At 45.5% G+C, this 115,343-nt stretch carries 101 protein-coding genes, 1 tRNA gene, 2 rRNA genes and 2 pseudogenes (1 of these 106 running past the window's edge); 54 read left to right on the forward strand and 52 right to left on the reverse strand.

The genetic code is table 11. The features are described from left to right. The 7 genes from FCL48_RS10895 to FCL48_RS10925 all read left to right on the forward strand — a co-directional run. Positions 1–139 (forward strand): 23S ribosomal RNA (locus FCL48_RS10895); the annotation flags it as partial. A 178-nt stretch (positions 140–317) separates the two neighbouring features. Further along, positions 318–434: ribosomal RNA gene (gene rrf, locus FCL48_RS10900) — 5S ribosomal RNA — on the forward strand. Between the two features lie 611 nt (positions 435–1,045). Continuing rightward, positions 1,046–2,905 carry a fructose-bisphosphatase class III gene (locus FCL48_RS10905; protein WP_136872317.1) on the forward strand — a complete coding sequence of 620 codons (1,860 nt, stop codon included), beginning with the start codon at positions 1,046–1,048 and terminating at the stop codon, positions 2,903–2,905. A gap of 17 nt (positions 2,906–2,922) precedes the next feature. Beyond that, positions 2,923–3,870: a fructose-bisphosphatase class II family protein gene (locus tag FCL48_RS10910; protein WP_136872318.1), complete on the forward strand. Its 948-nt coding sequence runs from the start codon at positions 2,923–2,925 to the stop codon at positions 3,868–3,870. A gap of 36 nt (positions 3,871–3,906) precedes the next feature. Then, positions 3,907–4,563, forward strand: coding sequence for an NAD(P)/FAD-dependent oxidoreductase (locus tag FCL48_RS10915; RefSeq protein WP_136872319.1), 657 nt, complete (start codon positions 3,907–3,909; stop codon positions 4,561–4,563). A gap of 108 nt (positions 4,564–4,671) precedes the next feature. Beyond that, a complete protein-coding gene (locus FCL48_RS10920) occupies positions 4,672–5,868 on the forward strand; it encodes an OmpA family protein (protein WP_136872320.1) in 1,197 nt (398 codons plus the stop codon). Positions 5,869–5,873: 5 nt separating this feature from the next. Further along, complete coding sequence (locus FCL48_RS10925; protein ID WP_136872321.1) at positions 5,874–6,710, forward strand: motility protein A; 837 nt, start codon at positions 5,874–5,876, stop codon at positions 6,708–6,710. Positions 6,711–6,724: 14 nt separating this feature from the next. Here the strand turns inward: FCL48_RS10925 and FCL48_RS10930 are convergent, their stop codons facing one another. After that, a complete protein-coding gene (locus tag FCL48_RS10930; RefSeq protein WP_136872322.1) occupies positions 6,725–7,255 on the reverse strand; it encodes a DUF4388 domain-containing protein in 531 nt (176 codons plus the stop codon). 484 nt (positions 7,256–7,739) lie between these two features. Here FCL48_RS10930 and FCL48_RS10935 point away from each other — a divergent pair, with 484 nt between their 5' ends. Continuing rightward, positions 7,740–8,612: a pentapeptide repeat-containing protein gene (locus FCL48_RS10935; protein WP_205747699.1), complete on the forward strand. Its 873-nt coding sequence runs from the start codon at positions 7,740–7,742 to the stop codon at positions 8,610–8,612. Position 8,613: 1 nt separating this feature from the next. Next, positions 8,614–12,138, forward strand: a complete 3,525-nt coding sequence (gene dnaE, locus FCL48_RS10940; protein ID WP_136872324.1) for a DNA polymerase III subunit alpha — start codon at positions 8,614–8,616, stop codon at positions 12,136–12,138. A gap of 79 nt (positions 12,139–12,217) precedes the next feature. Here dnaE and FCL48_RS10945 read toward each other — a convergent pair whose 3' ends face one another. Genes FCL48_RS10945 through xerA form a run of 4 tightly spaced genes read right to left on the reverse strand, consistent with a single transcriptional unit; the run spans position 12,218 to position 15,723 of the window. Next, positions 12,218–12,805 (reverse strand): hypothetical protein, encoded by a 588-nt coding sequence (locus FCL48_RS10945; RefSeq protein WP_136872325.1) that lies wholly within the window; start codon positions 12,803–12,805, stop codon positions 12,218–12,220. A 22-nt stretch (positions 12,806–12,827) separates the two neighbouring features. After that, a complete protein-coding gene (gene hslU, locus FCL48_RS10950; protein WP_136872326.1) occupies positions 12,828–14,228 on the reverse strand; it encodes an ATP-dependent protease ATPase subunit HslU in 1,401 nt (466 codons plus the stop codon). Beyond that, the gene (hslV, locus tag FCL48_RS10955) at positions 14,228–14,758 is read right to left on the reverse strand and encodes an ATP-dependent protease subunit HslV (RefSeq protein WP_169309185.1); all 531 of its coding nucleotides are present in this window, start codon (positions 14,756–14,758) and stop codon (positions 14,228–14,230) included. The genes hslU and hslV overlap by 1 nt, the downstream gene beginning before the upstream one ends. A gap of 56 nt (positions 14,759–14,814) precedes the next feature. Further along, complete coding sequence (gene xerA / locus FCL48_RS10960; protein ID WP_136872327.1) at positions 14,815–15,723, reverse strand: site-specific tyrosine recombinase/integron integrase; 909 nt, start codon at positions 15,721–15,723, stop codon at positions 14,815–14,817. Positions 15,724–15,945: 222 nt separating this feature from the next. Here xerA and FCL48_RS10965 point away from each other — a divergent pair, with 222 nt between their 5' ends. The 3 genes from FCL48_RS10965 (at position 15,946) to dxs (ending at position 19,050) form a co-directional block, all read left to right on the forward strand. After that, entirely contained in the window at positions 15,946–16,194 is a 249-nt protein-coding gene (locus FCL48_RS10965; RefSeq protein ID WP_136872328.1) for an exodeoxyribonuclease VII small subunit, read from the forward strand. Further along, positions 16,169–17,065: a polyprenyl synthetase family protein gene (locus tag FCL48_RS10970; RefSeq protein WP_136872329.1), complete on the forward strand. Its 897-nt coding sequence runs from the start codon at positions 16,169–16,171 to the stop codon at positions 17,063–17,065. Before FCL48_RS10965 ends, FCL48_RS10970 begins: the two co-directional genes overlap by 26 nt. 77 nt (positions 17,066–17,142) lie before the next feature. Next, entirely contained in the window at positions 17,143–19,050 is a 1,908-nt protein-coding gene (dxs, locus tag FCL48_RS10975) for a 1-deoxy-D-xylulose-5-phosphate synthase (RefSeq protein ID WP_305791017.1), read from the forward strand. Positions 19,051–19,144: 94 nt separating this feature from the next. On the opposite strand, the gene FCL48_RS10980 is transcribed toward dxs, so the two are convergent. From FCL48_RS10980 to tatC, 3 genes and pseudogenes are all read right to left on the reverse strand, one after another. After that, positions 19,145–20,164, reverse strand: coding sequence for an NAD-dependent epimerase (locus FCL48_RS10980; protein WP_169309186.1), 1,020 nt, complete (start codon positions 20,162–20,164; stop codon positions 19,145–19,147). Positions 20,165–20,214: 50 nt separating this feature from the next. Next, complete coding sequence (locus FCL48_RS10985) at positions 20,215–21,483, reverse strand: class II fructose-bisphosphate aldolase (protein WP_136872331.1); 1,269 nt, start codon at positions 21,481–21,483, stop codon at positions 20,215–20,217. A 144-nt stretch (positions 21,484–21,627) separates the two neighbouring features. Beyond that, positions 21,628–22,403 (reverse strand): annotated as a pseudogene (tatC, locus tag FCL48_RS10990) (twin-arginine translocase subunit TatC). A 202-nt stretch (positions 22,404–22,605) separates the two neighbouring features. On the opposite strand from tatC, the gene FCL48_RS11000 reads away from it, so the two are divergent. Beyond that, positions 22,606–22,935, forward strand: coding sequence for a GIY-YIG nuclease family protein (locus FCL48_RS11000; RefSeq protein ID WP_136872333.1), 330 nt, complete (start codon positions 22,606–22,608; stop codon positions 22,933–22,935). Here the strand turns inward: FCL48_RS11000 and FCL48_RS11005 are convergent. From FCL48_RS11005 to FCL48_RS24995, 4 genes are all read right to left on the reverse strand, one after another. Further along, positions 22,906–23,973 (reverse strand): hypothetical protein, encoded by a 1,068-nt coding sequence (locus FCL48_RS11005; RefSeq protein WP_136872334.1) that lies wholly within the window; start codon positions 23,971–23,973, stop codon positions 22,906–22,908. The genes FCL48_RS11000 and FCL48_RS11005 overlap by 30 nt on opposite strands. Positions 23,974–24,086: 113 nt before the next feature. Continuing rightward, positions 24,087–25,274 (reverse strand): VWA domain-containing protein, encoded by a 1,188-nt coding sequence (locus tag FCL48_RS11010; RefSeq protein WP_136872335.1) that lies wholly within the window; start codon positions 25,272–25,274, stop codon positions 24,087–24,089. A gap of 14 nt (positions 25,275–25,288) precedes the next feature. Continuing rightward, complete coding sequence (locus FCL48_RS11015) at positions 25,289–26,131, reverse strand: MoxR family ATPase (protein ID WP_305791018.1); 843 nt, start codon at positions 26,129–26,131, stop codon at positions 25,289–25,291. A 558-nt stretch (positions 26,132–26,689) separates the two neighbouring features. Continuing rightward, positions 26,690–26,851: a hypothetical protein gene (locus tag FCL48_RS24995; protein ID WP_169309187.1), complete on the reverse strand. Its 162-nt coding sequence runs from the start codon at positions 26,849–26,851 to the stop codon at positions 26,690–26,692. A gap of 245 nt (positions 26,852–27,096) precedes the next feature. On the opposite strand from FCL48_RS24995, the gene FCL48_RS11020 reads away from it, so the two are divergent. The 16 genes from FCL48_RS11020 (at position 27,097) to FCL48_RS11095 (ending at position 45,898) form a co-directional block, all read left to right on the forward strand. After that, positions 27,097–28,419 carry a (Fe-S)-binding protein gene (locus FCL48_RS11020; protein WP_136872336.1) on the forward strand — a complete coding sequence of 441 codons (1,323 nt, stop codon included), beginning with the start codon at positions 27,097–27,099 and terminating at the stop codon, positions 28,417–28,419. 70 nt (positions 28,420–28,489) lie between these two features. Beyond that, the gene (locus tag FCL48_RS11025; RefSeq protein WP_136872337.1) at positions 28,490–29,362 is read left to right on the forward strand and encodes a methylenetetrahydrofolate reductase; all 873 of its coding nucleotides are present in this window, start codon (positions 28,490–28,492) and stop codon (positions 29,360–29,362) included. Between the two features lie 84 nt (positions 29,363–29,446). Beyond that, the gene (locus tag FCL48_RS11030) at positions 29,447–32,491 is read left to right on the forward strand and encodes an FAD-dependent oxidoreductase (protein WP_136872338.1); all 3,045 of its coding nucleotides are present in this window, start codon (positions 29,447–29,449) and stop codon (positions 32,489–32,491) included. Next, entirely contained in the window at positions 32,491–32,913 is a 423-nt protein-coding gene (locus tag FCL48_RS11035) for a hydrogenase iron-sulfur subunit (RefSeq protein ID WP_136872339.1), read from the forward strand. Before FCL48_RS11030 ends, FCL48_RS11035 begins: the two co-directional genes overlap by 1 nt. A gap of 50 nt (positions 32,914–32,963) precedes the next feature. Then, a complete protein-coding gene (locus FCL48_RS11040) occupies positions 32,964–33,632 on the forward strand; it encodes a methylenetetrahydrofolate reductase C-terminal domain-containing protein (RefSeq protein WP_136872340.1) in 669 nt (222 codons plus the stop codon). Continuing rightward, positions 33,629–34,552, forward strand: a complete 924-nt coding sequence (locus tag FCL48_RS11045) for a methylenetetrahydrofolate reductase (RefSeq protein ID WP_136872341.1) — start codon at positions 33,629–33,631, stop codon at positions 34,550–34,552. The genes FCL48_RS11040 and FCL48_RS11045 overlap by 4 nt, the downstream gene beginning before the upstream one ends. A gap of 26 nt (positions 34,553–34,578) precedes the next feature. Further along, positions 34,579–34,962 carry a PleD family two-component system response regulator gene (locus FCL48_RS11050; protein ID WP_136872342.1) on the forward strand — a complete coding sequence of 128 codons (384 nt, stop codon included), beginning with the start codon at positions 34,579–34,581 and terminating at the stop codon, positions 34,960–34,962. Between the two features lie 63 nt (positions 34,963–35,025). After that, complete coding sequence (locus FCL48_RS11055; RefSeq protein ID WP_136872343.1) at positions 35,026–35,577, forward strand: hypothetical protein; 552 nt, start codon at positions 35,026–35,028, stop codon at positions 35,575–35,577. Next, positions 35,565–36,071 (forward strand): hypothetical protein, encoded by a 507-nt coding sequence (locus FCL48_RS11060; protein ID WP_136872344.1) that lies wholly within the window; start codon positions 35,565–35,567, stop codon positions 36,069–36,071. Before FCL48_RS11055 ends, FCL48_RS11060 begins: the two co-directional genes overlap by 13 nt. A gap of 75 nt (positions 36,072–36,146) precedes the next feature. Next, positions 36,147–37,682, forward strand: a complete 1,536-nt coding sequence (locus FCL48_RS11065; protein ID WP_136872345.1) for a PAS domain S-box protein — start codon at positions 36,147–36,149, stop codon at positions 37,680–37,682. Between the two features lie 263 nt (positions 37,683–37,945). After that, positions 37,946–39,667, forward strand: a complete 1,722-nt coding sequence (locus FCL48_RS11070) for a 4Fe-4S dicluster domain-containing protein (protein WP_136872346.1) — start codon at positions 37,946–37,948, stop codon at positions 39,665–39,667. Further along, entirely contained in the window at positions 39,664–40,593 is a 930-nt protein-coding gene (locus FCL48_RS11075; protein ID WP_136872347.1) for a CoB--CoM heterodisulfide reductase iron-sulfur subunit B family protein, read from the forward strand. Before FCL48_RS11070 ends, FCL48_RS11075 begins: the two co-directional genes overlap by 4 nt. A gap of 187 nt (positions 40,594–40,780) precedes the next feature. Further along, entirely contained in the window at positions 40,781–41,539 is a 759-nt protein-coding gene (locus FCL48_RS11080; protein ID WP_136872348.1) for an AAA family ATPase, read from the forward strand. A 226-nt stretch (positions 41,540–41,765) separates the two neighbouring features. Continuing rightward, positions 41,766–42,431, forward strand: a complete 666-nt coding sequence (locus FCL48_RS11085) for a phosphohydrolase (protein ID WP_136872349.1) — start codon at positions 41,766–41,768, stop codon at positions 42,429–42,431. A gap of 374 nt (positions 42,432–42,805) precedes the next feature. Beyond that, positions 42,806–44,188 carry a sigma-54 dependent transcriptional regulator gene (locus FCL48_RS11090; RefSeq protein ID WP_136872350.1) on the forward strand — a complete coding sequence of 461 codons (1,383 nt, stop codon included), beginning with the start codon at positions 42,806–42,808 and terminating at the stop codon, positions 44,186–44,188. Between the two features lie 3 nt (positions 44,189–44,191). Continuing rightward, the gene (locus FCL48_RS11095; RefSeq protein ID WP_136872351.1) at positions 44,192–45,898 is read left to right on the forward strand and encodes a nitrogen regulation protein NR(II); all 1,707 of its coding nucleotides are present in this window, start codon (positions 44,192–44,194) and stop codon (positions 45,896–45,898) included. Between the two features lie 14 nt (positions 45,899–45,912). On the opposite strand, the gene FCL48_RS11100 is transcribed toward FCL48_RS11095, so the two are convergent. From FCL48_RS11100 to FCL48_RS11170, 15 genes and pseudogenes are all read right to left on the reverse strand, one after another. After that, positions 45,913–46,530, reverse strand: coding sequence for a hypothetical protein (locus FCL48_RS11100; protein ID WP_136872352.1), 618 nt, complete (start codon positions 46,528–46,530; stop codon positions 45,913–45,915). Between the two features lie 119 nt (positions 46,531–46,649). Further along, complete coding sequence (gene murA / locus FCL48_RS11105; protein WP_136872353.1) at positions 46,650–47,933, reverse strand: UDP-N-acetylglucosamine 1-carboxyvinyltransferase; 1,284 nt, start codon at positions 47,931–47,933, stop codon at positions 46,650–46,652. A gap of 13 nt (positions 47,934–47,946) precedes the next feature. Then, positions 47,947–48,822: a peptide chain release factor N(5)-glutamine methyltransferase gene (gene prmC, locus FCL48_RS11110; protein WP_136872354.1), complete on the reverse strand. Its 876-nt coding sequence runs from the start codon at positions 48,820–48,822 to the stop codon at positions 47,947–47,949. A gap of 42 nt (positions 48,823–48,864) precedes the next feature. Next, positions 48,865–49,935 carry a peptide chain release factor 1 gene (gene prfA / locus FCL48_RS11115; protein ID WP_136872355.1) on the reverse strand — a complete coding sequence of 357 codons (1,071 nt, stop codon included), beginning with the start codon at positions 49,933–49,935 and terminating at the stop codon, positions 48,865–48,867. 110 nt (positions 49,936–50,045) lie between these two features. Continuing rightward, positions 50,046–50,273, reverse strand: coding sequence for a 50S ribosomal protein L31 (gene rpmE / locus FCL48_RS11120; protein ID WP_136872356.1), 228 nt, complete (start codon positions 50,271–50,273; stop codon positions 50,046–50,048). A gap of 146 nt (positions 50,274–50,419) precedes the next feature. Next, positions 50,420–51,670, reverse strand: coding sequence for a transcription termination factor Rho (gene rho, locus FCL48_RS11125; protein ID WP_136872357.1), 1,251 nt, complete (start codon positions 51,668–51,670; stop codon positions 50,420–50,422). Between the two features lie 419 nt (positions 51,671–52,089). Further along, entirely contained in the window at positions 52,090–52,698 is a 609-nt protein-coding gene (gene coaE, locus FCL48_RS11130; protein WP_136872358.1) for a dephospho-CoA kinase, read from the reverse strand. Next, positions 52,695–53,669, reverse strand: a complete 975-nt coding sequence (locus FCL48_RS11135) for an RluA family pseudouridine synthase (RefSeq protein ID WP_136872359.1) — start codon at positions 53,667–53,669, stop codon at positions 52,695–52,697. The genes coaE and FCL48_RS11135 overlap by 4 nt, the downstream gene beginning before the upstream one ends. A 73-nt stretch (positions 53,670–53,742) precedes the next feature. Continuing rightward, a complete protein-coding gene (locus FCL48_RS11140) occupies positions 53,743–54,222 on the reverse strand; it encodes a CarD family transcriptional regulator (RefSeq protein WP_136872360.1) in 480 nt (159 codons plus the stop codon). Between the two features lie 288 nt (positions 54,223–54,510). Next, on the reverse strand, positions 54,511–55,110 hold the full coding sequence (gene pth, locus FCL48_RS11145; protein WP_136872361.1) for an aminoacyl-tRNA hydrolase: 600 nt from the start codon (positions 55,108–55,110) through the stop codon (positions 54,511–54,513). 99 nt (positions 55,111–55,209) lie between these two features. Beyond that, positions 55,210–55,815 (reverse strand): 50S ribosomal protein L25, encoded by a 606-nt coding sequence (locus FCL48_RS11150; protein ID WP_136872362.1) that lies wholly within the window; start codon positions 55,813–55,815, stop codon positions 55,210–55,212. A 98-nt stretch (positions 55,816–55,913) separates the two neighbouring features. Beyond that, positions 55,914–56,852, reverse strand: a complete 939-nt coding sequence (locus FCL48_RS11155; RefSeq protein ID WP_136872363.1) for a ribose-phosphate pyrophosphokinase — start codon at positions 56,850–56,852, stop codon at positions 55,914–55,916. Between the two features lie 43 nt (positions 56,853–56,895). Then, positions 56,896–56,970: transfer RNA gene (locus tag FCL48_RS11160), tRNA-Gln, on the reverse strand. Between the two features lie 86 nt (positions 56,971–57,056). Beyond that, positions 57,057–57,854: pseudogene (ispE, locus tag FCL48_RS25880) on the reverse strand (4-(cytidine 5'-diphospho)-2-C-methyl-D-erythritol kinase); the annotation flags it as partial. 13 nt (positions 57,855–57,867) lie between these two features. Further along, positions 57,868–58,194, reverse strand: coding sequence for a DUF1844 domain-containing protein (locus FCL48_RS11170; RefSeq protein WP_240744817.1), 327 nt, complete (start codon positions 58,192–58,194; stop codon positions 57,868–57,870). A gap of 543 nt (positions 58,195–58,737) precedes the next feature. Between FCL48_RS11170 and gltX the strand changes: the two genes are divergently transcribed. The 6 genes from gltX to feoB all read left to right on the forward strand — a co-directional run bounded on the left by gltX (position 58,738) and on the right by feoB (position 65,644). Beyond that, positions 58,738–60,216, forward strand: coding sequence for a glutamate--tRNA ligase (gene gltX, locus FCL48_RS11175; RefSeq protein ID WP_136872364.1), 1,479 nt, complete (start codon positions 58,738–58,740; stop codon positions 60,214–60,216). Between the two features lie 33 nt (positions 60,217–60,249). Next, entirely contained in the window at positions 60,250–61,935 is a 1,686-nt protein-coding gene (locus FCL48_RS11180; RefSeq protein ID WP_136872365.1) for a glutamine--tRNA ligase/YqeY domain fusion protein, read from the forward strand. A gap of 125 nt (positions 61,936–62,060) precedes the next feature. Then, positions 62,061–62,294, forward strand: a complete 234-nt coding sequence (locus FCL48_RS11185; RefSeq protein ID WP_136872366.1) for a FeoA family protein — start codon at positions 62,061–62,063, stop codon at positions 62,292–62,294. Positions 62,295–62,592: 298 nt separating this feature from the next. Further along, positions 62,593–62,904: a FeoA family protein gene (locus FCL48_RS11190; RefSeq protein WP_136872367.1), complete on the forward strand. Its 312-nt coding sequence runs from the start codon at positions 62,593–62,595 to the stop codon at positions 62,902–62,904. Between the two features lie 79 nt (positions 62,905–62,983). Next, positions 62,984–63,184: a FeoB-associated Cys-rich membrane protein gene (locus tag FCL48_RS25885; RefSeq protein WP_169309188.1), complete on the forward strand. Its 201-nt coding sequence runs from the start codon at positions 62,984–62,986 to the stop codon at positions 63,182–63,184. Between the two features lie 261 nt (positions 63,185–63,445). Continuing rightward, positions 63,446–65,644 (forward strand): ferrous iron transport protein B, encoded by a 2,199-nt coding sequence (feoB, locus tag FCL48_RS11200; protein WP_136872369.1) that lies wholly within the window; start codon positions 63,446–63,448, stop codon positions 65,642–65,644. 108 nt (positions 65,645–65,752) lie between these two features. On the opposite strand, the gene FCL48_RS11205 is transcribed toward feoB, so the two are convergent. The 10 genes from FCL48_RS11205 to argJ all read right to left on the reverse strand — a co-directional run bounded on the left by FCL48_RS11205 (position 65,753) and on the right by argJ (position 76,450). Then, positions 65,753–67,306, reverse strand: a complete 1,554-nt coding sequence (locus FCL48_RS11205; RefSeq protein WP_169309189.1) for a gamma-glutamyltransferase family protein — start codon at positions 67,304–67,306, stop codon at positions 65,753–65,755. An 86-nt stretch (positions 67,307–67,392) separates the two neighbouring features. Beyond that, positions 67,393–68,586: a M20 family metallopeptidase gene (locus FCL48_RS11210; RefSeq protein ID WP_136872371.1), complete on the reverse strand. Its 1,194-nt coding sequence runs from the start codon at positions 68,584–68,586 to the stop codon at positions 67,393–67,395. 74 nt (positions 68,587–68,660) lie between these two features. Further along, a complete protein-coding gene (locus tag FCL48_RS11215) occupies positions 68,661–69,083 on the reverse strand; it encodes a DUF4177 domain-containing protein (RefSeq protein ID WP_136872372.1) in 423 nt (140 codons plus the stop codon). A gap of 45 nt (positions 69,084–69,128) precedes the next feature. Continuing rightward, a complete protein-coding gene (locus FCL48_RS11220; protein WP_136872373.1) occupies positions 69,129–70,934 on the reverse strand; it encodes an MORN repeat-containing protein in 1,806 nt (601 codons plus the stop codon). A gap of 12 nt (positions 70,935–70,946) precedes the next feature. Further along, entirely contained in the window at positions 70,947–72,224 is a 1,278-nt protein-coding gene (locus FCL48_RS11225) for a valine--pyruvate transaminase (RefSeq protein ID WP_136872374.1), read from the reverse strand. A gap of 37 nt (positions 72,225–72,261) precedes the next feature. Next, positions 72,262–73,221, reverse strand: a complete 960-nt coding sequence (locus FCL48_RS11230; RefSeq protein WP_136872375.1) for a hypothetical protein — start codon at positions 73,219–73,221, stop codon at positions 72,262–72,264. 32 nt (positions 73,222–73,253) lie between these two features. Beyond that, positions 73,254–73,424, reverse strand: coding sequence for a uracil-DNA glycosylase (locus tag FCL48_RS11235; RefSeq protein WP_240744818.1), 171 nt, complete (start codon positions 73,422–73,424; stop codon positions 73,254–73,256). 51 nt (positions 73,425–73,475) lie between these two features. Then, the gene (locus tag FCL48_RS11240; protein ID WP_136872377.1) at positions 73,476–74,672 is read right to left on the reverse strand and encodes a sugar MFS transporter; all 1,197 of its coding nucleotides are present in this window, start codon (positions 74,670–74,672) and stop codon (positions 73,476–73,478) included. A gap of 3 nt (positions 74,673–74,675) precedes the next feature. Next, positions 74,676–75,227: a histidine phosphatase family protein gene (locus tag FCL48_RS11245; RefSeq protein ID WP_136872378.1), complete on the reverse strand. Its 552-nt coding sequence runs from the start codon at positions 75,225–75,227 to the stop codon at positions 74,676–74,678. A gap of 35 nt (positions 75,228–75,262) precedes the next feature. Next, on the reverse strand, positions 75,263–76,450 hold the full coding sequence (gene argJ / locus FCL48_RS11250) for a bifunctional glutamate N-acetyltransferase/amino-acid acetyltransferase ArgJ (protein ID WP_136872379.1): 1,188 nt from the start codon (positions 76,448–76,450) through the stop codon (positions 75,263–75,265). 282 nt (positions 76,451–76,732) lie between these two features. On the opposite strand from argJ, the gene cls reads away from it, so the two are divergent. The 3 genes from cls (at position 76,733) to ppk2 (ending at position 80,032) form a co-directional block, all read left to right on the forward strand. Continuing rightward, positions 76,733–78,238 (forward strand): cardiolipin synthase, encoded by a 1,506-nt coding sequence (gene cls, locus FCL48_RS11255; RefSeq protein WP_136872380.1) that lies wholly within the window; start codon positions 76,733–76,735, stop codon positions 78,236–78,238. Then, entirely contained in the window at positions 78,238–78,975 is a 738-nt protein-coding gene (locus FCL48_RS11260) for a metallophosphoesterase (RefSeq protein ID WP_136872381.1), read from the forward strand. Before cls ends, FCL48_RS11260 begins: the two co-directional genes overlap by 1 nt. Before the next feature lie 148 nt (positions 78,976–79,123). After that, on the forward strand, positions 79,124–80,032 hold the full coding sequence (ppk2, locus tag FCL48_RS11265) for a polyphosphate kinase 2 (RefSeq protein WP_136872382.1): 909 nt from the start codon (positions 79,124–79,126) through the stop codon (positions 80,030–80,032). 112 nt (positions 80,033–80,144) lie between these two features. Here ppk2 and secA read toward each other — a convergent pair whose 3' ends face one another. From secA to FCL48_RS11295, 6 genes are all read right to left on the reverse strand, one after another. After that, positions 80,145–82,697 carry a preprotein translocase subunit SecA gene (gene secA / locus FCL48_RS11270; RefSeq protein WP_136872383.1) on the reverse strand — a complete coding sequence of 851 codons (2,553 nt, stop codon included), beginning with the start codon at positions 82,695–82,697 and terminating at the stop codon, positions 80,145–80,147. A 132-nt stretch (positions 82,698–82,829) separates the two neighbouring features. Then, the gene (locus FCL48_RS11275; protein WP_136872384.1) at positions 82,830–83,093 is read right to left on the reverse strand and encodes a hypothetical protein; all 264 of its coding nucleotides are present in this window, start codon (positions 83,091–83,093) and stop codon (positions 82,830–82,832) included. A 14-nt stretch (positions 83,094–83,107) separates the two neighbouring features. Further along, positions 83,108–84,766 (reverse strand): arginine--tRNA ligase, encoded by a 1,659-nt coding sequence (gene argS / locus FCL48_RS11280; protein WP_136872385.1) that lies wholly within the window; start codon positions 84,764–84,766, stop codon positions 83,108–83,110. Between the two features lies 1 nt (position 84,767). Continuing rightward, positions 84,768–85,898, reverse strand: a complete 1,131-nt coding sequence (alr, locus tag FCL48_RS11285) for an alanine racemase (RefSeq protein ID WP_136872386.1) — start codon at positions 85,896–85,898, stop codon at positions 84,768–84,770. Between the two features lie 23 nt (positions 85,899–85,921). Next, the gene (locus FCL48_RS11290) at positions 85,922–86,266 is read right to left on the reverse strand and encodes a hypothetical protein (RefSeq protein ID WP_136872387.1); all 345 of its coding nucleotides are present in this window, start codon (positions 86,264–86,266) and stop codon (positions 85,922–85,924) included. Positions 86,267–86,437: 171 nt separating this feature from the next. Beyond that, on the reverse strand, positions 86,438–86,623 hold the full coding sequence (locus FCL48_RS11295; RefSeq protein ID WP_136872388.1) for a 4Fe-4S binding protein: 186 nt from the start codon (positions 86,621–86,623) through the stop codon (positions 86,438–86,440). A 344-nt stretch (positions 86,624–86,967) separates the two neighbouring features. On the opposite strand from FCL48_RS11295, the gene FCL48_RS11300 reads away from it, so the two are divergent. Then, positions 86,968–87,309, forward strand: a complete 342-nt coding sequence (locus tag FCL48_RS11300; protein ID WP_136872389.1) for a hypothetical protein — start codon at positions 86,968–86,970, stop codon at positions 87,307–87,309. A 60-nt stretch (positions 87,310–87,369) separates the two neighbouring features. On the opposite strand, the gene FCL48_RS11305 is transcribed toward FCL48_RS11300, so the two are convergent. From FCL48_RS11305 to FCL48_RS11325, 5 genes are all read right to left on the reverse strand, one after another. Beyond that, positions 87,370–88,749 carry a cobyrinate a,c-diamide synthase gene (locus FCL48_RS11305; protein WP_136872390.1) on the reverse strand — a complete coding sequence of 460 codons (1,380 nt, stop codon included), beginning with the start codon at positions 88,747–88,749 and terminating at the stop codon, positions 87,370–87,372. 99 nt (positions 88,750–88,848) lie between these two features. Continuing rightward, positions 88,849–89,535, reverse strand: coding sequence for a lysophospholipid acyltransferase family protein (locus tag FCL48_RS11310; protein WP_136872391.1), 687 nt, complete (start codon positions 89,533–89,535; stop codon positions 88,849–88,851). After that, positions 89,532–91,550, reverse strand: a complete 2,019-nt coding sequence (gene uvrB / locus FCL48_RS11315; RefSeq protein WP_136872392.1) for an excinuclease ABC subunit UvrB — start codon at positions 91,548–91,550, stop codon at positions 89,532–89,534. The genes FCL48_RS11310 and uvrB overlap by 4 nt, the downstream gene beginning before the upstream one ends. Before the next feature lie 140 nt (positions 91,551–91,690). After that, on the reverse strand, positions 91,691–93,805 hold the full coding sequence (locus FCL48_RS11320; protein WP_136872393.1) for an ATP-binding protein: 2,115 nt from the start codon (positions 93,803–93,805) through the stop codon (positions 91,691–91,693). A 207-nt stretch (positions 93,806–94,012) separates the two neighbouring features. After that, positions 94,013–94,231: a ferredoxin gene (locus FCL48_RS11325; protein WP_136872394.1), complete on the reverse strand. Its 219-nt coding sequence runs from the start codon at positions 94,229–94,231 to the stop codon at positions 94,013–94,015. A 281-nt stretch (positions 94,232–94,512) separates the two neighbouring features. On the opposite strand from FCL48_RS11325, the gene FCL48_RS11330 reads away from it, so the two are divergent. From FCL48_RS11330 to FCL48_RS11360, 7 genes are all read left to right on the forward strand, one after another. Continuing rightward, a complete protein-coding gene (locus tag FCL48_RS11330; protein WP_136872395.1) occupies positions 94,513–95,712 on the forward strand; it encodes an FprA family A-type flavoprotein in 1,200 nt (399 codons plus the stop codon). A 12-nt stretch (positions 95,713–95,724) separates the two neighbouring features. After that, on the forward strand, positions 95,725–96,207 hold the full coding sequence (locus tag FCL48_RS11335; RefSeq protein ID WP_136872396.1) for a hypothetical protein: 483 nt from the start codon (positions 95,725–95,727) through the stop codon (positions 96,205–96,207). Between the two features lie 77 nt (positions 96,208–96,284). Beyond that, a complete protein-coding gene (locus tag FCL48_RS11340) occupies positions 96,285–97,100 on the forward strand; it encodes a rhodanese-like domain-containing protein (protein WP_136872397.1) in 816 nt (271 codons plus the stop codon). 72 nt (positions 97,101–97,172) lie between these two features. After that, on the forward strand, positions 97,173–98,336 hold the full coding sequence (locus FCL48_RS11345; protein ID WP_136872398.1) for an MBL fold metallo-hydrolase: 1,164 nt from the start codon (positions 97,173–97,175) through the stop codon (positions 98,334–98,336). Between the two features lie 11 nt (positions 98,337–98,347). Then, positions 98,348–99,151: a trans-aconitate 2-methyltransferase gene (locus tag FCL48_RS11350; RefSeq protein WP_169309190.1), complete on the forward strand. Its 804-nt coding sequence runs from the start codon at positions 98,348–98,350 to the stop codon at positions 99,149–99,151. A 174-nt stretch (positions 99,152–99,325) separates the two neighbouring features. Further along, the gene (gene hcp, locus FCL48_RS11355) at positions 99,326–100,960 is read left to right on the forward strand and encodes a hydroxylamine reductase (RefSeq protein WP_136872400.1); all 1,635 of its coding nucleotides are present in this window, start codon (positions 99,326–99,328) and stop codon (positions 100,958–100,960) included. Positions 100,961–101,304: 344 nt separating this feature from the next. Further along, entirely contained in the window at positions 101,305–102,084 is a 780-nt protein-coding gene (locus FCL48_RS11360; RefSeq protein ID WP_136872401.1) for an ATP-binding protein, read from the forward strand. Between the two features lie 48 nt (positions 102,085–102,132). Here FCL48_RS11360 and FCL48_RS11365 read toward each other — a convergent pair whose 3' ends face one another. Both FCL48_RS11365 and FCL48_RS11370 read right to left on the reverse strand, forming a co-directional pair. After that, a complete protein-coding gene (locus FCL48_RS11365) occupies positions 102,133–102,789 on the reverse strand; it encodes a YkgJ family cysteine cluster protein (RefSeq protein ID WP_136872402.1) in 657 nt (218 codons plus the stop codon). Positions 102,790–102,843: 54 nt separating this feature from the next. Continuing rightward, positions 102,844–103,494, reverse strand: a complete 651-nt coding sequence (locus FCL48_RS11370; protein WP_136872403.1) for a CBS domain-containing protein — start codon at positions 103,492–103,494, stop codon at positions 102,844–102,846. 517 nt (positions 103,495–104,011) lie between these two features. Here FCL48_RS11370 and FCL48_RS11375 point away from each other — a divergent pair. Beyond that, positions 104,012–104,851, forward strand: a complete 840-nt coding sequence (locus FCL48_RS11375) for a sodium:proton exchanger (protein WP_136872404.1) — start codon at positions 104,012–104,014, stop codon at positions 104,849–104,851. A 140-nt stretch (positions 104,852–104,991) separates the two neighbouring features. Here FCL48_RS11375 and leuA read toward each other — a convergent pair whose 3' ends face one another. Continuing rightward, on the reverse strand, positions 104,992–106,686 hold the full coding sequence (gene leuA / locus FCL48_RS11380; RefSeq protein WP_240744819.1) for a 2-isopropylmalate synthase: 1,695 nt from the start codon (positions 106,684–106,686) through the stop codon (positions 104,992–104,994). Positions 106,687–107,154: 468 nt separating this feature from the next. Between leuA and ilvB the strand changes: the two genes are divergently transcribed. The 7 genes from ilvB (at position 107,155) to FCL48_RS11415 (ending at position 112,649) form a co-directional block, all read left to right on the forward strand. Next, positions 107,155–108,855 carry a biosynthetic-type acetolactate synthase large subunit gene (gene ilvB, locus FCL48_RS11385; protein ID WP_136872406.1) on the forward strand — a complete coding sequence of 567 codons (1,701 nt, stop codon included), beginning with the start codon at positions 107,155–107,157 and terminating at the stop codon, positions 108,853–108,855. A 44-nt stretch (positions 108,856–108,899) separates the two neighbouring features. Continuing rightward, positions 108,900–109,385, forward strand: coding sequence for an acetolactate synthase small subunit (gene ilvN / locus FCL48_RS11390; RefSeq protein WP_136872407.1), 486 nt, complete (start codon positions 108,900–108,902; stop codon positions 109,383–109,385). A gap of 21 nt (positions 109,386–109,406) precedes the next feature. Further along, positions 109,407–110,051 carry a phosphatidylserine decarboxylase family protein gene (locus tag FCL48_RS11395; RefSeq protein WP_136872408.1) on the forward strand — a complete coding sequence of 215 codons (645 nt, stop codon included), beginning with the start codon at positions 109,407–109,409 and terminating at the stop codon, positions 110,049–110,051. A 176-nt stretch (positions 110,052–110,227) separates the two neighbouring features. Then, positions 110,228–110,815: a 16S rRNA (guanine(966)-N(2))-methyltransferase RsmD gene (gene rsmD, locus FCL48_RS11400; RefSeq protein ID WP_169309191.1), complete on the forward strand. Its 588-nt coding sequence runs from the start codon at positions 110,228–110,230 to the stop codon at positions 110,813–110,815. A gap of 56 nt (positions 110,816–110,871) precedes the next feature. Then, entirely contained in the window at positions 110,872–111,396 is a 525-nt protein-coding gene (coaD, locus tag FCL48_RS11405) for a pantetheine-phosphate adenylyltransferase (protein ID WP_240744820.1), read from the forward strand. 4 nt (positions 111,397–111,400) lie between these two features. Beyond that, complete coding sequence (locus tag FCL48_RS11410; protein ID WP_136872410.1) at positions 111,401–111,793, forward strand: ubiquinol-cytochrome c reductase iron-sulfur subunit; 393 nt, start codon at positions 111,401–111,403, stop codon at positions 111,791–111,793. Beyond that, positions 111,777–112,649 carry a cytochrome b N-terminal domain-containing protein gene (locus tag FCL48_RS11415; RefSeq protein ID WP_169309192.1) on the forward strand — a complete coding sequence of 291 codons (873 nt, stop codon included), beginning with the start codon at positions 111,777–111,779 and terminating at the stop codon, positions 112,647–112,649. Before FCL48_RS11410 ends, FCL48_RS11415 begins: the two co-directional genes overlap by 17 nt. Positions 112,650–112,736: 87 nt before the next feature. Here FCL48_RS11415 and FCL48_RS11420 read toward each other — a convergent pair whose 3' ends face one another. After that, on the reverse strand, positions 112,737–115,343 hold the 3' portion of the coding sequence (locus tag FCL48_RS11420; RefSeq protein ID WP_136872412.1) for a hypothetical protein. The gene runs 219 nt beyond the window's last position; only the last 2,607 of its 2,826 coding nucleotides appear in the window; its start codon lies beyond the right edge, outside the window; its stop codon occupies positions 112,737–112,739.

Consider the following 115,343-nt stretch of genomic DNA (forward strand, 5'->3'; position numbering starts at 1 on the left):
AAGCCCACTTCAAGATGAGATATCCCATGGCATTAGCCATCTGAAGGGTCGTGGTAGACCACCACGTTGATAGGTCGGGTGTGGAAGTGTAGTAATACATGGAGCTTACCGATACTAATAACCCGTGTGGCTTATCCATATTTTTTGATTAATGAACTACTGATTATTCTACTATTCAATTGTCGAGCTTTTGAGGTAATGGCCTGGGACTCTCTCCCCTGCCCTTACTGGTAAATCGTTATGGCGACAGCAAGATGATATAACTCCTTGCTGATACCTTCATCTAATAAGATGGGGTTGAGTCATACAACAAGTTTTACGGCGGTCATAGCAAAGAGGATCCACCCGTTCCCATTCCGAACACGGAAGTTAAGCTCTTTAGCGCCGATGGTACTGCACGGGCGACTGTGTGGGAGAGTAGGTCATCGCCGTATCTTTACACCAATCCCCAATCAACTACATTGTTGATTGGGGATTTTTTTTATTCTATTATCGACTGGGATTACACGTAAAACAGTGCAAGGCAGGATGGGTACATATCCCCTTCTCCACCTCAGGCACAACAAGTTTTACGGCGGTCACAGCAAAGAGGATCCAGCCGTTCCCATTCCAAGCACGGCAATTAACTCTCTCGGAGTCTCACTTCGCTTACTTACCTGGCGCCGATGGTACTGCACGGGCGCTGCGCTCAAGAGTAGGTCATCGCCTTATCTTTACACCATCCCCAATCAACTATAAGGTTGATTGGGGATTTTTTGTTTGTATATGCCGACCTTCATTGCATACCTTTTTTTCAGGTGGCATCTAAATGCCAGCCCCGAACCCTATTCGCCGTCAAACTCCATCATGACAAACATCTATAACATCCCACCTCGAAGCAGTACACTTCCAGCTCTTTTCTTTCTTGAAGGTTACAAAATTCAACAATAATGAGGAATTGCACTACTATTTTTTGTATATCTGATATATTTATATTATATATAGGCTAAATTAATAGACTTATGGTCCCTCTTTTCTTCTTCATTATGATCATAATGGTGTACTCATGTCACTTCACAGTAAACAGGACAATACCAAATCCGCTTCAAAAATCCTCTCTGTATCAGAGATAGATAAACTCTCAAGCCAACTCCTTGAACTGGACTTAGAGCTCAATTCAAATATACCAACGACCCTGTGGATTAGTGATCTCCATGGCGAAGGTGATCGGTTTAAATCCATCCTTCGTGGACGATTCGGTATGCTCTACCAGACATGCAAGGAGGCCTTACCAAATACCTTCAGCGAGGAAAAACTACAATATCTCTCAAAAATTATCAGGAAAAAATCATATTTCCCTGACGCTGCTATGAAAATGGACATGCAGGATGTAATCCTCTGTCTCGTTGATATATTAAAATATAAGTTGGCCAACATTCGATTGCACAGTAGTAAAATCTTTCGGCCAGAATTTCGCGATGTGATTAATAGGCTCATGTCAGGACTGCCTGTTCCGGATCCAATTTTCGAAGAAAAAATCATTGCTGATCGCCTCATAGCTCATTTATCTCACACTATTCGTCAGATTCTTCTGGACCGAATACAAGTTCTTGGAGACGTTTTTGACCGTGGAGATCAGCCAGACAAAATATTGCGCATCCTTTCGTCCCATTATTACCGGGACGGTGTTGATTATGTGTTTGGGAACCATGATATCCTCTGGATGGGAGCTGCAGCTGGCTGTAGCTCACTCGTGGCTGAAGCTCTTCGCATTACCTGCCGTTACGATCATTTTATTTTTTTGGAGCGACTGGGGTTTGACACCTCACAACTCGCGAGTTTTGCCGAAAAGACATATCCGGTCGATTTAGTTACCGGAAATTTCAAGGCGAAAACTGACAAGGGACGCTCGATGGAAAAAGCCCTTGCGATTATCCAATTCAAACTTGAAGAACAAACCATCCGCGATTTCCCTCAATATGAGATGTCCAGCAGACTTTGGCTTGACAAGCTGGCGGAAATTTTACGAAGTAAAGATGTTTCTTCTCTAAACGACGCCCATTTCCCAACTCTTGATCTTGATAATCCTGGTAAACTAGCCGATGAGGAGGCGGAGATAATAGCCGACCTCACCGTCCAATTCACCACGAATAGAAAGCTGATGCGGTTACTGCAATTTCTTTTCAGCCGCGGTAAAACCTATCATATTCAAAACAACTTTCTTAATATTCACGCCTTGGTTCCTTCCACTGCTGAAGGTGAATTTGAAGAATTTCTTGGCCGCAAAGGTAAACACCTCCTGGAATATATTCAAGAGACCATTCAACGGGTTGGCCTCAATTACATCGAGGGCAAGCCCCAGAATATCGACGATCAATCTCTATTTTTCTATCTATGGTGTGGTCCCAAATCTCCGTTTTTCGGCAAACATGCAATGAAAACCTTCGAGAGGTATTTTTTAATCGATAAAAAGAGCCACGAAGAGAGAAGTCTGTTCTGGAAAGACAACATGCAGACCGATAAATTTAAAAGAAAAATGCAACAGGAATTCGGTGTGCAACGCGTCATTTTTGGCCATACCCCTGTGGATTATAAAAAAGGTATACAGATGGCAAGTGAAGACGGTGTGGCCATTAACGTTGATGGCGGGTTTGCCGCTGCTTATTATAACAGGGGCCATTCTCTGGTACACACTCCACACCAGCTCTATGGTATCATTTTGCCAACCCCTGAAGAGATCAAAGTAGCCGAAAAAAAACTGGAGTCCGCCCCTCTTGATATCGAGCTGATAGATGAGTTCAGGGAACCGATGAAAATCAAAGATACTATCGCTGGCAAAAAACTCCTTGAAACGCGTAACGAGATCATGTCCAAACTGCGTGAATGCAGTGGTGATCAAAATAGTTTCAATATTTCACACCTTTAAATCTGCAGGTCTCATTTATGAATACTAATTATGGAATGGAAATTGTTAGAGCAACGGAAATTGCCGCTCTTACCGCTGCACGCATCCAGGGACTTGGTAATCATCTTGATATTCTCAACCAAACGCGTAAAGCAATAACCAAAACCCTCAATCGCCTGGAAGTTGAGGGAACAGTTATAAATGACAGATTTCTCAACAGACCTGAGACATTCCAGCTGCCCCCAATTTTGGGCAAAGGAGGTCAAAAAACTGACTTAATGGCTATTGCACTCGAAGCATATAGATCAGCGGCCGATGGCAAAAATAACTCAACCTCTTTTGCGGTTATAGGAAAATCAGGTTGTATACAGTCTGTTCCAAATCTGAATATGTATAAAATAGTGGTCGGTCCTAATGTCGGCCAGGTCATTGATATTAACCAACCACCTATCATCAATGTAAAACGCGTTGCCAGAGCTCTTAAAAAATACACCGAAAATGTTACCGTTTGTATTTTAAATCAAACCCGGCATAAACAGCTCATTCACGAAATCAGAAGCTGTGGCGCAAGGATCAAGCTAATCGATGAAGGAGAGGTTTCCGGCTGCCTATCCGCTATTACTGGGGCGAAAGCTGATATTTATATCGGTTACGGTTATGCTCCGGAAGCAGTTCTCGTTGCCGCAGCAATCAGCTGTCTTGGTGGTTATTTCGAAGGAAAAATCTTCTATGAAAATGATCGAGATAAACAGGCTGCGACAAAACATAACATCACTGATTTCGACAAGATCTTTCGTGTGCAGGATCTCATCAAGAGTAAACAAGTCGCCATCGCCGCAACAGGGATCACCGATGGAGAGTTTCTAGAGGGTGTCAGATTTACTCCAAACGGTGCTATCACCCGCTCGTTTGTCGCCCGTGGCGAAACACACACCTACAGAACCCTGGAGACGCGTCATTTTTTTGACTATAAACCCGTTTTTTAATCTTTCTTTTCTAACAGATACCTACTTTTTATTATTATGCCGATTATTCCACCGAAAAATGCCATCCTTCAAAGAGATAAACAGACCTATGCCATAGTCCCCAGAATTCCTGGAGGATTATTACTTCGCGATCATTTACAATCAATTTCCCGGGTTGTTGATAAATACGACATCCCTATTGTCAAAATAACCTCAGGTCAACGTATAGCCCTCGTTGGCATAGAGGAAAAAGATCTTGATGCTATCTATCGGGATCTTGATATGGACCCGGGTCGTGCAAGTGAACTCTGCCTTCATTATGTGCAATCGTGTCCGGGTACGGAAGTATGTAAATTTGGCATCCAGGATTCTCTGGGATTTGGGATTTTGATAGAAACAACCCTTGCAAATATTGAGCTTCCCGCAAAACTGAAAATAGGTGTATCCGGTTGCCAGTTTTGTTGTGCCGAATCTTTTGTACGAGATATAGGCCTTGTAGGTAAAAAAAATGGCTGGACAGTTATTTTTGGCGGCCACTCTGGAAATCGCCCGAGAATTGGTGACATTATTGGTACTGATCTTGCAAAAGAGGATGCATTAGAGCTTCTTAGAAGATGCATTGATTACTATTGCACCAATGGAAGGAAAAAAGAGAGAGCATCACGTTTTATTGAACGTATTGGTGTTGAGTTGTTTAAACAGGCCGTTATCTGATCGCTCCCTTTCCCGTCTTCGAGCAGCTCTTTATATTCTTGGTACTTGATAGGCCTTCAGTTCCTTCAAGTGCTGAACAAAGGAAACCTTAAAGAGCGGCTCTGTCATTTGGACACATCAACTCCCCACAAAGAAGCGGATCTACAAAAAATACCCAAAAAGGATACGGAACCGGTCTATTCTTTTTTGAACAAAGAACGCTTTACTCCCACAGCCGTTTCAATTGAAAGAAGAAGTGCGAGTAATACGGTCTTTCACGTTGACGACACGCCATTTAGGTCAACTACTCCTGCTGCAACACACTGGTCGGTTGCCTGGTCTGATCTTATGATGACAATGTTCATCCTGTTTCTATCCATGTTCGTCTACCAGATGGCCCATGATGATTTTCTTGGACCTATGAGACAGGAAGTCATTGGAGGCGACACGACAGAAGCACTGCAAAGCTCTGATTCCAGTGGTGCCTCTTTTCCTTTTGCGCCTATCAGCCCCAGCCTGCCACTCATGACCGCAGGAACGATTAAAAAGGTTGAACGTATTCCCGTGGAAGAACTCAAAGAAGATGAATTCCCAGCCTCGTCGGCTTTTCAAAGTCCTGCTGAAACTCAAGAGGATCTGACAGTAAAAGACATACAACTCAACCCAGACATCCCGACCACTATAACAAACAGCATTGCCATTATAGTAGAAAACGGACAGCGAATCCGCCCACCACTAACTCAACAGCCCCTCCCCATTCCATCAGACACAGTTCTGCAACCTCGCCCACTTGTCCCAGAAGAACCAGGCCCTACAGCTGTACAGCCAGCAACTGATCCCATGGGGAATATGTATACCCTGAGCAAGGATGCGCTTACTAAAAATGACCTCAGTAAATTCGCCACCGTCGACCTTATCCCAGACAACACCATGCGCATTATTCTAACAGGAGATCTGCTCTTTTCTCTTGGTAACAGCGAGTTGTCCACGTCCGCTAAGAATTCACTCTATACCCTCGCAACTGTTCTCAAGGATACCCCATATATGATTAATGTCGTTGGACACACAGATAACATACCCATGGCCTCGGGCAGATATCGTAGCAACTGGGAGCTGTCTGTCGCACGTGCGAGTACCGTTGCAAGGTTTCTCATGGATGAAATAAAAATGAATCCAGCTCAGTTTGTCGTAAGCGGTTACGCCTCATACCGACCGGTAGCACCAAACAATTCAGCAGAAAATCGTGCCAGAAACCGACGTGTGGAAATAATCATTTCTAAACGGTTGCCCAAACCTCAACCAGCAACTCCTGAAACCTTAAATTAATCGTTATGAAAAATAAAAATTTCATCGGCTTTATACTCTGCGCGGCCCTCTTTCTGGCCGGCTTCATGCTCCATGGCAATCTCAGTCTTTATTTTAATGTCTCGGGCCTTTTCATTGTGTGCGGAGGTACCGTCTGTGCCTCTCTTATCAGTTTCAGGTTTGAACAGATACAGATTGTCACCAAGGTTCTGCTGGCGGCCTATAAAAAGCCTATAAAAAAAGAAACCGAAATAATAAACATCCTGATTGATCTCTCGATCCGTTCCCGAATAGAGGGAATCCTGTCACTGCAGAATGAGGAAAATGAGACAACAATACTCTTTCTTCGCAGAGCTCTCGGTTGTCTGGTGGATGGCTACTCGATTGATCAGATACGGGATATTCTCAATACAGAAATGTATTTTTTTAAATTACGCAGAGAGGATTCAGAAAGGGTTGTTCGATCTATAGCCGATTATTTTCCAGCATTTGGTATCATGGGGTCGGTGGTAGGACTCATCACAATGTTAGGCGGCATCGGTGATACCTCTGTGATTTTAAAAGCCATCCCCATTGCGCTAACTTCGACTTTGTATGGTCTGCTTTTTGCGAACTTCTTTTTCCTTCCCTTCGCGGCCACCATAAAAGAAAGAACAAATCAAGAGTTATTACTGCAAAAAATAATTCTGGAAGGCGTTATAGCTATAAACTCGGAAATGAACCCGGTTATCCTGAAAACAAAGCTTGAATCTTTTCTCACCCCATCAGAAAGAGCGTCAGAGTTCGTATCCTATACAAAGCTCAAAGATCGCTTTAATATCGCCAAACAAAAAGCAGAGCAACAAACCCTCAAAGATATATAAAAGCGGAAAATGTTTTAATTCTGGTCGGGACCAAAGGAGTTATCCATTCGAACAATCCCTTCAAGCAAGAGGTGGTCAATACGTTCATTAATCAGTATTTCCTCTTTTGAGGGGTATTGATTGGCATAAAAGAAGAACATTCCTTCTTTCCAGTTCAAGGTTTCAAAAAAAGCCTCTCTTGCCTGTATCTGAAGCATTTCAGCCAAATCTTCAAACTTTACAAAGCCTTTTTTAACAAGGATGTCTCCCAGGCGACGCCGCCTACCGTGCTGGGCATGGAATTCCAACCCCTGAGCAAGCTGATGGGCACTGATGACGCCGGACTCTACAAGCATGTCTCCTATTTTTTTCTGGTTAACACTCAAAGCCCCGAATATCAAAATCCCTTTCTGAAAGAAAAAACTTGCGTTGTTGTTGTTTCCGACAACACGCAGTTCTCCAGAGGCTGTCGCATAGTCAAAAAATTGAAAAATATTATTCAATTCAATAACTGCAATATTGCCCTGCAAGGAAACACCGGTTTTATGGCGTGAATCTAATATCATTTGTCAGCTGAATTTCTGAAAACACATTTCATGGCTTTAAGATATTGAATTTCCAATATCCACCATTACATAATCGATTCAATCAGATGGAGAACATCTTACTATAGTACGAGCGTAAACAAAACGGAAGGAAATAACATGGAAAGACAACAAATACAATATCAAGAGTCAGAAAACAGCAAAAAGTCATTTGCATACGGCTTTTTTTCGGTAGATTTTATCTCAAATCACCAGCAATCCAAAATACAAATAAACAATGTAAAATCTTATTTCCTCCCAACTTTTTGTGCATCTGGAAGATAATCAGAAGATTCCAACAAATATGAAAAAACTGAAACAACTTACTGTTTTTACAACTTAAAATTGACCAATTTACTTCATTTGAAAATGAAGTGCAAAATCCTCTCTTCTATGCTATTACTCCATGATCTTGAGATTTATTCCTAACCCAACATTTGTTTATTCCAGCCGTGGATACCATAAAGTGAAGCCATCGATATTGTACATATTGCTCCTATCTCTTTGTCTTTTCTTCTCTTCCTGTGCTCAGGTTTCACTCAAAAACTTCGAGGAACAGGGACAACTTCCCCTTGATAACAATCAGTTACAAGCTCAGTTCAATGGAAAACACATCCACCTCGAATCCATCTACCTGGATGCCACTGTTCACTTTCAAGGAAATAACAAACTCCAGGCTACTGATTATCTTGGTAACACAGAGAAGGGAAAATGGACATTGGTGGATAAAAATCTGTTATGCATTGAATTTGATACCTGGTATTACGGTGACAAAAACTGTTACAGGGTTATAGAAGATAACGGTTCGTTACATTTTTTTACTCGTAACGGAGCACCAAGCTACAAAGGAACACTGGTAAATGTAGATAGTGCAAACGATAGCATCGATCATGCAAAAGATGTAGAAAAAAGCGTAAATGACACTTCAGCGCAAGGTTCAGCTTACGCCGTAATGAACACCTCAAAATCTCTACCTGAAGACAACGAAACAACCAAACAACGTTTCACCCGTCTCGCTCAAAATTGTCCGGATTGCAATTTCAGCGGGGTTGATCTCAGCAACGCCCAGCTCAGCCACGCCAACCTTGCGGGGGCCAATCTCTCAGGCGCTGACCTGACCAATGCAAACCTGAGACAGGCAAACCTTCAAGGTGCAAATCTTTCCAATGCCCAACTCATTCGCGCCAACCTGGCCGGGGCCAATCTCAGTTTGGCCGATCTCTCCAATTCAGACCTCAGGGGAAGTAATCTCATTCGCGCCAATGTCACCAATGCAGTGTTTAAGGATACAAATTTAACCGGGGCCCACCTCGAAAGCATACAAGGAAAGATTCAATAATATGAGTGCAGGATTTACCCATCTCCACGTCCATTCCCAGTACAGTCTTCTCGACGGTGCCATTCGCATCGCAGACCTTCTTGACAAATGTAAAGAATACGGAATGGAGAGTGTTGCCATTACCGATCATGGTGCAATGTTCGGTGCCCTTGAGTTCTATGCAAAAGCCAAAAAAGCCGGGATAAAACCCATCATCGGATGTGAACTCTATATAGCTCCTGGCGACAGAAGGGTTAAAAAAGTAGTTGATGGCAACATTGCCTACCATATTGTTTTGCTGGCCATGAACCATACCGGCTATAAAAATTTGATGAAACTTGCGTCCATCGCTCAGTTCGAAGGTTTTTATTACAAGCCAAGAATCGATATGGAGGTTCTCAAAGAACATAACGAGGGTGTCATTGCCCTCACCGCCTGTCTCCATGGGCAAGTACCATATCTGATTCATAAAAATGATATGGGTGCGGCAAGGAAAAAAGCCAGGGAACTCTATGATATCTTTGGAGACAGGCTCTATTTTGAACTGCAGGAAAACGGCATCCCTGACCAGCAGATAGTCAACGATGGTCTCAAAAAACTTGGGGCTGAAATGGGCGTCAAGGTTGTTGCCACCAATGACTGCCACTACCTCAACCGGGAAGAGGCCCACGCCCATGAGCTGCTGCTCTGTATTCAGACCGGAAAAACCATCAATGACCCCAAAAGATTTCGCTTCACAACCGATGAATTCTATTTTAAATCTCCGGAGGTTATGCGCAAAAGCTTTGCCCATTGCCCGGAGTCGATTGCGACAACCCAGGAAATAGCCGATCGGTGCAATCTTGAAATAAACTTTGGTGACTATTATTTCCCGAATTTCCCGGTTGCACCGGGTAAAACGCTCGATTCAATGTTTACAGATGCCTGCTGGAACGGTCTTAAAATCCGTTTCGATCAGATGCGCGAAGCGGGTACCTTTAATGAAGAGGTGGAAAAGATCTACACAGAAAGGCTGGCAATGGAGATTGATGTCATCTCCACTATGGGGTTCCCCGCCTATTTTCTCATCGTCGCCGACTTCATTAACTGGGCAAAAGACCATGCAATTCCTGTAGGGCCTGGACGTGGTTCCGGTGCGGGAAGTCTCGCCGCCTTTGCCATGTCCATTACCAATATCGATCCTATTCCATACGGTCTTATTTTTGAACGTTTTCTCAATATTGAACGGAAATCGATGCCGGATTTTGATATTGACTTTTGCCAAGAAAGGCGTGGCGAAGTAATTGAATATGTTCGACAAAAGTACGGCGGAGCAGAATACGTCGCCCAGATCGTCACTTACGGTTCCATGAAGGCCAGAGGAGTTATCCGCGATGTGGGCCGTGCCCTTGATATTCCCTTTGGCGATGTGGATAAGGTTGCCAAGCTGATTCCTGATCAGCTGAAAATGACAATAAAAAAGGCCCTCGCTGAAGAACCCAAGCTCCAGGAAGCAGCCGACAGCGACCCTCGCATTGAAGAACTGCTCTCCGTTTCCAAAACCTTGGAGGGACTGGCTCGACACACCTCAACCCATGCGGCGGGTGTTGTCGTCTCCCCCACTCCAATGACCGATTACCTCCCTACCTGCCGGGGCAGTAACGAGGAAACCCTCACCCAGTATGACATGAAGCATACGGAGATGACGGGCCTTATAAAATTTGACTTTCTTGGTCTGAAAACGCTTACGGTAATAGATAAAGCGGTCAAACATATCAAGATTGACAATGGTTTCGATCTCAATATCGACACCATTCCAATGGATGACCCCAAAACATTTGAACTGCTCTGCAGCGGTGATGCCCAGGGAGTGTTCCAGCTTGAAAGTTCTGGCATGAGGGAACTTCTGGTGAAACTTGCACCGGAACAGTTCAGTGATCTGATCGCTCTGGTGGCACTTTATAGACCTGGACCTCTTGACTCTGGCATGGTTGATGACTTTGTTGAAACCAAACATGGACGAAAAGAAGCCGACTACCCTCTTCCTGATATCAAATTCGTACTTGAAGAGACCTACGGAGTGATTGTCTACCAGGAACAGGTTATGAAAATAGCCAATATCCTTGCAAGTTATTCTCTCGGGGATGCAGACATACTTCGCCGTGCCATGGGTAAGAAAATTGCCGAGGTCATGGAGGAAGAAAAGGTCAAGTTCATGGCAGGAGCCATCAAAAATGGCTACCCCGCAGACAAGGCTGAATATATTTTCGACCTCATGGCAAAATTTGCCGGATACGGTTTCAACAAATCCCACTCGGCAGCCTATGCCCTCGTCTCCTACCAGACGGCTTATCTTAAAGCCCACTATATGCCGCAGTTCATGACCGCACTTCTTTCCTGCGATATGAACAACACGGACAAGGTTGTCTTATACATAAACGAGTGCAGCGAACATGATATAGAGGTTCTACCACCTGATATCAATGAATCCGTAAAGGATTTCAGCGTTAAGGATAACCGGATCAGGTTCGGCCTTGCTGCTGTTAAAAATGTGGGTGAAAACGCCCTTGATTCGATTGTCGAAGAGAGAAATAAAAACGGAAAATTCACATCTATCAGCGATTTCTGTAACCGTGTGGACTCACGCAAAGTCAACAGCCGTGTTATTGAAAGTCTCATTAAATCAGGATCATTTGACTCCTTAGGTTATAACAGGGCGCAGTACATGGCCGTCCTTGACCAGGCCATGGAACAGGCCAAAGCGGTTCAAAGAGACCTGCAAAGTGGACAGATGTCACTTTTTGGCGTGGTGCCGGAGACTCAGAATAAAACAGAACTGTCCCATATCCCCATGCCGGACATTCCCGAGTGGGACGAGCGGAAGAAGCTTGTACTGGAAAAAGAAACTGTGGGTTTTTATATCACAGGCCACCCTCTCAATGATGCCATCCAGGAGATAAATACGATCATAGATTGTCAAATTCAGGACCTTATTGAGTGGGGCGACGACCAGCCCGTTCGTATTGGAGGTCTTATCCGTTCCTGTAAAAAGCTCAAGAGTAAACGCGGAGATCCAATGGCCTTTCTCGCCCTTGAAGATCTGTTTGAGGCTGTAGAAGTTGTTGTTTTTCCAAACACCTATGCGGAATGCGAAGAACTCCTCTCTTCAACGGACCCCCTCATCATTCAGGGAACTGTACAAAAGGATGACCGAGGTCCAAAAATCATTGCTGAATCCATTGATTCTCTGCAAGATGCCCGCGAAAAATACACCGAAGCGGCCCGGATCAAGTTGAACTCAGAAAAACTCTCCCGTCAGCAACTGGAAAAGGTAAAAAAGACTCTTTACCAGTATCATGGTTCATGTCCGGTGCGTCTCACCCTTCATTTTTCGGGCCGTGGTGAGGTTGATATAGATGTCTTAAAAGATCTCACCATTAGACCCTGCCGGGCCCTGACGGACACAATGGAGGAGATCCTTGACTACAAGGCGATCAGCTTTTCCAAAAAACCGCTTATGATCAAGCCAAGAAAAAAACGCTGGGAAAATCAGGCAAAAAGTAATTAATAAGGATGTGAACGTACCCAGAAAAACTGGGTACGTTCATGGTCAGAGAACTTTACAGGCAAGGCCCATTGCGGGGCTGTCAGGAAAAACAGAGTCCACAGTCGGGACAGGCTCCAACCGTTGGGGAAAATCTGCAACCACAGGCAGGGCAGACGGTCTCCTTTGCCTGCTCGTCGAAAACCACGTCTGCATGTTTTAAATCAGTGATATTAAGAGCCGTGCTTTTGACAAAATCACGGGCAAGAACCTCTGTCGCAACATCTATATCTGCAGTTTTGACCTGAAGATACATTTCAGGACCACAACATCCTTTACCACAACTTGCCTCATCACCTGCAAGAATTGATGGAATCCTTTCAGCAGCAAGAACTTTCTGCAGCATTTTCATATCTTTAAGAGGGCCTTTACGTAGAGAGACAAGCTCGTCACCAGGTAAAAGCTCCATACTGCGCATGTTCTGAGAACTATTTTGTATCTGCAACTGCTCAATTTTCTCGACACCGCTTATAAGCTGCACATTACAACTCGGACATGTGTTAATATCACGACGGTATTCCACTTCACACCCCGGACAGTAGTTCAAATCCGGGTCTATGTCGCAAACAAACTCTGCATTACGTTCTTCGGTTTTTTCCTGACCCTTTTTTCCAAAAAACTTTAAAAACATACTGCTCTCCACTGATAAAAGTTTACAGGATATACCTGCTCAGGTCATGATCTTGAACTATTGCAGACAGTTGTTCCCGCACATATTCAGCCGTTACGACAAACGTCTCACCATCGCGCTCAGAGGCATCAAAAGACAGATTGTCGAGCATTTTCTCCAGAACCGTGTGTAACCTTCTTGCGCCGATCTCTTCCGTTTTCTCATTGACCTCAACCGCGATCGCCGCTAATTCCTCAATGGCTTCAGCTTCAAATTCAAGCTCAACACCTTCAGTCTTCATAAGGGCTATATACTGCTTGACCAGGGCATTTTCCGGTTCGGTCAGGATACGGACAAATTCGTCTTTTCCTAGGGGATGTAATTCAACACGGATAGGAAACCGTCCCTGCAATTCCGGTATAAGATCCGATGGCTTACAAAGATGAAAAGCACCACTTGCGATAAAAAGAATATGATCAGTTTTCACCATTCCATGCTTGGTATTTACCGTTGCACCTTCGACTATGGGCAGCAGGTCTCGTTGAACACCCTCCCTTGAAACCTCCGGGCCATGGCCGCCACCACCCTTGGAGGCGATTTTATCAATTTCATCGAGAAAGATTATTCCGGACTGCTCTGTTCTTTTTAAAGCTTCCTGAACCACCTTGTCATGATCAATCAGTTTTTCCGTCTCTTCCTTGATGACCGCTTCTTTAGCCTCCTTCATCTTCATCTTTCTGGCTTTTTTCTTTTTGGGAAAAAGCTTTCCAAAAGCATCCTGAATGTTGGATTGCATATCTTCCAGTCCCGAGGTGGTCATAATCTCCACCATTGGGGTAGATTTTGTATCACTGACCTCTACTTCGACTTCGCGGTCATCGAGTTTGCCGTCCCGAAGCATTTGTCGGAATTTTTCTCTGGTACTGTTTTCTGGTTTGTCACTGTGTACCACAGGAACGTCTGGGTTGTTAATAGTAAAAGAAGTTGCCCCTTCCGGCCCAACTGCACCAACACGACCAGGGGTGGGAGGTAGCAGAATATCGAGGATTTTATCCTCAGCGTTGGCCTCAGCGACACCTTTGATCCGTTGTTCTTCTTCTTTTTTCACCATATTAATGGCCAGATCCACAAGGTCTCTCACCATTGACTCTACATCGCGCCCCACATAACCGACTTCCGTATACTTAGAGGCCTCCACCTTAATAAACGGCGACTGAGCCAGTGAAGCCAGACGCCTGGCTATCTCGGTTTTACCAACGCCCGTGGGACCTATCATAATAATATTTTTAGGCGCAATTTCTTCTCGTAAGGGTGATGGTACCTGCTTTCTTCTCCAGCGGTTTCTCAGCGCAATGGCCACAGACCGTTTTGCATCCGCCTGCCCTACTATATATTTATCCAGTTCGGCAAGTGTCTCTTTAGGTGTATAAGACTGATTTGACATTATAATTTCTCAACTATGATAGAATTGTTGGTAAACACACAGATATTACCGGCAATATGAAGAGCTGCGGAACAAATCTCCTCTGCACTGAGATCGCTATGCTGGACAAGGGCAAGCGCCGCTGCCTGGGCATAGGGACCACCGGAACCGATAGCGAGGATTCCTTCATCACCTTCTATCACATCGCCTGTTCCTGAGAGCAGTAATGAGTGGTCCTTATCCACTGCAATAAGCATCGCTTCAAGTTTTCTCAGGTATTTGTCCGTGCGCCATTCTTTTGCCAGTTCGACGGAAGCACGTAAAAGATTACCTTTGTATTGTTCAAGCTTTTGCTCCAACTTATCAAACAGGGTAAAGGCATCAGCCGTAGCTCCTGCAAAACCTGTAACAACCTGATCATTGTATAGTCTTCGGACCTTGCGGGCATTATGCTTCATGACCGTATTGCCAAGGGAGACCTGCCCATCACCAGCCAGGGCAACCTCCCCCTTGTGTCGGACTGCCAGAATAGTTGTGGATCGTATTTTCATGCGGACTCTATTAAAAAATCTTTATCTTACGAGAGACGATTTGCCTCCCACCAAAATCACGTCTTATTTTGTGCCAGCGGATGCGCCTTATCATACACATCAGAAATGTGGTCCAGGGTCAGGTGGGTGTAACGCTGGGTGGTTGACAGGCTCGCATGTCCAAGTAATTCCTGCACAGATCTGAGATCTGCACCCATCTCAAGAAGATGGGTTGCAAAAGAGTGCCGCAAAGCATGAGGAGTAACCATCTGCAATATTCCAGCCCTTTCACCATAAGCCTTCACCATCCGTTCAACGCTTCGAACGGACAGACGCCCCCCTCTACCATTGAGAAAAAGGGCCCCTTTTTCAACAGTCCTCCCCCGACCTGCGCGCAGTTCTATGAGTTGATTGCGCTGAGCCAGCCAGTTTTTTACCGCTTCAAGTGCTGGCGCTCCAACCGGAACCAGCCTTTCCTTATCACCTTTGCCCCGTACCGTAAGCATTTCCTCTTTGAAATCAAGATCAGCAAGGTCTCTTGAAACCAGTTCAGATACCCGGATTCCAGTTGAATAGAGGAGCTCTAAAATCGCTCTATCCCGAGTCATATAGGTATCAGAAGCTGCCGGAGCTTCCAGCAGGGCAAAGGTCTCATCTACTGTGAGAAAAACAGGAATAAACCTCCCCAATTTCGGCCCGATTATGCCTGTCACAGGATCAACCTCAATCCGTTTTTCTCTTTGGGCAAAACGAAAAAAAGTCCGCAGGGCCGACAACTTTCTCGCAACGGTGGCGCCACTATTGCGACCGTGAAGACTAACAACGAATCTTCGTATTTCCAGAGCAGAAACGCAATCAACCCGGCTGTCTTTTTTCAGGGTTGAATAAAATTCTAAAATATCCCTCTTATAACCACTTACAGTGTGGCTGGAATATCCCTTTTCGACCTCCAGCCACCTTGTAAAAATCTCAATAGTTTTTATCATTTGATTTCGTTTTAATTTGTTTTACAAGAACACCAATTCTTCATTGTAAGGTCAAAAGCAGCTGGTTTATTTCTTTTCCACTCGACTTCTTGCCGCTTACATAATATATACCAAGGTGTTTTTCTATTGCTGATACACTATTCAGGTTGTCCGATGTTAGCCACTATTATCCCGAATAACTTTCACCGACAACCTTCTTTTGGTACGGAACAATCGTAAATTATGGCAAAAAAATCGTTTGAAACAGCGCTCACCCGACTGGAAAAAATCACCGAAGAATTAGAGGACGGGGAATTGAGTCTAGAAAACAGCCTGAAGAAATTTGAAGAGGGTATTCAACTCGCTGAGTTTTGCTCTGAACAACTCTCTGAAGCCAAGGCAAAGGTTGAATTACTGCTGGAAAAAGACGGAAAAATAGAAACCTTCCCTTTTGGCGAGCAAGACAGTGGATATAAAGATTTATCTGAATGATAAAAAGCAGTTCGTTGAAGATGGCCTGAAACGTTTTATGCTGGAGGCCAACGGGCCTTTTGTCCAACATATAGAGGCCATGCGCTACAGCCTTTTTGCCGGAGGCAAGCGTGTGCGACCAATTCTCTGCCTTGCTGCGGCAGAGGCCATCTGCAAGTCCAAGGATCAGGCAGAGGCTCTTCTGCCTGTTGCCTGCGCCCTGGAGTGTATACACACCTACTCGCTTATCCATGATGATCTTCCTGCAATGGATGATGATGAACTGCGCAGGGGGAAGCCCACAAATCATGTGATCTATGGCGAAGGTCAGGCGATTCTGGCAGGCGATGGCCTTCTGACATGGGCTTTTGATCTCATCACTGATCAGCGATACAACACACTCTCGGCTGAGCAACGCCTCGCAATAGTACAAACAGTTGCCCGAGCTGCAGGTCCCTTAGGAATGGTGGGCGGTCAAAGCCTTGACATTGCAAGCGAAAACACTGATTTTCCATTTAGCACCCTGCAAACCATTCACAAAAGTAAAACAGGAGCTCTGATCACCTGCTCGGTGCAGGCTGGAGCTATCGGTGCTGGTGGAAGTGAGAGAGAAATTGCAGCACTTGTGGAATATGGCAACCAGATCGGACTTGCCTTTCAGATTGTCGACGATCTGTTAAACGCCACCTCAACCACAACAGAACTGGGCAAGGCAGCAGGCTCGGATAACAGCCGGGGTAAAGCAACGTATCCTGCATTTTTTGGCATTGAAGAGACTCGGCAAAAAGCCAAAAAGGCAGTAACGAATGCAATAAAAGCACTAAAAGATTTCGACCAGAAAGCAGACTCACTTCGAGCTCTTGCTGAATACATATATACCAGAAGTAATTAGTCAACTCTGGTTTGACCCCGGTCAAACCAGCAGCTGGATCAACCATTACTTCTTGAATGAATCGCTAAATGGGCGTTATGTCAATACCACAACCAGAAACACCAACCACCTTACTGGAGCAGATACAAAGTCCTGATGATATCAGGAATCTGTCAATAAAAGACCTCACGTTACTCGCGCAGGATATTCGGGATACCATTGTCCAGACTGTCGCTCGAACGGGCGGCCATCTAGCGCCAAGCCTTGGTGTCGTTGAACTGACCCTTGCGATTCACTATGTTTTCGACACCCCAAATGACAAACTCATCTGGGATGTCGGCCACCAGTCCTATGCCCACAAACTGATCACAGGCAGGCAGAATCAATTTGCCACTCTCAGACAATATAAGGGTATGAGTGGCTTTCCTAAGTTTAAAGAATCAAAATATGATGCCTTTGAGACCGGCCACAGCTCAACGTCCATCTCTGCTGCAACAGGTATTACTCTTGGGAAAATACTCAAAAAAGATCCCCATAAGGCCATCGCTGTCATTGGAGATGGCTCTATGACTGCAGGACTGGCTTTTGAAGCACTCAACCACGCAGGGCACCTGGATAAAGACCTCGTTGTCATACTCAACGACAATGAGATGTCTATCTCACCCAACGTTGGTGCAATGTCGAGTTTTCTCAGTAGAAAACTGACAGGAAAGACCATGAGCCGGGTTAAGAACCATCTTGTGGAAAAACTTGGCATTTCTGACGTGGGAGAAAATATTTTGAATATTCTTCGTAAAAGCGAGGAATCTTTTAAAAGCTTTTTCACACCAGGAATGCTGTTTGAGGCCTTTAAGTTTAACTATCTCGGACCAATAGACGGTCACAATCTCGAAGACCTCATCGAAACCCTCGAAACTGTTCGCGACACATCCCAGGGCCCCATGCTGGTCCATGTGCTCACCAAAAAGGGCAAAGGTTATGAACCTGCGGAAAAAAACCCTGATATCTTCCATGGTATTGGGCCATTTGATATCGTAAGTGGCACGCCCCATAGCAGCAAAGGTCCTCTGACCTATACAAAGGTATTCGGAGAGACTCTCACAAGCCTTGCCCGAAAAGACCAACGAATTGTGGCCATCTCTGCGGCTATGGTTTCCGGTACAGGTCTTGCCAGTTTTTCCAAGGAATTTCCAGATCGTTTTTTTGATGTAGGCATTGCAGAGCAACATGCGGTAACCTTTGCGGCGGGTCTGGCCTCAGAGGGATTACGTCCTGTTGTGGCGATCTACTCCACTTTTTTTCAAAGGGCACTCGATCAGATCATCCACGACATCTGTATCCCTAAACTCCCTGTAACCCTTGCAATAGATAGGGCTGGTGTTGTTGGTGACGATGGTCCCACCCACCATGGTACTTTCGATATTGCCTTTCTCCGATTTATTCCCAATATGGTGATCATGGCCCCTAAAGATGAAGAGGAGTTACAACATATGCTCCACACATCTATTGCCTATAACGGACCTTCTGCAATCCGTTATCCAAGAGGTGCTGGCGAAGACAGCGTCCTCACCGATACCGACAAACTGGAGCTTATTCCCATTGGTGAAGGTGAGTTGCTCATAGAAGGCGACGATGTTCTGCTCCTTCCTGTCGGTAACCGGGTCTACTCTGCTATGGCAGCAGCGGAAGAATTAAAGAAAGAAGGGATTGGTGCGGCTGTCATTAATCCCCGCTTTATCAAACCACTGGATGAGAAGCTCATCGAAAACTGGGCGCGACACACCGGCAATGTCGTTACAATAGAAGACAACAGTAAACTCAGTGGCTTTGGAAGTTCCATCCTGGAAATGTTCAGCAGCAAGGGTCTCTTTGATGTCCGCACAAAAATCCTGGGTCACCCGGATAGCTTTGTGGAACATGGTCCACAAAAAACCTTGTGGAAAAATAGTGGGATTAATACAGCAGCGATCATCCTCGCCGCAAAAACGCTCTTAGGAAAAGAATAGACACATCAGTTCGCCTGGCACAACAATCAGGCAATAACAAAAAAGAGGGATTTCGCAAAGCGAAATCCCTCTTTTTTTATGAAACTGGTACCACTCAGATCTTAAAATATGACTTGTACCAGTCAACGAAACGACCAATGCCAAATTCCAGGCTCGTAGCAGGCTTATAGTCAAAATCATCGACAAGGTCGTCGACGTTGGCATAGGTTGCAGGCACATCTCCAGGTTGCATGGGGAGGAAGTTCTTCTCGGCCTTACGTCCCAGACACTCTTCCAGAACTTCAATGTATCTCAAGAGCTTTTCTTTATTATTGTTGCCAATATTATAGACCCTGTAAGGGCAGTATGATGTCGCCGGGTCAGGTCTATCTCCACTCCAGTTGAGATTACCTTGCGGAGTTTTATGGATCACACGGAAAACACCTTCTACAATATCATCGATATAAGTGAAATCACGCTCCATCTTACCATTGTTAAAAACATCTATGGGACGGTTTTCCAAAATCGCCTTGGTAAAAAGAAATAAGGCCATGTCAGGCCGCCCCCATGGTCCGTAGACAGTAAAAAATCGTAGCCCGGTTGTAGGGAGATTAAAAAGGTGACTGTAGGTATGGGCCATCAGCTCATTGGCTTTTTTGGATGCAGCATACAAAGAAACCGGATGATCAACATTATCATGCACCGAAAAAGGCATCCTGGTGTTCGCGCCGTAGACGGAGCTTGACGATGCATAGACAAGATGCTTCACCCCTGTATGTCTGCAACCTTCAAGAATATTAACAAAACCAACCAGGTTGGTATCCACGTAGGAATGAGGGTTGATAAGAGAATACCTGACCCCCGCCTGGGCTGCCAGATTCACCACCGCATCAAAACTGTGCTGCTGAAAAAGACTTTCCACAGCAGCCCGATCTGCAAGGTCGATCTTGGCATGGCTAAAGTTTTCGCCAGTCGCCAATGCTGCCATTCTATCTACTTTCAGCTGTGGATCATAATAATCATTGAGATTATCAAGAGCGACAACCTCGGTTCCCACCGCAGTAAGACGTTGCGCAAGATGGGCCCCAATAAAGCCGGCACCGCCGGTGATGAGTACTTTCTTTATCTCATTCATTCCTGTTACTTATCCTTTTACCAAATACCTTGTTTGTCCTGTAAAAGACATCAATCGTCAAAATCACCTTCCGGACCACTATTTACAACCAAAGTTTTTGCTCGTTCAATTATTTTTTCCCTGGTCCAGTCGGCAGGATCTTCAATTTGCTTACCCTTGGAGCCAAGATCGTAAGAGCCCGCTTTGACTAATAATTCCTTCCCAAGTGTTCCTGATCCTTCAGCATTAAAAACATTGGTCAGCATATTGTAGACAAAAGCTTCAACCCGAGCAGCCATTCGCTCGCGAACTTTTTTATCTTGAGCCAGAATTGTCGTCTCAAAGGGAAGATTGAGTTTTTTATAGTCCCCCGCTTTCCATCCCTGTTTCTCAGCATGGGCTACCATTTTTTCCCAGGTTTCCTCTGTCACCCCTTCCCCTTTCACCTTGATGAAATTGCCGCTACTGTCCTGGAGTGCATTGCCGTAATCGTTGACTTCCAGCCCCCAGGAGACCATCTGCAGGGCAGTGGCTACATTTGCCTTGGTTGTATGGGTCTGAGTACTGATTGCTCGTAACTTATCAGAGTTATTTCCAGATGTTCCGTGTTGTGCTCCGGACACCCCATAGGCAACCAGATGCTTATGTATTTCGGCTGTCAGCTCCACCTGAATGCCGGTACCGCTGGCCTCCAGACCGTGGGATGAACCATTATTGAGGGCAATCCAGTCAGCAAATATCTTCCTGCTGTTCAGCCCTCTGATCAAAAAGGTCGCATCATCAACTGTAGAAAGGCCCTGGTTTCCCTTAATCTCACCCACTTCGGTTTCAAGTCCCGCCCAGCCGGGAATATAGCCGGCCAGTGCAATATTAGCCAACAGATTATCAGCATCGGGCATATGGGAGGCATCTACAGCAATAGAGGTAATTCCCGCCTCAAACATTGAAGGGATCTCCATTTTAGCATAGGGCAGATCAGCCTCGCTCTTGATACCATAATGGTCGGCATGAATGGCCACCGGAATGGTAATCCCCAGTTCATTACAAATGGCATCTACCTGACGGGCAATATTATAAAAATTAACAGGACAATAGTTACACTCAGATCGTGCTATTTCAACAAGAAGTGCAGCGTCGGCACGTTGGGCTGCCTGGAGGGCTCCACGAATGACAAGATTGCTGCGGCCATTTGCGGCAATTGTCATTGCAGAGCCTTTGGCAACAAGAGCCTGATCAACGACTTTACCACTGACAATGAGTGCTTTCGAGTTGGGAAAGAGACGGGCTATATTGGGTGGTCGGCCTGTTTGAATAAGCTTTTCAAAATCAGATTGAGACATAATTAATACCTCCACATACGATAATTAACGGCCACTGAGGGAAACTCCCCCACTTGATCCGGTGTATAGAGTAACCAAATGAACTCTCTCACTTATAATGCAGAGAGTATCATAAATCCAGTTAGGAAAACGGCCAGGCTCACATTATTCTTCAATGACTTTTCCGTCAAAACCGCTGAAACCTTTCTTGCCAAAAATCCACACCGCAACAACGCTGATTTCATAGAGAACCATCAGCGGGACACCCATCATCAATTGATTGACGATATCAGGTGTCGGGGTCAGGATTGCGGCAATTATAAAATTGATCAGAATGGAATATTTGCGATTCCTGTTGAGAAAGGCAACATCAATGATTCCAATTTTAGCAAGAAAGACCATAAAAAGCGGCATTTCAAAAATGACGCCAAAGGCAAGAAGCAATCTTGTCGCCAGGGAAAAATATTCACTTACTGCAGGCAGAGAAGTGAGAAACTCGTTATTATAACCGACTAAAAATTTAAAGGCAGGAGGGAAAACAACGAAATAGCCAAAAGCGGCACCACCGATAAAGCAGAATGACGAAAGTGCCGTAAAAGGAATGAGAACACGCTTTTCATGCTTAAAGAGGCCCGGAGAGACAAACCGCCATATTTGAGAAAATATTACTGGACAACCAAGTAGAAGACCACAGACCAGGGCGAGCTTTAGATAAAAAAAAACCCTTCCTGATACGAGGTGAAGATAAGGGAGGTCCCTTCCGGCAGAACATCGGTGAGGGGTTTGAAAAACCAGGTGCCAATGGGACGGATCACAGTGTAGGAAAGACAAAACCCCACAAATACAGCGATAAACGACAGGATCAGGCAGGATCTCAATTCACGAAGATGCTCTGTAAGCGCCTGCTTTTCTAAATTTTCACTTCCACCTTCACTCTTCATATGGCATAGTCACTGATTATTTTTAATGAGTGCATCAAGTTTAGAGAGAACAGACCTCACCTCCAAAATCTTCCGTTTTCGCGTTACGGACAACACGTCAGTTCTTTACCATCTGGTCCCAAATTTGGCAAGCAGATCACCTGATTTTTGAGCTGGCGATAACACCCCATATTCATTCCACACCTACCTGGACATCCCAAACATGCCAATAACCGCTCCCCCAACACCTTCATCATCGCCCCAGAACTGGTTTGTTTATATTGTCTGCTGCTCGGATAACTCCCTGTATACAGGGGTAACCACAGATGTAACAAGACGGCTGCATGAGCATAACAACACAGCACGAGGGGCGAAATACACTCGCTGCAGGCGCCCAGTAACTCTTGTTTACTTTGAGCAACAAGAATCACGACACAGCGCCTGCAAGAGGGAGTACGCAATAAAACACATGCGGCCTGAGCTAAAAAAGCAACTCATTCAGGCCAGCAACGCCACACTCCATTTAGGAGAAGGAAGTGCGGATCTTGTCTGAAACCCCTTTCGTTAACTCCAGAACCCTTTTGGCCTGAGCAAAAGACACCGCTCCCGTTCCACAGCTTGGGGTGATAAATGACTGTTGATACACCACCTCCTCACTGATCCCCAAAGCCACAAGCTGTCTGGTCTGTTCAAACCATTTGGCAACTAGACCATCCACCGTCTCTTTTTCAATGAACTCGGGGCTTGTTGGAACGATACCAGAGGCTAAAAAGCCTCCACGCGCAAAGAACTCAACCAGCTTATCCGCATAGAGTACAAGACGATCAAAGTAGGAGTAGGCATCAAAGCTGACGATATCCACCTTGGCATCAAAGAGCACCGGCCATTCTGTATTGGCACATACATGAACGCCTGTAAGACCTTTTTCTGCCTTCACGCCTTCAAAAACTTCCATTAAACAGGCAACGATATCCTCCTGGGTAATTGTGATATAGGCCGAAGTTCCAAGGCCTGCGAGACCAGGTTCATCAAAGAACATGATAGGCTGACCGCCAAGTTTTGCCATTTTTCTGGTCTGCCATCTCGCTTTTAAGCCAAGGAGCTTAATTGCAATATCACGGAGCTGGTCATCGTAAAAAATCGCCCGGTTGTTCTGATCCACAAGACCTGTACAAAAGGTCACGGGACCTGTGGTCTGACCTTTCAGGCTGAGAAAACTGCCGGCACGCTTTTCTGCAGCCTCCATAAAAGTGAAAAAGCCTTTTGCGTACTTTTCAGTCAGCTCAAATCTTGAGCCCTCAAGAGGGCCCCCGCCCTCTGTAATCATGAGATACTCTTCGTAAAAGCTGAGCACTTCTGCATCAAAGTCCGCATCGGTTCCGTCCACAAACAGCTTTCCATCACATTCACCGATGCTTGGAAACCCAGCAACATACTGGCGAATCATTCCTTCTTCCTGGTACATGGGCAGCTGGGGCCAGAGAGGGAATTCAGGGGTGTACTCAAATATGAGTTCGGTTGCTTCACTATGATCGGCTATGGGTAAACTACCGATTAATAAAGGACGACATTGGGGAGATATGAGAGACATTCAAGGCTACCTTTTTAAAAAATTACGGGAAATTGTTTCAAACAGCAGCAAGAAATTAAGATGAATATGGAAATTGTCACCTGTTTTTTTCAGGATCCTGCATCCGACAGGTATCACCTCATCAACTGTTTCACCGCATTTTCAAGTCCATCGAGAGAAAGTTCAAACATCGGAAAAATATTCCCGATGACCTTAATAGTATGAGTATAAGGCCAGTGCTGCTGTGAAATAGGGTTGAGCCACACAGAATAACGAAAGTATTCAGCAATATATTTCAGCTGTTCCACGGACGGCTTCCCACTTCGCTCAAATGCATAAATTGATCCGTCTGTGGACATCAGCTCGTAGGGCGCCATACTGGCATCGCCCACAATAATGCATCTCGTTTCGGGATCATTTCGGACAAACTGATGAATGGGAAAGGCCTTTTTATATCTACCGGGGTCTTCCCAGACAAGATCATAGATGGTGTTATGGAAATAATAAATCTTCAGCTCCTTCAGCTGCGATTTAGCATAGGCAAAAAGTGTCTGCACCAACTCAACATGGGGCTCCATTGACCAACCACCATTATCGATGAGTAAAATGACCTTAAGACGATCAACAATCCCCCTCTCAAAGACCAGTTCAATTTCCCCGCCGTTACGAATGGTTTCTCTCAAGGTTTCATCGATATTAAGACTATCTTTTGGACCGCGTGGAACGAGATTGCGGAGTTTTTTCAGAGCTTCCCCCATGGTGCTTGAAGTTAGTGGCCCTGTAGCGGAATAATCCCTGTAGCGCCTTTCACCAGCAACCTTTAAGGCCGATCTATTCCGAGAGATTCCGCCAACTCGCAGGCCACCTGGATGATTGCCCCCATGCCCCACAGGCGAAACGCCTCCTGTGCCAATCCACTTGGAGCCGCCATCGTGCCTTCCCTCTTGATCTCTCAGCCGCTCTTTAAAATATTCGAGCACCTCATCAGGACTCATAGTTGAGAGTTTATCCCGGTCAACCCCTAAGGCATCGGCGAGGCCTTTTGGGTCTTTGAGCCACTCATGAACAAGGCTCTCAGCCAGCAGATCCAGGGCCTTTTGGTCAACTTCTGTGAGCTCGGTTCCAGCAAAGACATGAGAAAAAACCTGATCATAAAGATCAAAATATTTTTCACTTTTCACAAGAACCATTCTCGCTGTAGTGTAGAGATCCTCAAGGGAGGCGATAAGATTCATCGACATGGCCCTGTGCAGTGTCAGAAAAGATGTCGGACTCACAGGAATACCAACATCTCGCAGGGTATAGAAAAACTGAACAAACATGCGAATCTCCTGTTTTAAAAAAACTTTTTCTTCATCAGGTTTGCTGTTGCTCTGGTGTAATCATTACTTTTTTTAAATAATACCCCGAGATAGGGAATCTCTTTTTTTAGTCTGCCACCATCCCGGAAATCCGGATCAGCCTGCAGGGCTCTCACCCAGTTGATGAGCTCTCTTGTCGCTGGTTTTTTTTCAATCCCGTCCACTTCACGAAGCCCAAAGAATGTTCTCACTGCGTTATCGACAAGATTTTCTGAAATATCCGTGAAATGTGCGTCAATGATTTTGCGCATCATCTTAGGGTCTGGAAAGGCAATGTGATGAAAGTTACATCGTCCCAGAAACGGATCAGAGAGATCCTTTTTGGCATTGGAGGTGATGATAATAACAGGTCGATGTCTGGCTTGAACCACATCATCTGTCTCAATAATATCAAACTGCATCTGGTCGAGAACATCGAGCATATCATCTTGAAACTCGGTCTCGGCCTTGTCGATCTCATCAATCAGCAGAACACATCTTCTCTCTGCAACAAACGCCTGTCCGATTTTACCCATTCGGATATAATCACTGATATTACCTACATTCCGGCTTGAATCTCCAAAGCGACTGTCATTTAATCGGGTTAAGGTGTCATATTGATACAGTGCCTCTATCAGTTTCATGCTTGATTTGACGTTTAGAACAATCAGTTCCATTCGCAAGGTTTCTGCAACCGCATGGGCAAGCATGGTCTTGCCGGTACCGGGTTCACCCTTTAACAAAAGAGGCATTTCTAACGACATAGAAATATTAACTATTTTAGCAAGTTCCTGGTCCAGCACATATTTCTCTGAACCGGCGAAGGCTGTCATCTCCATAGATTCTCCTTAAACTATGCAAAACTGCGGAAATACTGATGGTTTCATAACCGTCCAAGTCCCTGACTGTTTACAGTACCCCATTCCAACAGCCATCTCTAACATTTCTTTGTGAGCTATCGTATTTATTGCCTCCATGCTGGTTTAATCATCAGTTTATATACGATTAGGACAAAGGGCTGCCAACGGAACATAAACCACAAATCATTTTTAATGATATTTTTTTTATTAATTTTTTATATGGATAAATTTAAAATAGTATGACCGAGCACCTGGAACAAAAAAGACAATATAATATTGTTTTTACGAGTTTTATCTCCCTTTTCATTCCTCACTTGAACAGCCATGGGTAAACCCCTGACAATATCGACTTTCTATGTGTTTTCATTGGGATTGACTTTTAAATTCTCTCTCTGTAGAGTGGGAGTTGCTAAAAAGAGTTGCAGGTCAAGAAAAACCGCAAAGCTCTGAATCAAGATACACTGAAACAGAACTTTGCTCTCTATTTCGTCTGAATTCTTGAGGGTACAAAGGAGTGCGACCGTTGATTTCATTCATTCACACCTTAGCTTTCGTCTCAGCACTGTTTCCTCTTGCTGCATTCCTGTCTCTTTTTTTCCAAATCTTCCGATTTTGTTTCAAGCTTTCCTGCTGCTTTGCAGCCGTCCCCTTCCCTTTTTGCTTCACACCTTTTTTCCAAAAGACTTTTTTAACATCCATATATAAACTGCAGCGTCCAATAAACAGATACATGACCGGGTTACCACCCTCTCACACAGGCTATATCTGATTATTTTGATAATTTCATTGCAGAAAAAAAGGCACCAGATCACGCAATAACAGACCAAGGAGGTAAATTTTAGCACGCTGGCGTAAATTCATTTTTAACCCACAATTTCTCTGCGATTGACCATCGTTTTTTGTTCAACAACAGAGGATTGGATAGGAAAAAAGGAACCACATCAATGTCAGAAAGTACCATCAAAATTAAAGGAAAAAAACAAAGCTCCTTTCTCGATAAGTGTAAGGAGATCATCCCCGGCGGAGGTAATCTCAACCTCTGTCTCACATGTGGAGCCTGCGCATCCGGCTGTCCGGCAACAGGACTTGCGGATATGGATCCACGTAAATTCCTTCGTATGTGTGCCATGGGCATGGACGAAGAAGCAACCAAATCCCCTTGGGTCTGGATGTGCACTATGTGTCAGCGCTGCATCTATGTCTGCCCAATGAAAATAGACATTCCACAACTCGTCTACAATGCGCGTGCAACATGGGCAAGAGAAGACAGGCCTTCAGGAATAATGAAATCCTGTGATATGGCTCTGCGCAACGACTCCAACAGTGCAATGGGTACCGCTCCCGATGATTTTATCTTTGTAGTTGAAGATGTGCTCGAAGAATACAAAGAAGCCCAACCTGAATTCAAAGATATGGTCGCACCAATTGATAAGGAAGGTGCTTTTTTCTTTATCAATCAAAACTCCCGCGAGCCGGTAACAGAGCCAGACGAAATGGTTCCTTTATGGAAAATCCTCAACCTCGCCGGTGTCGACTGGACCTATGGAAGCAGAGGCTGGGCTGCAGAAAACTACTGCATGTTCCTGGCCGATGACGACTGTTGGGAAAGAGTTACCCGGGTCTCTGCGGAGCAGGCCGATTCCCTCGGCTGCAAGGTATTTCTCAACACGGAATGAGGACACATAACATTCTCAGTCCGGGCTGGACTGAAAAAATTTAATATCGATCACAAATTTGAAGTTGCCTCAATCTACACGTACTACGCAAAGTGGATTCGCGAAGGTCGGCTCAAGGTGAGTTCTGACTGGAACAAGGACCGTAAAATTAAATTTACCGTTCAGGATCCCTGTCAGATCGTCCGCAAAGGTGAAGGCGACGTGGTCGCCGATGATTTACGCTTCGTCATAAAATCTATCGTTGGTGAAGAAAATGTCATAGAGATGACCCCCAATAAATCAAACAACTACTGTTGTGGCGGTGGTGGAGGATTTCTCCAATCAGGATTTACTGAAGAACGTAGAGCCTACGGGAAAATTAAGTACGATCAGATTATTAAAACAGGTGCGGATTACTGCATCACGGGTTGCCATAACTGTCATGCCCAGGTTCATGACATCGGCCATCATTACGGAGGGAGCTACGGTACTGTACACGTGTGGACACTCATCTGCCTCTCACTTGGCATCCTCGGCCCTAACGAAAGAGCATATCTTGGAGATGACTTAAAAGATGTAAATGTATTTCACCCTGAAACTGCCCTGTACTAACGAAACAGGGCAGGTGTATCCAGAAACACTAACGAGCTGGTATACTCTTATTTTGGAGGGAAAGAGACTTATGAGTTTTCAAAAAAGATTAGCTTCAAATGAATTTGCCGTCCTTGCGGAAATACATACCCCGAAAGGAATAAACATAACCAAAATAGTAACCGACGCCAAGCGCCTCAAAGGCAGAATCGATGCTGTCGTTGTACCGGGTATGGATAATGGCATCATGAGGATGAGTGCCCTGGCTGGAGGAGCTCTTCTCCAGCAACAGGGGCTTGAAGCCATCATTCACATGTATTGCCGGGACAGTAACAGAATGGCCCTGCAAGGCGATGCACTTGCCGCCCATGTGCTTGGTATTCAAAACATCATCGTCGCTGACAGTGCCGATATGTCAGAAAGCGACCATAACGAGGCCATGACTGTAAATGACCTCAATGAAATAGAACTCATCAAAGCGTTGGTAACCCTGCAAAATGGCAAGGATCTCAGTGGCTTTGATCTTGACGGCAGCCCGGATTATCTTATCGGCTGCTCACTTCCATCTATCGTTGACGATCAGCAGCTCGAAGCAGCTCTTGATACTGCACGGCAAAAGATTCAAGCCGGTGCCCGCTACGTCATTACCCCACCGGTTTTTGATGTTACAAGCTGGGAGCCCACCCTCAAAAAGATTAAAAGCCTCGACGTTCCTGTCATAGCCTCAGTCTTTTTAATAAAATCTCTCGCCATCGCCCAGTACATCGCCAATAGTGAACCTGGCGCAAATATTCAGCCTGAAATGATCAGCAGAATAAGAAAGTCGTCAAACCGCGACCAGGAAGGTGTTGCCATTGCTGGTGAGACCATATCAGCCCTTAAAAACAGTTGTCAGGGTGTCCTTATCCAGACACTGGGCTGGGAACACAAACTCCCTGGAATACTTGATATAGCAAAATTGTAATCAAGGATCCAGTGCAGCATTTTATCCAAGGATTGACCGAATAGCTCGTTTAACCCTGCTAATTTTGTGACAAGAAAGGTAACAATGCAGAATTCAAAAATAAACCAAAACCAAAATAACAAGGTGCTCGTTGTCGGCGGCGGACTTGGTGGGATACGAACAGCTCTTGATTTAGCAGAAGCTAAAAAAGATGTCGTTCTTATAGACAATGATTACACAATCGGTGGACTGATGACTCAGCTCGACCGAACCTTCCCAACAAATAACTGTGATCTCTGTACTATAGCTCCACATCTCTCGGAAAGTAATCGTGAAGATCATATAGAGCTCTTAACGATGACCACCGTCACCAACGTTACTGGAGAAAAGGGGAACTTCTCCGTTACTCTAACTTCAAAACCACGCTACATTAATCTTGAGCGATGTACCGCCTGCGGGGATTGCCTCACTCATTTTCCCGAGTGTGTCAATTTTCACCCCGGTCTCGACCACCGGGCTCCGACGTGTATGCGTTACCCCCAGGCAACCCCTCAGGCCTACTCCATCGACCTGGAAAAATGTACCGATGTTCAAGCCCTGGTTAAGATCTGCCCTGCAAGGGCGATCAATCCCGACGACATGCCAATCAAGCGGCAAATTCAATGCGCATCCATCGTACTTTCTCCCGGTGCATCTGTTTTTGATCCGAGCCATCTCGACTATCTTGGGTACAAGAACCTGCCCGATGTTGTCACCAGCCTTGAGTATGAAAGGATTCTTTCCGCCTCCGGGCCAACGGGTGGCAAACTCATCTGCCCGTCCACGGGAAAGCAGCCCAAACGGGTTGCCTGGATTCAGTGCATCGGCTCCAGAGGCCTGCAAAAAGAAGCCGGGGCATATTGCTCCCACGCATGTTGCATGTTTGCACTTAAAGAGGCCATCGTTACCAAAGAACGTTTCCAGGATGATATAGAGACGACTATATTTTATATGGACATGCGTACCTTTGGTAAGGATTACGAGTTGTACCTTAACCGGGCCAAGAACGACTATGGCGTCCGCTTCCTCAGAAGCAGGCCACACTCAATCCTCCAGCCGGAAGGCAAGACCGACCTCCTCCTCACTTACACCAAGGAAGACAGTACCAAACAGTTTGAAGAAGAATTTGACATGGTCGTTCTCTCCACCGGTTTTAAAACCTCCGAGGAGTCAAGACTGCTGGCACAGAGGGTGGGAATTGAACTCAACAGCGATTTCTTCCCGATAACTGAAGAATTCAACCCTGTTGTAACCACGAAGCCCGGTGTCTATGTTGCCGGCACCTTCGAGGGTCCCAAAGATATCCCCGAGACCATGGTACAGGCAAGTGCAGCAGCATGTATGGCAGCTGCGGATCTTCCTGATATTATCGACGAACCCAAGGAACTCCAGGAAGCTCCCGTGGAGCGTGATGTCTCGCTGGAAGAGCCTAAGGTAGGTGTGTTTATCTGTGACTGCGGTGAAAATATTGGTGGCATCGTCAATGTTGAAAACCTGGTGGCACATGCCGCAACCCTTCCCTATGTCGCTGTTGCAAAGGCAGAAGGACACGGCTGCAGCAGAACCTCCATGGAAGATATCTGTCAGACCATCGTGGAAGAGGGACTCAACCGGGTTGTCATCGGCGGATGTTCCCCCAGAACCCACCAGGAAAAATTTCAGGATCTTCTGCAGAAAGCTGGCATAAACCGTTATCTTGTTGATATCGCCAATATTCGCGACCAGGTTACCTGGGTACATAGTGGTAAACCAAAAGAGGCAGAAGCAAAGGCAAAAGAACTGATTGCCATGTCCATTGCCTCTGTCGTCCGTGCCCAGCCACTCACAGATCACACCCTGCCGATGAACAAAAACGTTCTGGTCGTCGGTGGAGGCGTCACCGGGATGACAGCGTCGCTCAAACTCGCTGAACGTGGCTATCAGGTCTATCTCGCCGAAAAAAATGATAAACTCGGTGGCATAGCCAATCATCTGGTCAAAACCCTGGAAGGTGGCGACGTCCAAGCCTACCTCAGTTCCATGGTCGAAAAGGTCAAAAGCCATAAAAAAATCCAGGTCATGACGCGCGCCCTCATCGTTGATCATTCCGGGATGCCTGGAATGTTTACGACCGGGATGCAGAGCGGCCCCCAGATGTTTTACAAACAGATCGAGCACGGTATCACTATTCTGGCAACCGGTGCCCAGTCCAACCGTCCTGACCAGTATCTTCTCGGCAAAACCCCTGCTGTAAAAACACAGCTGGAGACCCAGAGATATCTGTTTGAACATCCAGATAAGGTCAAACAGTGGGAAAATGTTGTCATGATCCAGTGTGTTGGTTCACGAACACCTGAAAACCCAAACTGTTCTAGAATCTGTTGCCAGAATGCGATTAAAAACTCCCTGGCGATTCTAGATCTCAATCCCGAAGCCAGGGTCTTTATCCTCTACCGTGACATGCGAACCTATGGTTTCCAGGAAGAGTATTATCAGAAGGCCAGGGAACGGGGTGTAATCTTCGTTCGCTATGATCTGGAGAAGCCTCCTGTCGTGGAAGAGGCGGGATCGCAGGTAGATGTCACCTATTATGACACCATTCTGGGAATGGACATCACGGTGACTGCTGATACCCTGTGCCTCAGCACCGGAATGATCGCCGACCATGATACCAACGAGGAATTATCGAGGGTCTTCAAACTGCCTCGCACCGAGGATGGTTATTTCCTTGAAGATCATGTCAAACTGCGTCCTGTAGACATGCCTGTTCCCGGATTTTTTGTCGCAGGCACTGCACACTCTCCAAAGCTGATCAGAGAAAGTGTCACCCAGGCCAATGCAGTGGCCGCCCGTGCACAGACGATGCTCGCAAGAGACCAGATCAGTCTTGGGGCTGCTACGGCTAAAGTAGATGGTAAATTATGCGCAGCCTGTCTTATCTGCGTCAGGGCATGCCCGTTCAATGTCCCATACATTAACGCAGACGGCTATTCAGAAATTGACCCGGCCAAATGTCATGGCTGCGGAATGTGTGTAGCAGAGTGTCCGGCCAAAGCTATTCAACTGATGCAGTTTGAAGACGACAGGATACTTGCAAAGGTAGAACAATTATTTGAAAGGATAACTGCATAATGGAAAATTTTGAACCGGTAATTGTGGCTTTCTGCTGTCATTACTGCGCATATACGGCTGCAGACATGGCGGGGACTCAGCGGCTTCCCTACCCCGCAAATGTTAAAATCATCAGAATCCCCTGCTCTGGCAAAATTGATACTCTGCATATTGTCAAGGCTTTTGAAAAGGGTGCAGACGGCGTTTATGTTGCCGGCTGTCTTGAAGGTGATTGCCACTTTAAAAACGGCAACGTCAAAGCCGCTAAAAGAGTGGCCTACGTACAAAAATATTTAGAAGAGATCGGCTTGGAAAGCGAACGGCTGGAAATGGTAAACATCTCCGCTGGAATGGGGCACCGATTCGCAGAATTGGCTTCCACAATGACAGAGAAGATCAGGAAATTAGGTCCTAGTCCTGTAAAAGCCGCCGCAGCACTTTAATCGGCAGCGTTGGGAGTCGACAGTATATTTTATAAGGAGAGTGAAACACCATGATCACTGCTGAACGAAAACCTTTAGAAGAAATCATTGAATACATTAAGCCATTTAAGCGTATCCTTCTTCTTGGCTGTAATGAGTGTGTCACCGTCTGTTCTGCCGGTGGCCGTAAAGAGGTTGGCCTGCTTGCATCCGGCTTACAGATGGCCAGGTTAAAATCTGGAACGGATATAGAAATTCAACAACACACCCTGGAACGACAATGTGACCCCGAATATGTGGAAGAAATTGTGTCCATGATAGACGGAGCCGACGCAGTGTTGTCCATGGCCTGTGGTTGTGGCGTCCAGCAGCTTGCAATGCGCTATAAAGAAATACCTGTCTTTCCTGCAGTCAACACCAAGTTTATGGGTGCCTCAGAACGACAAGGCGTTTGGGCAGAGAGATGCCAGGGGTGTGGTGACTGCCTGCTTGGCATTACCGGCGGCATCTGCCCCATATCCCGGTGCGCCAAACAGCTCATGAACGGCCCATGTGGTGGTTCCACCACCGGAAAGTGTGAGATCAGTGAAGATGTGGACTGCGCCTGGCAGCTTATCTGGGACAGACTTAAAGCCCTGGGACTGACCGAGAGGTACCTTGATATAATGCCTGCAAAAGATTGGAGATCAGGTGGGGGAAGTGGTCCAAGAAAGATTATCAGAGAGGATTTGGCAGAATGAAAACTGAAAGTAATTTAGAAAAAGTTTTGGCGGCAGGACATCTGGCAGTAACCTCTGAGTGTGGTCCTCCAAGAGGGTGCAAACCAGAAGAGGTGGTTGCTAAATCAAAATTCCTCGACGGAATAGTCGATGCCGTCAACGTTACAGACAATCAAACCGCCATGGTTAGAATGTCAAGTCTTGCGGCCTCCGTAATAGTTAAGCAACAGGGTTTACACCCTCTTTTTCAGGTGACGTGCAGGGATCGTAACAGACTGGCCATGCAGGCAGACATTATTGGCGCCTACTCTCTTGGTATAGACACCATGCTTTGTCTCTCCGGAGACCACACCAAGTTTGGCGATCATCCACAGGCCATGAATGTACACGATATCGATTCCATCCAGTTGATCCAGATGGTAAAAGATATGCGTGACAAGGGCATTTTTCAGGGCGGAGCGGAACTTAAAGGTTCACCAAAGATGTTTATCGGTGCTGCGGCCAATCCTTTTGCCGACCCATTTGAACTGCGGGTCATGCGCCTTGCCAAAAAAATAGCAGCAGGTGCTGATTTTATCCAGACCCAATGTATTTTCAATGTCCCTAAATTTGAGCAATGGATGGAAGGCGTACGCAAGATGGGGCTGCACAAGAAATGTTACATCCTCGCTGGTGTCACTCCTTGTAAATCTCTCGGTGCTGCCAAATACATGGCAAATCGCGTGCCTGGAATGGACGTACCAAAAGATGTAGTTGATCGTATGGCCTCTGTGCCCAAGGAAAAACAGGCAGATGAAGGTGTTGCAATCTGTGTCGAGACTATCGAACGGCTCAAAAAAGTTGAGGGTGTAGCCGGTTTCCACATCATGGCTATCGAGTGGGAAGAAAAAGTCGAAGAAATCTGTCAAAGAGCAGGTCTGCTTCCCCGACCTCAGGTATAAAACAATTGATTGAGGGAGATCAAAGTATGAGCGACAAGAAACTGATTCTCGTGGTTGATGATGATACAGATCTCGTGGAAATGGTATCCATGAAACTTGAAAGTGAAAACTTTCGTGTCACCAAGGCATATGACGGTATCGAAGCGATGGACCGAATCAAAGAGGAACAGCCGGACCTGATCGTACTCGATGTCATGATGCCCCGGAAAGATGGCTACACCCTCTGTGATGAATTGAAAAATTCAGACCAGTACAAGAAAATAGTAATTGTACTTCTCACAGCCGTTACCGAAGCTATCAAATCAACAAACTATACCCATATGGGCGGCAAAACCACTTTGGCCGACGACTTTGTACCCAAACCAATTGATCTGGACAAACTGGTCGAAATAGTAAAAGATAATCTCTAAAACCAAATGCTGTGCCCCGTTAATCTTTCTAGGGGCACAGCCTCTCATAAGAGGTGTGTTTTATTGATTGATACACGAAAGGTTCCCATCGGTGGCATAAAGTTCAGTGAAGAACGTGTCCACTTCTCAATCTGTTGCCCGTATAACGAACAGGCGACGATCAACGATATACTGCAGCATATCAGCAAAAAGCAGGTAACTATACCATTTTTATGTCATTTATCTGGAAGCTCCGGTACAAAAACCTGTTTTTGTGTTTCAGCCGGCGACGTGGAGCTCATTTCGGATGTTGCGCACTTCTCCTGTGATAAGAACCTAAGTATCAGCTGCCAGAGAAATGTCGCCTCCATTACCATTTTCCCCCACAGGAATAATTTGACCCTGGTCCCCTTGGTCATGTGCCTCATGGATGGACTGCAACTTCCCGTCTACTCTTTTTCCACATCAATTTCAGCCCTGGTCTTTAATACTGATTTTCACCTGCTTGAACTCCTCGCCCATCATTTAACAGATGTCTTTGACCTGCCCGACAACCACTCCCCTTTCCATCCTGAATTCCAGCTCCGTCAACCGCGGAGTTCATCTGAGAGTGAGGATTTGACATGGAGACCATAGCAATTTATTGGGAAAAACAGGTCAAAATATACGGGATCTTGTTGAAAAAAGGACTGAATCTCCTCTCTTTACAAGTCGGTGAAGCCTCGTTTCATACCTGGCAGCTCTTACTTGAAAACCTTAAGAAGATGCCCGTTCAGTTTGAACACACCAGCTTTTTTTCCACAGAAAAGCAGGCAGGTCATTTGTATGTTATTCTTGAGTCCGGACAACTGGCAATTTTTCAAGACCACAACAATCTCAACCATGACACCCAAGGCTTACAATTTTCTTTCACAACAACGAGGATTGATCTTATCTATTTACATGGGCCTCATTTTCAGGAAAGATTTGGCATTTTAGCAAGAGCAGTTGAGCCTCTTCTTGCCAATAACATCGACCTGATCTTGACCGGTTGCGCAGGCAACAGTATGTATCTTGCTGTCCCCACGGACCAGGGAGAAAAAAGCACAGCTCTTCTCCATGAGACATTTCATACTCCCAGGGTAGCATGATTTCAACTCGAGAATTACAAACATTTTTACACCGCCCCTTTTGCCTTAACCTATTATCAAGAGCACAGCAGCTTCATGAATCCATATGATCAATTCCCCACCACGGAAGCAGACTGGAGACTTCGCGTTTTTGATTCTCTATCTTTTCCAACCCTCGTCCTGACTCCCGATCGTTCAATAATTGCAGCCAATACCAAATTCCATGAGCGAAACGGTACCACACCAGAAAAAATCCTTGGTAAAAGATGTAAGGATATTTTCAATTCAGACACTAATTTGAACCATCTCGTCTGTCAGGGTGCAAGTTGCCCGCTCACCCGCGTACTAGAACTTAAAAAACCTCAATCTGTTATCCAGCAGAGTAAGGACAGGCAAGGCAACGACCTTTGGGAGGAGAGATTTTTTTCTCCTATCCTTGGGGAAAACAACGAAGTCCGGTACATCATGGAAAGCCTCCGTGACATTACCTCAGTAAAAAAACTGGAAAAGAAATACAGCGATGTCCGGGAACTTATTGATAAGGTTGTGCAATCTTCGGTAAGTGCAATTATGGCGGCGGACAGAAAGGGTGAAATCATCCTTATGAACAGCGCTGCCGAAAAGCTTTTTGGCTATTCTGTGGTTGATGCCAACAAAGTAAATATTGAAGATTTCTACCCACCCGGAGTGGCAAGAGAAATCATGAAAAGGCTCCGGGATGAGAATATAGGAGAAAAAGGAAAACTACCGATAACACAAGTGAATGTTATCACCAAAGAGGGTGAGAAAATTCCCGTTGAAATGACTGCTGCCATTATTTACGAGGAAGACCGTGAAGCTGCAACCGCCGCTATTTTCAATGATCTCAGAGAAAAACAGGCTGTTCAGAAAAAACTTGAAGAAGCCGAAAGTCAGCTCTATCAGTCGGAAAAGCTTGCCTCGCTGGGCAGACTGGCAGCTGGTGTCGCCCACGAGATCAACAACCCGCTCACCAGTATACTGCTCTACGGTAACCTGATGAGAGAAAAGCTTGAGGCCGATCATCCCCTTGAAAAAAATCTCAATTATATTCTTGAAGATGCGGAACGTTGTAAGGAAATTGTCAAAAACCTGCTGGCCTACAGCAGACAGACAAGGCCCAGCAAAGACATCTTTTACCTCAACAACCTGATCAGTGAAAGTCTGCGTCTTATTCGTGACCAGAAATTATTTATGAATGTAACGATAGTAAAAAGACTGGCCCCTGAACAGATCCTGATCAATGCTGATAAAAACCAACTCTGCCAGGTCCTTATCAATCTCATCATCAACGCCATCGATGCCATGGATGGAAAGGGTACATTGACTCTGAGAACATATCGGGACCGACAAAAATCAAAGGCCTATATTGAGGTCGAAGACACAGGAACAGGCATTTCACAGGAAAATCTATCCAAGGTGTTCGATCCTTTTTTTACAACCAAGGAAGTGGGCAAAGGTACGGGCCTTGGACTGAGCATGGCCTACGGCATCCTTGAAGAAAACCATGGCAAAATCAGCATAGCAAAAACAGATCAGACGGGAACTGTAATTCTCCTGGAGTTACCTGAAGAACAGGTAACAGATTCATTTCAGTTCATGTCGATAGGCTAGATGCCCGGAGAAAGAAACCAATGCTTTTGTGTTGTAGCATTATTTTGAATCAATTTTTTTTATACATTATTAAATCAAAACTCGACGTTCCATGCAAAAAACGGTATATTTTCTATCAGTACTTATCTATTTTTTTCGGTTATCTCTTGTGTAGCGCTCTCATAAGGAGGAAGACGGATCAGCGAAGTTTATAAATATCTAACTTTTGCTGAATACCACGATAATATTCCACTTTTGGAAAACACTGAAGGTATGAAACAATCATGAATTTTAATCTACTGTTATCTTTCTCTGTTATTGTTTGTCTTCTCGGGCTAGCGTTTCAATTCTCCAAATGGTTTACTTCTGGTATCTCTCCCCGGCCTCTGCCCTCCCTGTCTGCAAGAGTAACCAATGGCATAAAAGCCATTACCACAACATTTTTCAGTGGAAAACTGATCAATGTAATCCAATCATTTTTCGTTGATATACTCTTTCAAAAACGGATCTTCACAAAAAGTGTTTTACGTTGGACGACCCACACCCTCATTTTTACAGGTTTTGTCCTTCTCTTTTTATTCCACGCGCTGAGCGACACAATAACCGCCTCACTCTTTTCTGACTTCCAACCCACGCTTAACCCGTATCTTTTTTTACGTAACCTCTTTGGCTTTATGGTCATTACAGGTTTAGCCCTTGCTGTCTACAGAAGAATTAGCGGAAAAAAACAGCGGCTTAAATCAGCAACTGCCGACTGGGCAGCACTGATTCTCATTGCCGCAATAATGTTCTCGGGTGTCTTATTAGAAGCATCAAAAATGTCCTCTTACAGTACCTACCAGCGTATGATTGAGGATTATTCCTCTTTTTCAGACGACACCGAAGAAAAAGCTCTTGAAGCCTTCTGGGTCAAGGAAAACGGGCTCGTATCTCCTCACTTCAAGGAACTTCCCTCAAGCGAACTGGTGGCTGCAGGCCGAGAGATCAACGCCGATAGCTGTTTAGACTGTCATGCATCCAATAAAACCGCTTTTTTGAGTTATTCCCTGGCGAGTGTCATGGGACCAATTCTTGGCAGTGGCGACGGAAGCAGCCAAGTCAAAATCTTTTATGCTCTGCACATTTTTGCCTGTCTGGCCTTTCTCTGTTGGCTACCGTTTAGCAAGATGTTTCACATGGTTTCGGCTCCAATCAATCTGGTGATTAAAAATGTCACACAAGACCAATATTCAGGCAGGTCAAACAGTCTCAACAGTCAAATGATCGGACTTTCCGCCTGTACCCATTGCGGGTCCTGCTCCACGGAATGTTCTTCAAACATGTTTTACGAATACTTTGACAATGATTTCATCCTGCCCTCAGAAAAAGTTCAATACCTTAAAAAGATAGCGGCAAAACAGATCATAAGTCCGGAAGTAATAAAAAAACTACAGGAAGGTTTGTACGTCTGTACAAGTTGTGACCGCTGTACGACTGTCTGCCCTTCAGGAATAAACCTCAAGGAACTTTTTATTAATGCCAGATATTCGCTTTTGCAGGAAGGTCCTCCGGAGACAGCACTACTGAGTCATTTTTCTTTTCCTCTGGCCCTTGCCCAGAACTTTGTCGATGACCACCTGATGGCGCTCAAAAAAGTAACCGATATTTTCAAGTCAACCTTCACCACTCTTGCAGACAAGACGGAGCCACTTACCATAGGTCACGACCTGTACCAGGCAAACAACAGCTACAGCAGTTGCTATTCCTGCCAGCGATGTACCAATATCTGCCCCGTAGTGCGAAGCTATGACAACCCTGCGGAGCAACTCGGCCTGCTCCCCCACCAGATCATGTACAGCCTTGGTATCGGTGATCTGAATCTGGCTCTCAGTTCACAGATGATCTGGAACTGCTCAACCTGTTATCTCTGCCAGGAACATTGTCCCAATAACGTCGAATTATGTGATATTTTTTATGGCCTGAAAAACAAAGCCATTCAAACTATTAAAGCAGGAGCGAATTCATGAGATATGCTTTTTTTGAAGGTTGCAATATTCCTATACGCATCCAGCAGTACAGCTCATCCATGAGAACTGTTTTAGAAAAATTTAACGTAACCCTTGAAAAAATCGACGATTTTAACTGTTGTGGATATCCAGCACGCAACGTCGACGAAACGGCCTACTTTCTGCCCTCCATGCGCAATATGGCCATTGCGGAGAAAAAGCAGCTCGATATTTTTGTCATCTGCAACTGCTGTTTTGCCAGCCTGCAAAAAACAAAAAATATCCTCGATACAAACCGTGCTCTGAGAGATAAACTCAATTTGATTCTGCAAAAAGAAGGACTCACCTATACAGGTAAAACCGAGATCAAACACTTTCTAACCGTCCTTCACGACGACCTCGGTGTAGAGCTTATTCGTTCAAAACTCACCCTGAACTTTAAAGACCTTCGGCTTGCAGTTATACAGGGCTGCCATATTCTGCGGCCAAGAGAAATAACCCGTTTTGATGACGCATTTATTCCCCAGATTACGGATACATTGCTCGGTACTCTTGGCATATCAAAACTTGACTGGCAGGGAAAACTCGAATGCTGCGGTGCAGCCCTTGCCGGAATCAACAACGATCTTTCAAAGAAGTTACTTCAGGAAAAGCTCGACGGTGCCCAGACGGCCGGTGCAGACTACATCATGCCAATATGTTCTTACTGCTACCTGCAATTTGACACCGCCCAGAAAGAACTCTCAGAAGAAAACAACCACGATGAGCTCTTACCGGTGCTCCTCTTTCCCCAACTCTTAGGTCTTTGTCTGGGAATTGAAGCACAACATCTGGGGCTTACCGAAAATAGAACTATCACCACCGCAAATGTTGACCAGCTTCTTGCTCTTTTAGCCCCACCTGAAGAGGACAAAAAAAAGCGAAAGAAAAAAGCAGTAACCGCATAACCCCCTGCCTCGATTTCCCTTTGACACTCCACCTTGAATCTCTCTTCAAGGTGGTTTTTCCTTTTAATTTTCCTCAAGATGTTTACTATTGGCCTAGTATATTTTTTCAACTGAAGTTTGCGAAGTTAAATATTTCGTATTTTTCTTAATTAACCTGTTTACAGGGTTCAAGTATACGGAGATTTGTATGAGCAAAGTCATTGCGTTCGCAGGAAAAGGTGGAGTTGGAAAAACCACTGTTGCAGCACTCGTCCTTCGTCATCTCACAGGAAAAAAGAATGGACCTATTTTAGCCGTTGATGCGGATCCTAACAGTAATTTGGGTGAGACTCTAGGTCTTGAAGTCACCAGTACCATTGGTGATATCCGGGAAACATACATGAAAGATCCCCAAGGCATCCCATCAGGAATGGATAAAGTCAACTATCTCGAGCTATTGGTTGAGCAGGCATTGATAGAAAAGCCAGCTTTTGACCTGCTGGTTATGGGACGCCAGGAAGGCCAGGGATGCTACTGCATGGTAAACAACATCCTCAACAACTTCACGGAAAAGCTCAGTGCCCACTATGCTTACATGGTCGTCGACAACGAAGCCGGTATGGAGCATCTCAGCAGGAGAACCAGTGGTAAGGTGGATATGCTTTTTCTGGTAACCGATTATTCCCTGCGTGGACTCAGAGCAGTGCGGCGTATCAACTCAATGCTCGAAAGTCTCAAGCTTGATGTTAAAAACCTTGCCATTCTCGTTACCCGGGGACCGGAAGATCTGAGTGAGCCATTTTTAAAGGAAGTAGCGGAAATCAATCTTCCCATCGCTGGTGTTATCCCAAACGATCCTGAACTGTTAGACTTTGATATGGAAAAAAAATCGTTACTGGAACTCCCAGATAATTCTTTGTCAGTACAAGCAGTTGCAAAGATAATGAACGAGTATCTACCCACCTGAGATTTCACCTATCAGGATTATTCTCAACTAAGGCTTGGCAGATAAAACTCTTGCAGCCCGCTTACAATAGTTATTGTAGCCTTAGTTGAGTCATAAAAAAGTTAACTCATTTGACTTACATCAAACCATCAGCGTCTTTCTTAAGATACACTCATATTGTACTACAGTTGAAATCAATCAGCCGGTACTCTTCGTTCAGTCACTTCAAAGCTAAAGGAGAATTGAAATGAAATGCCCAGGCCAGGATATGCAATACTGGAAAGACGATGCAATTTTTGAGGTTAATTGCCCTGAGTGCGACAACGTTGTGGAGTTTTACAAGGACGATACTACCAGAAGATGTCCAAAATGCAGCCACCGCTTTGTCAACCCCAAACTCGATTTTGGATGCGCATCTTATTGTCAATTTGCGGAGCAGTGCCTCGGCACCCTGCCTGAAAATTTCCTTGGCACAAGAGAGGATCTGCTCAAAGACAAGATTGCTGTTTCACTGAAAAGATATCTCAAAACAGATTTCAAACGTATACGCCAGGCAACCGAACTCGCACAGGTGGGAGAAAAAATCTGTAAAGGTGAAGGAGGTAATCTCGCGGTAATTCTCTGCGCGGCATATCTCTATGGGGTGGACAATGAAGTGAGCAGCCAGATTTTATCAGATTCCGGTGCAAGTGATCTCTTGAGAAACACAATCCAAGCGACCCTGGAACAAAACACGCTGTCATCACAAAGCCCTATCGAGTCGAAAATCCTCTTTGATGCAATACAACTCTGTCAATACAGGGAAGCCACCAGGCAGGAAGATGAGCCACTCGCCACAGTAGACACTGAGCAGGTAGAAGCCACACTGCTTACGGCCACAGCCAGAGAGATCCTTAAAAAATATCGGCAATAACGAGAAAATATGCGTGGGGGCACACCTATTTTCTATTTGCCCTTTCGATCGATAGTCTTTTGTAATTGTTACTTTTTATACAAAAGACCATCATCCTTACCTTGATAGGTTGGAGACTATAGGATATTATCTATTTGTAGCAGCACACATTGGGCTCCGTGTATACTTCAATATTTCGTTCACCACCAAGGCGTACAAGAACAATAACCCCAGGACACAGGCTATAGGAGACTATGCCTCACTTCGAAGGTACATTTTCCTGTACAGTAACAACTTAACGAAATAATTATTAATCAAGTGATTCCTGGGGCTATACTGCTTTCATTGTTTATTGAATATCCTATCTGTACTTCTAACTATTATCGAAGGTTCCTATGGCATTGGTACTCATTGTTGATGACGAGCAGGGAATGCGAGATTTTCTCAAAATTCTCCTTGAAAAAGAGGGTCACAAGGTCATCACCGCCAATAAAGGCACGAAAGCCCTTGAAATTCTAGAAACAAAAGATATTGAGCTTGTGATCAGCGATATTCGCATGCCTGAGATGAGCGGCATTGAGCTTCTTGAAATTATCAAAGAAAAATCCCCTGAGATGCCCATAATCATGATTACAGCATTCGCCTCCCCTGACGATGCTGTGATTGCCATGAAAAACGGAGCCTTTGACTATATTAGTAAACCCTTTAATGTTGAAGAAATCATCTCCGTCATCCGCTCTGCAACAGCCAGAAACAATTCAAAGATAGCCACCCCACAGCTCAGCGAATCATTTCCTGAAATAATTGGGCAAAGTCGGGAAATGTTAAAAATATTTGACATGATCCGAAGGGTTGCGCCGACTCCTGCTAATGTGCTGATCTATGGTGAATCCGGTACGGGTAAAGAACTTGTCGCCCAGGCCATACATAACCACAGTAAAGTGGCCTCCGAGAATTTTGTTCCCATCACCTGTAGTGCCATTCCTGAAGACCTGATGGAAAGCGAACTATTTGGCCACGTTAAAGGTTCTTTTACGGGAGCTATCGGTGATAAACCCGGACTTTTCAATGAGGCAGATAAAGGAACAGCCTTTCTCGACGAAATTGGTGAGCTCACCCCAATAATCCAGACCAAACTTCTTCGTGTTCTACAGGAAAGAGAAATCAAGGCAGTTGGCGGAACGAAGTCAAAACCGATACGTGTCCGTATCATTGCGGCAACCAACAAAGTCCTGGAAGAAGAAATTAGGGCGGGCAGGTTTCGCGAGGATCTTTTTTACCGACTCGCTGTCGTTCCTATTAGGGTTCCCCCCCTTCGAGAACGTAAAGGTGATGTACCATTACTTGTTGATTTTTTTCTTAAAAAATATTCACAGCTTCTAGGGAAAGAAGTCCAGGAAATCAGTTCATATGCCATGCAGGTCCTCATGAACTACGATTTTCCCGGCAATGTACGCGAGCTTGAAAACATTATTGAGCGGGGTGTTGCTCTGGAAAGCTCTAACATTATTTTGCCCGAAAGTTTAACCCTGGGCAATGCCAGCAGAACCGAGGACATGACCATCGAAATACAGCAGAATAATCCGCTTTTACTGGCCGCCTCAAGCGAGGAAGAATTATATGATCTGGGTCTTGACAAAGTAATAGAAAATCTCGAAAAACGTCTGATTTCCCACGCTCTTGAAAAAACAAATAATTCAAAAATGAAAGCTGCTGATCTCTTGCAGGTAAGTTTCCGCTCCCTGCGTTATAAAGTGAAAAAATACGGTTTAGATTAATATATGCTCCTCAGATCTCTTATCGACAGGGCCCGCAGTACCACTGAAAAGAAACACCATTTACGCAATCAGCTGCTTTCAATGCTGTTGTTGCGCATCGTGCTGTATACCCTGATTTTATTAATTACCTATATTTTTAATGGCTCTCAATTTGCGTTCATTTTTATTCCAGCCAATATACTGCTCCTCCTCGTTTTTATAATATATCTTACCTCGGTCTTTTCCGCCTTTTTTCTACTGATCTTTCAGGGCAATCTCCGAACCTATGGGCTTGGACAAATCCTTCTCGACACCTTTTTTGTGGCGCTGCTGATCTTTTTTTCGGGATCCTCCAACTCGACCTTCACCTCGGTGTTTTTCTTTCCCATCGTGTCCGGTGGATTGATCTTACCCAAAAAAGGAGGCTTCCTCGCCGCATCCGCCTCAACTCTTCTCTATGGTGGCCTGCTCTTTCTTGAGACCTACGGCTACTATCCATCCTACCTTTTACAATATATCAACTTTCCCGATTTCGATCCTATCGTCGGGTTAAATCATTTTGCAATTAACGGCATTTCTTTTTTTCTTGCAGCCTTAATCAGCACTCTTTTTGGCATGCGTCTGCAAAAAACCGAAGTCGCCCTTAGCGCATCGTTGAAAAAATATGATCGTCTCGCCACACTCTATAAGCGAATTTTTGACAATATCTCCACCGGAATTATCACAATTGACTCTTCTGGGGTCATTACTTCTGCAAACACTGCGGTACAGACCATCACCGGCATAGAACCTCTTTCTCTTCTGAGCCAGAACCTTGAAGACGTTCTCCCATGTCTTAAACTATCCCATCAACACCAAAGACTTACAACTGATTTTACAAAGCCATCGGGGATAGCTGTTCGACTGGGTTATACATTCATGGATTTTATTAACAATGATAACGATATCAACACTACCGACAACAATGACAAAATCATTACCTTAAAAGATATCAGTGAAATTGAGAAATTAGAAAAACAGGTCCGACAAACAGAAAAACTTGCCGCAATAGGTATGATGAGTGCATCCATTGCCCACGATTTCCGGAATCCTCTGACGGCAATCTCAGGCTCAGCTCAGCTTCTTGCTTCTGAGTTTTCCAGAGATAAAAGCGATGTTACCAACTATGAGCTTTCTAATATCATAATACGTGAATCTGACAGACTCATCGGTACCATTGCAGACTTTTTAAAATTTTCAAGACCGGAACACGCAAGTTGCCAGTGGTTTTCCTTGAAATCCTGCCTTGATGAGGCCATCCAGGTTCTTAAGGCGGCGCCAACCTGGCCAACCTCCGTAATAATTTCCATGGATCTGGGTGATGCAACGGACATCTGGGCTGATCGTGCACAGATGTTCACTGTTTTTAGCCACCTTATACAAAATGGACTGGCCTTCTGTCCTGAAAATGAAGAAAAAATAACGATTACGGCACAAGAAATAAGCACAGATCAGGCACAAAACGGTAATGATGCAGTGGAGATTACAATTGCAGATAACGGAACGGGCATTGAACATGGCCAGGAAGATATCATCTTCGAGCCTTTCTTCACGACAAGGGCTGATGGCACTGGTCTGGGGCTTGCGATTGTCAAACAGACCATTGAGGAACACCATGGTCAGATTACTGTGGAAAATAGAATAGACTCAGGGGCGCAGTTTACTTTACGTCTTCCACTCCCCCATCAGTGATAAAAGCTCTTGGTCTATTGGGGCAAATCTGCCTGTGGTTCCACTTTCACAGATGACGGCCCATCTGCTGTAAAGTCAAGGAGTTCGATATCAAGAAAAATGGTTCCTGTCCCAGCGGGATCGACGGCCGTTATCTCCCCTGCAACCCAGAGCCTCTCTCCTCGCTTGATCTCGTTTAAAAGAGGGTAGGTGGAAGAGCTAACACTCCCCTTTACCACAGCGCCAAAACCATCTTCTGAAATATCCAGTATGATGGTTTCTTTTCCTTCAAAGGTTTCAACAGAAAAAAAGAAAACAGGCCACAGGACTCTAAAACTTACAAACTTTGATTGCGCAACATCCTCCTGCAGGTTTTCCATTGTCGACAACTGTTCCAGCAATTCTGTTGCTGAAGGGCGCAGGAAAAAGGAATTTGTCGTTGCAGCTCTTGATGTATTATCTTTTGATTTCGAAGACCCGACTTTCAGCTCAACTTTGATCGGTTCCGTTACAAGGGGAACATCCTTGTCTTTGCTGTTTTTTTTCTGGAGGTAAATTCCAGAAACAACGAATACAATCAATCCAAAGCCAAGGCCTATAATGGTCGCTCTTTCACTATGTTTTTTCAAGAAACTGACCAGTTGAGCAAGCATAGGTATTCTCTTAAAAGGTCCTGACTACATCCCTTGGTGAAAAATCTTCCCGCGGCGTATCACCTACAGCGTCGCTGGAGATAATTTTAGTAAAACCCGATGTTACTGCGTATCTTATCTCATTGTTCATCTTCTTTCCATACCTTGGCCCCAAGTTTCGTCAGTTTATCCACCAGATTTTCATATCCACGCTCAAGATGATATATTCTGGAAATATCTGTCCTGCCAGAGGCGGAAAGCCCTGCAATCACGAGCGAAGAACTCGCGCGGAGGTCAGTTGCCATCACCGGTGCGCCTTTCAAGCCTCCCATTCCAAGGCCCTCTACCCGGGCAGAATGTCCATCAATTTTGATATTTGCACCCATCCGGTGCAATTCAGCAACATGCATAAACCGGTTTTCAAAGATCGTCTCATTGACAACACAGCTACCAGAGCACTGCGTCATCAATGCCATAAACTGGGCCTGAAGATCAGTAGGATATCCAGGGTAAGGCATCGTTTTAATATTGACACCCTTTAATTGTTTGCCGCCTTCACCTGTCTCATTCCAGCCAACTGTTATGGTATCCCGTGTTTCAGTGACATTAACCCCGGCTAAACGGAGCTTTTCCAGAAGTGACGGTAGATGATCTGGCCTGCAATGGCTAACGGAGCCACTGCCACCGGTTGCCACAATGGCGAGAAGATAGGTGCCCGCTTCAATACGATCCGGGATTACCTCACAGTCTGCAGGTTGGAGATGTTTCACCCCATGGATGATCAGACTATCGGTTCCTCGGCCTTCGATTTTCGCACCCATTCCCGTCAACATATCGACTAAATTACCAATTTCAGGCTCTTTTGCAGCATTTTTCAACACTGTGGTTCCTTCCGCCAGGCTTGCAGCCATGAGAAGATTTTCGGTCCCTGTAACGGTTGGAATATCGAAATAAATAACTTCTCCCCGTAATGCCCTTTCACATTTCAGATCCACATATCCGCCTTCAAGGTGACAGGTAGCACCAAGCCGCTCAAGGCCCATTATATGAAAGTCTATTGGTCGTGCACCTATAGCACAGCCGCCCGGCAGTGAAACTCTTGCCTGGCCGAGCCTTGCAACAAGGGGCCCGAGCACGAGCACTGAGGCACGCATCGTTTTTACAAGATCATAAGGGGCCTCAGCGCTGGAAAGATTCGTGGTGTCAAGCGAGAGTGTATCTCCGACCCGCTCGCTTTTTACCCCAAGATACTCGAGCAGGCGAATAAAGGTCCTGGTATCTCTTAAGTTGGGCACATTGCGCAGGCGATGTTTTCCTGGGGTGAGGAGAGTTGCCGCCATAAGTGGCAATGCTGCATTTTTTGCACCGCTAATTTTCACCTCACCGTGGAGAGGACGACCTCCATGTATCACCAGCTTTTCCATACCTTAGTGCCTCTTATCTCTCTTTTTTTATTGCATGTAGAACGCGATCACGTCCAGCATAGTCTTTTTGTATACTGACTGTTTCAAAACCGAAGCCACTTTTGGTATTCTGTTCAAACAAAGCCGCCACCTCCATACCCTGATCAGCGCCGATCTCCATAAACACCTCCCCGCCAGGCATAAGTACATCATCGAGTTGGGCTCTTATTATCTTAATAAGTTCAAGCCCTCTGACACCACCGTCTAAAGCAAGATGGGGTTCATAACAGCTGACCTCCGGCTCCAGATTATTGGTTACATCCGCATGACTGACATAAGGCGGGTTAGAGACCACGAGGGAAAACTGATTATTTGCTGCAAACGCATCAAACATGTCACTCTGTACCATCAGAATACGGTGAGCCTGACCGTGACGCACTATATTCTGCCTGACCACACGAAGTGCTTTTGCTGAAATATCTACTGCATAGATTTTCTGGTGTGTTTCTTGAGCAAGAATCGTGGCGATGATCCCGCTACCGCAGCACAAATCTACTATTTTACCCGAACGAAAATTTGATTTTTGGGCATATCTCAATACCTGTTCGAGTAAAAATTCGGTTTCAGGTCGTGGAATCAATACATCTGCTGTAACAGTAAAAGGAAGAGACCAGAACTCCTGCTCTCCTATAATATAAGCGACCGGTTCTCTTTTTATTCGCCTATTCAACAAGCGGGTATAATGGGTTACTTCAACCGCTGCAGGGGAAGATTCTGCCCTGAGCAGTAACTGCGTTCGTGTCATCCCAAGAACATGCTCGAGAAGAAGTCGCGCATCAACTTCATGCTCCTCAATCCCAGCCTTTTTCAGCTGCTCTGAGCCACTATGCAGGAGATCCGCTAGACGCATTAAATCAACTGAAAGAGTAAGGCAGACATGGAGATCTCGATTTTATTGAAGTTCTTTGAGTTTTTCCGCCTGATCGTGAGCAATCAGGGGAAAGATCACTTCTTCAAGCTTTCCACTCATGATGGATTCGAGTTTATACAAAGTGAGATTAATACGGTGATCTGTCATACGCCCCTGCGGGAAATTGTATGTCCGTATTCTCTCACTTCTGTCGCCACTCCCCACCTGACTTTTCCTGTCCTTACTAATCTTATCGTGGTGCTCCTGTTCGGCCTGATCCAAAAGGCGAGCCCGCAGGACGGTTAAGGCCTTGGCCTTATTCTTGTGCTGGGACTTTTCATCCTGACATGTCACCACAAGCCCAGTGGGCAAATGGGTTATCCGAACAGCAGAATCCGTCGTGTTAACCGACTGACCGCCAGGCCCTGAAGAGCGGAATACATCAAACTTCAACTCATTCATATCAATATTGAGTTCAACTTCATCTGCCTCAGGCAAAATGGCCACGGTCACAGCGGATGTATGGATACGCCCCTGGGTTTCCGTGTCAGGAACCCGCTGGACCCTGTGGGCGCCACTTTCATACTTCAGCTTTGAGTAGACCTGATTACCGCTGATAAGAGCAATGATTTCCTTAAACCCACCAATCCCTAAAGGGTTAGAACTCATCACCTCCACCTTCCATCCCTGCGACTCAGCAAAACGACAGTACATGCGAAAAAGATCGCCCACAAATAGCGCCGCTTCATCTCCACCGGTTCCTGCACGAATCTCCAGAAATGTATTTTTCTCGTCGTTCGGGTCTTTTGGTAGAAGGATGATCTTCAGATCCTGATCGAGCTTTTTTTCTAATTCGGCAAGGTCCTCAAGTTCTGCCTTGGCAAGTTCTTTGAGTTCTGGATCTTCATTTTCATCATAAATGATAGCCTTGTTTTCGTAGATATCGGCCTGGACTTTTTTTAATTCTTCGAATTTATTATTAAGCTTGGAAAGATGAGAATGTTCACGGACAACTTTTTGATACTCCTTTTGATTACTCACAAGATCAGGATCAGAGAGTCGACCTTCGAGATCAGCTAATTTGTCTTCAAGATCAGCAAACTTATTGAACATTGTTGTTACCCAAGGGCAGAAGAAAGAAAAAAGTCCACAACCATGCAAGCATTGTTGTGGACATTATCAAAGAAGTGCGGAAAAACTGGACCTACTGCAAAAAAGAAAAATCAGTCTTTCTTCTCTTCTTTTTTTGCATAGTGTTTTGCATAACGCTGCTTGAACTTTTCAATTCGACCTGCCGTATCGATCAACTTCTGCTTACCGGTAAAAAATGGATGGCAGGACGAGCATATCTCAACCTTCATTTCGGTTAAAACAGAACCAAGCTCTACCTCGGCACCACAAGCACACTGCGCACTAAACTTATGATATTCTGGGTGTATTCCTTCTTTCATAATACCTATTCCTCCAACACATGAATCATGTGATGTTATTTTATATAGCGTTGTCTACGATTTTACAAAGTACAAGAGCATCATATTACCCAAAACAAATATTTTTTCAACTAAAATTAATTGTCGAGAAAATGCTCGCTGTACTGTTAGCCATTCATTGAGTCGAGAAAATCAGCATTGGTTTTCTGATGTTTTAACTTATCGACGAGAAAATCCATACAATCTGCGGGATTCATTGAGCTGAGCAATTTTCTCAAAATCCAGATACGATTGAGCGCATTGGGCTTGATTAGCAGATCTTCTTTTCTGGTGCCGCTGCGTTTTAAATCAATTGCAGGAAAGATACGTTTATCTGCCATTTTCCGATCAAGTACAAGTTCCATATTACCCGTACCTTTAAATTCTTCGAAAATAACCTCATCCATACGGCTACCAGTCTCGATAAGGGCAGTGGCAAGTATTGTCAGGCTTCCCCCCTCTTCGATATTTCTGGCCGCCCCAAAAAACCTCTTCGGTCGATGGAGTGCATTGGCTTCAACTCCACCGGAAAGTATTTTACCACTCGCGGGAGTCACAGTATTGTAAGCCCTGGCAAGACGAGTGATACTGTCCAGCAGAATAACGACATCCTTTTTGTGCTCAACCAGTCGTTTCGCTTTTTCAATTACCATTTCAGCAACCTGAATATGACGCTGCGGTGGTTCGTCAAAGGTCGAGCTGACGACTTCAGCAGTTTTGACAGAACGGGTCATCTCGGTTACTTCTTCTGGCCGCTCATCGATCAACAGCACTATGAGATAGACTTCCTTGTGGTTACGCACAATGGAATTGGCAATTTTCTGCATCAGTACTGTTTTACCCGTGCGGGGAGGCGCGACGATGAGTCCCCGCTGACCTTTGCCGATGGGGGCGAAGAGATCCATGATACGCATGGACATATTATCGGGCTGCCACTCCAGAGAAAATGCTTCGTTAGGATGCAGTGGGGTAAGGTTACCAAAGAGGGTTTTTTGCTTTGCAGCATCGGGTGGATCAAAGTTCACACTGTCGACTTTGAGCAGTGCGAAATATCTTTCGCCTTCTTTCGGTGCCCTGACTAAGCCCTCAACCGTATCGCCTGTTCTGAGGTTGAGGCGTCTAATCTGAGATGGCGACACATAAATATCATCTGGACCTGGAAGGTAATTATAGTCAGGAGCACGAAGAAACCCAAAGCCATCGGGCAGAATTTCTAGGACACCACTACCTCGCATCTTGCCGTCTTTTACAGACTGGGCTTTTAAGATCGCAAAGATGAGCTCCTGTTTTCGCAGCGAACTGAAACCTTCAATCTTAAGATCTCGGGCCAATTGTACCAGTTCACCAATTTTCATCAGTTTGAGTTCCGCCAGGTTCATTAATCTACTTCTCCTTTGATGGATAATTGGCAGGATAGTGTAACATCGCCTGAAAACGCCTCGCTACAGAGGAGTGTTATGCCAACGATGTATTTTTGTAAGTCTCATTAGCAACCGCATCTCGTGACAGCTCACAAAAATGGGGTGGTTTGTGGTAAAAAAATGATTTATATGAATGTTGTTTCGGACGACTCGTATTTTTGATTTACAAAAATGCAGAATGGAATCGACGATCAGGTCAATAAAGAATAACTATCAACATTTTCCGCCAACACTGACAAGAGCGTGGTGTAAATCAATATCTATCGGAGCGAAAAAGAGAAAATAGGTTCTATTAAAGACAGGATTTGAATTATTTGGTCAACGTTTTTCTTATACGGCTATAAACTTAAGCTGTCAAGCATTTTAGGCAGTTATTTTCAATCTTTTCTCAACGATTGACGCCTCAGTAAAGTTGCAAGCCAGGCCACCTGCTGTGCGGTGCTTGCAAAAGTACCGCTGTTATCGATGATACGGTCAGCCAACAGCTCTTTTTGAGACATCGGCATCTGCAGGGCAATAATGCGTTCTGCTTCTGCAACTGTTATATTGTCACGCCTCACAGCTCTCTCTACAGACGTTTTGTTATCGATCCTGACAAGAACCGATATATCAAAATCATCCTGCCAAGAAACGTCAAAAAGCAGCGGGACTTCCACCACAAGATGCACCCCGGCCTTTTGACACACCTCTACACTCCTCTTTACTTCTCCTCTTACCAGCGGATGAAGAATGTCCTCAAGTTTTGTTTTAACCTCAGTATCCTCAAAAGCGGCCTGTCTCAACATTCCCCGATCAAGACCACCGTCAGTTGTCAAAAATCTTTTACCAAAGGTCTTCAGTAGGCTAAGGAGACCCTCCCTACCAGGCTCCAAAAGGACCCGGCAAAGTTCGTCAGTATTTACAAGTTGACCGTTGAGATACTTGGCTAAAAGACGACTGACACAACTCTTTCCTGAACCATATCCTCCGGTAACAGCGATATTCAAGAACTTTCACCTGAAACTGCTTGCAACTGATCTAAAACTGCCACAAAATCATTCCATAAAGGAGCGATAATATCCAGTTTTTTTCCGGTTACAGGATGGTTGAAACTGAGCCGCGAAGCATGGAGCATTTGTCTTGGAAACTTTCTCTGCGTTTTCCCAGTACCGTATACACAGTCACCCGCAACAGGATAGCCGAGATGGGCCATGTGTACCCGTATCTGATGGGTACGGCCGGTTTCAATGTTTACCTGTAAGAGAGAGAGTCCACCATCATAACGTTCCACAAGATCCCAGTTCGTGGCAGCATGCTTACCACCAATATCTTTTACGGCCATTTTCTGTCGGTTGATATGATGCCGGCCAATGGCCGCAACAATCCGACCTGAGGATTCTTTTGGTACACCTTGAACAAGGCAGAGATACTCTTTTTCCAGTTGATGTTCTTTAAACAGATTTATCAAGTCACGGTGTACTGCTTCCGTTTTGGCAACAACCATAACGCCTGAGGTGTCCTTATCAAGCCGGTGGACAATACCCGGACGCGCAGCATCTCCTACAGCGGCAATACCTTCACAGTAATGAACAAGGCCATTAACCAGAGTTCCTGCATGATTTCCAGAACCCGGGTGAACAACAAGGCCTGGCGGTTTTGAGAGAAAGAGAAGCCACTGGTCTTCATAGAGAACGGTGAACTCGATATGCTCTCCACAAACCTCAATGGGTTTGTCATGTTCAACCACCCCAGAAATGAATTCTCCAAGCTTTAACCTGTAACTGTTTTTACGTGGAGTGCCGTTGACAATAATGTTTTTTTCACGAATAGCATCAGAGATCTGGCTTCTTGAAAGACCAAGCACTTGTAAAGCAAGAAATTGATCAAGCCGAACACCAACATGTTTTTCATCTACATGAAATGTAAGTTGCTGTTCGGCTGACTTGAACCCATTGTTAAGAGTTTCTACGGATTCCATAGACAAGACGTTGAGAGATATAGACAAAAAAAGGGGTCATAAGGTGGCTAACAGGCCAGCGGACGTGTCTGGCTCAGGAGAATATTGCCTCAATGGTCTTGGTCACGTCATCCTCACTATTATTTTGAGCAAGGGATATTTCTTTGACAAGAAGACTTTTAGCGGTGTCGAGCATTTTCCGTTCACCATAGCTCAAATCTTTGTCAACACTGAGGAGAAACAGATCCCTTAAGACAATTGCGACCTCATGGACCGACCCTGTCTTAATCTTCTCCATATAGTCTCTGTAGCGCCTGTTCCAGGTCTGCGTACCCAATTCAACAGTACGATCAGACAGGATATCTAGAATATCACCTACTTCATCTTTACCAACGATAGCACGCAAGCCTACATTGTCGGAACTATCTGTCGGTATCATGATGCGCATGCTATTATCTAAAATTTCTAGAATGTAGAAGGATTGATTAATCCCTCCGACGGTTTTTGTTTCGACGGCTTTAATAACACCAACACCATGGGCCGGATACACAGCCATATCACCTTCAGAAAACACTGAAATCTCCTTTAAACAAGGCGCCTTGTACAAGGCTTGCAAAAATAAGAAGACGCACAAGACACCACGCAGTAATTAGCCAATCTAGGAAAGCACCGGAATATATCGTTCTTCATCGCCGGTTAATTTTGATTTAAGAGGAAAGTAAGAGAATATTAATTCATACCCTTCACTGTTGATAAACTATAACATATTTCGCGCTGAAATGCCGTAGTTTTTTAAATCTGGCATCAAACAAATTTTTTTAAAAAGTGCGCGTACTGGCTATATGAGTAGCAAGGTATCAATTTATTTCAAACTGTTGAGAACACCTTTAGAACGAGCAATATCATCTGCAAGTAAATACTTTACACCTTCCCCGATTTGCCTATATCTGCTGGAGATCAGCTCAAGCTCTTCTGCTGAAAAACTGCTCAATACATATTTTTCTACAGGGAAATCTCTATGAACCTCTCCTTGACCTGGACGTCCTATTCCAATCTTCAATCGGTAAAAATCATTCGATCCCACAAGGGAGACGATTGATTTTATCCCGTTATGTCCGCCAGCCCCACCCCCTTTAACAAGCTTTACCCGGCCCGGAGCCATATCAAGGTCGTCATGTATAGCAATAATGTTTTCAGGTACTATTTTATAAAATGTACAAACTTGCGACACAGATTGGCCACTCCTGTTCATAAAGGTGAGAGGTTTGAGAAAATGAACTTTTACGCCGGAATAAGTGGTGGAAAAATAGAGACCATTCCATTTCTCTTTAAATGCACCTGCTCCATCTCCCAACTGTTCCACAAGGGCGTCAACAACATGAAAACCGATATTGTGCCGTGTATCCGCATATTCTGCACCCGGATTCCCAAGCCCAACAATCAATACATCCTGACTGTTCATAGTATCTCTCAAATTGCAAAAGGCCCGGAAAATTGAATTTCCGGGCCCTCTCAACGCAAAGCAGTTCAACCAAAGTCTAAGACGATGGTCAACGACTTATTATTTTTTCTTCTTTTTATCTTTTGGAGCATCTTCGGTTGCAGCTTTTGCCAAAGGCTTCACAATTGTTACCGCGATGGTTTTAGGATTTGTAACCATAGTCACATTTTCTATTGCAGGGAATGCATCGCATTTCAACTCAGCACCTATCGCAAGACCTCTGATATCGATGGTGACTGTATCAGGAATATCTAAAGGCTTACCACGAAGAACTACCTTGGTGCAGCTTATTTCCAGAATACCTCCTAGATCAACACCCTTAGGGATTCCTTCATATACTACGGGAACGGTGTATGAATGTTCTTTCTCAAGATCAATCTCACAAAAGTCCACATGCACAAGGGTATCACGAACAGGATCAGTCTGAACTTCACCTACTTTAACACTTTTGCTTCCCTCATTTTCGATATTCAAAGTCACAACGGTATTATGACGATAGAATTTCAGCAGTTTTGCCATCAGACTTTTGGTATCCATCTGAAGCTTGAGAGCTTCATTTCCAGCACCATACACGACAGCAGGAGTCATTCCTTCCATGCGCAATTGACGCATGGGTCCCTTTCCTGAGCTGTTTCTTACAGAAGCGGACATTTCTACTTGAAGCATAATTCCTCCTTTGCCAACTCGCAGTACCAAATAAGTAAAAACGACTGAGCAAATATTTGAAATATTTCTTTTAAATTAATAGAGATAAGAATCGAGAGCTAAATAAACAGTGAACTCACAGAATCTTCGTTATGTATTCTATTTATCGCATCACCCAACAACGCTGAAACGGAAAGCACTTTAATCTTGCTACATTCTTTTGTCTTGCCATTCAACGGGATAGAGTTTGTGACAACCAGCGACTTTATTTGTGAAGCATTCAACCTGTCTATTGCCGGCCCTGAGAGAACGGGATGAGAACAACAGGCATGTACTTCCTTTGCACCATTAGCGATTAGGGTTGCCGCGCCAGCGCAAAGGGTGCCTGCCGTGTCCACCATATCATCCATAAGAATGGCTGTTTTTCCCCGCACATCTCCGATAACGTGCATCGCTTCACACTCATTGGGTTTATCGCGACGCTTATCAATTATTGCAAGACCAGAGTTCAGTCGTTTGGCAAAGGCTCTGGTCCGCTCCACACCACCAGCGTCTGGAGAGACCATAATAACATTGTCATCAAAGGTCTTTTTAATATATTCGAGTATCACCGGAGCGGCATAAAGATGGTCAACAGGAATATTAAAGAAACCCTGTATCTGCCCTGCATGAAGATCCATACACAAAACTCTTCTCACACCGACCGCCATGAGCATCTCAGCTACAACTTTTGCGGAAATAGGAACACGAGGGGCATTTTTACGATCCTGGCGGGCATACCCATAATATGGAATAACTGCGGTAATCCTTCTCGCTGAGGCCCGGCGTAACGCATCAACCATGATCACAAGTTCCATCAGATGATCATTTACCGGAGTACAGGTGGGCTGAATGACAAAAACGTCCGCTCCACGGACGTTTTCTTTCACTTCAACGAAGATCTCTCCGTCACTAAACTTCCTTACATCGGTTGCAGTTAAAGGAATATCCAAGTGAGCGGCAATTTCCGCTGCCAGTTTCTGGTGGGCGTTCCCAGAGATAATCTTTAGATCTCGCATTGTATTTTTTTGGAGCTCGACTAACCTGATTTTATATTATTGATGGCTGGGGCGGCAGGATTCGAACCTACGAATGCCGGGATCAAAACCCGGTGCCTTACCGCTTGGCGACGCCCCAGTACACGCTCTAGATATGTAAACTTTATTTCCATATTGCTGGCGCAACACAGCAGCAATATCTTGAAAATCAGAACTGATCGACTCTCTATTATCTGGAAAAACTCCAAAAACGGTTGGCCCACTACCAGACATCAAAACTTTTGCAGCCCCTAATGCCAGCAGGCTCTCTTTCATTTTCTCGATTTCGGGGTGTGCAACTAACGTCACAGCCTCTAAATCATTATGCATATCATCGAGTGACAAAAGAGCCGCATTGCGCTTTTGAAAGCGAAATACTTTAGAATTATTCTTTTCGCTTGTCAACGATAAATTTTCAAAAACCCATTTTGTAGAGACAAAAAAATCCGGATTGACCAAAACAAAGGTATAATTACTCAGAGATTCAACACCATACATCAGATCTCCTATACCACCTGCTACAACAGCACTGTCGGCAACAGCAAAAAATGGCACATCGGCTCCAAGAGACCTTGCCATATCAATTAACGCCTCATCGCCAAACTCATAGCCGCTCAGTTCATTGAGACCTCGCAGAACAGTTCCAGCATCACTACTGCCACCCCCCAACCCCGCAGCAATCGGAATTTTTTTCTGCAGCTTGATTTTCAGTCCTTTGCCGTTGAAATTTTTACTTTTTAGAAGAAATATTTCAGCTGCCCGACCGGCAAGATTGTCTGTATGAACAGGCAAGACCGGGTCATCACAGCTCAACTGCACCCCAGATTCCTCTACGACCTCCAGATCTATAGTGTCAAATAAATCGATTTTCTGCATCCAGGTGGCTAAATCATGATACCCATCATCTCTGCGCCCGAGAACATGCAGAAAAAGATTGATTTTAGCCGGAGCAAAAAGTCGAAGAGAGGGACGTCCAGTATTCATAATTGCCAACGGTTTATTTTTTGGAAGCAGTCACAAAACGAAGCTTAATATCGTAAAGAATATTTTTCAGCATCTGCTCTTCATCTGAAGTTAAATTACCTTTGGTCTTCCCCTGCATCATGACGAGCGTATCAATCGCATGGCGGGCGAGATCGAGGTCGACAATTTTCTTTCCGGTTCCAGGATCGGCAATCTCTCCCAGATGGTAAAGAGCAGAGGTGTTCAGAGACATCACAAAAGCCGGGAAAGTCACCTCAGGCATGACACACCTGCCCTCCTTGTTTGGAACTTTACCTTCACCGCAACCGCAACTGCTCTCATTTTTCATCGTATCAGCCATCTAACTACTCCTTTAATGAAGAAAATTCTATGACACCAGATCTCCGACCTGATTATTTATGTCAATTGTTACATCTTTCCGACCACCAACCCAGTGAGACCTGTTCTCTGCAAAAGATAAAGGACACATCTCCTTAAAGCGGGTGAATAAGTATGTAGAACGGTAGGATCTTGAGGCCAAAGGTCAAGCCCCATTTGTCTTTTTCATCGATCTCTTTGCTCACAACAGGAAACAGCTATAAAGCGCTTGCGAATATACTAGGTAGAAGAACCCAGAACAACAAAAAATCTCCTCTTCTTACACCTCCATGCATGAAGAGAGATAAGGAATAACACAGAGCGTCAAATCAATGATGGCATATTTTTCCATTCCCCTTGAACAAAGCCTGTGAACAAGATATATACCGTGACAAGAGATCAAGCCGCTTTTTCTGGAGTAGTTCTTGCCAACCATCAAGACACAGCTTACACTCAGAGAACAAACGCGACCCATTATAATATAGAGCCTCACCAAGGCATTTAATACGCTCAAAGGAGTTTTTTCATGCGAGAAATACGTCTACGATTTCCCCCGAGTCCCACAGGATACCTTCACATTGGTGGAGCCAGAACTGCCCTGTACAACTGGCTTTACGCAAAAAAACACGGAGGAAAGCTGATCTTGCGTATTGAAGACACCGATGGCGACAGATCCACCAAAGAATCTATTGATGGTATTATAGAAGGACTTGAATGGCTTGGGATTGATTTCGACGAGGGCCCCTATTTTCAAACTGATTTCGAAGCTGATCACGTCAAGGCAGCCCAGCTTTTGCTCGACAAAGGCGCCGCCTACAAGTGTTTTTGCACAAAAGAAGAGCTCGATGAAAAAAGAGAAGCCGCCCTTGCTACCAAAGGAAGCCTTGGTTACGATCGAACCTGCAGGCACTTAACCCCGGAAATTGTCCGGGAAAAAGAAGCTGCCGGCATTCCTTTTGTCATTCGTTTTAAAGTTCCAGAACGTACCGGTATGCTCGGATATGATGATGAGATTCTTGGCCGGATTCAGTCGGATTACAAGGAAGTTGATGATTTTGTTATTGTCCGCTCCAACGGCAAGCCACTCTATCTGTTGTGTAATGTTGTTGATGATATCCGAGACAGAATCTCCCATATCATCCGTGGCCAGGATCATATGACCAACACCCTCAAGCAGGTTCTACTCTATGAGGCCCTTGAAGCACCTCTACCTGTCTTTGCCCATATGCCTCTCACCCTTGACAACAAGAAGGCCAAGATTTCCAAACGCAGCCATGGTGAGATCGTAGCGGTGCAATTCTACAGAGACAATGGCTTCCTTCCATGGGCTTTGAATAATTTTCTTGCTTTACTTGGCTGGTCTGCTGGAAATGATCAGGAATTTTTTACCAGGGAAGAACTGATTGCACAGTTCAGCTTAGACCGCATTAATAAATCAAGTGCCATATTTAATTTTAAAAAAGATGATCCAAAATTCATCACAGACCCCAAAGCAATTTACATAAACGAGCACTATCTGCGCACGATGGAAGTTGAGCAACTGGGAGAACTCGTCCGAGCCGAACTGGAAGCTGAAGGTCTCTGGAATGACAGTTACGCAAGAGACAGGAAGACATGGTATCTGAACACCTTAGATCTCATCAGAGACCGTTTCCACACCTTAAAAGACTTCACCAGTCTTGGCCGCGCTTACTTTGCAGACGATTTTGTCGTGGATGAAAAACCTCTTAATAAAAATGTTTTAAAATTTGAGGGCCTCAAAGAGTGGTTACCGGAACTTGCCAACAGATACGAACAACTCTCTGACTTTACTGTCGAAGAAACCGAAAGAGTCGCACGGGAGCTGGCAGAAGAGCTGAACATCAAACCTGGTGTTCTGATCAATTCAATGAGGACCCTGGCCACCGGTCAGCTGGCAGGACCATCCATGTTTGATATTCTGGTGACCATAGGCCAGGATAAAATTGTCGAACGACTCAGAAACGTTCACAAATATTTTGCTTGATCCTGAACACAAAAATCTTCTAAACACACATCCATGGAAAATACAGATACAGATAAACGGCCCTTGGATTTTATCCGCCAGATTATCACGGATGATCTCAATTCCGGAAAGCACAAACAATCAATCACACGCTTTCCCCCCGAACCGAATGGTTTTTTACATATCGGCCATGCAAAATCAATTTGTCTCAATTTTGGCGTGGCAGGTGAATTTAATGGCATTTGTCATCTGCGCTTTGATGACACCAATCCGAGCAAGGAAGATGTCACCTATGTTGAATCAATCCAAAAAGATGTCAAATGGCTTGGCTTTGACTGGGGAGAGCAGATCTTTTTTGCTTCCGACTATTTTGACAAGCTGTATGATTTTGCCGTTCAGCTCATTGAGTCGGGGCACGCCTTTGTCTGCCAGCTCACCCCTGAGCAAATGCGCGAATATCGAGGAACCCTGACGGAACCTGGTAAGGAAAGTCCTTACCGAAACCGTTCTGTCCAGGAAAATCTTGCACTTTTTCAGCGCATGAAGAATGGAGATTTTCCTGAAGGGTCCCATGTGCTGCGTGCAAAAATAGATATGGGTTCACCAAACCTGAACATGCGTGATCCTGTCATCTACCGCATACTTAAAGCCCATCATCATCGTACCGGGGACAAGTGGCAAATTTATCCGATGTACGATTATACCCATTGTCTTTCTGATATGCTTGAGGGTATCACCCACTCTCTCTGCACTCTGGAATTTCAGGACCACAGACCTCTTTATGACTGGGTACTCGACACCCTCAAGACACCGTGTCATCCCAAACAGATCGAATTTGCACGACTCAATCTCACCTACACTGTAATGAGCAAGCGCAAACTTTTGCAGATGGTTGAGGGCAACTACGTAGACGGTTGGGACGACCCGAGAATGCTGACAATCTCCGGTCTCAGACGCAGAGGCTACACTCCGGCTTCAATCAGAAATTTTTGCAAGACCATCGGTATTGGTAAAAGTGACAGTCGTATCAGTATGGGGGTTTTGGAAAATGAAATCCGAAACGACCTCAACGTCAAAGCCGAACGAAGGATGTGTGTTCTTGACCCTGTGAAGGTCATTATCGACAATTTTCCCGATGACCGTATTGAAGAAGTAACAGGGAAAAATCATCCGCAGGATCCAGATAGAGGTGAACGATCTCTCCCCTTTACAAAAGAGTTGTTCATCGAACGTGACGATTTCATGGAAGATCCACCTAAAAAATACCATAGGTTAGGTCCAGGTCGCGAAGTTCGACTCAGATATGGTTACCTCATTCAGTATGCCTCACACGTCAAAGATGAGCAGACCGGTGAGATCCTTGAAATCCACTGTACCTACGATCCGGAAAGTAAAGGTGGAACCGCTCCTGACGGGCGCAAGGTGAAAGGTACTATTCACTGGGTGTCCGCTGTAAAGGGTGTTCCAGTCACAGTGAACATGTACGATCGGCTGTTCAAGGTTGAGGACCCTGAAGAAGATAAAGATATCGACTTTCTGGAGCAACTCAATCCCCAGTCTCGTATTGTCCTTACTCAGGCAATAGCAGAACCTGCACTCGTTTTGCTACAACCGGGTGAAAGCGTTCAGTTCGAACGTCAGGGATATTTTTGCCTTGACCCTGTTCAACCTAAAAAGGACAACAAATTCGTTTTCAACCGTACAGTCACTCTGCGTGACTCCTGGGAAAAAACGAGCTAGTCCACCTCAAAAGCGGTGCCTGTTATTTTAACTAGTTTTTTTGTCACAGGCATCGCTGGTTCTTGGAAAATTCAACAGGCAGCGATAGCACCTCATCGGTAATGACGTGTATCAAGGAAATAAATATGGCACTGATCAATTTACGCCAAATGGCAAAACTGCAGTCGGGAACAATACACAGCGTTAAAGTTGGCGGAGAACTTGGACGAAGAATTCGGGAGATGGGTCTTGTTCCAGGAACGGAAATTACCATACAGGGCAGGGCCCCCCTTAATGATCCTGTCGCACTGCGAGTTATGGGCGGGACCCTTACTCTTCGAAATAACGAAGCAGATCACATCATGGTTGAAGTCGATTAACACAACCTCCCTCTACCTGCTGATATTATAGATTTTGTCTGTAATAGAGAAGTGAGTAGAGGTTTTTGCCCCTGCCATTCCGGATTTGATGAGAAGTCTTTTTTTCTCACAAATATTCTCTTCATTTTTCTCTATCCCCCCTCAATTTTCTCATGAGCTTCAAGAATAAAAAGATAAAGACCGGCAGTTGCGGGCTTTACCTTTTAGGAGCCTCTAAATATATTAATATTTCTTGAAATAACTGTTGACTGGAACTAATGTTTGGAGTACCTAAAGATCACATTATGAGGTGAAAGACATGAGAGAAAAAAAAGGAAAACAGCATTTCTGTGGTTTTACCAATAAGGTACGAAATTGTTTTGGTAAAGGACAATGTTCCAAGATCGAAGCACCTCTGTCAATGAATGGCCAGTGCAGAAAAGTAAAAGTCTGCAAGGTTACCGGTGACAGAAAGGTTTGTGCGCGCATGGCTTCCCTCGGCTTATACCCTGGCGTTGAGGCAGACATTATCTGTGCCCAGAATGGAAACCAGTGCGTCGTAAAAGTGAACGGGGGCACGATCAGCCTTGATTCAAATATCTCTGAAAATATTTACGTGACTGACCTGTAACCAGCCGACTTTTCTGTCCTTTTTTTTAACCAAAATGTTAGGGATAACTAATACCCAGGCCATAACGGAGGGTAGCTTTATGAAATATTTGGAAACAATAATCATCTCGATAATTATCATCGCCTCTCTGGTGTACCTTGTTCTGCGATTTTACAGACAATGGAAAGCATTGACAGATCCATCGTCACCTTCAACGTGTGGCGAGGGTTGTTGTTCCTGCAGCCATTCTTCCTGTGATGAGAGAAGATCCAACGTGAAAGGTATTGCGGATAGTAAATAATGCCTGTTTCCCTGCTGAGTCCATTGGCAGTGCTTTTGCAGCAAGCTAAAGATTGTCGAGTAATACAGGCAGGAACTCTACAGAATTGAGATTGGGACAGGCAATGGCCTCTACTGTAAACTCTGCAGCTTTGTAAAACCGATAAGAAGACAAATTAAGGCTTGCCCTACAGCCCTCGCCTCAGATATAACAGGACTTTTAAAAAAACGTCTTCTCACAAGACATTGTTTTTAACCTATAAATTTTCACCTGAGTTACTCGATGCAATTGAAAATGGCCCTTCTGGGCAACCCGAATGCCGGTAAAACGACACTTTTCAATGAACTTACCGGTGCCCGTCAACACGTTGGGAACTATCCTGGAATTACCGTTGATCACAAAGAAGGCTGCATTATCCGTGGCACATCCAAAATTACTCTTACCGATCTGCCCGGGACCTATTCTCTTACCGCCTATTCGATTGAAGAAATTGTCGCAAGAAACTACCTGGTCGAAGAAAAACCTGATGTCGTTGTAAATATTGTAGATGCCTCAAATCTTGAAAGAAATCTCTACCTCACATGTCAGCTGTTAGAGCTCGGCCTCCCGCTTGTCATTGCCTTGAATATGATGGACGTTGCAAAAAACAGAGGCATTGAGATTAAAATCGATAAATTCAGCGAACTGTTTAACATTCCTGTAATTCCTATTATCGCAAGAACCGGAGAAGGCACAGAGGAACTCATCGAAACCTGCGTGGAGATTGGAAAGCAAAAGCGCCCCTGGACACCCCGGGATATATATTACGGCGAAGATCTTGACCACAATTTAAAGGCTCTCGAAGCAACTATTACAGAGTTTGGACTCCTCAGTACCAGCTACCCACCAAGGTATACCGCTATTAAATACCTGGAAAATGACGAGCAGATTCTAGAAAAAGGCCGGGAGACTGATCCTGAAACCGCAGCAAAACTCGAAAAAATTGTTGAAGAGGCGTCAGAACACACCAGGAGAACCCTTGACGTTTACCCTGAAGCCATCATTGCTGACCACAGATATGGTTATATAAAAGCCATCTTACGCCAGGGGGTGGTAACACATAAGTTTGATACTGACAGACTATACACCTCTGACAAAATTGATAAGGTCCTCACCAACCGTCTGGTTGGGCCACTTTTCATGCTTGTTATTCTTTTCGGCCTTTATCAGTTTACCTTCAGCTGGAGTGAGATTCCAGTTGTGTTTCTGGAAAATGTTTTTGGCTGGGTTGGCGATTTTATTGATCAAACCCTGCCAGACGGCTTGTTAAAATCAATGCTCATCTCCGGCGTAATTGATGGCGTTGGTGGCGTTCTTGGTTTTGTCCCCCTTATCATGTTTATGTTTTTCGGCATCGCAATCCTCGAAGACTCCGGTTATCTCGCACGTGTTGCCTTTATGATGGATAGAGTCTTTCGCATTTTCGGACTCCACGGTTCTTCGGTTATGCCATTTATTGTCTCCGGAGGAATTGCAGGCGGCTGCGCCGTTCCCGGTGTCATGGCTACCAGGACATTGAGATCGCCAAAGGAGAGGATGGCGACCCTTCTCACCGTCCCTTTTATGAATTGCGGGGCGAAACTGCCGGTACTTGCGCTGCTGATCGGTGCTTTTTTTGGTGAACATAAAGCCCGCTACATGTTTCTCTTTACCATTCTTGCCTGGGTTGTTGCTCTTTTGGCCGCAAAACTTTTCCGATCCACTGTACTACGTGGTGCTCCAACTCCGTTTGTCATGGAATTGCCCCCCTACCGCTTTCCCACACTGCGAGGCCTACTCATCCACACCTGGGAACGAACCTATCAATACATCAAAAAGGCTGGAACCGTTATCCTGGGTATCTCCATTCTTCTCTGGGCCCTGATGACCTTTCCCGGTCTGCCACAGGATAGAAAGGACAGCTTTGAGGCACAAAAACAACAGATTTTGACCCAATCAGGATTGACAATGAATGCCTTGTCCGCAAATCAACTCTCACAGTCGGCACTTGAGACCAAAAAACAGATTTCCATCATCAGCAACAAAGAAACAGAGGCAGGCCTTCGATACTCCATTGCCGGGACGATGGGGACAAAACTTGAGTCAATAACCAAATATGCCGGTTTTGACTGGCGAACAAATATTTCTCTGATTGGTGGTTTTGCAGCAAAAGAAGTGATTGTCTCAACCCTTGGCACAGCATATTCCATGGGCGAGGTTGATGTGGAAGAATCAGAATCCCTCGGGAAACGCTTGCAAAATGACAAACACTGGAACAAGGTGGTCGCCGTCTCGGTACTGGTATTTATTATGTTTTATGCACCGTGCTTTGTAACAGTGGTTTGTATTGCCAAGGAATCCTCCTGGAAATGGGCTTTCTTTTCCATGGGATTTAATACAATCTTTGCTTTTTTAATCGCTGTTGGCGTCTATCAGGTGGGAACCTTTTTGCATCTTGGATAATAAGGGTGGGAAGGAACGATAAAAGTACCCGCCTGGAGTGTTGTTCAGTAGATTGCAGCTCAAGCATGCCTGGTACTGCAGGAAGTGCCAAGTGTTTACGCTAAGCCCTTAGGATGAAGGTACAACTCGAACAGCGCCTCCCCTTCTCGAATCCCCTGCACCTTCAATCCCAGGGATCACCGCATGAACTCCGCCAAAATAAACATCTTTTTGCGGCCAGACATTCACCTTAAACTCTGGACCAAAAACCTCGGTTTTTTCAATAGCCTCAACTACCTCAAGGCTGAAACCGGGCTCCACCTGCAGGCAACTCCCATCGAGATAGAGTCGTGGAGCATCGACTGCGGTCTGGAGTGGCCGACTAAAATCTACCACCTGTGAAACAACATGACTGATTGCGGTTCGAATCCGTTTTGAGCCACCACTGCCTATAACAAGCTCCACTTTGTCGTCTTTTATAACAAGAGAGGGGGACATCATTGAAAAAACTCTTTTTCCTGATGGACTCGAGTGAAAACCTTCCGGGTGCAGATCATCTTCACCCATCATGTTGTTGAGCATTACACCGGTCCCAGGAGCAACATAACCAGAGCCTTCCCCGTTGGAGCAGGTCATACTGGCACAATTACCGTATCTATCCGCAACGGAGACGTGAGTTGTCCCCCTGCTAAAGAATCGCGCCCTGTGGGCTGAATCCCCAAATTGTTTTTCATCTGCCAGAAACGCCTGCAAAGACCTTGGATCCGTCACCCCAAGCCCTCGCTGACGTTCCACCTCGCTCATTGCAGACACTGTTGCAAAAAGGTGTTCCCTGCTGCCCCAGACCGTTTGATCCACGCCATACCGCGCGTTAAAAATAAGAGAAAGTCCAACCAGCGTCCCTCCCATAGATGGCTCAGGGGCCGTCACAAACAGATGATTTCGATAGGGTAGCACAAGCGGGGATCTCTCAATCACCCGATAGGCTGCGAGATCCTCTTTAGTCAGGATCCCACCACCCTCACGCATCTCCTTGTCTATTTTCTCTGCAACATCACCAAAATAAAAGCTCTCGTCTCCTTCATGGACCAGCCGATCGAGAAAATCCGCCATATCAAGATTTTTTATCTCATCACCGGCCACCAGACAACTCCCATCAGGCTGATAAACCCCTCTGGAATAGTTAGAAAGCGTCATAATTGGTCGCAACAATGTCAAAAAATGGGCCTGTTGTCCATTGAGTACATGGGTCCTGGCAAGCTCTTTTGCCGGGCGCACGACATCTTCAAAGGGCATGGAGCCAAGGTTGCTATGGGTATGGAGTAAACCCTTTAATACCCCAGGAACGGCTACAGAGCCGAGGCCCACATGAAAATCCTGCGAGGACCCCGAAAAATCGACACGAACGGGAAAAAAATCACTGCTGGCGCCATCCATTTTACTTCCCCGGCCAGGTGTATCCACAAAAAAGTCATAAAAAATGTTTCGTCTCTCCGTCTGCAAGCGGCCAACAAGCAGGCCTCCCCCACCAAGACTGGTCAAGGCTGGCTCCACAACCGCAGAAGCAAACCCGGCTGCAACCACGGCGTCAAAGGCGTTGCCCCCGGCCTCCAGGATCTCCGCGGCCGCCTGACTGACCAGCTCATGTCCAGACGCTACAATGGATTTATCATACAGACTCACGAACAGCACTCCCTTGGAAATGGATTCCTCTTTTTATCATAAATGCCAGCGCAGCCCTCAAAGATCAAAGATAAAAGAATTTTCACCTACGCTTTTCCCAATTCAGAAACAGCCGTCCAGTCCATTGCCACCCTTGCAAGCCAGTGAGCCCCCACCTTCAATACATTTTCATCAAAATCGAACGTGCCGCTATGGGCTGGGCTGTTGATGCTGAGACTGTTTGCCCCGAATCGAACAAGACAACCATCAACTTTTTGCTGATAAAAGGCAAAATCTTCCGCCCCAAGGCTTGGTCGGCCCTGGGACACGACTCTGTCCCCACCCACTACCTCCAATGCAGCCTGTCGGGCTATTTGAGTTGAGTAGGTTGAGTTGATCACAGCAGGCAAACAATCATGGAAAACGATCGATGCCTGCAGATCGAACTGATCCCCGATACTTTGGGTCATGCGACGCAGCCCCGCGAGCAGGCGATCGCGAACTTCAGAATCACTATTGCGCAGTGTTCCAGCTATCACCGCCTCATCCGCAATAATATTATGGGCCGTCCCGGAGGCAAAGCGCCCCAAGGTTAATACTGCCGCCTTATTCGGATCTGTTTCCCGGGAGATGAGGGTCTGCAGGCCTGTTACCAGATAAGCCCCCGCCACAAGACTGTCTTTTGCTTCATGGGGGCGGGCAGCATGTCCGCTCCGCCCTCTGAGTATTATAGAAAAAGGGTCAGCATAGGAACAGATTACTCCCTCGTCAACAGTAATGACTCCCGTTGGGAAATGGGTATCAATATGTCCTCCAAAGACCACCTGTACACCTCCATCCAGGGCACCTTCTCTAATGATCCTGTCGGCTCCGTTGCCATGCTCTTCGGCTGGCTGAAAAATACATGAAACTTTTGATCTGCAACCGTATCGCTTTAAAAGGACGATGGCTCCTAAAAGCATTGCCACGTGGCCGTCGTGACCGCAGGCGTGCATCACCCCTTTAACCTTAGAAGCGTATGGCACCAGGTTCTTTTCTTCAACCGGAAGTGCGTCCATATCGGCTCGAAGACCGACATGGCCGCTGTGAATCTCCCCTTCCCCCAGGGTAGCGATCACTCCAGTGCCGCCCCAGCCATTGCGATAGCTGACGTCGAGTTCTTTGAGTTTTTTCTGGATAAATAAGGAGGTTTTCTGCTCTTGAAAACTGAGTTCAGGATATTGGTGAAGTTTTCTGCGGATGTCACGCATCCAGCGCTGCAGCTTCTCATCCACTGCCGTGGATGGTTTAATCTGATTCATATTACACTCGTAACCATCAAAAAGAACAAACATCATTCCGGCCCAGAATTGACTAACAAGCAAGGCATTAACGACTACTCAATTACAATTGAACCGACATCTACATCTTTTAGGGAATTCTTTGTTACCTTCTCTGACTTTACCTCGGCCTCATCGACAACATCGAAGTCTTCCACAACAATCTCTTCATCATAAGTATCATCGTCCTCTGGAGATAGGGGATTTAGAATAAATTGTTCTTCCTCAGTAACATCTTCTTGTTTGGTGTCTTCGTGGAAAGAAGAGGTATAGTTTGCTGATCGTTCTGAACCAAGGCTCAGCGGCTGCTTAAAAACAGCAATTAACCCATCCATGGTTTCCAGCATTGAGACAAGTTCCCAGCCTGCTTTGCCGTACTCATTAAGCGAGTACTCCACTTCTGATTCATCAAGAAAGCTGCTCCCGAGCAGCCCCTCTTTCTTTAGCTCAAAATGTACTGTTTTGTAACTCCACCGCATTCTATTTTCCTGTTATAAAGCTTTTATTTACAAATCATCCACAGCTTACTGTTCTTTAATAAACTGGTCGTTTTCAAAAATCCCCTTGTACACCTTATCTCCCTGGGTCAAAATACCCTTGCCGTTACGTTTGCCAAAAGCAAATTCACCTTCATATCGGCTCTTCTCCTTGGAAACAAGAACTCCTTTGCCGTGGGGAAGGTCATCTTTGAATTCCCCATCATACCATGAGCCGTCAGAGTAGGTTATCTTACCCGACCCATTAAAGCTGCCATTGGCAAATTCTCCTTTATAACGGCTGCCGTCAGCAAAATAGTACTCTCCTTTGCCATGGAACAAATCATTTTTGAAATCGCCCTTATAACGCGTGGTGTCCGGATAGATAAATTCTCCACGGCCTTCTTTCTTTCCATTAACCAGATTGCCGGTATATGACCTGCCATCCCGATAGACAAAGGTCCCCTTGCCATCGATGCTGCCCTTTTTCATTTTTCCTGTATAGAGATCACCATTTGGGAAACGAAGAACTCCCTCTCCATCCATATAGCCTTTTTTAAAGTGGCCCTGATACACCCTGCCATCTGAAAAATTTATATCGGCGTCTCCGGTTAATAATTTCTGTTTCTTACCGTCATAGACCAGTCCATCTTTTACTGGAAAAGGTACATTGCTGGCCAGAGCACTCGCCACCGGTGCAGCGACTGTCGCTGTTGGTTGTGCAACCACCATTTTCATTGGCTCCACTTCCGCCTCCCTTACAGTCGATACCGGGCTTTCTCTCAGGGCCACGGCTACCGGAGCGGCGGGAACTACGGGGGCGACCGGTATTACCGGATTATCGTCCACCTTCTGCTGAGGCTCACCGTTGATAAAAGTACCGCTGAATTTCTTGCCGTCACTGTAGGCAATAGTCCCTTCTCCATTCATGGTGTTTGCACGGAATTGACCGTCATACACCGTGCCATCGGCAAACTTCAACTCACCTGCACCTTCGCGCTTTCCTCCAAGAAATTCTCCTGTATAAACCGTCCTATCCGGTTCCTCCTGAACCCCTTCCCCATCGGGCAGTCCCGCCACAAAATCACCCGTATACCTGGACCCGTCAGGATATTCAAGAACTCCTTCCCCCTCAATCACACCTTCCTCAAAATTACCAATATATTTGCGCCCATCAGGATATTGAAGTGTCCCTTCTCCATGGTAAAGATCGTCAACAAACATTCCTTCATAGGTTTCCCCTTCAGCAGTGGTATAGGTGCCGTAACCATGTCGGTTTTCCCCTTTAAATTCACCTGCATATGTCGCGCCTGAGATGTATTTCCGTTTTCCCATACCCGCAGGTTTTCCATTGTGAAACATGCCCTCATGCCAGCTTCCGTCTGCGTAGATGAGTTTACCGAATCCATCTATGATATCATTACGAAAATCACCCTGAAACTCTCGACCATCGGGGAAAAAAAGAATGCCCTTTCCATGAAAGCGTCCCAAACTGAACTCACCTATATAGTGTGATCCATCACCACGTATCATAGTTCCCTGGCCATGGATGACATTGTTGACGAACTCACCCTCGTAACGCCTGCCATCAGGATGCGTCAGTTCACCTTTTCCATGAAATTTCCCGTCACTAAACTGCCCCTGATAGCTGGTGCCGTCAGGAAACTTCAGGACGCCATGACCGTCAAGGAGGCCATCCTTAAAGCCACCGACATAATCTCTTCCATCAGCTGAGATGAAATGCCCCTCGCCGTTTATACAATCCCCCTGAAGACAGCCACCAGAAGCCCACACGGGGAAGATACAAAGAAGAGTAAAAACTATGGCTCCGTATATATTTTTATAATTTTTCAACTTCGCCCTCTCTTATGTATTGGAACTGCAAAGTTCTCGGTTGTACGCTGCACGCACAACCTCAGAGATAATTTTAAGACCTTTTCTGACCTCGGCATCATCCTGGGAATATGTCACCCTCAGGCATTCATCTTTATGTTTCCAGTTCTCCTGCAACCCCGGGAAAAAATAGTGCCCTGAGACCACAAGCGCTCCCGCTTTTTTCAGGCGCTCATAGAGTTCAAGACTTGTGATGGGTAAGTCCTTAAACCAGAGCCAGAGAAACATTGCGCCTTCCGGAACATGGATTCTGCAGGGAGTATCCGTGAAAAATTCCTGCACCGCTGCCACTGCCAGCTGCTTTTTCCTGCTGTAGTACGGTTGCATCAGAGTTTTGCTCAAAGCAGTAATTCTACTGCTGGTCACTAGTTTTTCGGCAAGCAGAGCCCCGAAACTGTTTGGTGAAAGTGACATGATTGCATTCATGCAGGTCAAAGCTCGGACGATTTCTTTTGAAGCAACAATAATACCCGTTCTGACCGCAGGCAGCCCAAGTTTTGACAGGGAAAGACTGACTATCAGATTTTCATTCCAGATGGGAGTCGCTTTTGTGTAAATCATCCCGGGAAACGGCAGGCCATAGGCACAATCTACGACAAGCGGAATATTCTGTCGCCTGGCCAGCTCCATGAGTTTTAGCAATTCCTCATCGCTTATCACATTCCCCGTCGGATTGGTTGGCCTGGATATACAGATTGCTCCAATGGAACTGTCGACCTGCAGTTTCTCAAAATCAATATGATATTTAAAAAATGTTTCATCCAAGGTCTCAATTTTGGGTCTGGTTGAGACGAAGAGCCCATCATCAAGACCAAGATCAGCGTACCCGATATACTCAGGCGCCATCGGCAGACAGATTTTTTTCTTTGTCCCATCCTCCATCTCTCCGCCAAAAAGATTAAAGAGCATGAAAAATGCCGTCTGGCTACCGTTGGTAAGGCAGATATTCTCAGAGGTGATGTTCCACCCCAGCTCTTGGCGCAACAGATTCGCCAGACCCTCTATGAAACTTGACTCCCCCTGGGGAGATCCATAACTGCCCACCAGACGCCTGAACTCTTCGGGATCACTGCAGAGATTCAGAAGCTCCTGACGCATAATTTCCTGAAACTCTGGGATCTGGGCTGGGTTTCCTCCTCCCATCATCACCATATGCTCCCCACCTTCCATCTTGGCCTGGCCAAGATCATCCATGAGAGACAGGATTCCGGCTTTAGAGGTCATTTTCTTGCCAAATTTGGTCAATTTCATATATCTATCCAATTTTCTAATGTGTCGCAATTTGTAGTTACGTGTTTTCTCGGGTTTCCAGACGGCGTTTCTTCAGTACAACGGCCAGCTGCACAAGCACGTAGGTTACAATGAGGGAAAAGAATATCCGCCCCCACAGTACACCGCCCAGTTTTCCACCAATGGCAACCATGAGCAGGGTATCTTCGATCAACCCATGGCAGAGCCCCATAAGGACCATGGAATGGAAGATCTCATCTTTTGCCAGTTTACCCGTGGCCGTCTCCCGGATAATCAGTGCGCCGCCATAACCAATCCCCATTATCATACCAACAACGGTGATCGGAGCCGCCTGGCCCCCCATGCCGAAATGCGGCAAAACCGGAGCCAGAAGCCGCTCGAACAAGCCAAGCAGTCCCACCAACTTAAAGAGGCGCATAAGAATAATTATACATAATATAATCATAATGATAAGGCAAAGATTCTGCAGAAGATCAACAGCCCAGCTCAGATAATCTCCCGAGCCTGTTGTCGCCTTGAAAAGTACTCTTGATGGATCCTGCCAAAGATCAAAAAGTGTACAGCACCTATACAGAAGATAGCCGTATACGATAGCACCCACAAGCCGTACAACAGCTATAGGCATAAGCCTAGCACCAGCTCTGCTACTGACACTCAGCTCGATGGGAAGAGAGTGGGCGATAAGCATCACAGCACAGAGAACAGTAACCTGGGCCCCTGTCAGTTCCAGGCCGGGAGCAATCACGGAAAAAACCGCGATAGCACTATAAATACTTGAAAATATGGCAGTTGCCCAGACAAGGCCAAGGGCTCCAGGAAGGCCCAGCAACAGCATCAACGGCTCAAGCAGACTGCCCAGAAATGTTACAAGCCCAAGATCTGCAAATATTTTCGTTATAATGGCCACCGGAACGAGGATACGTATCAATCCCCAGCTGGTCAGCAGGGTCTCCTTTCCTAGTTCTGAGGCAATGGCTTTGTAATTGACTAGCGTCATAGTATTATCTGGTAGAAGAATTCATTCGTATATCAGGCAACTCTTCCCGACTTCGGATCGCCACCCTGTTTTTTTGCTTTAAAAAGCTGACACTCCATGCCAGAGCTTTCAAAGACAACGCGGGCTGGATTTTTCCGGCTCTTAAATCCCATCGCTCTGCAACCGTAGGGGTTACTCGGCTCATAGGTGATAAAATAGTGCATACACTTTATACATACTGGTCTAGCAGACATCTTCAACCATTGCCTCTTCAATCAAAATGACCACAAGTTTTTTCCGCCACCAACCACGATTGCAATCAGAACCATTAAGGCTCCAATGAGACTGAAACCGAGCCCAAGACTCGCGTAATCCCCGACTAAGCCAATGACCATCGGCAGTAAACCACCTCCTATCAGAAAAGCCAAGGGAACACACAAAGACACGGCCACTCCACGTGCCTCCTCTCCTCCGATACGTGAGAGCACGGCAAAGGCCGAAGGGAAGAAACAGACCGCGACCATTGGCTGTAGTACAATGAATAGAAGTAAGGGAAGGCCAGTTAACTGGCCAAAAGGAATGGTGAGCAGCCCGGTCGCCAGGAGAATATATCTAAGAACCTTACCATTGCCAAGACGATCCCCCAGCCAGCCACCGACAAGGGGCATGAAGACTGCACTGATTCTCGAAAATGCCACAAGTGTATTCGCCGCCTCTTTATCCAATCCGTGCTCTGTGATGAGGTATAAGGGTAACATTGAATATATGCCAAGGGTTCCGCAAATGGCGAGAGATAACAGAAGCACCATCTGCCGAAACTGCGGTAATCCGAGAACGGTTCTGATGGCTTGACGGTCTACCCCTTTTACCTGCAGAGCCCCATCGTATCCTTTGAGCAGGTATAGTCCAGAAACAACAATCAAAATGGCGCCTAAAGTCAGCAACACAACGTTATAACTATAAAAGTGCAAAACAGCAGAACAGGCAAGCGGAGCAACAACAAAACCCAGATTGGGGGCAAGTTCATGTACGGACATTCCCCTTGCAATATGGGTAGGCGAAACCAGACCAGTTATAGTTGCAAGCCCCGACTGCAGATACAGACCTGCGCAGTAACCCAGCAAAAACAGACCGATTCTCATAAATAACAGGTTCTGAAACGTGCCTATCAACATCAGCATCACGCCGCAACTGCATATAGACAGGACAATGGTGTTTTTATGGCCGATCCTTTCTGAAACCCTCGTCGATAGAAGTATAGAGATAAAATACCCCATCGAAATGAAAAAAAACAGCGAGCCTGAGGCACCGTGGTCAATACCGAGAGTTTTTTCGATTTCCGGCAACAACGGAGAAAAGATTACCCTGGAGATGAAATTTAAGAAAAAAACCGAGGTAAGAAGCAACAGGTTGGGAAGAGCCTGACGAAAGGAGTTGCTACCGCCTCCGTTCACTCCATACTTAAAATTCAAACCCTACCTCAATGATGACATATTTTTAGGAAAATCGAAAAAAAGAAGTTTGCCTGCGCCGGCTTCCGTCGAAAAGCCACCAGAAGCAGGATATTCGATGGCTACAATACCGCAAGTGGGTACATTTACAAGAGAGATTCCCGTCAGATATTCTGACAATTCCGTAATGGTTGAGTTGTGCCCAATCAGAAACACAGTATCAGCCACAGCAAATTCTTTGTTTAACAGGTCGAGATGCACCTGAATCGACCCCATATACAATCCCTGGTGAAACGAAATCTCAGCAACGGGATAGCCCGTTGCCTCAGCCATATATTTGGCTGTCTTTTTTGCTCTTTTCGCAGGACTTGCCAGAATACTCTCGGGGATTACCGACAGCTGGGCAAGTCTTTTTCCCATTTCCGGAGCATTTTTCCTGCCCCTCTTACTGAGGGGTCGGCTAAAATCGTCAAGCCCTGAATCATCCCAGCTTGATTTGGCATGTCGAATCAGAAAAAGACGCTGTATCTTCATAACCTTTCCGGCGATTCCACCATATCCAGCAGTTTCATCCATTCCCCCATTTCTATTATGCCGCCTCTTTTTCCCTGTTACGAACGGTAATCTGCGTTAATTTTAACATAGTCCAGAGAGAAGTCACAGGTATACATTTCAGCTGCTCCCTGTCCACAGTGCAGATCAATGGTCACAGTAAAACATTTCTCTTTGAGAACCGCCGTGGCCTTTGCCTCAATTTCTTTTCCCTTGCCAAGACCATTTTCAAACATGACAACCTCTCCAAACGAGAGCGTCACATTTTCGGGATCAAAGACAACGCCTGCTCGCCCCATTGCCCCGAGGATCCTGCCCCAGTTGGCATCTTCTCCAAAAAAAGCGGTCTTCACCAAATTTGAATTGGCAACGGTTCTGGCAACCTGATGAGCATCCTCATCGTTGGCAGCCCCATTTACCCGAATGGTGATGGTTTTGGTCGCGCCCTCACCATCTGTAACAATCTGCAGAGCAAGATCTTTGAGAACAACGGTGAGGCCTTGTTGAAAGGTACCGGTATCCGAAGGGCTCTGGCCGTTTAACTCAGGGTTTTTCGCACTGCCATTTGCCATGATCAGAACCATGTCGTTGGTGCTTGTATCACCATCAACGGTGATCCTGTTAAACGTGGTATCAACCGCTTGACGAAGTACCTCGTTGAGCTCGGCTTGAGAGATATTGGCGTCGGTAAGCACAAAGGACAGCATAGTCGCCATATTGGGCATGATCATGCCGGAACCTTTGGCCATCCCTATAATGGTCACCTCTTTTCCACCAATCACAACCCTGGTTGCTGCTGTTTTCTGCACAAGATCTGTGGTCATTATCGCTTGTGCGACTTTATCAAAATTGTCCGGGGCCAAGCCAGCAACCAGGGCATCCATACTGGCTTCAAAAGCCGCCATATTGAGCTGTTCTCCAATAACTCCCGTTGACGACAGCTGGATTAGTTCCTCCGCTATATCGAGTTTTTGGGCAAGCAGTCGGCCGGTTGTCAGCGCCGCTTTCATTCCTTCCTTACCGGTACAGGCATTGGCACAGCCTGAATTCACAAGAATCGCCTGGGCCTCTCCCGTACGCCTCAGTCGTTCTGCATCAATGACAACAGGGGCGGCTTTTACCTGGCTGGTGGTAAAAACACCTGCAGTAACACAGGGGGTATCACTGAAAATGAGTCCAAGATCGAGTCTGTTTTTATAGCGAATCCCCGCCTGTACAGCGGAAAATGAGAAACCACGAATATTCATAACAATTGTACCTTTAAAATGTTTTCATTTATCCTGAAGTTGAAAAACAGAGAGGACAAGGGTATCTGGGACAGTGACAACTTTGTAGCCTGCGCGCTGCACGATCTCAAGGCTTTACATTTACCATTTAATTCTTGGATCGTACTCTTTTTATTATTAAAATAATAAAAATGACGGTTTTTGTAATCCTTTTTCCCAAAAGATGTATATCTCTATAACAATATGAAAAAAACCGTACTTATTCACCTGACATAGTGTCATCAGGACGCTGCAATAAATTTTATGGAAATACAGGCTATTCACTGGAGCTACTCTTTCTTTTCAACCGTCATCCTGCTCTCTGACTTTTTTATCCGTATAGGCCTCTCTCTACGGGTTATCATGCGAAAACGTCCCTATGGGGTTTCTCTCGCCTGGCTCATCGTCGTACTCCTCGTCCCATTTCTCGGTGGTTTTTTCTACCTTCTATTTGGTGAAAACCGCCTGCCTGAACGAAGAATAGCCAGGACCAAGGCCTCCTTCAATATGTATCTCGACTGGCTCGAGGACCTCAGCTCCCAGCCTCCCCCGTTATGGGAAGAAACGCATCCGGCATACGGTTCTCTCCATAGGCAGGCTAAAAAATTGATCGGACTTCCTGCCATGGGGGGCAACAAACTGACACTGATCACCAGCCCCAGTCAGATCCTCGGTTCAATCACCCGGGCAATAGACAACGCCCAGTCGAGCTGTCATCTTCAATTTTACATCTGGGAGGCAGGGGGCCGCGTTGATGATATTATTGCGTCCCTGTATCGTGCTGTAGCCCGCGGAGTCGTCTGCAGAATTCTTCTGGATTCCATTGGCAGCAGAGACTTTTTAAAAAGTGATGTGGCGCGGGATATGAGACAAGCCGGAATAAAGATTCAGGAATCACTTCCGGCAGGTCTGATCAGCGCCTTTTTTTCTCGAATAGACATCAGAAATCATCGAAAAATCGTGGTGATCGACGGAAACATCGCCTACACAGGCAGTCAGAATATGGTTGATCCTGATGTCTTTAAAAAGAGTGCAGGGGTGGGTAACTGGATCGATGTGATGGTCAAAGTTGAAGGGCCGGTGGTGGAAACCCTGGCGGGAACCTTCGTCAGTGACTGGTTCCTCGAGACAAGTATCGGATATTTCAGCGAAGAAGACCTGAAAGCCGACATGAAAACTATACGCAAAGTGAGTGACCTGCACACCTGTCCTGCGATGGGAACCTCGGATGTTCAGCTGGTACCTTCCGGACCTAGCGGCACCCCAGATGCAATCCATGGCCTCCTGCTGACAACCATCTATGCCGCTCAACAGGAATTGATTATGACAACCCCCTATTTTATTCCTGACGAGCCACTCCTTGCAGCTCTCAAGGCAGCCGCGCAGCGTGGGGTGGATGTCAAGATTGTTGTTCCAGAAAAAAATGATTCCCGGCTGGTGCAATATGCCAGCCGGGCTCGATATGAGGAGCTTGCAGAGTCAGGAGTTTCAATCTATCATTTCTCTGGAGGCCTCCTCCATTCAAAGACCATTACCGTTGATCGAAGTTTTTCACTTTTCGGCTCTGTAAATATAGACATGCGCAGTTTCTGGCTCAATTTTGAGGCAACGCTTGTTATCTACTGCAAAACATTTACTGAAACACTCCACGACATCCAAACCGATTATCTGGCCGACTCAACCAGACTTGACCTTGAACATTTTAAACAGAGAACTCCTTTTGAAAAATTCAAGGAAAATGTTGTATTGCTCATAGCCCCCATACTCTAATGAAAACCAGAATCCTTCTCATCTCTGACATACACGGTAACTATCCGGCCCTAAGAGCGATTGAAACTTCTTTTGCTGCCATCTCATTTGACCGGATTATCAACTGCGGAGACTCTCTGGTCTACGCCCCATTTCCAAACGAAACTCTAGACTGGCTGCAACAGCACGAAGCGCTCAGTATTCTCGGAAATACCGACAAAAAAGTCATCAAGCTCCTGAAGGGGAAAACCTTTAAAAAACCTAGCAAGCACGAAAAACGGATTATGTATGAATCGACAGCGGCGGTTCTCTCCGACCAAAATCGCTCTTATATTCAAGGCCTAGAAAATCTCACTTCCTTGACTATCCCAACAGGTAAGAAAAAAAAAGTCACCATCGGAATCTTCCATGGCAGTCCCACCGCCCCCCACGAATTTCTCTTTGAAACAACCGAGGACAAGCGATTCGAAGAACTCGCAGCTGATTGCCAGATGGATATTGTCGTCACCGGCCACTCCCACACTCCCTATCACAAACATATCGGGGGGATTCATTTCATCAATCCGGGTTCTGTCGGCAGAATGTTCGATGGTAATTCAGACGTCTCCTGCGCCATAATGGAAATTAGTTCTGAAACAATTTCAGTGCAACATCTCCGAATCCCCTACGACGTGGATGCCGTGACCTCTGCAATAGCTGAACATAATCTCCCTGCCATTTACGGCCTGATGTATAAAAAAGGACAAAAACTGAACTGAATATGGCAGGACTTTGTGATTTTATTTTTTTCTGATACTATTTAGGGTATTACAATAGTTTTCAGTTCATTTATAAACGACACAGATCTAAAGCCACACCCCTGACAACAGAGTTGCTCTCTCAACAACCGAGATAAAGGACAAGTTTATGGCAAAAAACAAGAAAAAAGCCAAAGAGGCTGCACAATCCGAGCAAATCAGATTGCTGGAAGAAACAGCATTTAAAAATCTCAACACGAAAAAGGGAGACAATAAAACTGCAATCTGGATCAAAAATGAACACCTGACCTATGAGATTGAACTGAAAAAACTCCAGATTGAGCTCATGAAACTGCAGTCCACTATGAAAATGAATGGCCAGAGGATTCTTGCCATTTTTGAAGGTAGAGACGCTGCAGGAAAAGGAGGGACGATTAAACGGATTATCGCCCATCTCAACCCCCGTCACACCAGAGTTGTCGCTCTGATGAAGCCCAACGACACAGAAATAAGCCAATGGTATTTCCAGCGTTACGTTACCCACCTGCCATCAGCCGGTGAAATAGTTATCTTCGACAGAAGCTGGTATAACCGAGCCATGGTCGAACCGGTTATGGGATTTTGTAGTGATGAGCAGAATAAGCGGTTCTTAAAAGATGTTCCACTTCTTGAAGAAATGCTCGTCAAAGACGGGATAAAACTCTTTAAATTTTATTTCTCCGTCTCCAAGGAAATTCAGAAAGAACGCTTTGATTCGAGGAAAACCGATCCTCTCAAACAGTACAAGATCTCACCGGTGGACAACCTGGCACAAAAGTACTGGGACCAGTATTCTGTGCGCAAGTTTCAGATGCTTTCAGAAACCAACCGGACAATTTCCCCGTGGACAATTATTCGTTCAGATAATAAAAAAAGTGCCCGGCTCAACTGCATGAAACATATTCTCAGTCAGATGGACTATGATGATAAACTTCAGGGAGACCAGTTGGCACCGGATCCCAAAATTGTCATCTCTGGAATAGACGAGCTCAAGCATATGGAAGACAATCTCATGCGCCCCGACCAGCTTCGAGGGTAATCAAAACGGGGTGGACAGCTTTACGCCATCCACCCCGTTGTCTTTTCAGGACAAACACCCTGAAGTATAAATGCAACAACAAAGGTACAATCTGCCTGTTTTACAGGTCAGCTTACACCTCCTGCCCGCAGCATCTTTTGTATTTTTTCCCGGAACCACAGGGACATTCAGCGTTTCGCCCGATCTTATCGCCGTCACGTTTCACCGTGGATACTGTTGCCTGGCCCTCGCCTGCACCAATCCGATTCATGCGAGCCATTTCCTGCTCCTGACGTCTGCGTCGTTCTTCTTCCAGACGCTCCACCTCATCTTCTCTGACAACCCGGACCCGCATGAGTGCGGAAACAGTCTGTTCCTTAACCGTTTCCACCATATGACCAAAGAGTTCATACCCTTCACGTTTATACTCGTTCAGCGGATTCTTCTGCCCATAGCCTCGAAGCCCAATTCCCTCCTTCAGGTGATCCATGGAGAGGAGGTGATCTTTCCAGTGGCTATCCACAATCTGCAGCAAGATCAACTTTTCCAATTGTCTCTGGGTCTCTTTTCCATTGACTTCATCCTGGAGCTTATATTTTTCTTTGACAAATGAGCATATTTTTTCGGTAAAGCTCTCCAGGGTCAGTTCCTCGCGGTCCTGCTCTGTCCAGTCGGGTTTGTGGTGAAAGAGTTCAATCATCCGCTGATTGAAATTCTCCCAGTCCCATTCCTGAGACTCGACACGATCCTGGTAGAACTCTGCGGCTACATTGCCGACCAGCTCCTCTATCATGTCATCAATGACCTCGACCACATCTTCGCCGTTGAGGACCTCACTGCGCTGCTGGTAGATAATCTCTCTCTGCTTATTCATGACATCGTCATATTCAAGCAGGTGCTTACGAATGTCAAAGTTATGCCCCTCGACTTTGCGCTGGGCATTTTCAATCGCCCGGGAAATCATGTTGTGCTCTATGGGTTCGTCCTCTTCCATGCCAAGCTTATCCATGATTCCACTGATCCGGCCGGAACCGAAAATACGCAGAAGGTCGTCTTCAAGAGACAGATAAAACCTTGAGGAGCCGGGGTCACCCTGTCGTCCCGCGCGGCCACGCAGCTGGTTGTCGATACGCCTTGACTCGTGACGGGACGTTCCAAGAATGTGCAGGCCACCAACCTCGACCACACCTTCACCAAGTTTAATATCAGTACCACGTCCGGCCATATTCGTGGCAATGGTCACCTTACCGAGTTGTCCTGCTCCGGCAATAATCTCAGCCTCACGCTCATGGTGTTTGGCGTTCAGCACTTCGTGCTCAATTTTCTCCTTTTTCAGCATCTTAGAGATTTTTTCAGAGACGTCTATGGAGATAGTACCAACGAGAACAGGTCGTCCTATTTTGTGCAGCTCTGCAATCTCATTGACAACCGCACGGTATTTTGCGGCCTCATTTTTATAGATCACATCAGCATAATCATCACGCACCATGGGCTGGTTTGTGGGCATCACCACAACATCAAGGTTGTAAATCTTTTTAAACTCCGGCGCTTCCGTATCAGCCGTACCGGTCATCCCTGCAAGTTTATCGTACATGCGGAAGTAGTTCTGGAAGGTAATGGAGGCAAGGGTCTGGTTTTCCTGCTCGATCTTCACCTTCTCCTTTGCCTCAAGGGCCTGATGCAGACCATCACTGAAGCGCCGTCCCTCCATAGTCCGGCCGGTGAATTCATCGACGATAACCACCTGATTGTTGGTGACGATATAGTCGACATCTTTTTTGAAAACGATGTGAGCCTTCAAGCCCTGATTGAGATGGTGTAATTTCTCGATACTGGTGGGATCATACAGATTCTCCACTCCAAGAAGTTCTTCACCGAGTGCGACACCCTCTTCTGTCAGGGAAACCTGGCGGGCCTTTTCATCAAAAGTATAATGAACATCCTTTTTAAATTGAGGAATGGTTCGATCGACCTTTACATAGAGATCCGTTGAGATCTCTGCCGGCCCGGAAATGATGAGAGGCGTTCTCGCTTCATCAATTAAGATCGAATCCACCTCATCCACGATGGCGAAATTGAAGCCGCGCTGACAAAAATCAGCCAGTTCAAACTTCATATTGTCACGAAGATAATCAAAACCGAATTCATTATTGGTGCCGTAGGTGATATCAGCAGCATAGGCCTCTCTGCGCTCTTTATCATCAAGACCATGGATTATTTTTCCACAGGTCATCCCCAGAAACTGATAGACCTTCCCCATCCACTCACTATCTCGGGCTGCAAGATAATCATTGACCGTCACGACATGTGTCCCTTTACCGGACAGGGCGTTGAGGTAGACAGGCAGAGTCGAGGTGAGGGTCTTGCCTTCACCGGTTTTCATCTCCGCGATCTTACCCTGATGCAGAACAATACCACCCACCAACTGGACATCGTAATGACGTTCACCGAGCACCCTACGTCCTGCCTCACGCGCCACAGCAAAGGCTTCCGGCAACAGATCGTCTAAAGACTCTCCCTTTGCAATTCTCTCCTTAAACGCTATGGATTTTGCAGCAATCTCTGGATCACTCAAAGAGCGGAGGTCATTTTCCAGATCATTAATTTTCGATACTATTGGCCTGAGCTGTTTAAGATACCGGTCATTACTACTGCCAAAAACTTTAGTGAGTATTTTTCCAATCATTATGTCCAACCGTTGGTTGTGGTTTAAGAACTGTCCTAAAAATATAGTTTGCGCTGGGCAAGATAGTGAGATCTGATTTCTACTGCAACCAGTATTTCAGCTCCCAGGAAAAATCCCTGCAGAGAAAAAACATCATTTGTTCAAATTCTCATTGGTGTTTTTTTTCATCACTTTTTTGTCCGCTCGAATGACCAGCGTGGAAATATCATTCTGTTGCTTATGCTTCTCCGCCTTTGTTTCAGAATACGACGGAACAAGGAGCGACTGCCCGGCCCACACGCCGAGCAAAAACATCCAGAGAAAAAGGCAGAAAAGAATGACACCTATTCCCCCCACCCCGCTTCTGGAAAGTTCAAACTTCAGCTTACGAACCTTTGGTTTACTCCTTGTGGCCATGTAAAGAGTCCAGCTTACATTCGTTCAGGGGCGGAGATGCCTACCATATTCAGACCATTTTTCAGAACAACCTGGATTGCTCTGATCAAACAGAGACGTGCCCCGGAGAGCGGCACATTATCTGTTAAAACCTTGTGTTTGTTGTAGTAGCTGTGCAACTGCCCTGCAAGTTCCATAAGGTAAAATATGACTTTATGGGGTGCCAGATCAAGGGCGGAACTCTCGATAACCTGAGGGAAACCGGACATGGTTTTCAGCAGGTTGAGTTCTTCCGGTTCAACCAGAAGCGAGGAGTCAACGTCAGAAAAATCAGGAATCGCAACGCCCTTTTCCTCCGCCTGACGAAGAATTGCACAAAGCCTTGCAAAGCCATACTGGACATAATAGACAGGATTTTCCTGGCTCTGTTTCGTCGCAAGATCAAGATCAAACTCAAGCTGACTGTCCGCTTTTCGCATCATAAAAAAGAAGCGTACAGGGTCCACACCCACCTCATCGATAAGCTCATCGACTGTCACAAAATTTGCCTTGCGAGTGGACATTTTCACCTGTTTACCATCCCGGGTAAGGGTTACGAACTGGTGCAACACCACTGTCACTTTGCTCGGATCATAGCCAAGTGCACTGACGCCGGAGAGCACATCCGGTACCGTTGCAATGTGATCGGAGCCGAAGATATCGATGAGCCAGTCAAAGTTCCTTCTGAATTTTTCTCTGTGGTAGGCAATATCAGGCAGCCGATAGGTAGGTTCACCACTACTTTTTATAATGACCCTGTCCTGCTCCTGGCCCAAATCGGTGGTTTTAAACCAGGTCGCATTATCCTTTTCATAGACAAGCCCTTTTTGACGAAGCTCGTTTACCACGTCGTCGATATGGCCGTCTGTATACAGCGATTGTTCGTTATAATAATTGTCAAATTTAATGCCCATGCGGGCAAGAGTTCCTGAAATATCGTTAAAAATGAATTGCTCAGCCTGCTTCTTAAATGGGCTGACATCCTGGTAATCTTTAAGGGAATCGCCATGTTCTTCCACAAGTGACTTGGCAATATCGATAATATACTCCCCCTGATAGCCGTCTTCCGGGAACTCAAAAGGTGCGCCGATTAACTCCAGATATCTCGCTCTGGTCGACTCACCCAGAACGCGCATCTGCCGCCCCGCATCGTTGTAATAGTATTCACGAAAGACATCGTGACCTGTCACTTCTAAAAGCCTGGCTATAGAGTCACCCAGCACAGCCTGTCGACCATGACCAATACTGAGAGGCCCGGTGGGGTTGGCACTGACAAATTCAACAATTACCTTCCGCCTAGCACCTACGTCGCTTGTACCAAATTGCTCAGCGGTATCAAGAATTTGAGGGATCAGAGCGCACCAGACCTGAGGCTTGACAAATACATTGACAAAGCCCGGTCCTGCAACGTCCACACGCTCAACCAGCTCTGTTACTTTGGTCAGTTTTGCACTGATTTGGCCTGCAATCTCTCGCGGATTTTTCTTTTCGATACCGGCCAGAACAAGGGCGAAATTGGTGGAAAAATCTCCCTGCCCTTCATGTTTTGGCAGTTCGACAGTGAATTTTCCTGTTGCCTTATCAGACCAGAGCCCCTCTGTGATGCCTTCTTCAAAACAGGCGTCAAGAACGTTTTTGAGTTGTGAACGAATCATCCTAACCTACTTGGTAATTTCTATTATTGTTGTGCCCGAACATGCAGAGGACCTCATAACTGATGGAGTCCATTTTCTCTGCAATATCATCGGCGCTGATTGTTTCGGTTCCCTGTCGACCCAGAAATACAGCATCATCCCCCGCCTGAACCCCTTCGATGCCTGTGATATCTGCCATGCACATATTCATACAGATGCGTCCCCGTATCATTGCCCGCTTTCCACCGATGAGGACCTCCGCCTTATTGGAAAGTGACCGCGAAAGGCCGTCTTCATAGCCTACAGGAATTACAGCAAGGTTAGTTTCACCTGGAGTGACGTAGGTGTGACCATAACTCACCCCGGTTCCGGCAGGAACCTTTTTAACCTGTAAAACCTTTGATGTAAATGACATTGCCTGTTGAAGGCAGCCCTCACGGAGCTCTCCTGCAGATGTTTTGCCAGCGGGATGGTATCCATAGAGCGCGATACCGGCCCGGACCATATCATGATACGCGTCGGGAAAATTAAGCACTGCTGCTGAATTGGCAATGTGGCAGGATCCTCCGCCCCTGTTTTTCAGGGTAGAACACACCCCGTTGAAAAGTTCTATTCCTTTCAGAGTTGTTCTCGACTCCGGAATATCGGAGGTGGGAAAATGACTCATTATACCTGCCAGAGTAAGGCCGGGCAAGGCATCGATCAACTCAAAGAATGCAGGGACATCGGCGGGTAAAAACCCTAATCGTCCCATTCCTGTATCCACTTTGACATGTACTGCAATCTGTCGGTTAAGAGAGACAGCGGCAGCTGACAGGGCTTTTGCTGACTCAACACTGTATATCACAGGAATAAGATCATATTCAAAAAAATACCCGGCATTCTCTGGAGCAAAACCTATCGTTACATAAATTTTTCCAGCTAAACCAGCTTTTCTGAGAAGCACCGCCTCCCTCAACTCAGCGACTCCAAACCTGCTGCAGCCTGCCCGTGCAAAAGCTTCTGCAGTCTTGACACTTCCGTGCCCATAGGCATCGGCTTTGACCATGGCCATAACCGGAACCGACATTCCCACAGTCTTTTGAATGAGTTTGAAATTATTTTCCAGCGCGGCAGAATGTATTACAATTTGATTAAACGACGTGAGGTCCATTACAAGTTCATCAGAGGTAAAGATTATTTACTATAGAACCATGCTTTCCAACCGTGTCGACTGGAAACAATAAGTGCCAGGCCAATGGTCATATAGATAAAACATAAGAGAGCCATCGGAAGCGATGAATTTCTCAAGATAACACCCATACCGATCATACACAATACTAAGAGCCATGTTTTTACTGAATAAACAGCCCCGAGGCAAGTGCCGTCTTCCAAGGTGAGAATCCTGGCAACAGTCCTCGCCGCCGCACGATCTAACATGAACTTTGCCTTGACCGCGCCAGCGATGCAGGCGGACAGGACAACGATCAATTTATACTCTGGCAGGGGAACCAGTCTGATCACCCCTTTCGTGATCAACATAGCGCCTATAACAGTCCAGAGACATGCAGATAACAGTAAGAGCGATTTGATTTTCGCAGCGGGTTTATAGCGGGAAAAAGAGCGATCCATCATTACACATGTGATCAAAATAGAACAAGCCCATCTCCTTAGTGGAGATGGGCTTGCAGAACAAAGCAGATACTGAAATAATTAAATTTCAGTTACGGTGATAGCGTCTTCTGGGCAAACTTCTACACAGGTCTCACAACCGAGACACTCGTCAGCTTCTACTGGCTCAGCTTTTCCATCTACCATCTCAAAAACCTGTGCAGGGCATGCTGCTACACATTCTTCATCACCAACACACTTATCTTTATCTACAACTATTTCCCACATAATTCACCTCCATAAAGTGATCTTTAGATCAAGTATCAATGCACTTAATCAATCATTCGAGCATCGGTTAAATACCGTTGTTGCGTGTCATATTTGCATTAATGTACGGCCAGATATTTGTCAAGCAAAAAGGTTGAACAAACTTAGACCACCTCCGCCCCTGAAGGAAAAGATGTTTTCTTTTTATATCAAATATTTACAGAGACAAGCAGTTATCCTGCAAGGCAAAAAAAGATATAACTGTTGACCAGTTTCTATTATTTTATATATTGCAGATTCATTTTTAAGGCTCCTGGGATTATCGGGAAACCACCTCATAAAAAATTAATTTCCGTTGTCAACATATGAAAAAAAATACATCAAAGAAAAACCTTCAGGTCCAAAAAAGAGAAGAAGCCATGATCCAGGGTATCCTGGAAGGAAGTCCCGACGGTATCGGGGTCGTGGTGATAAGGCTTGACTGCGGCTGCAGAAAAATGGCTGCAGTTTCAAAAGAAGGTGAGCCAGCATCAAAAATTATCATGTATCGGGATCAGGCGGAAAGCATCTGCGACAAGTGCAAGGAGGATAATGGCGCATATATGCGGGTAGAAGAGTCCTTCATCCATTGGGTTGAACCGGCACCGAGTGAGCAACTGCAAAAAGAGATAAGCCTCAAGGTTCTCGGCTCTTCCACCGAACATTAAGGCCTCAATTCAGGCGGTCATTAGAATCTCTAATGACCGCCTGAACCACATCTTATCATGTTATACCGCCCTGCTCCTCTGGCATTTTTCTACAAATCCCCGGGCCCACTCCGGTGTTCCTTCGGCGTGGACGTGGGTATAGAGGGCAAAAACATTTTTATAGGTCACTCCATCTCTCCCTTCCACAAATCCTGTTCCACGTGACATTTTTACAACGAGCTGATCGTCTGCCCCGCGCCATTTCACGACTTTGGAGTAGCGGAATTCATGTCCCTTAACCACAGTCCCGACTGGATAGAAACCATTTTCCCGATCAACTTCAAAGATCGAGTAGCCATGGGCCTGGGGTTTTTTACTCATCTCGAACTGGACCGGAAAAATTCCGACCAGAGGGTATGTTTTTCCCGCTAGAACTATTGATTCCCCAAGATAAATTAAGCCCCCACATTCAGCATAAATGGGTAAACCTTTATCAGCAGCCTCTTTTACAGACCTGCGAAAGCTCTCGTTGGCAGCCAGTTCTTTTGCTCCGGTTTCAGGAAAGCCACCACCTATATACAAACCATCAAGATCCGGCAGACAACTATCCTGCATGGCGTTAATATACAACAACTCAGCACCTTCTTTTTCAAGGGCTTCAAGGTTTTCTGAATAATAAAACTGAAACGCCGCATCCTGCAACACACCGATCCTGAGGCTCTGTTTCCCATGAGCCTGTACAGTGTAAGGCTCCTGAGAAGCGGATAGTGGAAGTGGTTCCATGATTTCTTTTATTTTTTCAAGATCCAGATTCTCAACAATGAGATCCACCAGAAAATCAAGGGCACCGGTGCTATCATTATATTCCTGATGCGGCACCATCCCTAAATGGCGCATGGGGAAAATATCCATCTTCAGCCGCGGGATGGAACCAATAACCGGAAGTCCTGTATACTTTTCCACGGACTCTGTAACAAGCCGCCGCTGTCTGGAGTTTGCTATCTGGTTGAGGATTACCCCTGCTATCTTGATTCTCGGATCGAACATTTGGCAGCCAAGAACCATGGCCGCAACAGTCCGGGTTGTCTTGGTGCAGTTTACCACGAGGATGACAGGCAGATTAAGGGTATGCGCAAGTTCGGCTGTTGAATAGCCCCCTTCGACATTTACGCCGTCATAGAGACCACGATTTCCCTCCACTATGACATAATCTGCCCCAACCGAACGACGGCTAAATGATTCTTCAATCGCCTGCCGGCTCATGAAATAGGGGTCAAGATTATAACATTTGCTGCCTGCGGCGAGTTGCAGCCAGCCGGCATCAATGTAGTCCGGGCCTTTTTTAAAGGGCACGACTGTACTTCCTCCCCGTCTCAAGGCCGCCGTTATTCCTACGGAAACGACACTCTTTCCCGACCCACCTGCAAGCCCGGCTATCACCAATCCTTTTGCCTGATTCATCAAAATTTCCTTTTCAACACGACGGTTTCGCTTCACATTGCGCGCCTGGCAAAACCAGCTGCAATCTAAAAAGTAAACCTCTTCCTTTTCAACCGGCCTTTACTGGACCACCCGCTCATGCGCGTCTATTCCATACTTGAACCAGGCTTTTCTATATAGATTATTGAGGGCATCTTCGAGCAAACAGCGATATTTTTCTAATTCTTCAGCGCTGACTTTGTTGGGTAGATAAATAGGCTCACCAAAATATATATCGACATGAGCAAAGGGCTTTGGCACAAGTGTCTTATCCCAGGAATTTATCGTAAAATACTTTGAGGCAGACCATACCATAGGCACAATAGGCCGTCCTGTTTTCGAGGCAACCAGGAGGGCTCCCGGCTGTGCTATTCGAGCCGGCCCCTGGGAACCATCAGCAACCACAGCGCCATTGTCACCTGATTTTACCGCTCGTAACATGTTTTTCAAAGCCTCAGATCCCTTATGGTTTCTGGAACCACGCACCGAGTTATAACCAAACTCTTTTGCCAGCCGAGCGATATATTCACCATCGGAGCTCGCACTGACCATGACAGTTGCAGGATAATTGCGTAAATAATAGAGGATATAAATAATAGAATAATGCCAGAAAGAGGCAAGAACATTCTCATTTTCAGCCCTGCCCGACGGCAGATTCTCATCATTATGGGCTGTAACCCTACAGGTGCCAAACCACAGTCTCATAAGCCAGAATAAAAGCTTTGGAACAATTTGCAATAAAAGGCGGTTTACAGCATCACTTCTCATCCTATTTCAATCTCCAATAGTCGCATCTTTTTGATACGATCCCGCAATTCAGCGGCCTTTTCAAAAGCCAGTTCTTTGGCTGCCTGGTGCATCTCTTTTTCCAGTTTACCGATTTCTTTTTCCAGATCTTTTACTGAGCTAAAATACGGCATTTCTTCGGCCGCCTGCAAAAGCCCCTCTCCAAAGTCATCAGCGACATAACCCGAATTATGTAAATGCTGTTGCATGGTATCTTTGACAGCGGAAATGATAGTTTTCGGCAGAATACCATGTTTACGATTATAGTCTTTCTGGATCGCTCTTCTGCGCTCCGTTTCCTCAATAGTATAACGCATGGAACCGGTAATCGTATCGGCGTACATGATAACCAACCCTTCACTGTTTCGGGCTGCCCGGCCACAGGTCTGTACCAGAGATCGCTCAGAGCGGAGAAAACCTTCCTTATCCGCATCGAGAATCGCAACCAGTGACACTTCTGGAATATCAAGTCCTTCTCTCAGCAGGTTTATGCCTATGAGAACATTATAGTCGCCCTTGCGCAGATCACGAATAAGTTCAATTCGCTCGAGTGTTTTGATGTCGGAATGCAGATACCTCACCTTGATGTCAAGGTTCTCATAGTAATCGGTAAGGTCTTCAGCCATCCTCTTGGTAAGGGTCGTCACCAGGACGGCCTCTCCACGGTCCGACCGGATACGGATCTCTTCGAGAAGATCATCAACCTGGGTGGTCGCCGGTCGAACTTCAATTTTAGGGTCGAGCAGGCCGGTTGGTCGAATCACCTGTTCAACGACTTTCCCTTTGGTCTGCTCAAGTTCATAGGGACCGGGAGTGGCAGATACATAGATAACCTGATTGATTCGCTGAGTAAACTCATCAAAGCGTAATGGGCGGTTATCCAGAGCCGACGGCAAACGAAAACCAAAATCAACCAAGGTCTGTTTCCGTGAGCGATCTCCATTGTACATGCCATTCAACTGGCCGATACCAATATGACTCTCATCTATAAACAGGAGAAAATCCTCAGCAAAATAATCAAGCAGATTTGGAGGCGGGGCTCCAGAAGGTTTTCCTGTGAGATGGCGACTATAATTTTCAATTCCTGTGCAATAGCCAAGCTCCTGTATCATCTCGAGGTCAAACAAGGTCCGCTGATCGAGTCGTTGCGCTTCAACGAGTCTGTTTTCAGTATAAAACGTCTCAAGTCTTTCGGACAGTTCTACCTTTATTGCATCCGTTGCTTTTTGCAATCTGTCTTTTGAGGTGACAAAGTGGCTACCCGGAAAAACAGTGTACTCCTCAAGCCTTTCGTAAACTACACCCCTCAGCGGATCAATGACGGTTATACTTTCCAGGGTGTCGCCGAAAAATTCAACGCGAATAGCCCTGTCTTCTTCATGTACCGGAAAAATATCCAGCACGTCACCACGAACCCTGAAGGTACCACGATGAAAAGAGATGTCATTTCTCTCATACTGCATAAAGACAAGCCTGCGCTGTATCTCTTCTGTTGGATAATCCTCATCGGTTTTCAGAAAAAGATGCATGTTCTTATACTCGTCTGGAGAGCCCAGACCATAGATACAGGAAACAGAGGCGACAATCAGAACATCTCTTCTGGTGAGTAAAGAACGGGTGGCAGAATGGCGTAACTTATCAATCGCATCGTTGATGGATGAGTCTTTTTCTATATAGCTGTCTGACTGAGGAATATAGGCTTCCGGCTGATAATAATCATAATAAGAAACAAAATACTCCACCGCATTATCGGGAAAAAGTTCCTTAAACTCACTGAATAATTGGGCAGCCAGAGTTTTATTGGGTGCTATGACAAGGCTTGGCCTTTGGACCTGCTGGATAACATTTGCCATGGTAAAGGTCTTGCCAGACCCTGTAACACCCAGTAATACCTGGCTCTTGTCACCTCTCAACACCCCATCCACCAGGGCCTTCACCGCCACGGGCTGATCCCCGGAGAGTTCATATTTTGATTTGAGAGTAAAGACTTTTTCCATGAAGTGTATAACCTGATGAGCTGAGATAGAAATGGAGAGGCATACTACCAGATCTGAGATTGAATATCCAGCCTGCGATAGCCCCCGACAAGGGAGAAAACTCTGGCAACAAAAAGATGATGAATGAGAAAGGGAAACCATCAAACGATGGGTATATGGATAAAAAAGGTGGAACCTTCGACACTTACACTGGAAAAAGTAATTTTACCTCCTATACTTTTCATTGTACCGTAGGCAACAGACAGTCCGAGCCCCGCCCCCTCCACCTGGGGTTTGGTTGAAAAAAACGGTTCAAATACAAGCTCCTGTAGCTCCTTTTCAATCCCCTGTCCGGTATCTTTTATACCGATTATCATCCAATTCCCGTCCAGTTGCCCCGAGATATGCAAATGACCACCGGACCGTTCCATCGCCTCAATACTATTGAGCACAATATTTCGAATCACAAGGGTAAGCTTATTTTTACTGACCTGAAACTGCGATGCACGCTCCTCCAATTCCACAGTGCAGTGTATTCCTTCAGATTGCAGCAAAAGGCGTATCTCTCCCAGCACCGAATCGATAACGGAGTATATATCAACGATGAGATCAGGGCTCTTCGACTCAAAGTAGACTTCCTGGAATTCACGAACCATGGTTCTCATCTTTTCACATTCTACACTGGCGAGATGCAAGAGCACCTTATCATCTTCCTCAAGAACCAGACGCTCTGAGAGATCTTTAATGACAGCACGTACACCAAAAAGAGGATTTCCAAACTCATGGGCAAAGCTTGCAGACAGACGATTTACCGCTTCCATCTTCTTGGTATTGATGAGTTCGTCCTGCAAGGCGGTTTCATAGGAAACCTCTTTGTATATCCCAATGATGTTTACTATCCTGCCCCTGTCGTCAAACACAGGAGAGATAATACAAAAAAGCTGTACTGAGCCCCATTTCGACTTGGCCCGGACAACACCTTCCCATTTATTGCCGCTACGTAACTGTTTATCAAAGTTTCTGACGGAAAAATCAGTTCCACCAGAGAGGTTGACAAAAGTGAGCAACGATCTCCCCAGTATCTCGTCTCTTGTAAATCCGGACCAGCGCACCGTGCTTTGATTGACATATTCTATGCGTTTTTTGGCATCAGCAATAATCACCATGAGCGGCGACTGCTCCACAGCTTGATTCAGAAGCTCGTGTTCATGCAGCAATTGTCGTTTTTCACTGTTATCCTCTATGAAAATTATGGCACCGGAGACTTTTTCCACCTGAAAAACAGGGTAGGAACGAATAGAAACCGGAATGATCTTTTGCGGTGAGAGAACAAGATACCCTTCATCACTTTGCCTGCTACTTCCAAGTTCCATGGAAGCAGAGACAATATTTGATTGATAGTCTTTATGATCAGAATGGATCTGATGGGTAAAAAGAGTATCAACATGTTGCCCGACCACCCCATTATAGTCTGATTTCTCAAGCACTTTAATGGCCGCATCGTTGGCAAAAGAACAAAAACCCAGCCTGTCGATACCGATGATGGCCTCCTTGGTGGCGTCAAAAAACTGAAGAAGACGCTCTTCGTTCTCTTCAAACAACTTAAGGGCAATCCTCGCCTTATCGCGCATGGCGTTAAGGCCTGTAACCATCATATCTAGTTCATCTGCCTCTGACTTTTTTCTTCTCTGCAGCGCAATAGGTTCCGGGCGCCTGGTGATGTCCTCAAGGCGTATCTGGCGAGCAATTTCTTCCAGATGCCTGGTGACCAGATACTGAAACATAAGAAAAACAAAGCCCGCTACGATGAAAATCTTGACACCATTGGACACAAGAGTCTGGATAAATTTATGAAAAATATATTCTCGCACCGGGGTGATGTCTGTGGCCACCGTCAACACACCAGCATTCAACTCCTTTTGTCGGTTAATCCAAAAAGGTTGATTTGAGACAAGCCCATGCTCCAGATTACGGTTCCCTCTCTCCCAGAAGACCTGATCGTCAACAATCACCGCTGCGTAGGCAATTGGAGCTAAATCCATGATTCTTTTTAAAACATTGTTTACAGACTGGCTGTCACCTTGCAAAACAAGACGGTTGAGTTCAGGTACGTGTTTCTCTGTAACCTGACCAAGCCTGCTTGAAATTCTATCAAGTGAGTCGTGATAATCGAAATAGAGCTGCGCCACAGCAGTGAGAAGGGTAAGCGACGAGCTTACCACGACAAGCCAGAATACAAGCTTGCCCGCTATTCTGTTTACTCTTTTTCCATTCATGATGGGCAAAAAGGTATTTAAGGAGTGCGGAGACCACTCATGGAGGTCCCCGGATTAACCGACTGAAAAGGGCATACTCAACGTTAATCTATTCTAGACGAATAAGATAATATGACAAGTTGATACTACTCCCTAGTACAGGGTGGGTACATATACCCATATCAAACAATTGTCTACACCCTATTTTCAGGGCCAGTCAGGCAAACACTACTTACACAATTCCCAGTAAATGCAATCTTTGGGGCAATTTTTCATTGCCTCTTCCACCAGATCTTCCGGATACTCATGCAATTCAACCACCTCCATTATGCCCATCGCAGAATTAAATCGAAACACCTTGGGAGCAATTTCGATGCACCCTCTACAATCACTGCAGCGGCTGAGATCAATGACAGGAAATTGAATCTGTTTTTTTGCAACACACATAATAGTACCCTTTTAAAATAATCCCATGGAAGTCTATATACTATTCCAGTGTAGAATTTATTTACAGCATTTTTCCGTTCATTGAATATAGTAATCATTCCTGAAATATTGGTTCCAGGATTATATCTATTCCTGAATCCTTTTATTGTAATAGTTTTTACTGTCCATTATGATAGATGGTAAATTTTATTTTTTATGAACTGATGTCGTGATAACAGTTGTTTACTGATAGCGACAAACACGCAAATACGCAGAAACATACCAAACTACTGGAGTCTAGAATGAGTAAGAACGAATTAGCAAAAGGCATTCACTGGGTTGGAGCCGTTGACTGGGATATCAGAGATTTCCACGGTTACTCCACCTATAAAGGTACAACTTATAATGCTTTTCTAGTTATTGATGAGAAGGTAACTCTTTTTGATACCGTCAAACACTCTCACAAGGGAGAATTATTACGCAACATCCGCGCCATAATTGATCCTGAAAAAATTGATTACATCGTTGTCAATCATGTTGAAATGGACCATTCCGGCAGTCTTCCCGAACTGGTTGAGTTGATAAAACCGGAAAAGGTTTTTTGTTCTCCAATGGGGCAAAAGGCTATACTTGATCATTTTCACAGGCCCGACTGGCCCTTTGAAGTTGTAAAATCCGGTGATGAGGTTTCTCTGGGTAAGCGTACCGTACAGTTCATCGAGACAAGAATGCTACACTGGCCGGACTCCATGTTCAGTTTCTTAAAAGAGGACGGAATTCTCTTTTCCAGTGATGCCTTCGGACAACATCTGGCGAGCAGTGAGCGTTTTGATGATGAAGTCGATCTCTCGGAAGTTATGAAAGAGAGCGCCAAATATTATGCAAACATCCTGTATCTTTTTGCACCACTTATCCAGAAATTACTGGCCTCGGTCGCTGAAATGAATCTGAACATCAAGATGATCGCCCCAGACCACGGGGTCATCTGGCGGACACACCAGAGTGAAATCCTTGCTGCCTATGACAAATGGAGTCGTGCCGAATCCGACAAAAAAGCACTGGTTATTTATGACTCCATGTGGCACTCCACTGAAGAGATGGCCCATGCGGTCAGCGATGGTCTGCTGGACGCCGGAGTAAGTACCAACTTGGTCAACCTCCAGGTACACCACAGAAGTGATGTTATGACCCAGGTTCTTGGTGCAAAAGCAGTTGTGCTCGGATCATCAACGCTCAACAACGGGCTCCTTCCGCGGATGGCTGGATTCCTCATGTACATGAGAGGCCTTAAACCCACCAATAAAATAGGTGCAACCTTTGGTTCCTTTGGCTGGAGCGGTGAGGCTGTCAGTCTGATGAATAAAGCTCTTGAAGAGATGAAAATAAATGTCATTGAGGACGGCATGAAGGTAAAATATGTCCCGGATGAGGAAAAACTTGAAGAGTGTCGGGAGATGGGTAGAAGAATAGGCAAGGCCGTTTGTGATAGTTTTGACAAATAAAAGCAGGTAGGCATGCAACGCATATCTCAACACAACATATTGCTTGGCGGAGAATCATTTGCGCATTGCAGCCAGCAGGTTCATAAGTTTTTTGACCTGACCTCTCTTGTTATCTACGACTGTATAGAGATTCGGGAGCAGCAATCTGCTTCCGGTCTCGATACAGATTTCAGGTCCATCATCTACAGTGCAGAGCAGAAAAACAGAGAGACGGTACAGCGTCTCATTGCTGAGATAAGCCAATCAGGAATCACCGAGGTTTCTGATCTTATCAATATCAAGCAGGGCTATTTAAGTAAAACTTTTCACATTCTCAGCCATTTCCTTGATGGTTTTATAGGAGTAGACTCCTACTTTTATAATCTATTGGATGACAGCCACTGGCTTTCCCCTGAGACATCCCAACTCATAGAAAAAAAACCGGAACACTACTGGCTCTTGCATGTCGATGGCTATTCAACCACACCTGAAGAAGCAGGCCTGCTCCACACTTAAATACTGAAATCGCACCTGGAAAAATCAGGCGTCATGAACAATAAAAACTGGGTTATGTGCAAAGGATCAAAACGACAATGCGATGGGCGACACTTTTTACTACAACGGAAGATATCTCGGCTGCAAACGCAAAAGAATTCATTGAGGCCAGTCCTCAAACTTCATTTCAACTCGTTGATGTCCGTCAGCCAAAGGAATATCTGGAACAGCATATTCCCGGCGCGATACTGCTTCCCCTCAACGAGCTGAGAGACCGGATCAATGAACTGAGACACGACCTTCCTACCATTGTATACTGCCGCTCGGGAGTCAGATCAAAAGCAGGCTGCCAGCTCCTTCAGGATAATAGTTTTACAGAGGTTCTCAATCTTCAGGGTGGCATTTTAAAGTGGAACGGAGCAACGGCCTTTGGTGGTGAAGATTTTGGCCTGGATTTCTTTCTTCAGGGAACCTATGCCAATGGATTTGAATTTGCGTATCACCTGGAAAAAGGTTTACAGCAGTTTTATCTCCTGCTCTCTAAAAACGCCAGCTCAGAAAAGGTAGCTGAACTTCTCTTGAAAATGGCGAAGATAGAGGATGGACATATGGCAGCTCTCATAGCCCAGAGTAAAAATGCGGGCATGGAAATTAATATTTCTACTCATAACTCAGAAATAGTTGAAGGCGGTCTGTCCCTTGAACGACTGCACAGTGCCTTTGGGGACAATCTTAAGGATGCGAAATCCGTTGTCCAGCTTGCCATGATGTTTGAATCCCAGTCCTGGGATCTGTACAGCAGACTTGCGAGAAAAAGCCAGGATAGCGATGATAGGAATTTTTATTACAAAATAGCCGGCGAAGAACGGAAACATCTTGACAAACTAACAGCGGAATTGGACGATTTACTGTAATACTAGTTATTCATCGATAGAGAAAATAACTGTCTTATCCAGAGCATAAACGAATGATGGAGGAAAAAGAAAATGTCTGTATTTACTTATAATGCCCTCGAACTCTACTCATGGCTGACCGAAAAAGCGGATATCATCGTTCTTGATGTCCGTAATAAAGTCGACTTTGGACGATTTAAGGTCGAATCACCCTATCCGCTTACAATGCTCAATATCTCCTATTTCGATTTTATGGAGATTGAGGATGAATGTGTACAACAGATTCCAAGGGATAAGCCCATCCGTGTCGTCTGCGCAAAAGAGGGATCCGCTCTGTATGTTTCTGAAATACTCGACAAACACGGTTTTGCAGATGTTGGCTATCTTGAAGGTGGGATTAAGACCTGGGGAAACCTGCTGGTTCCTAAACTGCTCTCCCCTGAAGAAAGTTATGAATTATATCAGTTTATCCGCCCAGGAAAGGCTTCCTGTTCCTATGGCCTGAAAGCTGCAAATGAACTCATGCTTTTTGACCCCAGCAGGAATACCAGCTTTTATCTTGATTTTGCAAAAGAGCATGATTGCAAGATTGTTAAAACCTTTGAGACACACCTTCAGGCGGATTACATCGCAGGTAGCCGGATCATCAGCGAGACAACTGGAGCCGAATTCATGGCAAATGAGAATGATTTTAAGGGTGCAAAAATCAAATATACCGCCCTTGAGGACAAAAAGAGCTACACCTTTTCAACCTCGGGGCCCGAAGTACAGTGCATCTTCACCCCAGGTCATACTCCCGGATCAACCAGCTTTCTCATTGATGGGAAATATATGATTACCGGAGATATTATTTTCATTCAATCCGTCGGACGCCCCGATCTTGGCGGTCAGGTCAAGGCCTGGTCAGACGCTCTGTTTGATACCCTCCAGTATCTCAAAACCTATCCCGATAATATTCTGGTGCTCCCAGGGCACTATATGGATTGGAGTGAGGCGAACACCGATCTCAATTTCTGTGCGACACTTGGTGAGACCAGAGAATTCAACAAAGCCATCTATGCCCTGCGTAATAAAAAAGAGTTCCTGGCCTTTATTGAAGGTAACATGAGAAAACAGCCGGATGAATATGCCACCATCCGCAAAATAAACGCCAATCTCGAGCAAGCTGAAGACGACAAGGCAGAAGAGCTTGATCTTGGCAAAAATGAATGTGCTGCTACCGCATACGCCGCCCAGCAGGCATCTGCTGCTGCGTAGCACCTCTATTGATGGTAACAATATATGCCGACTACGGGGATGAACCCGAAGATGAGTTCATCCCCCTGCCCGCGTCCCTTGCCTGCGCCTATTATGACCTGGAAATGGACAGCGTTGAAGATGATATTATCTTCTATAATTCCCGCCTTCCTCAGCAGGCCCGTATAGTGGAACTGGGTTGCGGTTCCGCCAGGGTCGGCAGTAAACTCTTAGGCGACGGACGACGCGTTATCGGTCTCGACATTTCGATCGATATGCTGAGAAAAGCCAGAGACCGCAACCTCCCCGGCCTACAGGTTGTGGGTATGGATATGACCGGGTTTGCCTTTAACAGCAGTTTTGACGCGGTTATCATTCCCTACAACAGCTTAAATCTGTTAATCGAAAAACAACACATTAAACAATGCCTTACTGCCTGCAGACAACACCTGCAGCCAAATGGCCTCTTCATTGCCCAGATTTTTGTACCCACGCAAGAATTTATCAGTCAGGGCAAAAAATCCTTTCAATTTCAAATCCATGAGATGAAACCTGATGGGCGTCTTATCAAGGAAATACTCAAAGAGTATCAAGCAGAGTCGCAGACCATAATCGTAGAAGAAAGATATAGAGTTCGACCAGCAGGCAACAATGCTGGTCCCGCAGATTATAACAATATCTACAGAGTGGGGGCCCTCCTGGCCAATGACTGGCTGCAACTTATTGCGGAAAGCGGCTTCAGTGTAAAAAACTGTTACGAAGACTTCTCCTGTACGCCTTTTGGTACTACAGATTCCTCCCGCCTTCTTGTTGAGGCCGTCAGCGACAGTAAATAATTATTCTCATTTTTTTATTTTTTATTTCATTCTTGACCTAGATCAAAGGTATCAAGATGCTGAGGGTGTAGTATCTTCTCTAGTGACAGGCTGAACATATCGCTGTCGCTGTAGAAACAAGCATTTCATACCAAACGGTATATTTAAAATACAAATTCAAATCAGGAGGTTTCCATGTTTTGTAATCAATGTGAACAAACAGCCAAAGGCCAGGGTTGTACCATAATGGGTGTCTGCGGTAAATCTGGGGATGTCGCTGCACTTCAGGATCTACTCACCTATGCGGTCCAGGGATTATCCCTTGTTGCCGTTGAAGGACGCAAGGTCAATGTTGTGGATAAGGATGTTGACCACTTCGTCCTTCAGGCTATTTTTGCCTGTCTGACAAATGTCGACTTCGACCCTCTGCGCTTCCAAAACTGGATAACGGCCTGTGTGAAACACCGCGAAGCCCTCAAGGCAAAAGTGAAAGCTGCTGGCGGCAATGTTACATTTTCCTCTCCTGCCGCAAGCTATACCCCTGCAGGCTCGATTGCAGAACTCGTGGCCCAGGGCGAAGCTCTTGACTTCATGCAAAAGCTCGATGAAAACGAAGACCTTCGTTCCCTCAAGCAAATCACCGTATATGGCCTGAGAGGACTTGCCGCCTATGCCGACCACGCTTCTATCCTCGGTAAAGAAGATGAATCCATTTATGTTTACATCCACGAGACCATGGCTGAACTCACCAGAAGCGGTCAGGATCTTGGCGCACTTGTGGCACTTGTACTAAAGTGTGGAGAAGTCAACATCAAGGCAATGGAACTTCTGGACGCAGGTAATACCGAGGCGTACGGACATCCTGTTCCAACAGAAGTACCACTTGGCGCAAAAACCGGAAAAGCAATTCTGATCACAGGTCATGACCTCAGAGACCTTGAACTGCTCCTCAAACAGACCGAAGGCAAAGGTATCAATATCTATACCCATGGTGAGATGCTCCCATGCCACGGCTACCCTGAACTGAAAAAATACAGCCACTTTTACGGCCACTTCGGTACTGCATGGCAGAATCAGGCTAAGGAATTCCCAGAATTCCCAGGAGCCATCCTCTTTACAACCAACTGTATCCAAAAACCTGCGGATTCCTATAAGGCAAACGTCTTCACCACCGGCCTTGTCGGCTGGCCTGATCTCGTCCATATTGGCGACGACAAGGATTTCAGCCCTGTCATTGAGCGTGCTCTTGCTCTTCCAGGGTTCACCGAAGATACAGACAAAGGCAGCGTTCTCTGCGGCTTTGCCCGCAATACTGTTTTAGGTGTCGCCGACAAAGTGATTGATGCGGTCAAAAGTAAGGCGATCCGACATTTCTTTCTTGTCGGCGGCTGTGACGGTGCCAAACCCGGTCGGAACTACTACACCGATTTTGTTGAACAGGTACCTCAAGACTGTATGGTCCTCACTCTTGCCTGTGGTAAATTCCGTTTCTTTGACAAAAAACTCGGTGACATTGGAGGAATCCCAAGACTTCTTGATGTGGGACAGTGCAACGATGCATACTCAGCGATTCAAATTGCAGTCGCCCTGGCCGGTGCATTCGAGTGTGGCGTCAACGACCTGCCTCTATCCATGGTCCTTTCATGGTACGAACAAAAGGCTGTGGTTATCCTGTTGAGCCTCTTTAGTCTAGGCATCAAAGACATTCGTCTTGGACCCTCCCTCCCTGCATTCATTTCACCAAATGTGCTCAATGTCCTCGTTGAAAATTTTGACTGCAAACCAATTGCCGCAACGGCAAAGGAAGATCTTGAGACAATCCTTGCGTAGTTAGTTTTTCAACAGTCGTTTTATATTAAAAAGGCCTGGTATCATCCGATACCAGGCCTTTTCCTTTTTGATTTCATTTTTTATCAAATGCCGAAGATATTCTTCGCTATACAAAATTCTCTAAAACCTCCCCCTTCTCCCTTTTTCACCAATCACCTTTGACTAACACCTAAGCTTATCCACAATAAAGACTATAAAATTTACAGAACTTGACCCAAATCAAAGAAAAAGCCCGAAAATAGACTATTATAGACACAGTACACAATAACAGACAACAAATACGGAAGAAGGGTATTGCCAGAAATGCAAACCAGTCGCCGACATCAAACATATGGGAGATTACAATGAAAACAATGAGAAAGATTATAAAAATTGACGAAGAACTTTGTGACGGCTGTGGTCAGTGTGTGCCCGACTGTGCCGAGGGTTCCTTGAAAATAATAGATGGAAAAGCAAAACTGGTCGCAGACAAACTCTGTGACGGCCTCGGAGCCTGTCTTGGTTCCTGCCCAACGGGCGCCCTGCAGATCATTGAACGAGAAGCGGATGAATTTGATGAAGAGGCCGTGGAAGAATTTCTTGCACAGGAAAAGAAAAATGCTGCAAAATCAGCACCAAAGACGATGGATTGTGGATGCGCCTCAACCCATATACAGTCTTTTAAGCCAGCAGCTCAAAGCAAAGCCGCATCGCCCTACCAATCTGCAAACATTCCAACGCTGATGGCAAAACAGCCAGGCAGCGACTCGGAACTCAGTCACTGGCCGGTGCAAATACGCCTGGTTCCGGCGAATGCTCCTTTTTTACAGAACTCCAATCTTCTGGTCGCAGCGGACTGTACTGCAGTTGCTGTACGAAATTTTCAGGAAAACTATCTTAAAGACAAAACAGTTATGATGGGCTGCCCGAAATTTGATGATGCAGAGAGTTATGTTGAAAAATTTGCCGAGGTCCTGCGAACCAGCAATCTTAAAAGCCTGACCGTTCTTATCATGGAGGTCCCCTGCTGTTCTGCCATGAAGGTCATTATTAAAAAAGCGATTGAAAAAGCAGGCACCTCGGTTCCTGTCGAAGAGATTACCATCTCAACCCGTGGACAGGAAATAGCCCGTAAATCCTGGTAAACACTATTGCGCTTTTCTGTACAACAGAAACAGTTCAGAAAAGCGCATCTACTCCTGCCATTTGAGGTACAATTCGTTCTGCGTCTCTATCAGCCTTACCCCAAGAGGCTGCAAAAGTTGAAAAAGAGGGCGACCAAAGTAAAAAAGCTCCTCACTGAGCTTTAAGTCAAAGTCTTTTATAATTCTGGCCCTGAAACGCAAATCATGGCGCATTCGTTTCTCGACTTCCTTCTTTTTACTCTCACCAAGAGCTGCGCCCTTCATGTACAGATCTTCAAGGTCATCACAGGGGCAAATTTTCTCATGTTCTCGAATAATCGGCACCATAGGATGGTCATCTGCTAAAATAGCATATCTGTCCACAGTATCTTTTTCCACAAGGGCAAGAATCTCTTCGGTGTTCCAACACTTGAGAACCCGACAGGCATATGGTCTATCTTTGTATATGGAACAGCCCTTTTCTTTTTGATAATAAACACAACTCCATTGACGTCCGGTACCTATCACCTTTACCAGTTCCACTGTAATGGCCTGTATTTTGTTTGTTTTCGGGTTATGGGCCAACTCTCCCTTTCTCAGGGTAATAAGAGAGGCAATGGGAATCTGTCCGCTGCGCACGAGGTCCGTATCCTGAGTATGAAGAGCTGGTCCTCCCTCTTCACAGCACTTGCCGCATCGGCGGCAAGTCATCGTTGTGGTATGCATAGTATCCCTGTCATCTCTTGTTCGATCGCTGTTCCCCAGGCCTCAAGCAACATCTCATCTTCGCAAAACAGCAACAAAATGATATTTTTGAGCCTTTAATGCCTTCACAACACGCTCTGGCTTGAGACTTTTAACCCGCATATAGATTTTTGCCACATCTTTTTTGACCTGCCTTCGAATCAACCCCATGAGTACCACATTATTCTCTTCACAGAGCGTCGCCAACGCAGCAAAGATATTATCCCTGCCATCATCTTCGACAAGAAAGTATGTACCGCCATCTTCCGCCGCACCGAATAGCTTACCATAGGCCGAGGTGAGATCAAGGAGTGAAAAAAGTCCGAGTACCTTGCCGTCTTCATCAACTACCGGAACAGCTCCGACCTTATCTCGTTCAAATATTTTTAACGCTTCATCAAGGGTTGCGTCCATCGTCAGCGTGGAACATTCCGTGGTCATGATGTCCGCCACGATACTTTTTTGCACACGCTCAAAGGTAAGCAACGCCTCCTTTTTCGATGAAACGGATGACGGATAGGCAGAACGCAGATCGCGATCCGTCAGGATACCCACCAGAACCCCTTCTCCATCTATTACAGGTAGATGGCGTATCTGGTATTCTCTTAGAATCTGGCGAGCCTCAGGAAGTGAAAGAAGTCCTGAGACCGTAATTGGACTTGCAGTCATATATTCAGATATGTACATTTCACCTCCTTGCCGACAGAGCCGGATAAAAATTATTTCGTAATGATGATCTGGATAAATAGATGCACCTGCTTATATAGTGTACCACAGAAACCAAAACATCAAGCAGATAGAAGTGAATTTACACGACAAAAAGCCTTGCATGTATCAAAGAAGGCGGTTGTTAAAAGGGAATTCTTTAGGTAAGGTGTACAGATATCTCCCTGCAATTGAGTAAATCCCTGCTTTTCAAATATATTCTTTATTATTTTTATGCACATCACATTTTACAAATCATCGCTTTGTCCCAGATGCTATATTGCGAAAAAAGCCTTATTAGAACTCGCTGGCACCAATCCTGATATACAGATTGAGGAAGTAGATATTATTACCTCACCTGGTAAATTCCGTAATGCAGGTATCTCCATGATCCCTGCAATTAAAATAGGTAACAAGGTCCTTTCCTCGTTTTTTCTGCGTCGAAAGACAATACGAAAGTTTGTTGAACATTCAGGTCTGAAATAAAAATACAATCAACGTGAAATCTTTTCTACGCCATTCAATCAGCTATCTGGATCTCATCTCCTGGGTTTTAGTGTTCGTCTTTTTCGGTGGGAGTGCTTTACTCTTCAAGGGTAATCTTCCCCTTGCAATGGCAGGATCCCTTGGTGTTATTATTGAGATGTTTTTTATTGCCATCTCTATTGAAATAGTAATCGAGTGTCTGAAAAACACTAAAGGGATAGGGACGCTGACCGGTTTCATCACCAACGGTCCTGAAGCGGTTTGTCTTCTGGTGGGTCTTGCTGTCGGCGATATCATCTTCGCGGCATCAACGCCTCTTGGTTCCAACTTTATGAATCCGATACTTCTCGGAATTGCAGGCCTCCTCTGTTATAAATTAAGAGCGTTGGTGTTACAGAACCCTCTTTACACATTCGTTACCATAGGTGCGACTGCCATGCTGGCAGGGAGTTTCTTTTTTATGACCCAAAGCACCTACCCTATCTGGCTGATTGTGGCAGTCCTTGTGACTGTTCCACTCTTTTATTTTCGCCCCCCAGAAGAGCAGAATGAAGAAAAGGAAGAACATTCCTTTTCCCCCTCTTTCTGGCTATTTCCTTCCATTTCCTGCCTTACTGTTGCAGGGTATTACCTTGACCCTGTGGTCTCGTTTGCCGCCAAATATTCAATGGCACCCAAAGGCATAATTGGCTTTGTAGTTCTTGCCACCCTCACCAGCTGGCCAGAATTCAAGTCATGTATTGCTCTTCTTAAAAGAAGACAGATACTTGCAGCGGTGCTTAACATTACCGTTTCAAATATTACAAATATATGGCTTGCAGCCATCGGTATAACCACCTACCTCTTTGTATAGCACCCATGATACTGCGGTTACACCCAACATTTTTTGTCCACCTCTTTTTCTGAACATCCCCTGGAGTCACGGAAAAACAAAAAAGCTCCAGTGACGGATACGCCAATGGAGCTCAAAGATACAACAGTAGATATTGACTGTTATCTAGTTTCAGGCTCCATCGCCAGCCTGTTCAAACTGCTGAGGACAGCCTTTATGGAGGCGATTATGATATCTGTGTCGACACCGGTTCCCCAACATTTTTTCCCATCAGGTCGCTCGATCTCGATATAGGCCGCTGCTTTTGCGCTTGAGCCACCATCGATGGCATGTTCATGGTAGTGCAACAGCGAGAAATCCCCGGTTATCTGCTTTTTCAGAGCTGAGCAGAATGCATCAAGCGGACCATTGCCGATATCTGCAATTTTGATTGTTTCACCATCGGCGGTGATGGTTGCTTCCACTTCCGCCCTGGACCCAGAAGCATTTGCGGCAACGTGTCGCTTCGCGACGTGAAAGTCTACCAGGGCATAGGGTTCTTCAATTCCCAGGTATGCATCTTCAAACGTCTGAAAAATTTCATTGTGTAACAGCTCTCGTCCTTCTTTTTCAGTGACCTTCTGGACCATCTGGCCAAACTCTGGATGCATGTCTTTTGGCATTTTAAAGCCATAATCCATTTCCATGATATAGGCGACCCCACCCTTGCCAGACTGGCTGTTGATCCTGATGATGGACTCATAAGTACGCCCGACATCAGAAGGATCTATGGGGAGATACGGCACCTGCCAAAGTTCATCATCCGACAGATCGTAGGCATGCATGCCTTTATTGATGGCATCCTGATGGGATCCCGAGAACGCTGTATAAACCAGCTCTCCCGCATAGGGGTGACGAGGATGTACCGGCAGGCGACAGACACGTTCATAGACTTCAACCAGTTTATTTATATCAGACAGGTCGAGGTCTGGATCCACGCCCTGAGTGAACATGTTTAAAGCCAGGGTGACGATATCAACATTTCCTGTTCGCTCCCCATTACCAAAAAGCGTTCCTTCAACCCGATCTCCCCCAGCCATAAGAGCCATTTCAGTGGCTGCAACCGCACACCCCCTGTCATTGTGGGCATGCAAGCTTATGATAGCCGATTCACGTGATGACATATTCGAGCAAAACCACTCAATCTGGTCGGCGTAAATGTTTGGAGAGGCGAGCTCTACGGTGGCAGGAAGATTGATAATGATTTTATTTTCAGAACTCGGCTCAAGAACATCCATAACCGCTTCACAGATTTCTAGAGAAAACTCCAGCTCCGTACCGGTGAAACTCTCAGGGGAATACTCATACCTGAATTTTGTCTCAGGATATTTTTTTTCTTCTCTTTTGAGCAACTTTGCCCCGTGAACTGCCAGCTCGACGATTTCCTTCTTGTTCATCCGAAAAACAGTTCGCCGCTGAAGGGTTGAGGTCGAGTTGTATAAATGCACAACAGCTTCTTTAGCACCTGCGACAGATTCGTAGGTTTTTTTAATAAGATGCTCTCTCGCCTGGGTAAGAACCTGAATGAGAACCCCGTCAGGAATAAGGTTCTGCTCTATCAAAAACCGTGTAAACTGAAACTCAACATCTGATGCAGAGGGAAAGCCCACCTCAATTTCCTTGAAGCCGATTCCCACAAGAAGATCAAACATCTCAAGTTTCTTTTTAAGACTCATCGGCTGAATAAGCGCCTGGTTGCCATCCCGTAGATCCACACTGCACCAGATTGGAGCTTTTTCAATTTGCCTACTCGGCCATTGCCGGTTTGCGAGGTCAATTCGCGGATACGCTTTATATTTTTTTATTCTGTCCTTCATTAAATTCTCCTTTAAAGGCATGTAAGTGAAAAATTCCAAAAAAAAAGGCCACGGTTTTAAAACCGTGGCCTTATATGGGATGTCTCAAGTTTCTACAACAGACTACGACGCCTCCGCATTAACCACGGGTTTGGTTAACAAGTCACCTAGAAGCAGAAGTAGTAGCGAGTTTGCGTTTATCATGATTTTTTGTTTATAGAATTAATACGTATCGAATAAATCTACATCTAATAAATTGCTTGTCAAGTTTGTTTTTCCAAAATGGCACAATCTATCAGAAATTCAAAACACATCGGCGGAGGTGGCCTCAGCTGGAATTCATCATTTGCGCCTTTAGCACGAGTCTTTGCAGGTTGACAGAACCACCATTGACCGATATATTTTCACCTTGCTTCACGGCAGAAACAGGTACAAAATGTTCTGAGATACGAAACAGAACTTTCGCAATTATTATAAGGAAATAGATTGATGGGGAAAATGAGTGGAGCCCAGGCAATTGTCAAATGCCTCAAAGAAGAAGGTGTAAAGATTATTTTCGGCTATCCCGGCGGCGCTGTTATCGATCTCTACGACGCCTTGATGGACTCTGACATAGTCAATGTTCTCGTCCGTCATGAACAGGGAGCTGTCCATGCAGCTGATGGTCTTGCGAGAGTCACAGGTGAGGTTGGAGTGGCATTGCTAACCTCCGGTCCCGGTGCCACCAATGGAGTCACCGGCATCGCCACAGCCTATTTGGATTCCATCCCAATGGTTGTGCTCACCGGCCAGGTTCCCCGTGCCCTTATCGGCAACGACGCTTTCCAGGAAGTCGATATTGTGGGAATCAGCAGACCCTGTACCAAACATAATTATCTTGTGAACAAGATAGAGGATCTTATCCCCACCATACGAGAGGCCTTCCATGTTGCACGAAGTGGTCGGCCCGGTCCTGTTCTTGTTGATCTGCCCAAAGACCTTGTCGCCAGTCAGCTCAGTTATCCCGAGAAACAGGATATCAAGATGTCGAGCTACCAGCCGACCTATAAACCTCATCCAGTTCAGATCGAAAAGGCCTGTAAAAAAATCATGAAGGCCAGAAAACCGGTTCTTTACGTCGGTGGAGGTGTAATCCTATCCGATGCCTCAAAAGAGCTTACAGAGCTTGCAATAAAGCTTAACATTCCCGTTACTATGACGCTCATGGGCCTTGGTGCATTTCCGGGCAGTCATGAATTATCCATGGGAATGCTTGGTATGCACGGAACCTATACAGCAAATATGGCTGTAGCGGAATGTGATTTACTTATAGCTGTCGGAGCCAGGTTTGACGATCGGGTTACCGGAAAACTTGCAGACTTTGCCACCAATGCAGAGATCATTCATATCGATATAGATCCAACGTCCATCAGTAAAAACGTCAAAGTCGACGTGCCCATTGTCTCAGATTGTAAAAACGCCCTTGCAGCACTCAACATCTGGTTTGATACAAAATCAGGTATTGACCTTGTAGAAGAGGCGAACCGACACAAACCATGGTTTGACACCATTCGCGACTGGACCGAGAAACATCCGCTCTACTACAAAGATGACAGTTCAGTAATCAAACCACAATATGTCATTGAAACCCTGCATAAACATACCGGGGGAAAGGCAATAATCACAACTGAGGTTGGCCAGAACCAGATGTGGGCAGCTCAGTTTTACAAGTTTGATTACCAGCGGCATTTTGTCACCTCAGGTGGCCTTGGGACCATGGGTTTTGGCCTGCCCGCTGCCATTGGGGCTCAAATGGCATTTCCAGATAAAACTGTGATTGATATTGCAGGTGATGGCTCGATCCAGATGAACATTCAGGAACTCGCCACGGCAAAACAGTACAATTGTCCTGTGAAAATCGCAATTCTCAATAACAGTTACCTTGGCATGGTGAGACAATGGCAGGAATTGTTTTATGAAAAACGATATGCATCCACCACCATGGATGTCGCCCCTGATTTTGTGGCCCTGGCCAGAGCCTATGGTGCGGTTGGCCTTCGAGCCACCACAAAAGACGAGGTTGAACCGGTAATCAAGGAAGCGCTCGCCACCGATAACATCGTTATCATGGATTTCAAAATAGAAAAAGAAGAAGGCGTTTATCCTATGGTACCTGCTGGCAAAGCAAACACAGAAATGTTGCTTGTCTAATATTTTTTCGTTGTTCGAACTACCTACCTCGAGGAGAGGTTAAGATGAAACATACAATTTCCGTTTTACTTCAGAACAAACCTGGGGTGCTCTCTAGAGTAACTGGTCTGTTCAGCGGTCGCGGTTTCAATATTGAAAGCCTCTGTGTGGCAGAAACCCTTGAACCTGGCGTATCCTGCCTGACCGTTGTTTCCAGGGGTGATGAAGCTGTCATTGAACAAATCACCAAACAACTCCATAAACTCATTGATGTTATCAAAGTAACCGATATTTCTGACCATGAATATGTGGAAAGGGAAATGGTGCTTATTCGGGTTAAAGCAGAATCTCACACCAGGGCTGAAGTATTACGGGTGATTGACATTTTCAGAGGTAAGGTTGTTGATGTAAGTGCGAAAAGCTATGCCGTTGAAGTTACTGGACCAGCTTCAAAAATCCAGGCAGTCATTGATATTCTTCGACCCATTGGTATAAAAGAAATCGTACGCACCGGGACAATTGCAATGGCCCGTGCCCCCAAAACCAAATAGCCTAAACTCTGGATATTACAAATGCTCACTCCCAAAGTTCCTGTTGCAAAAGAAGGATATCCATTTATCTGGTATTGTGCCTTTTCTACGTTGGTTCTCTGTCTCCTTGGGTTCTCTCTGACAGCAGGAATAATGTTTATTTTAACCACCTTCGTTCTTGCATTTTTCAGAGATCCGGAACGTTTTATTTCACCTGACCCAGATGCTCTGGTCTGCCCGGCTGATGGAAAGATTATTTCCATCGAGGAGGTTGAAGATAAAAAATTCACTGGTCAAAGAGTAAAAAAGGTATGTATCTTCATGAATGTATTCAATGTTCATGTAAACAGAGTCCCGTTTTCCGGCAACGTCGTAAAGATCATGTACCACCCTGGCAAGTTTTACTCTGCAGACAGCGACAAAGCTGCTCTGGAAAATGAGTATTTTGCCACAGTTTTTTCTGCGCCCCACGACAGGCAAATAGCTGTCGTGCAAATTGCAGGTCTTATTGCCAGACGCATAATCTGCTGGCTTGAGCCAGGAGATAGCGCCATAAAGGGCAGCAGGCTTGGACTGATCCGCTTTGGCTCCCGCGTTGATATGTACCTGCCATTAGAAACAGAACTTGTCGTGACAACAGGTCAAAAAGTACGTGCCGGAGAAACGATTATCGGCAGATTACAGTGAAAACGCTCACATCACATTGGTGTTATCTTTATCCCAAGGCCAGGTTGTCACATTGCATTTGTTCCAATAACCTGTAAATACGAGTCTAATTTCAAACCCGGTACAAAACCCGGGATACGTACTCATTTCAATCATGTAGTCAATGATGCGGAATAGTACGTAAACAATTCCATGCTTTGAGAATTATAAGCGGTACAGCCAGAGGGCGAAGACTTGCCACTCCTCCAGAAAAGGATACATCTATCAGGCCCACATCAGATAGAGCAAGGGAAGCCCTCTTTAGTATAATTGGACCACGTATCAAACATAGCCTGGTCCTGGACCTGTTCGCCGGAACCGGAGCACTGGGACTGGAAGCTTACAGCAGGGGGGCATCCCTCGTGGTCCTCGTCGACAAGGAACCGCTTTCTTTAAAAATTATACAAAAAAACACCTCTATTTTTAGACACGAGCAGAGCAATACAGACCACATTCATGTGATCAAAGATGACTTGAAGCATCCACAATTTCTCCGTAAACTTGCACCTGGCCTGACCCCTGAATTTGATATCATCTTTGCGGACCCTCCTTATGATAAAGATTTTTCATTGCCCATTCTTCAATATATCAACGACAATAATCTTCTCAAAACTGACGGGCTCATTATCATAGAAGAGAGATACAATGTCAGCCTTCCTGCAAAGTTATCATGCATCGAACTCTTTGACAGACGCAAATATGGTGAAGCTGGCTTTTCTTTTTACCAACGCAGGATTTCGCCTTAAAACAGCAATATTCGATACGACAATCCCGTCTCTGCAAACATTTGAGGAGTAGGTCTGTGAATGATGAAAACACCCATGAATATTCGATTGCCGTCTATCCCGGAACGTTCGACCCCATTACCATGGGGCACGTGGATATCATTAAAAGAGCATTGAATTTGTTTGATAAACTTATTATCGCAGTTGCTGTGAACTCTGCAAAAGACCCGGTGTTCAGCCTGAGCGAACGTATGACGATGATTCAAGACACCTTTAAAAATGAAAAAAGGATCTGCGTAGAATCTGTTTCCGGTCTTTTAGTTGATTATGCCCATGCCCAGAACGCTAAAGCAATAGTGCGCGGGATCAGAGCAGTCTCTGATTTTGATTATGAATTTCAATTAGCCCTCATGAACCGTAAGTTGAAAAGAGAAGTAGACTCGGTTTTCCTGATGCCTGGATTTCGCTGGATTTATATCAGCTCCTCTATTATAAAAGATGCCTCACGAAATGGTGGCGATGTGAGCGACCTCGTTCCGGAGCATGTAAATAAAATGCTCATCAATAAATTTAAGAAAAACAGCACTAAGAAAGTTTCCTGAAAGTATGTCCATAAAACAGTCCCGCAGAGCGATTATCGCCTGGATTGGTGCACTTGCACTCAGCTACCCACTTTTGCGGTTTATTGGCTTTAAAGTGCCGAGAAAACCGGTCCAGGTTGACATCCATAAACCGGCTCCAGCCAACGGTGTTATCGTAAGCCAGGAATTTATTCTTTTTGACAGAAATGATGCATGCTGGGCGCTTTCACGCAAATGCACTCATCTTGGATGCAAATTAAATTATCTGGAAGAACTTGATATTCTTGAATGTCCCTGCCATCAAAGTAAATTTAATGCCCAAAACGGAACGGTAATTGAGGGACCAGCCCAGCACGCACTCCATTTCTATTCTGTCGAAAAGCGCGATAATGATCCTCTCTATGTTGTCACAATTTAATACTCAAATTGCCATTTTTCTGAGAGGTTGCCACCAGTTACTCATCCATGTTAAATGGGGTGCCTGTGCTCTGGTAGCTCTCTATCTGTCATTGTTGTCAGGACTTGTGATAGGACTGCAATACGACTACGCGACACCATATTATTCCGCCTCCTCACTTGATATCCTGATACCATACGGTCATTATTTCAGGTCGCTTCACTTTTATACCAGTCAGTTCTTCTTCTTTTTCACCTGTATCCATCTGGTCGCAGTATTACCACAGACTGCAAGTTACAAGGATATTGAGTGGTATAAACTGATAGCAACTCTCCCCGTCATTATTCTTCTGCTTTTTACCGGATATATTCTACGCTGGGATAGTACAGGTGCGTCGGCTGGGAGAATAGCTGAAAGCATCATTGCTACCATTCCTCTTGCAGGAGGGCTTCTTGACAGTATATTGCTCTCGCTTGATAGCAGCGGGTTGCGAAAGGTATATATACAACATGTTGTGGGCCTGGATCTGATCCTTCTTGTTCTTTTATGGCAACATCTGCGTATCTACCGAATTAAAATCATTAACCATCTCCCCATATGCGGTGCAATGCTTCTCTTTTCGGTGGCCTTTTACGCACCAATGGATCCAGAAAAGCTGGGCACAACCTACATCTCCGGCCCCTGGTTTTTCCTTGGCCTTCAGGAACTCCTTCGCTATTTACATCCATTTGTTGCAGGTGTCCTGGTCCCCTCACTGCTCGTAATGCTGCTTTTGTCGATCAAGCCCGCGTATCTTCAACATCGTAGGTGCATTCGCATTCTGTTCATCTCTATGCTTGCCTATGCAGGACTGTCAATAATTGCATTACTCAGATAAAAAAAAGGTTGTATCGTTAAAACGATACAACCTTTAATCACACCTTCTCTGGGAGAGGGAAATTATCGCTAGGATTTAAACCTCACCTTAATCGTCAGGGAGACCCTTTTTCATTTCGCTAATTTCATCCTGTAACGACTTTCTAAGACTCGATATTTCCTCTTTCAATTCACCGGCAGTCTTTTTGGGATGCGCCGCGGATGGACCGTCAATTTCTTCATCAGCCTGAAAAAGGTCATCATCAAAGCTGATAACCTCATCTTTTGAGCTTCCTATTTCCTGAACAAACAGTGGTGCGGAAGACGCTGAATGAGCAAAACCTTTTCGGTCACCGTTCATGATCATAGACTGCTGCCAATCCAGGACTTTTGCAGTTTGTGCAAGAAGTAACTCCTGCCTCTCATCCACCACCGTCTGGCTCAGCAGCAGTACCTCGTAAATCGATTTTAAAAGGACATAGGCTTCACTGCCTGACTCATAACGAAAATGATTGATGTGGTCTGCGACTGTTTTCATGAGATACAAGAAGGTCTTTTCAAGTGGTTCAAAACTGCATTGTTGTTGAGCGCTTTTGATCTCTAAAAGAAGGCTGTCCAACACCTTATCTTCAAGCTCAAGACCTATCGCCTCTATACAAGTTCCAAGACTTTCAAAGCTCTTCTGCCCAACTGAAACTATTTCTTTGTCATCAGCAGGCAGGACGCCTTGAATTCCCGGAGGCCCCTCATCACTTAACGCAGCAATGACCTCTGAACTCTCCGTCTCCGTCTCATCATCAAATGCTGAAAACGCAGGAACCGAACCTGCTGCTTCAAACTCCTCATCATCAGAAGAGAACTCCTCCACAAGTTCGAAGACGACTTCTTTTTCCTCAATCTCCAATGTTGATTCAGCTGGAGGGACAGCTTCATCTTCTGTAAAGTCAATGGCGGCAAAAAGATCACCAGAAGACCGATCACCTTCAGCATCATCAATTCCAAAAAAATCATCAAGCTGATCTTCAATAGCCGAAGTAACATCTTCATCTACATCTCTCCTTTCATGAGAGACAGAGATTTCAGGGGTCGGTGTAGAGGAGATTTCCTCATCTAACAAGTTTTCTCCAGCTGGAAAGGCCGGCGGTTCAATAGAGGGGTCCTCCGACTCTAATGAGTCAGACTCAAAACTTAAATCCTCGTCAAGACTGAAGTCTTTTTCAGCTACGGTCTCTTCTGCACCGCTTGTCTCCTGATCCAAGGTTTTATCTTCTTCAAAAAACTCTAAAACTGTCCCCGCAATCTCTTCTTCCAGCCCTTCATCCGAAGCAATTTTTTCTAAGGTTTTAGCATTATAGATACTGACTTCATCATTATCGAGAAGTGCCGGAGCAAGCTCACCCTCAACAAAAGGTAGAGCCTCCTCATCAGAGTCATCATCAGCCTCAGATTCTACATCAACACCCTGCAGGGCAATTTCTTTGTCGATCTCTCCAAAGTCAGCGGTGATATTATCCTCTTCATCATCAGGAAATATCACCTCAACAGGTGACTCAAGGTCACTCTCTTCACTGTCAAACGCGGCTGAGGACGCTGGTGGCATCGCTTCATCGGAAAGTTCTGCTATAGGGGGTTCTTCCTCGACTCTGTCTTCGGCAAACAGGGCTGGCACCACCTCATCTGGAGTGGATTGCCCCAAAGGAATCTGTGAATCGCCTTCAATATCTTCATCCCCTTCCTCAACATCCACACCCTCAAGAGCCGTCAGTTTATCAACAGGGGGTTCATCTCCAAGACCAGGTTCACCAAATTGATTTTCCAACTCAGCATTCAACTGATCTGCTGTCACCTTCTCCTCTGAAAAACTGTCTTCCCCAAAGAAATTAGCAACATGCACATTGACTTTATCAGGGCTTTCAATGCCAAGTGCGGCCGCTTCTTCATCTGCCTGAAAGCCTTTTACTTCATCCTCCGGAAGATCTGAAAAAGCAGGAGCAATGGCACCAGCAGAAACAGATGACTCCTCACCTTCATCACTCTTTTTAGATCGTTTAAGCGATTCCGGAGAAATCGTTTCGCCTAACAGACTCTTAAATGCATTAAATTTTTCAACAGCAGCAAAGAGTATGGCTTTTTCTTCCTCAATCCCCATCGGGGTATCAACTATTTTTTCCAGACTTTCGTAGAAGAGATGAAAAACCTTAAATGCATCGGCATGGGAGTCACTTTTTTTGACCTTTATGTATGCTCCTATTGTACCGATGCCCTGTAAAAGTATCAGACGGGGACGACTGCCAGCATACAATTTTTCTAATCGAACCACTTCCTGACGCAAAGCGCTCAAATCATCATCTGTGATTTCCCAGTCAATCCCAAGGACAATAGCCTTCAGATTCAGCAACTCACTGTCATTATCAGGGTTTTGTGGTGAAATCTGATCTCGTATCACCGGCTCGGCATGTTTTTGGATCGGCTTGGTTTCTGGCGTTTTCAGGTAGGTTTTTAAATTTTCAAACCGCTTAACATCTTCCAGTAAGATTTCTTTTTTTTCTGCTTCTGAGAGGTCCTCAGAAGATACAATTTTTTCTAGATTCTGGTAGAGTGTCAGGAGTAGTTTTATTGCACTCGGGTGAGAATCTGCTTTTTTCTGATAAATATACTTACTTAACTTCTCAAGTGCCTGGACGTACACCAGGTTGATTTTTTCACCGGCCCAGAT

It is taken from the genome of Desulforhopalus sp. IMCC35007 (assembly GCF_005116575.1).
Taxonomy (GTDB): Bacteria; Desulfobacterota; Desulfobulbia; order Desulfobulbales; family Desulfocapsaceae; genus Desulforhopalus_A.

What these genes read in the sequence shown, in the direction of transcription:
- FCL48_RS10905 (WP_136872317.1), top strand. Translation starts at nt 1,046, where the DNA reads ATGTCACTTCACAGTAAACAGGACAATACCAAATCCGCTTCAAAAATC.
- FCL48_RS10910 (WP_136872318.1), top strand. Translation starts at nt 2,923, where the DNA reads ATGAATACTAATTATGGAATGGAAATTGTTAGAGCAACGGAAATTGCC.
- FCL48_RS10915 (WP_136872319.1), top strand. Translation starts at nt 3,907, where the DNA reads ATGCCGATTATTCCACCGAAAAATGCCATCCTTCAAAGAGATAAACAG.
- FCL48_RS10925 (WP_136872321.1), top strand. Translation starts at nt 5,874, where the DNA reads ATGAAAAATAAAAATTTCATCGGCTTTATACTCTGCGCGGCCCTCTTT.
- FCL48_RS10930 (WP_136872322.1), bottom strand. Translation starts at nt 7,255, where the DNA reads ATGATATTAGATTCACGCCATAAAACCGGTGTTTCCTTGCAGGGCAAT.
- dnaE (WP_136872324.1), top strand. Translation starts at nt 8,614, where the DNA reads ATGAGTGCAGGATTTACCCATCTCCACGTCCATTCCCAGTACAGTCTT.
- FCL48_RS10945 (WP_136872325.1), bottom strand. Translation starts at nt 12,805, where the DNA reads ATGTTTTTAAAGTTTTTTGGAAAAAAGGGTCAGGAAAAAACCGAAGAA.
- hslU (WP_136872326.1), bottom strand. Translation starts at nt 14,228, where the DNA reads ATGTCAAATCAGTCTTATACACCTAAAGAGACACTTGCCGAACTGGAT.
- hslV (WP_169309185.1), bottom strand. Translation starts at nt 14,758, where the DNA reads ATGAAAATACGATCCACAACTATTCTGGCAGTCCGACACAAGGGGGAG.
- xerA (WP_136872327.1), bottom strand. Translation starts at nt 15,723, where the DNA reads ATGATAAAAACTATTGAGATTTTTACAAGGTGGCTGGAGGTCGAAAAG.
- FCL48_RS10965 (WP_136872328.1), top strand. Translation starts at nt 15,946, where the DNA reads ATGGCAAAAAAATCGTTTGAAACAGCGCTCACCCGACTGGAAAAAATC.
- dxs (WP_305791017.1), top strand. Translation starts at nt 17,143, where the DNA reads ATGTCAATACCACAACCAGAAACACCAACCACCTTACTGGAGCAGATA.
- FCL48_RS10980 (WP_169309186.1), bottom strand. Translation starts at nt 20,164, where the DNA reads ATGAATGAGATAAAGAAAGTACTCATCACCGGCGGTGCCGGCTTTATT.
- FCL48_RS10985 (WP_136872331.1), bottom strand. Translation starts at nt 21,483, where the DNA reads ATGTCTCAATCTGATTTTGAAAAGCTTATTCAAACAGGCCGACCACCC.
- FCL48_RS11000 (WP_136872333.1), top strand. Translation starts at nt 22,606, where the DNA reads ATGCCAATAACCGCTCCCCCAACACCTTCATCATCGCCCCAGAACTGG.
- FCL48_RS11005 (WP_136872334.1), bottom strand. Translation starts at nt 23,973, where the DNA reads ATGTCTCTCATATCTCCCCAATGTCGTCCTTTATTAATCGGTAGTTTA.
- FCL48_RS11010 (WP_136872335.1), bottom strand. Translation starts at nt 25,274, where the DNA reads ATGTTTGTTCAGTTTTTCTATACCCTGCGAGATGTTGGTATTCCTGTG.
- FCL48_RS11015 (WP_305791018.1), bottom strand. Translation starts at nt 26,131, where the DNA reads ATGGAGATGACAGCCTTCGCCGGTTCAGAGAAATATGTGCTGGACCAG.
- FCL48_RS24995 (WP_169309187.1), bottom strand. Translation starts at nt 26,851, where the DNA reads ATGGATGTTAAAAAAGTCTTTTGGAAAAAAGGTGTGAAGCAAAAAGGG.
- FCL48_RS11025 (WP_136872337.1), top strand. Translation starts at nt 28,490, where the DNA reads ATGAGTTTTCAAAAAAGATTAGCTTCAAATGAATTTGCCGTCCTTGCG.
- FCL48_RS11030 (WP_136872338.1), top strand. Translation starts at nt 29,447, where the DNA reads ATGCAGAATTCAAAAATAAACCAAAACCAAAATAACAAGGTGCTCGTT.
- FCL48_RS11035 (WP_136872339.1), top strand. Translation starts at nt 32,491, where the DNA reads ATGGAAAATTTTGAACCGGTAATTGTGGCTTTCTGCTGTCATTACTGC.
- FCL48_RS11040 (WP_136872340.1), top strand. Translation starts at nt 32,964, where the DNA reads ATGATCACTGCTGAACGAAAACCTTTAGAAGAAATCATTGAATACATT.
- FCL48_RS11045 (WP_136872341.1), top strand. Translation starts at nt 33,629, where the DNA reads ATGAAAACTGAAAGTAATTTAGAAAAAGTTTTGGCGGCAGGACATCTG.
- FCL48_RS11050 (WP_136872342.1), top strand. Translation starts at nt 34,579, where the DNA reads ATGAGCGACAAGAAACTGATTCTCGTGGTTGATGATGATACAGATCTC.
- FCL48_RS11060 (WP_136872344.1), top strand. Translation starts at nt 35,565, where the DNA reads ATGGAGACCATAGCAATTTATTGGGAAAAACAGGTCAAAATATACGGG.
- FCL48_RS11065 (WP_136872345.1), top strand. Translation starts at nt 36,147, where the DNA reads ATGAATCCATATGATCAATTCCCCACCACGGAAGCAGACTGGAGACTT.
- FCL48_RS11070 (WP_136872346.1), top strand. Translation starts at nt 37,946, where the DNA reads ATGAATTTTAATCTACTGTTATCTTTCTCTGTTATTGTTTGTCTTCTC.
- FCL48_RS11075 (WP_136872347.1), top strand. Translation starts at nt 39,664, where the DNA reads ATGAGATATGCTTTTTTTGAAGGTTGCAATATTCCTATACGCATCCAG.
- FCL48_RS11080 (WP_136872348.1), top strand. Translation starts at nt 40,781, where the DNA reads ATGAGCAAAGTCATTGCGTTCGCAGGAAAAGGTGGAGTTGGAAAAACC.
- FCL48_RS11085 (WP_136872349.1), top strand. Translation starts at nt 41,766, where the DNA reads ATGAAATGCCCAGGCCAGGATATGCAATACTGGAAAGACGATGCAATT.
- FCL48_RS11090 (WP_136872350.1), top strand. Translation starts at nt 42,806, where the DNA reads ATGGCATTGGTACTCATTGTTGATGACGAGCAGGGAATGCGAGATTTT.
- FCL48_RS11095 (WP_136872351.1), top strand. Translation starts at nt 44,192, where the DNA reads ATGCTCCTCAGATCTCTTATCGACAGGGCCCGCAGTACCACTGAAAAG.
- FCL48_RS11100 (WP_136872352.1), bottom strand. Translation starts at nt 46,530, where the DNA reads ATGCTTGCTCAACTGGTCAGTTTCTTGAAAAAACATAGTGAAAGAGCG.
- murA (WP_136872353.1), bottom strand. Translation starts at nt 47,933, where the DNA reads ATGGAAAAGCTGGTGATACATGGAGGTCGTCCTCTCCACGGTGAGGTG.
- prmC (WP_136872354.1), bottom strand. Translation starts at nt 48,822, where the DNA reads ATGCGTCTAGCGGATCTCCTGCATAGTGGCTCAGAGCAGCTGAAAAAG.
- prfA (WP_136872355.1), bottom strand. Translation starts at nt 49,935, where the DNA reads ATGTTCAATAAGTTTGCTGATCTTGAAGACAAATTAGCTGATCTCGAA.
- rpmE (WP_136872356.1), bottom strand. Translation starts at nt 50,273, where the DNA reads ATGAAAGAAGGAATACACCCAGAATATCATAAGTTTAGTGCGCAGTGT.
- rho (WP_136872357.1), bottom strand. Translation starts at nt 51,670, where the DNA reads ATGAACCTGGCGGAACTCAAACTGATGAAAATTGGTGAACTGGTACAA.
- FCL48_RS11135 (WP_136872359.1), bottom strand. Translation starts at nt 53,669, where the DNA reads ATGGAATCCGTAGAAACTCTTAACAATGGGTTCAAGTCAGCCGAACAG.
- pth (WP_136872361.1), bottom strand. Translation starts at nt 55,110, where the DNA reads ATGAACAGTCAGGATGTATTGATTGTTGGGCTTGGGAATCCGGGTGCA.
- FCL48_RS11150 (WP_136872362.1), bottom strand. Translation starts at nt 55,815, where the DNA reads ATGCTTCAAGTAGAAATGTCCGCTTCTGTAAGAAACAGCTCAGGAAAG.
- FCL48_RS11155 (WP_136872363.1), bottom strand. Translation starts at nt 56,852, where the DNA reads ATGCGAGATCTAAAGATTATCTCTGGGAACGCCCACCAGAAACTGGCA.
- FCL48_RS11170 (WP_240744817.1), bottom strand. Translation starts at nt 58,194, where the DNA reads ATGGCTGATACGATGAAAAATGAGAGCAGTTGCGGTTGCGGTGAAGGT.
- gltX (WP_136872364.1), top strand. Translation starts at nt 58,738, where the DNA reads ATGCGAGAAATACGTCTACGATTTCCCCCGAGTCCCACAGGATACCTT.
- FCL48_RS11180 (WP_136872365.1), top strand. Translation starts at nt 60,250, where the DNA reads ATGGAAAATACAGATACAGATAAACGGCCCTTGGATTTTATCCGCCAG.
- FCL48_RS11185 (WP_136872366.1), top strand. Translation starts at nt 62,061, where the DNA reads ATGGCACTGATCAATTTACGCCAAATGGCAAAACTGCAGTCGGGAACA.
- FCL48_RS11190 (WP_136872367.1), top strand. Translation starts at nt 62,593, where the DNA reads ATGAGAGAAAAAAAAGGAAAACAGCATTTCTGTGGTTTTACCAATAAG.
- FCL48_RS25885 (WP_169309188.1), top strand. Translation starts at nt 62,984, where the DNA reads ATGAAATATTTGGAAACAATAATCATCTCGATAATTATCATCGCCTCT.
- feoB (WP_136872369.1), top strand. Translation starts at nt 63,446, where the DNA reads ATGCAATTGAAAATGGCCCTTCTGGGCAACCCGAATGCCGGTAAAACG.
- FCL48_RS11210 (WP_136872371.1), bottom strand. Translation starts at nt 68,586, where the DNA reads ATGAATCAGATTAAACCATCCACGGCAGTGGATGAGAAGCTGCAGCGC.
- FCL48_RS11215 (WP_136872372.1), bottom strand. Translation starts at nt 69,083, where the DNA reads ATGCGGTGGAGTTACAAAACAGTACATTTTGAGCTAAAGAAAGAGGGG.
- FCL48_RS11225 (WP_136872374.1), bottom strand. Translation starts at nt 72,224, where the DNA reads ATGAAATTGACCAAATTTGGCAAGAAAATGACCTCTAAAGCCGGAATC.
- FCL48_RS11230 (WP_136872375.1), bottom strand. Translation starts at nt 73,221, where the DNA reads ATGACGCTAGTCAATTACAAAGCCATTGCCTCAGAACTAGGAAAGGAG.
- FCL48_RS11235 (WP_240744818.1), bottom strand. Translation starts at nt 73,424, where the DNA reads ATGCACTATTTTATCACCTATGAGCCGAGTAACCCCTACGGTTGCAGA.
- FCL48_RS11245 (WP_136872378.1), bottom strand. Translation starts at nt 75,227, where the DNA reads ATGGATGAAACTGCTGGATATGGTGGAATCGCCGGAAAGGTTATGAAG.
- argJ (WP_136872379.1), bottom strand. Translation starts at nt 76,450, where the DNA reads ATGAATATTCGTGGTTTCTCATTTTCCGCTGTACAGGCGGGGATTCGC.
- cls (WP_136872380.1), top strand. Translation starts at nt 76,733, where the DNA reads ATGGAAATACAGGCTATTCACTGGAGCTACTCTTTCTTTTCAACCGTC.
- FCL48_RS11260 (WP_136872381.1), top strand. Translation starts at nt 78,238, where the DNA reads ATGAAAACCAGAATCCTTCTCATCTCTGACATACACGGTAACTATCCG.
- ppk2 (WP_136872382.1), top strand. Translation starts at nt 79,124, where the DNA reads ATGGCAAAAAACAAGAAAAAAGCCAAAGAGGCTGCACAATCCGAGCAA.
- secA (WP_136872383.1), bottom strand. Translation starts at nt 82,697, where the DNA reads ATGATTGGAAAAATACTCACTAAAGTTTTTGGCAGTAGTAATGACCGG.
- FCL48_RS11275 (WP_136872384.1), bottom strand. Translation starts at nt 83,093, where the DNA reads ATGGCCACAAGGAGTAAACCAAAGGTTCGTAAGCTGAAGTTTGAACTT.
- argS (WP_136872385.1), bottom strand. Translation starts at nt 84,766, where the DNA reads ATGATTCGTTCACAACTCAAAAACGTTCTTGACGCCTGTTTTGAAGAA.
- alr (WP_136872386.1), bottom strand. Translation starts at nt 85,898, where the DNA reads ATGGACCTCACGTCGTTTAATCAAATTGTAATACATTCTGCCGCGCTG.
- FCL48_RS11290 (WP_136872387.1), bottom strand. Translation starts at nt 86,266, where the DNA reads ATGTTGATCACGAAAGGGGTGATCAGACTGGTTCCCCTGCCAGAGTAT.
- FCL48_RS11295 (WP_136872388.1), bottom strand. Translation starts at nt 86,623, where the DNA reads ATGTGGGAAATAGTTGTAGATAAAGATAAGTGTGTTGGTGATGAAGAA.
- FCL48_RS11300 (WP_136872389.1), top strand. Translation starts at nt 86,968, where the DNA reads ATGAAAAAAAATACATCAAAGAAAAACCTTCAGGTCCAAAAAAGAGAA.
- FCL48_RS11305 (WP_136872390.1), bottom strand. Translation starts at nt 88,749, where the DNA reads ATGAATCAGGCAAAAGGATTGGTGATAGCCGGGCTTGCAGGTGGGTCG.
- FCL48_RS11310 (WP_136872391.1), bottom strand. Translation starts at nt 89,535, where the DNA reads ATGAGAAGTGATGCTGTAAACCGCCTTTTATTGCAAATTGTTCCAAAG.
- uvrB (WP_136872392.1), bottom strand. Translation starts at nt 91,550, where the DNA reads ATGGAAAAAGTCTTTACTCTCAAATCAAAATATGAACTCTCCGGGGAT.
- FCL48_RS11320 (WP_136872393.1), bottom strand. Translation starts at nt 93,805, where the DNA reads ATGAATGGAAAAAGAGTAAACAGAATAGCGGGCAAGCTTGTATTCTGG.
- FCL48_RS11325 (WP_136872394.1), bottom strand. Translation starts at nt 94,231, where the DNA reads ATGTGTGTTGCAAAAAAACAGATTCAATTTCCTGTCATTGATCTCAGC.
- FCL48_RS11330 (WP_136872395.1), top strand. Translation starts at nt 94,513, where the DNA reads ATGAGTAAGAACGAATTAGCAAAAGGCATTCACTGGGTTGGAGCCGTT.
- FCL48_RS11335 (WP_136872396.1), top strand. Translation starts at nt 95,725, where the DNA reads ATGCAACGCATATCTCAACACAACATATTGCTTGGCGGAGAATCATTT.
- FCL48_RS11340 (WP_136872397.1), top strand. Translation starts at nt 96,285, where the DNA reads ATGCGATGGGCGACACTTTTTACTACAACGGAAGATATCTCGGCTGCA.
- FCL48_RS11345 (WP_136872398.1), top strand. Translation starts at nt 97,173, where the DNA reads ATGTCTGTATTTACTTATAATGCCCTCGAACTCTACTCATGGCTGACC.
- FCL48_RS11350 (WP_169309190.1), top strand. Translation starts at nt 98,348, where the DNA reads ATGGTAACAATATATGCCGACTACGGGGATGAACCCGAAGATGAGTTC.
- hcp (WP_136872400.1), top strand. Translation starts at nt 99,326, where the DNA reads ATGTTTTGTAATCAATGTGAACAAACAGCCAAAGGCCAGGGTTGTACC.
- FCL48_RS11360 (WP_136872401.1), top strand. Translation starts at nt 101,305, where the DNA reads ATGAAAACAATGAGAAAGATTATAAAAATTGACGAAGAACTTTGTGAC.
- FCL48_RS11365 (WP_136872402.1), bottom strand. Translation starts at nt 102,789, where the DNA reads ATGCATACCACAACGATGACTTGCCGCCGATGCGGCAAGTGCTGTGAA.
- FCL48_RS11370 (WP_136872403.1), bottom strand. Translation starts at nt 103,494, where the DNA reads ATGTACATATCTGAATATATGACTGCAAGTCCAATTACGGTCTCAGGA.
- leuA (WP_240744819.1), bottom strand. Translation starts at nt 106,686, where the DNA reads ATGAAGGACAGAATAAAAAAATATAAAGCGTATCCGCGAATTGACCTC.
- ilvB (WP_136872406.1), top strand. Translation starts at nt 107,155, where the DNA reads ATGGGGAAAATGAGTGGAGCCCAGGCAATTGTCAAATGCCTCAAAGAA.
- ilvN (WP_136872407.1), top strand. Translation starts at nt 108,900, where the DNA reads ATGAAACATACAATTTCCGTTTTACTTCAGAACAAACCTGGGGTGCTC.
- FCL48_RS11395 (WP_136872408.1), top strand. Translation starts at nt 109,407, where the DNA reads ATGCTCACTCCCAAAGTTCCTGTTGCAAAAGAAGGATATCCATTTATC.
- FCL48_RS11410 (WP_136872410.1), top strand. Translation starts at nt 111,401, where the DNA reads ATGTCCATAAAACAGTCCCGCAGAGCGATTATCGCCTGGATTGGTGCA.
- FCL48_RS11415 (WP_169309192.1), top strand. Translation starts at nt 111,777, where the DNA reads ATGTTGTCACAATTTAATACTCAAATTGCCATTTTTCTGAGAGGTTGC.